Origin of the sequence: Chromobacterium piscinae, assembly GCF_021129175.1 — a bacterium.
Lineage (GTDB): Bacteria > Pseudomonadota > Gammaproteobacteria > Burkholderiales > Chromobacteriaceae > Chromobacterium > Chromobacterium piscinae.
In genome coordinates, this window is the sequence record NZ_JAJOHV010000017.1 from 1 (window position 1) to 112,535 (window position 112,535).

A 112,535-nucleotide genomic window follows, 5' to 3' on the forward strand; every position below is an offset into this window, starting at 1 on the left:
TGGCGCGCCGGCTGGCCGCCGCGCTCGCCCGCCGCGCGCCGCTGTGGCCGGCGCTGACGCCGGACCTGCAGGAAGCGGCCGAAATCAGCGCCCGAATGGCTTTCCACAAGCTGGACCAGGCCTTCGCCGACGATCAGGGCCAAGTGCTGTCCGGCCAGGGCTGGCGGCTGGCCTGGAACATGAGTCAGGAGCTGGCGCCGTCGCCGCTGTTCCGCACCGTGGAGCTGAGGCCGGCTCCGCGCGCCGCGCTGGCCCGCATCCTGCGCCCCTGGCGCACCCATCTGCAAAGCTGCGGCCTGATCGCGCCCGCCGTCCGGCTGCCGGAGCTGAGCCGCGCGCTGTTGGCCGCCGGCGTCAGCCGCGTCGCCCCGGACGGCCGCATGCACGACGGCTACCACGGCGAACCCCACGACGGCGTCTATGCGCTGCAGCGGCTGTCGCGCCGGGTATCGGTGAGCCTGGACGCCGCCGCGCTGCCCGGCCACGCCCACCTGGACGCGCCGCCGGCCGAGCCCGAGGGCCTGGCCGCGCTGCCGGTGATGGACAAGGCCGCCTTCCAGAGCCAGCCCGCCAACGGCAAGGCCCAGCTGTTCTTCCGCAGCGGCGGCAGCAGCGGCGCGCCCAAGCTGGCCGGCTTCAGCTACCGCGACTACCACCGCCAGATGCGCGCCGCCGCCGACGGCCTCTTAGCCGCCGGCCTGAACCCGGCCACCGACCGCGCGATGAATCTGCTGTACGGCGGCAAGCTGTACGGCGGCATGCTCAGCTTCTTCACCATTCTCGACCACATGGGCGTCGCCCAGTACCCGATGGGCGGCCCGTCCGACGACGACTTCAGCGAGATCGCCCACTTCATCGTCGAGCAGAAGATCAACACCTTGATCGGCATGCCGGGCACGCTGCACCGGCTGTTCGAATGCGAGAACAAGCTGCTGCGCCGCTACGGCGGCGTGCGCAAGGTGTTCTGCGGCGGCGAGCACATCAGCGACGGCCAGCGCGCCTACATCGGTAGCTTCGGCGTGGAGCTGATCCGCTCGGCGATGTACGGCTCGGTGGACGCCGGCCCGCTGGGACACGCCTGCCCGCACTGCGCCGACGGCGAGTTCCACCTGCTGGCCGAGACCCAATGGCTGGAAGTGCTGGACATGGACAGCGACCAGCCCGCCGCCTCCGGCGAGTCCGGCCGCCTGGTGTTCACCTCTCGCGAGCGCGAAGCGCAGCGGGTGGAACGCTACGATCTGGGCGACCTGGGCCAGTGGCTGGACGGCGGCTGCGCCTGCGGCCTGGCCGCGCCGCGCTTCCGCCTGACCGGCCGCCACGGCGCGCTGCTGCGGGTGGGCACCATCTTCGTCAACCCGGCCGCGCTGACCGAAAAGATCGGCCTGCCGATGCAATGGCTGGTCGACAACGCCGACAACGGCGGCGACCGCATCCAGCTGCTGGCCGACGGCGACCCGTGGGCGATACGCGGCCGGCTGCTGGAAGAGCCGATACTGAACGAAGTGGTCGGCGGCGGCCTGCTGCAACTAGACGTGGCCGCCACCCCAGCCGCCGAATTCCGCCGCCATCCCCACAGCGGGAAAACCCCGCTGGTGCTGGACCTTAGACGATGAAACCCGGCCGGCGCCGCGGCGCCGGCATGTACACACATAATCATGAATCCGAAACTGATATCGCTGGTCGAACACGCCCGCAACCATTCGCCGCACTACAACGCGCTCTACCATGGCCTGCCCGCCGAAGGCTGGCGTCTGTCCGACCTGCCGCCGGTCGATCCCGCCGTCTACTGGTGGGACTCGCAGGACCTGTCGCGCTGGCCGGCGCTGACCGCCGCCCCGGTCGACGGCCACGTGTTCAAGACCGGCGGCTCCACCGGCGACGGCAAGCTGTCGGTGTTCAGCCGCGATGAATGGCAAGCCTTCGTCGCCGCCTTCGGCGCCGGCCTCGCCCGCCAGCTGCGACCCGGCGACCGCGTCGCCAATCTGTTCTTCGCCGGCGACCTCTACACCAGCTTGCTGTTCATCCACGGCGCGTTGTCGCATTCGCCGGCGCCGGTGCTGGAATACCCGTTCACCTGCAATGTCGACAACGACGCGCTCGCCGGCGCGATCCGCAGCCACCGCATCAACGTGCTGGCCGGCGTGCCGGCCCAGCTGCTGCGCTTCGCCCACCATCTGGAAGAACAATCGCGGGCGCTGCCCGAGGTGGAGACCGTGCTGTACGGCGGCGAAAGCCTGTTCGGCGAACAGATCGCCTTGCTGAAGCAGGTGTTCCCGCTGGCCCGGATCGGGTCGGTCGGCTGCGCCAGCGTCGATGCCGGCCTGATCGGCTACGCCGACCCGGACTGCGCGCATGGCGAACACCGGGTATTCGATGAGGACAGCGTCGTCGAGATCGTCGACGAGGACAGCGGCGAGCCGATAGAGGAACCCGGCCGGCGCGGCCTGCTGCTGGTGACCAATCTGCAGCGCCGGCTGATGCCGGTGATCCGCTACCCCAGCGGCGACCTCGCCTGCTGGCGCGAAGCGCCCGGCCCCAACCGCAAGTTCGCGCTGCTGGGCCGGGCCGGCAACGGCCACCGCGTCCGCGTCGGCACGCTGTCGCTGTTTCCGGATGAGCTGGGCCGCGCGCTGGGCGAACTGCACGAACTGCTGGGCTGGCAATTGGACATCTCGCGCGAGGACGGCCGGGACCGGCTGGTGCTGCTGCTGGCGGCGCGCGCGCCATTGGATCTGGAGCGGATGCGCCAGGCGCTGCTGGCCAAGCAGCCGGCGATCGCCGAGCTGTGCCAAGCGGAGCGGCTGAGCTTGGCGCTGCGCCAGACCACGCCGGAAGCGATGTGCACCCATCCGCGCTCCGGCAAGCTGATGCGGGTGGTAGACAGGCGCGACTACCAGCCGGCGGAGGCGACCGCATGAGCGCCCGCCATCCCCACGCCGCCTGGGCGCGCGATTACCTGCCAACCGACGCCGCCGACATCAGCGCGCTGTTCCGCGCCGTCTACGGCGATCACTACGTCTACGCCGACGTCTACCTGCCCAGCCAAATCCAGCAACGCAACGCCAGCGGACAATGGCGCTCGGCGGTGGCGGTGCGCGACGGCCGGCTGCTGGGCCATGCGACGCTGTGGCTGGACCCGTCCCGGCCGGGCCAGGCGGAGCTGGCGCTGAACGCGGTGCACCCGGACGCGCGCGGCCAGGGCATCGCCAGCCTGCTGGGCCGCCACTTGCGGGCCATGGCCGCCAAGCTCGGCATCGCGCTCTTGACCATCAAGCAGGTGTGTTCGCACCCGCAAAGCCAGTACGTCGCCGGCGCGCTCGGCTTTCACAACACCGCGCTGTTGCTGGATTACGTCGATTCGCCGTTCGGCAAGCCGGAGCCGGAAAGCATCGTGTTCGGCTGCCTGCCGCTGCAGCCTCGGCCGTTGCCGCAACTGGCCTGGCCGGCGGAGTGGGAAACCTGGCTAGTGCCACTGCGCCAGGCATTCGGAGAGGGGGAGCATGCGCCCGCCGGCGCGGCCTTGCCCGGCCTGGCGCTTGCGCGCCACGGCCAAAGGCTGGAACTGACCTCGCAACAGCCGACCGAAGCGCGGCTGGCCGAAATCGCCGCACTGCCGGCCGGCCAACTGATCTATCTGAAGCTGCCGGCCGCAACGGAAACGCTGGCGCGGCGGATCCAACTGCAGAATGCCGGCTTCCGCTTCGGCGGACTGCTGCCGGCGCCCGCCGGCGGCTGGCAGTTGCTGTGGCTGCGCGGCCTGTCCAGGCAGGACATCCGCTTCTGCGACGAACAGGCCGAACGACTGTACCGGCTGAACGGTTAAGCCAAGACGCGCCGACCCGGGCTGCGCACTAGGCACAGCAAGGAGGCGCAACGCCGGATCAGAGGTTTTGCTCGCGGCCCGGCAGCGGCTCCAGCTTGACCGCGGTGCCATAGCACAACACCTCGGTCAGCCCGGTCATCACCTCAGTGGCGTCGTAGCGCATGCCGATCACCGCGTCGGCCCCCAGCGCCTGCGCGTGCTGGCACATTTCTGCGTAGGTTTCCGAGCGGGCCCGCTCGCATAAGCTGGTATAGATGGTTATATTGCCGCCGAACAACGACTGCAGGCCGCCAAAGAAATTGCCGACCAGCGAGCGCGAACGCACGGTGATGCCGCGCACCACGCCCAGGTTAGCGCTCACCCGATAGCCGGGCAGTTCGAAAGCGGTGGTGACCATCTTGGCTGGCAGCATGGATTTCTCCCTGGTAAGTTGAAGAGACCGGCCGCTCAGGCGGCAGCCCTCTCGCGCCCGGCGCGGAAAGCGCCGTCGTCCAGCACCGGCACGCAGGCGCTGAGGTTCAGCTGCGCGGCCAGAGCGATGTCGTCCTGGAAGCCGCGCGCGACCAGCTCCGCGCCAGAGGCTGTGTATTGCAGCTGGCGCTCCAGATCATTGCGGGCCAGTTCAAACGCCGCCTCTGCCGCCAGCGCTTCCGGCGACTTGCTGCGGCGCAGGCGCTGGATGATGGCGCCGGCGCCGATGAAGTCTTCATAGGCGAAGCGCAGCCGTCCGTCCGCTTCCAACTCGCCGGCGGCCACCAGCAACACGTCGCCGCCCATCGTGTCAAGATAGTCGGCCACCGCGGCCGCATTGCGCAGGCAGGCGGCGATGGTGCTCTCCGACTCGCTGACCAGGCTCAGCGCCGCGCCGTTCTGCGAGGGCAGCACCAGCCGGCTGCCGGCCTTCAGCCTACACAGCGATGCCGGCGACAGCGAAGGCTGGTGATGGCTGCGTTCGGCGGCCAGTATTGCCTGCTGCTCGCTGGCGAAATCGGCGGCGCCGGTGGCCCTGAAACGGTAAGGCAACACCTCGGCGCCGTTGCCGCAGGCGATGTCGACGCTGGTGCCGAACGACAGCACGTCGACAATCACGCAATGGGCCGCCTGCGCGCTCAGATGCTGAACCGCCGGCAATCCCCATTGCAGACGCACGGAATATTCCTGTTGCGCGTAATGCATCCTACATCCCATCAAGATGGAACACCGCCAGCGGCTTGCGCCGGAGGCGGTGTTTCCGTTGATTCTTCGATACCGTCGCCGTCCTGGCCGCGACCTCTTGTCCCAGGCGTTCTGACGACGCCTTATTTCTTATAAGTAAGGTCCGAAGATTAACTACTAATGCGGGAAAGCTCAAAGAAAACCGGCTAAAAAACCGGGAAAAGCGTCAAAGCTGGCGTCAACGCTGATGAATTTCCAACACCGGCCCCATCAGCCCCGCTTCAGCATCAGCGTATATTCGCCGCCTCGCTCGCCGGCGCGAGCCGCCAGCCGCCCTTCGCCAGACAGTCCGGCAAAACCGCCGCTGCCGCTGCCGGGCAGCACCTGCAGCGCGGCGCGGGCACCGGTGGTCGGCGAGTATACGCCGTCATGGCGCAGCACAAAGCTGCCGCTCACTCCGTCCCAGACGCCAGTCACCCGTTCAAAGCCGGTGAAGATCACATCGCCGTCTGGCGACGTCGGGTACAGCAATTGGTATTCCAGCCTACCCTCGCCCGTCAGCGGGCCGGTCAATTCGTTGACGATGCTGGCGCGCTTAAGCTCGCCGGCGCCTTCGGTCTGCAGCAGGCTCTGTTCCTGCCACTGCCGGGTCTGGAACGCGCAGCCCAGCGCGACGACAAGATGGGCGCTCATGGTCAAACTCCTTTCTGAAGGTCACAGTTCAGCATAACAGCCGGAAAACAAAAACGCCGCCAACCCTGAGGCTGGCGGCGCATGCGCGGGCGATGCGGCGGGGTCAGGCCAACAGGCAGGATGCCTGGGTCTCCTCGCTCAGGCGGCGCAGCTTGGGCACCTCCTGCGCGCAGCGCGCCTCCGCCTGCGGGCAACGGGTGCGGAACACGCAGCCGGACGGCGGGTTGATCGGGCTGGGCAGATCGCCCTGCAGGATCTGGATGGTCTTGTTCTTTTCCAGCTTCGGATCCGGCACCGGGATCGCCGACAGCAACGCGCGGGTGTACGGGTGCGAGGGCACGTCGTACAGCGCGTGCTTCTGCGCCAGTTCCATCTCGCGGCCCAGGTACATCACCAGGATGCGGTCGGAGATGTGCTTGACCACCGCCAGGTCGTGGGCGATGAAGATCAGCGCCAAGCCCATCTCGCGCTGCAGCTCTTTAAGCAGGTTGATGATCTGCGCCTGGATCGACACGTCGAGCGCCGACACCGGCTCGTCGCAGATGATCAGCTTGGGCTCCAAGATCAGCGCGCGGGCGATGCCGATGCGCTGGCATTGGCCGCCGGAGAACTCGTGCGGATAGCGGTTGATCATCTGCTCGCGCAGGCCCACCTTGCGCATCATCGCCTTGACGCGCTTCATCACCTCGTCGGCCGACAGCTCCGGCTTGTGCACGCGCAGCGGCTCGCCGATGATTTGGGCGATGGTCATCCGCGGATTCAAGGATGCCAGCGGATCCTGGAAAATCATCTGGATGTCCTTGCGGACGGCCAGCCAGTCTTTGTCCGCCCCCTTGCGCAGGTCCTTGCCCATCCACACGATCTCGCCGTCGGTGGCCGGGATCAGGTTGAGGATCGCGCGGGACAGCGTGGACTTGCCACAACCGGACTCGCCGACCACGCCCAGCGTCTCGCCGGCGTACAGGTCGAAGCTGACGCCGTCGACCGCCTTCAACGTTTTCTTGGGGCTCCACGGCCAGGCGTCTCCGCCCTTGACCTGGAAATGCACCTTGACGTTGCGTACCGACAGAATGGGTTGCTTGTTGTCAGGCATGGGTCACCTCCTCGGCGGCTTTGACCAGTTCCTCCGCCGGCTTGTGACAGGCGCGCAGAATCTGCGGGTTGAGCGGATTGGCCGCCAGCGGCGGCAGATCGCTGGCGCAGCGCGCGCTGGCGTGCACGCAGCGCTCGCTGAACGGGCAGCCCTTGGGCATGCTGGCCATATTGGGCGGATTGCCCGGGATGCTGATCAGCGCGGAATCATCGTGATCCAGCCGCGGCAGCGCGCCCAAGAGGCCGATGGTGTAGGGATGGCTCGGGTGGTAGAAGATGTCGTCGGCGCGGCCGTACTCCATCGCGCGGCCGCCGTACATCACCAGCACGTTCTCGCACAGGCCCGCCACCACGCCCAGATCGTGGGTGATCATGATGATGGCGGTGCCGAAATCGCGCTGCAGATCCTTCAGCAGCGACAGGATCTGCGCCTGCACAGTGACGTCCAGCGCGGTAGTCGGCTCGTCGGCGATCAACAGCTCCGGCTCGCACAACAACGCCATCGCGATCATCACCCGCTGACGCATGCCGCCGGAGAACTCGTGCGGATACATATTGATCCGGCGCGCGGCCTCTGGGATGCGCACCGCGTCCAGCAACTCGATCGCGCGCTTTTTCGCGTCGCGGCGGCTCATGCCCTTATGCAACTCCAGCACCTCGGTCATCTGCCTCTCCACCGTCAGGTAGGGATTCAGCGAGGTCATCGGGTCCTGGAAAATCATCGACACGCGGTCGCCGCGGATGCGGTTGAGGTCGCGGGTCGGCAGCGTCAGCAGGTTCTGGCCGTGGAACAGCGCTTCGCCGCTGGCCTGGCCGTTCTTGGCCAACAGGCCCATCATCGCCAGCATGGTCTGGCTCTTGCCGGAGCCGGACTCGCCGACGATGCCCAGGGTCTGGCCCTTGTTCAGCTCGAAGCTCACGCCGTTGACGGCGTTGACCACGCCGTCGTTGGTCTGGAACTGAACCCCGAGGTTGTTGACTTTCAAAATGCTCATGGCTTGCCTCGTCTATCCTGGGGTCAGCGGTCTTTCGGGTCCAGCGCGTCGCGCAGGCCGTCGCCGATGTAGTTGGCGCAGTAGAGCGTCAGCGACAGCATGCCGGCTGGGAACAGCAGCATCCAGGGCTGGCTCTCCATCGCTTTGGTGCCATCGCCGATCAAGACGCCCCAACTGGTCATCGGCTCCTGCACGCCCAGGCCGAGGAAGGACAACACCGACTCGGTCAGAATCACGCCCGGCACCGTCACCGTGGTGTAGATCACCACGATGCCCAGCAGATTGGGCACGATGTGGCGGAAGATGATGGTGGGGGTGGAAACGCCGATCGCATGCGCGGCCTCGATGTACTCCTTGGAGCGGATGGCCAGCGTCTGGCCGCGCACCACGCGCGCCATGTCCATCCAGCCCAGGATGGTGATGGTCAGCACCACCAGGTAGAACTCTCGGCCCAGCAGAGTCACCATCAGGATGGCGATCAGCAGGTAGGGCACCGCGTACATCATGTCGACGACGCGCATCATCGCGTTGTCCACCTTGCCGCCGAGGAAGCCGGCGGTGGCGCCCCAGATCACGCCGATCAGCACCGCGGCGATGGTAGCCAGCGCGCCGACCATCAGCGAGATGCGGCCGCCGATCAGCGTGCGCACCAACAGGTCGCGGCCCAGTTCGTCGGTGCCGAACAGATGCAGGTTCTGGAAGGTCGGCGCCAGGCTGATCGCGTCCCAGTCGGTGTCGGCATAGCCGTGCGGCAGCAGCATCGGTCCGAAGATACAGGACAGGGTGATCAGGCTCAGGATCACCAGGCTGACCACTGCGGCCTTGTTGCGGAGAAAGCGGACGCGGGCGTCGCGCCAGGGGCTGCGGCCTTCGGTCGCCGCTTCGGCGAGGCCGCTTTCCAGCGCCGCGACAGCCGCGGCTTGTTTGGTCTTCATCATTGCGGAGTCCTCCTCAATAACGGATCTTGGGGTCGAGCATGGCGTAAGCCAAGTCGACGAGGAGGTTGAACACCACGGTGATCACGGTCACCAGCACCACCAGGCCCAACACCAGCGTGTAGTCGCGGTTGGAGGCGCCGTTGACGATCAGCTTGCCCAGGCCCGGCAGCGAGAAGATCGACTCCGTCACCACCGCGGAGGTGATGGACGAGATCGCCAGCGGCCCCAGCAGCGTCACTACCGGCATCAGCGCCGGTTTCAGCGCATGGCGCAGCACGATGGTGCGCAGCGGCAAGCCCTTGGCGCGGGCGGTGCGGATGAAGTTGCTGTTCATCACCTCGATCAGGCTGCCGCGCATCACGCGGCCGATGGTGGCCACGTTGATGAAGGTGAGCAGCGCGACCGGCAGCACCATGTACTGGATGGAAAAGTCATCCCAACCGCCGGACGGCAGCCAGTGCAGCAGCATCGAGAAGATCAGCACCAGCACCGGGCCGATGATGAAGGACGGGAAGGCGCTGCCCATATTGCCGACCAGCATCACCAGGTAGTCGATGGCGCTGTTCTGGCGCAGCGCGGCGATGGTGCCGAGCAGCACGCCGATGAACAGCGAGATCACGATGGCGCTGCCGCCGATGGCGGCGGACACCGGCAGCGCGTGGGCCACCAGGTCGTTGACGCTCCAGTCCGCGTAGCGGAACGACGCGCCCAGGTCGCCATGCAGCAGACTGTTCAGGTAATAGAGATACTGCTTCCACAACGGCAGGTCCAGATGGTATTTGGCCTGCAGATTGGCCAGCACCTCCGGAGAAATCTTGCGTTCGCCGTCGAACGGACCGCCAGGGGTCAGGTGCAGCAGCAGATAACAGACCGTCGTGACGGCCCAGACGGTTGGTATGGTGACCAACACGCGGCGAAGAGTATAAGACCACATCGCTTGAAACTCCCGATCGCCAGCCCGGGGCGGCGGCAGGCAGCCGCCGACCTCCCCCGGAGGGCGAGAACACCACAATCATCGGCCGGTTGCCCTTGCGGCGCAACCGGCCTCGTCACGCGGCCAAACGCCGCGCTTTCACGCTTAGTGCTGAACGATGTACAGGTACTTGCTGCGGTAGCGGTCTACCGGATTCTTCAGCGAGTAGCCGCCGACGTACGGCTTCACCAGGCGCGGCAGCGTGTACTGCAGCACCGGGATCATCGGATAGTCGTCCATCACCAGCTTGGTGGCCTGGGTCAGCAACTGGGCGCGCTTGGCCGGATCGGTGGACTCGTTGCCCTGTTTGATCAGCTCTTCGGCCTTCTTGTTGCAGTTGAAGTTGTCGTTCTGGGTATTGCCGCACTGCACCAGCGCCAGGAAAGTGGTGGCGTCGTTGTAGTCGGCCAGCCAGCCGTTGCGGGCCACCTGGTAATCGCCGTCATGGCGCTTCTTCAGGAATACCTTGAACTCGGTGTTGTCCATCGAGGTGTTCAGGCCCAGCTTGGACTTCCACTCGGACGCGACGAAGATCGCCATCTTCTTGTGATAGTCGCTGGTATTGTAGGACAGCTTCAGCGTGGTGCCCGGCTTCACGCCGGCCTGGGCCAGCAGCTTCTTGGCCTCGTCCACGCGCTTGGCCATCGGCCATTTCGCCCAATCGTAGGTGGTCGGCTGCGCGCCGTGCACGCCCTTGACCATCACGCTGTAAGACGGCTGCTGGCCGTCGGCGGTGATCTTCTGCGCCAGCAGATCGCGGTCAACCACCATGGACAGGGCCTTGCGCACGCGCACATCCTTCATCAGCGGATCGCGGTTGTTCAGGCTGTAGTAGCGCAAGCCGAGAATGGTGTTGTTCTTCAAATCCTTGGGCATATCGCTTTTCAGCTTGGCGAAGGTGCCCGGCGGGATTTCATAAGTCATGTCGGTCTGGCCCGACAGGTAGAGCTTGTTGTCCGCGTTCTGGTCTTCGATCGGCAGGAAGCTGACCTTCGTCAGTTGCACGTTCTTGGCGTCCCAGTACTGCGGGTTCTTTTCGATGACGACCTTGCTGTTGACCTGCCAGTCTTTCAGCACGAAGGGGCCGTTGGAAACCATCTTGCCCGGCTTGGTCCAATCCTTGCCGTACTTGTCGATCACAGCCTTAGGCGCCGGGCCGAGCTGGGCGTTGGACATCAGTTCGGGCAGGTAGGACACCGGGAAGGCGGTCTTCACTTCCAGCGTGTATTTGTCCAGCGCCTTCACGCCGATGGCGGAAGTCGGCTTCTTGCCGGCGACGACTTCCGGGCCATTTTCGAAGAAGATGCCGAAAGTGCCGGCGTACGGGGCGGCCAGCTTGGGATCGACCAGGCGGCGGATGCCGTAGACGAAGTCGTCGGCGGTGACGATGCTGCCGTCCGACCATTTAGCGTTCTTGCGCAGATGGAACACCCAGGTGGTGGGTCCGGTCTGCTTCCAGGACTCGGCCACGCCCGGCACCAGCGTGCCGTCGTTGTCGGTGGCGGTCAGACCCTCGAACATGTCATGGGTGATGACGTTGGCGGGCACCCCTTCCACCACCATCGGGTCCAGCGATTCCGGCTCGGAGCCATTGGAGCGCACCAGTTCCTGCTTGGCGGCCAGCTTGACGCCTGCCGGCACCTTGGCGGCCAGCGCGGATCCGGAAGCCAGCGCCAATGCGACGGCGGCGGCGATCACCTGCAGCGATTGCTTGTTCGACATCTCTAATTCTCCTGATTCTGTAGCATCCCGCGTCAGGCGGGTTGTTCGAATTTTTTCACTCTATTGTATCCAGAGTGGGTCCGACGATTATGCGCAGAGGGTTTTGATTCCATCAAGCCCCTATCGGCACAATATGCTATTCATTTTTCTCAAAAAGGAAAATCTGTCCGACAATAGTCAAGTCAAGCAAATCAACGGCCTGCGCAGCTTCATCGTTTTATACTTATGGCATTTTGCCATGTGAAATATTATTGCCTGACCCAAGCAAAATTCATCCGAAGCGGAGACAATTACCTTCAAACCGCGTCAAAAAATAATTATTCCCTTATGAATAGAATAAAGACTTCCGGCTGATTTCAGACACCCTGCAGGACAAATAAAAAAAGCCGCCCAAAGGCGGCTGCGCGATCGCAGGCGAGGATCAGCCTCGCAGACGCCAGGCGATGCCTTCTCCGGCGCGCAAGGGCACCAGGCTGCCGCCCGGGTAGGCAAGCTCGGCCGGCACCGTCCAGCTTTCCTTGACCAGCTCGATCTTGCCGCCATTGGCCGGCAGGCCATAGAAAGCCGGGCCGTTCAGGCTGGCGAACGCCTCCAGCTTGTCCAGCGCGCCGGCGGCTTCGAAAGCCTCGGCATAGAGCTCTATCGCCGCGTTGGCGGTGTACATGCCGGCGCAGCCGCAGGCCGCCTCCTTGGCGCCCTTGGCGTGCGGCGCGCTGTCGGTGCCGAGGAAGAACTTGGCCGAGCCAGAGGTCGCCGCTTTGACCAGCGCCTGGCGATGCTGTTCGCGCTTGAGCACCGGCAGACAGTAATGGTGCGGGCGGATGCCGCCGACGAACAGCGCGTTGCGATTCATCAGCAAGTGGTGGGCGGTGATGGTGGCCGCGACGTTGGCCGGCGCGGCGGTGACGAACTCGGCCGCCTCGCGGGTGGTGATGTGCTCGAACACCACCTTCAACGTCGGCAGCTTGGCCAACAGCGGCTTCATCACCCGTTCGATGAACACCGCCTCGCGGTCGAATACGTCGATATCGGCGTCGGTGACCTCGCCGTGCACCAGCAGCGGCAAGCCGGTTTCAGCCATCGCCTCCAGCGCCGGCAGCGCCTTGAAGATATCGGTGACGCCGTGGTCGGAATTGGTGGTGGCGCCCGCCGGGTACAATTTGACGCCGTGGACGAAACCGCTGGCCTTGGCCAGGCGGATTTCCTCGGGACGGGTATTGTCGGTCAGGTACAGCGTCATCAGCGGCTCGAAGGCGCTGCCGGACGGGCGCGCGGCCAGGATGCGCTCGCGGTAGGCCGCCGCGGCGGCCACGGTGGTGACCGGCGGCTTCAGATTGGGCATCACGATGGCGCGGCCCATCTGGCAACAGGTGTCGGGCAGCACCGCGGCCAGCGCGGCGTCGTCGCGCAGGTGCAGGTGCCAGTCGTCGGGGCGGATCAGGGAAAGAGTCTGCATGGTGGATGGCTTGCCGTAACGATGGATAAAACAATGGCGATGGAAAACCATCGCCAGGAATGTCTACTTGCGCCGGAGCACCATCCGGAACTTGCCTTCGCCGGTGGTGGTCGATTCCAGCAGGCCGTTGCCGGTCTGGCGGCAGAAGGCTTCAAAGTCCTTGGGCGCGCCCGGATCGGTGGCGATCACTTCCAGCACCGCGCCGCTGTCCATATCGGCCAGCGCCTTCTTGGCGCGCAAGATCGGCAGCGGGCAATTCAGGCCGGAAAGATCAATATGCTTGTCGGGAGTCATGGGCCGGGTATCCTTCAGCCATATCAGGTTACAATGAATCACATGGCGGCCGGCCGCGCAAACCGGCGGGCCGCAGCCGTATAGTTTACGCCAGTCGTCAAGCCTTACCCAAATCGGTCACCGCAATATGTGCATCCTCGCTTTCGCCTACAAAACGCCGGGCATGGGCCAGCTGGTACTTTTGGCCAACCGCGACGAATACTACGCCCGCCCCGCCGAGCCGCTGGACTGGTGGCCGGAATACCCCCATACCCTGGGCGGCCGCGACCAGCAATCCGGCGGCGGCTGGCTGATGGTGGACGGCCGCAACCGCATCGCCGCCGTCACCAACTTCCGCGACGGTTTCCCGCCCAAGGCAGAGCGCTCCCGCGGCGAACTGGTGCAGCGCTTCGTCACTGGCGACGATGATCCCTTCGCCTTCGCCGACTGGCTGCGCGAGGAGTGCCATCGCTACGGGCCGTTCAACCTGCTATTCGGCACCACCTCGGATCTGTTCTTCTTCCACAGCCCCGGCCGGCAGATCGCCCGCGTCACGCCTGGCATCCACACGCTGTCCAACGCCACGCTGGACACGCCGTGGTTCAAGTGCCAGCGGCTGGCGGAGCGCCTGGGCGATTTCGGCCGCCCGCCGACCGAGGAGCAGGCCTACGCCGCGCTGTCCGATCCGACGCCGGCGGGCCCCGGCCATCTGCCCAATACCCGCATCGGCCTGGCGCTGGAAAAAACGCTGTCGCCGATCTTCATCCAGGGCCGCGACTACGGCACCCGCGCTTCGATGCTGTTGACGGTGTCCAGCCGCGGCGATATCAGTTTTTCCGAACTGAGCTGGGGCCTGGCCGGCCGCGAAACCGGCCGCCGACATTACAACCTGCGCGCCGGACAGGCGCGCTGACGGAGCATCCGCATTTGAAAGCCATCGCAACCACCCTGCCGGCGCTGCTGGCGCTGTGCCTGAGCCTGCCCGCGCTTGCCGGCAGCGACAGAATCAACAAGAACATCGAATTCCAGGAAGAGCAGCCCTGGGCCGAACAAGACTACGCGCTGCCCGACTATCCGCAGACGCCGGACTGGATAGAAGTGAAGCCGGACTGGCTGCAGCAGAACCGCTTCTTCGTCGACGCCAAGACGCTCAGCGTGGGCGGCGACGGCGTGGTGCGCTTCGTCAGCCGCGTGCTCACGCCCAGCGGCGTGGAGAACCTCAGCGCCGAGGGCATCCTGTGCAAGAACAACCAATACAAGGCCTACGGCTTCGGCGACAGCATCAACCATCGCTGGATCGCGTCGATGCGGCCGCAGTGGCTGGCGATCAACGGCACCGACAAGCTCAGGCGCGAACTGCGCGAGCTGATGTGCCCCTCGCACAGCGCGCCGCGCGATGCCGCCCAGGCGATCGCCTCGCTGCGCGGCGCGCGTTGACGCCATGATCGACGCCTGCGACGGATGTTCTAAGATGAAACATCTGTCTTGCATTCGCGTAGGCGCCGATGGATCAGCAAACTCTGCAGGAAAATCGGGAAAGGGAATGGGTTAAGCGGCTGTTCGAGCAAAAAGGCATTGATCCGCTCGACGTGAAATCGCTGAAGTGCCCAGCCCCCGATGTCGGCGTCTCGCTGTCGGATGGCCGCTGCCTGGCCATCGAAGTGACCGAGGTGCTGGCCGGCGAATATGCCCGCCGCAATGCGCGCAAGAAGGAAATCCAGCAGGCCCAGCAGGCCGCCGGAGGCATAGGCTGGATGTTCACCCGGCCGGCCAACGCACTGGACGTCGCCTGCCGCATCGAGGCCAAGGTGGGCAAGGACTACCACGTGCCGAACGGCCATCAACTGCATCTGCTGCTGGCGGCCGGCACCGTCGAGCACGGCACGATGGCCTCCACCCTGCTGCTGTTCATTTCCATCCCGGAATTGAACCAGCTGACCCACGATATGCTGGAACGCTCGCGCTACCAGCATGCCTACCTGCACCTGCAGCTGGGCCGCGGGCTATACGAATGGAACCGCCGGGACCGTTGGCATGAAGTCCACCCGCCCAGTTGCCGCTCCGACGCCTATCCGCTGATACCGCAATTGAAGCTGCAAACCGGTATGTGACGCGATCTTGCGGCAGCCAGCCCTCGCCTGAGCCCAGATGATGATTGGCCTGTCGCGGCTCATCAAACCAAGGCATGCGCCCACAGAGCCCGCGCCTCCCCTTGCCGCTAAGGCTAACTCTCAGCCCGCCAGCCGCCGCTCTTGCCGCCGTCTTTCTCCAGCAGGCGGACGCCGGTGATCTCCATTCCGCGGTCCACCGCCTTGCACATGTCGTAGATGGTCAGCAAACCGACATTAACCGCGGTCAGCGCCTCCATCTCCACCCCGGTCTGCCCGTTGCACTCGGCGGTCACGGCTATCCGAACCATGGATTCTCCGTCCAGCAGCTCGAAGTCCACCGCCAGCCGCGTCAACGCGATCGGATGGCACAGCGGGATCAGGTCCCAGGTCTTCTTGGCCGCCATGATGGCGGCGACGCGGGCGATGCCCAGCACGTCGCCCTTCTTGTGGCCGCCGTTTTTCACCAGCGCGAACGTGGCCGGCAGCATGCGGATCGCGCCTTCGGCCACCGCGCGGCGGGCCGTGGCGGCCTTGCCGCCGACATCCACCATATGGGCCTGGCCGGCTGCGTCGAAATGGGTGAGTCGTGTCATGGCGTACCCTTCAAATGAAAACGCCCGCCGCGATCAGCGCAGCAGGCGGAAAATCAGCCAGAAGCAGGAAACAACAACCAGCAGGCCGGCGCTCCAGCGGGCGATGGCCAGCGCGCGGCGCAGGTAGCGGCGGTCATGGGTGAGGGAGAAGCACAACAGCGCCCAGCCTATCGCCAGCACCGTCGCCAACAGCCACAGCCGCCATAAGCCGAACACGGCCTCACTCCTCTGACGGCAACAGGTGGAAACTGGACGGCGCGTCCAAGGGATCGTCGAAACTGGCGAATTCCCAGGCGTCCGGCGTTTCCAGCAGCTTGCGCAACAGCTTGTTGTTCATCGCGTGGCCGGACTTGTGGCCGGAGAACGCCGCGATCAAGGGATAGCCTACAACGTAAAGGTCGCCGATCGCGTCCAGTATCTTGTGGCGGACGAATTCATCCGGGAAGCGCAGGCCCTCCGGATTGAGCACGTACTCGTCGTCGATCACGATGGCGTTGTCCAGGCTGCCGCCGCGGCCCAGGCCGTGGTTGCGCATGTACTCCACCTCGTGCATGAAGCCGAAAGTCCGGGCCCGGCTGATCTCGTCGGTATAGGAATGGTGGGCGAAGTCCACCTCCACCGTCTGCGGCGCGCGGTTGAACGCCGGATGGTTGAACTCGATGGACAAGGTGATCTTGAAGCCGTCGTGCGGGTCCAGCCGGACCCACACGCCGCGGTCTTCCACCATTACTGTCTGTTTGACGCGGATGAAACGCTTTTTCTTGGGCTGCTCCGCCACCCCAGCCGTCTGCAGCAGATAAAGGAACGGCGCGGCGGACCCATCCATGATGGGAATCTCCGCCGCCGTCACCTCGACGACCAGGTTGTCGATGCCGAAGCCGGCGAACGCCGACATCAGATGTTCGATCGTGCCGACACGCACGCCGGTGTCCGTCACCAGCGTGGAGGAGAGGCGCGTGTCGTTCACGAGCGAAGGTTCTACCTTCACGTCGACCGGCTCGGGCAAGTCGGTGCGACGGAAGACGATGCCGGTATCGGGCGGCGCCGGCAGCAGGGTGAGCTTCACCCGCTCGCCGGAATGCAGACCGACGCCCGTGGCGCTGATCGCTTGCTTCAGCGTGCGCTGCAGAATCATTTCAGGCTACTCAACCAGACGGGAAAACCCGATTCTAGCATAGCGCTCGGCCATGCTTTATTGATTGATTTGCTGACATGAATAGCGTTTATCTATCCGTATCCTCCGTTCAGTCCGCCTGCTTGCGCAGGAAGGCCGGGATGTCGTAGCTCTCGCTGACCTCGGGGTTGGAGAAATCCAGCGAGGGATTGGCGCGGCGGCGGCCGGTGCGCATGATGGCCGGCGCGTCCAGATCCTCGTAGTTCACCATTTCCACCGCGCGGTCGTCGGTGCCGGTCTTGACGATCTTGATGTACTCCGGACGATCCTCGTTGCGGACGGTTTTCTTCTGGCCCAGGCCGGTGGCGATCAGCGTCACGCGGATGGTGTCCTCCGGCATGTCTTCCACTTCGGCGGTGCCGAACTTGATCTGCGCGTCTTCGTCCGCGTACTGGCGGATGATGCCCATGATCTCGCGGTACTCGCTCATCTTCAGGCAACCCGGCGCGGTGGAGATGTTCACCAACACGCCGCGCGCGCCTTCCAGCGTGATGTTGTCCAGCAGCGGGCTGGCCACGGCCTGTTCGGCGGCCACGCGGGCGCGGTCGATGCCGGAGGCGTAGGCGGAACCCATCATCGCCAGGCCCATCTCGCCCATCACGGTGCGCACGTCGGCGAAGTCGACGTTGATCAGGCCCGGGCAAGTGATCACTTCGGCGATGCCGGCCACGGCGCCCTTCAGCACATCGTCGGCAGCGCGGAAGGCTTCGCGCATGGTGACGTCGTCGCCCAGCACTTCCATCAACTTCTCGTTGGGGATCACGATCAGCGAGTCCACGTGCTTCTTCAGGTCCTCGATGCCGTTTTGCGCCACTTTCAGCCGCTTGCCTTCATGATCGAACGGGCGGGTGACCACGCCCACGGTCAGGATGCCCATTTCCTTGGCCACTTCAGCCACGACCGGAGCCGCGCCGGTGCCGGTGCCGCCGCCCATGCCGGCGGTGACGAACACCATGTTCGCGCCGCGCAGGCTTTCGGCGATGCGCTCGCGGTCTTCCAGCGCCGCGCTGCGGCCCACTTCCGGGTTGGCGCCGGCGCCTAGGCCGCGCGTCAGATTGGTGCCCAGCTGCAGCTTCTGCGGGGCGCGGTTGCGCTGCAGGGACTGCGCGTCGGTGTTGGCGCAGATGAATTCCACGCCGTGCACATTGCCGGTGATCATGTTGTCGATGGCGTTGCAACCGCCGCCGCCGACGCCGATGACCTTGATGACGGCCGAGCTGGCCGTTTCCTGCATGACTTCAAAAACCATTCCGCTCATTTTCCTCTCCTCATCAAGATGAGCCATTCATTACTGCCTGGTACTACGCCCGAACAACCTTCAACACGCCGCCGGCACCTGCCGGCGGCACCGAATCCAATCAGAAATTGCTGCCGAACCACGCCTTCATCCGCGTGAACATCTGGCCCATGCCGGCCGACTCGGACTTCACCGGGCCGGCATAGCCCTGGATCTGGTCCTTGCCGTACAGCAGCAGGCCGACGCCGGTGGAAAAGCGCGGGGTCTTCACCACCTCGGCCAGGCCGCCGACGTACTTGGGCACGCCGACGCGCACCGGCAGGTGGAACACCTCCTCGGCCAGCTCCACCATGCCCGGCATCAGGCTGGCGCCGCCGGTCAGCACCATGCCGGACGACAACATTTCCTCGAAACCGCTGCGGCGCAGCTCCTGCTGCACCAGCTGGAACAACTCCTCGACCCGCGGCTCGACCACTTCGGCCAGCGTCGCGCGCGACATCTGGCGCGGGCCGCGCTCGCCCACGCCCGGCACTTCTATCATCTGCGCCGGATCGGCCATGCCCACCAAGGCCACGGCGTGCTGGATCTTGATGTCCTCGGCCTCCTTGGTCGGGGTGCGCAGCGCCATCGCGATATCGTTGGTGATCTGGTCGCCGGCGATCGGGATCACCGCGGTGTGGCGGATCGCGCCGCCCACGTACACGGCGATGTCGGTGGTGCCGCCGCCGATGTCGATCAGGCACACGCCCAGGTCCTTCTCGTCCTCGGACAGCACGGCGATGGCCGAGGCCATCGGCTGCAGCACCAGGTCGGACACTTCCAGGCCGCAGCGGCGCACGCACTTGGTCACGTTCTGGGCGGCGGACACCGCGCCGGTGACGATGTGCACCTTGGCTTCCAGCCGCACGCCGCTCATGCCCAAGGGCTCGCGCACGCCTTCCTGGCCGTCGATGCTGTATTCCTGGGTCAGGATGTGCAGCACCTGGTGGTCCGGCGGAATGGTCACCGCGCGCGCGGTCTCGATCACGCGGTCGATGTCCATCTTGGTGACCTCGCGATCCTTGATCGCCACCATGCCGTGCGAGTTCACGCTCTTGATGTGGCTGCCGGCGATGCCGACGAACACCTCGTGAATCTTGCAGTCGGCCATCAGCTCGGCCTCCTCCAGCGCGCGCTGGATCGCCTGCACGGTGGACTCGATGTTCACCACCATGCCGCGTTTCAAGCCGCGCGACGGGGTGTGCCCCATGCCGACGATGTTAAGCTGGCCGTCTTCCAGCACCTCGGCCACGATCGCCACGATCTTGGAGGTGCCGATGTCCAGGCCGACCAGCATGTTCTTGCTTTCCTTTGGTTTGCTCACCTGTCGCTCCAACGCCTAATCACTTGTTTCCCTTGGCCGGCGGCGCCTTGTAGTCGGGCATCCGCACGGCGAATCCATTCGGATAGCGCAGGTCGACGTATTCGATGTGATACGGCAACCGCGCCAACTCGCTCTTCCAGTAAGTGGCGAAGCGCTCAGCGCGCGCCGCCACGTCATTACGTCCCAGCTCCAGCTGCAGCTGGTTGTCCAGCACCACTTTCCACGCCCGCCGCGACGACAGCCACAGTTCCCGCGGCGCCAGGCCCGACGGCTGCAAGGTCTGGCGCATCTGCGTCAGCATCGCCGTCATGTCCTTCTCGGCGCCCGCCGGTCCGAAAAACACCGGCAGCTTGGCGTCGCTGGCCGCGTCGAAACGCTCGCCGCGGGTATTGACCAGACCGTTCTCCCCCCAGCGCGCCAGCGCTACATGCTCCTCCACGGTGATATCCAGCGCGTCCGGCCAGCGCCGTCTCACCTGCGCGTCGCGCACCCACGGCAATTTGCCGAAGGCGGCGCGCGTCTTGTCGATATCCAGCGTGAAGAAGGTGCCGGACAGCTCATGTTCCGCGATGAACTTCAGCTGCTCGGCCGTCACCCGGTTCATGTCGCCCTGAATCCGTATCTTCTTCACCGGGAACACCGGCGCGTGCGTCAGCCAGAATCCCCCCGCGTACAGCAGCATCAGCGCCGTGGCGCCCAGCATCAGATTGGCCAGGCCCCTGAGCAGCCGATGGTTATCCCACATGCACCGTATCCAATACCTTCAGACACAGGTCCTCGTAAGCGATGCCCTCCACCTTGGCCGCCATCGGCACCAGGCTGTGGCTGGTCATGCCCGGGCTGGTATTCGCTTCCAGCAGGTAGATCTCGCCCGCCTCGTCCATCAGGAAATCCACCCGGCTCCAGCCGCGGCAGCCCAATACCTTGAACGCCTTCAGCGCCAGTTCGCGCGCCCGGGCTTCCACTTCCGGGGCCAGGCCGGACGGGCAGCGGTAGACCGTGTCGTCGCGGAAATACTTGGCCTGGTAATCGTAATACTCAGTGGCCGGTTCAATCTTGATGGTCGGATACGCTTTGTCACCGATCACCGCGCAGGTGTACTCGCCGCCGCCGATGAATTGCTCGGCGATCACCACCGCGTCGTACTTGCGCGCCTCCTCGAACGCCGCGCGCAATTCGCCCGCCGCCTTCACCTTGGTCACGCCTATGCTCGAGCCCTCGCTGGACGGCTTGACGAAAATCGGCAGGCCCAGCGTCTTTTCGATCGCGTCGAAGTCGCTGTTCTCATCCAGCAGCTCGAACGCCGGAATCGGCAAGCCGGCGCCCTTCCACAACAGCTTGGTGCGCCACTTGTCCATGGCGATGGCCGAGGCCATCACGCCGCAGCCGGTATATGGCATGTCCAGCGCCTCCAGGGCGCCCTGCAGCGTGCCATCCTCGCCGAACGGGCCGTGCAGGATGTTGAACACGCAAGCGAAACCTTCTTCCTTCAACGCCGACAGCGGTTTTTCCGACGGATCGAACCGGTGGGCGTCCACGCCCTTGGACTGCAGCGCCGCCAGCACGCCGGCGCCGCTCATCAGCGACACTTCGCGCTCGGACGAGCTTCCGCCCATCAACACCGCCACCTTGCCGTACTGCTTCATCTATCTATCCTCAACAAGCCCGCGCCCGCGGCGCGGACGGAAATTCCGATCAACCCGCCAGGGCCGTCACCTTGCCTGGCACCGCGCCCACCGAGCCGGCGCCCATCGTCACCACCACGTCGCCATCGCGGGCGGCGTCCAGGATGGCCTGCGGCATCTCGGCGATGTCCTCGACGAACAGCGGCTCCACCTTGCCGCCCACCCGCACCGCGCGCGCCAGCGCCCGGCCGTCGGCCGCGACGATGGGCGCTTCGCCGGCCGCGTACACCTCGGACAGCAGCAGCGCGTCGACGCCGGACAGCACCTTGACGAAGTCCTCGAACAAGTCGCGGGTGCGGGTGTAGCGGTGCGGCTGGAAAGCCAGCAGCAAGCGGCGGCCGGGGAAGGCCCCGCGCACCGCGGCCAGCGTGGCGGCCATTTCCACCGGGTGATGGCCGTAATCGTCCACCAGGGTGAAGCTGCCGCCGTCCTTGGCCTTCACTTCGCCGTAGCGCTGGAAGCGGCGACCGACGCCGGCGAACTCGGACAGGCCCTTCTGGATGGCTTCGATGCTGGCACCGCACTCCAGGCCGATGGCGATCGCCGACAGCGCGTTCAGCACGTTGTGGCGGCCCGGCAGGTTCAACACCAGCGGGAAGCGGGTGATGGCGCCGTTCTTCACCACCACGTCGAAATGCATCTGGCCGGCGGCCGCGCGCACGTTCTCGGCGTAGATGTCGGCGGAGTCGTCCAGGCCGTAAGTGGTCACCGGCTTGGTGACGCGTTCGCGGATCTCGCGCACATTGGGGTCGTCGACGCACAGCACCGCGCGGCCATAGAACGGCATCCGCTGCAGGAAATCGACGAAAGCCTGCTTCAGCTTGTCGAAGCTGTGGTCGTAGGTGTCCATGTGGTCGGCGTCGATATTGGTCACCACCGCCATCACCGGGCTCAGATGCAGGAAGGACGCGTCCGACTCGTCAGCCTCGGCCACCAGGAATTCGCCCAGGCCCAGCTTGGCGTTGGTGCCGGCGGCGGTCAGCTTGCCGCCGATGACGAAGGTCGGGTCCAATCCGGCCGCGCCCAGCACCGACGCGGTCAGGCTGGTGGTGGTGGTCTTGCCGTGGGTGCCGGCGATGGCGATGCCCTGCTTGAAGCGCATCAGCTCGGCCAGCATCATCGCGCGCGGAATCACCGGCACGCGCTTGTCGCGCGCCGCCAGCACTTCCGGGTTGTCCGCCTTCACCGCGGTGGAGGTCACCACCACGTCGGCGCCTTCCACATAGGTGGCGTCGTGGCCGAAGAACACGCGCACGCCCTCGGCGGCCAGCCGCTTGGTGGTGGCGCCGTCGGCCATGTCCGAACCGGACACGGTATAGCCCAGGCCGTGCAGCACCTCGGCGATGCCGCACATGCCGACGCCGCCTATGCCCACGAAATGTATGTGTTTGACCCTGTGTTTCATGTCTGTGTCTCTGCTTGAACGCTCGTACGGCGCCCTGTCATTCCCCGGCCAACTGCTGGCACAGGTCGGCCACCCGGCCGGCCGCGCCGGAACGGGCCAGCGCGCGCGCGCGCTCGGCCTTGTCCAGCAACTGGTCTCTGTCCAAACCCGCCAACAGGCCCGCAAGCCCATCGGCGTTCAATTCCTTCTGCGGCAGATGCCAGGCCGCGCCGGCCTTAGCCATCCATTCGGCGTTGTCGCGCTGATGGCCGGTGGTGGACACCACCAGCGGCACCAGCACGCTGGGCACGCCGGCCGCGCACAATTCGCTGACCGTGATCGCGCCGGCGCGGCAGATCACCAGATCGCACTCGGCCAGCCGCTTCGGCATGTCGTCGACGAAAGGCAGCAGCTCCACTTGCTCGCGCAGGCCCGCCGCCTGATAAGCGGCCTCGACCGCGGCGAAGTTCGCCTCGCCGGTCTGGTGCGCCAGTTGCGGCCGCTGGCCGTCCGGCAGCTTGGCCATCGCCTGCGGCAGCGTTTCGTTCAGCACTTTGGCGCCCAGGCTGCCGCCGACCACCAATACCTTCAGCGGGCCGCTGCGGCCGGCGAAACGCTCTGCCGGCGCGGCGATGCTCTCGATCTCGCCGCGCACCGGATTGCCGGTGACCAGCGCCTTGCCGTTGCGCGCCGCGTCGCCGTCGAAACCGCAGGCCAGCTTCTTGGCGAACGGCAGCAGCGCCTTGTTGCTGAGCAGCAGGCCGGCATCGGCGTTGACCAGCACCAGCGGCTTCCACAGCAGGCCCGCCATCACGCCGCCCGGCAGGCAAACGTAGCCGCCCATGCCCAGCACCACGTCCGGACGGTGGCGGAAAATCTGCGCCGCGCTGCTGAAGAAAGCGCCGGCCAGTTGCAGCGCGCCCTTGATCGAACCCAACAGGCCCTTGCCGCGCACGCCGTGGAAGTTCAGCCGCTCAAGCTCAATGCCGGTCGGCGGCACCAGCTTGTTTTCCATGCCGCGGCGAGTGCCCAGCCACACCACCTTCCAGCCCCGGCTTTGCAATTCCTTGGCCACGGCGAGGCCGGGGACGATGTGTCCACCCGTGCCAGCCGCCATCACCATGACCGTGCGATTCGCCATTTCTATCCGTTCCGTTAAATCTTGTTGCCACGCATCATGCGCCGGTTCTTGCTTCACCCTTCGGGATCGCAGAAACCAAAGGACACGGCGCCAAGGCACCTAGAAAGGCTTGCAGCCTTTTCTCATGCGGGGCTAAACCTTATAGCCCCGCATAATCCTTCGGTTTTCGTAATCCACCCGCAGCAGCACCGCCACCGCGATCAAATTCATCAACATCGCCGAGCCGCCGAACGACATCAGCGGCAGCGTCAAACCCTTGGTCGGCAACAGGCCCATGTTCACCCCGATGTTGAAGAACACCTGGATGCCCAGCCAAATGCCGATGCCCTGCGCCACCAGCGCCTGGTAGTAGCGCTCCAGCTTTTTCGACTCCACGCCGATGTGGAAAGCGCGCCGCACGATCCAGGCGTAGAGGCCGATCACTACGCAGATGCCGGCGAAGCCGAACTCCTCGGCGATCACCGCCATGATGAAGTCGGTGTGCGCCTCCGGCAGGTAGAACAGCTTCTCTATGCTGCCGCCCAGCCCCACGCCGAACCATTCGCCGCGGCCGATGGCGATCAGCGAATGCGACAGCTGGTAGCCCTTGCCGTACGGGTCATCCCACGGGTCCATGAAGCCCAACACCCGCTTCAGCCGGTACGGCGACGACACGATCAGCAGCACGATGGCCACCACCGCCATCGCCGCGAGTCCCGAGAAAATGCGCATATTGATGCCGCCCAGGAACAGCAGGCCCATCGCGATGCTCATCACCACCATCAGCGCGCCGAAGTCCGGCTCGCGCAGCAGCAGGAAAGCCACCACCACCATCGCCGCGAACATCGGCGCGAAACCTTCCTTGAGGCTGTGCAGCAGGTGGCTCTTGCGCACCGTGTAATCCGCCGCGTACAGCACGGTGGCGAACTTCATCACCTCCGACGGCTGCAAGTTCAACACGAACAGGTTGATCCAGCGCCGCGAGCCGTTGACCACCTTGCCGATGCCTGGAATCAGCACCAGCACCAGCATCACCAAGCCAATCAGGAAGATCTTTCCCGAATACTTCTGCCAGAACGCCGTCGGGATCTGGAACGCAGCGAACGCCGCCGACAGCCCGATCACCATGAACACCACGTGGCGGATCAGGTAGAAGTAGCGGTTCTGCGTCGCCGCGTCCGCTTCCGCGTACGCGATCGACGCCGAATACACCATCACCAGGCTGATCGACAACAACAGCGCCAGCGCCCAGGCCAGCGCCTCGTCCAGCGCGGTGATCGCCGTGTAACGGCTGGCCGGATTGCGGATCATGCGCGGGCCGCCTTCACCGCCGCCACGGTGTCGATGAACACCTGGGCGCGATGCGCGTAGTTCTTGAACATGTCCAGGCTGGCGCAGGCCGGCGACAGCAGCACCACGTCGCCCGGCCGGGCCAGCGCCGCCGCGCGACGGGTGGCCTCCTCCAGCGTGTCGCAGCGCTCCAGCGTCAGCCCGCTATCGGCTAGCGCCGCCTCGATCCTGCCGGCGTCGCGGCCGATCAGAAGCACCGCGCGCGCGATGCGCTGGCAAGCCGGCTTCAGCGGCGCGAAGTCCTGGCCCTTGCCGTCGCCGCCGGCGATCAGCACCACCCGGCGGGTCATGCCGTTCAGCGCGGCCTCGGTCGCGCCGACATTGGTGCCCTTGGAATCATCGATAAACGCAACACTGTCGAATTCGTCTACCAGCTCGACCCGATGGGCGAGGCCTCGGAAGGTTTTCAAGCCTTCCAGCAGCTTGTCCAGCGGCAGGCCGATGCCCTGGCACAGCGCCAGCGCGGCCAGCGCGTTGGCGGCGTTGTGCAGGCCCTGCAGCTGCATGTCGGCGCAATCGAACACCTTTTCGCCGCCCACGTTCAGCCAGTAGCCGCCGTTGCGGGCCAGCGCGTAGTCGGCGGCGCCGTTCAACGAGAACCACTTGACCGGATGGCCGGGGCGGATCATCGCCCGCACCAGCGCGTCGTCCTTGTTCAATATCTGCGCGCCCTTGCCGTTGAACACCCGGGTCTTGGCGTGCGCGTAGTCCAGCAAATCCTGGTAGCGGTCGAGGTGGTCCTCGGAAATATTGAGCACGGTGGCGGCGTCGGCCTCCAGCGTGAGCGTCGACTCCAGCTGGAAACTGGACAGTTCCAGCACCCACACGTCGGGCCGGCGGCCGCTCTGCTCGCGCTCCAACTGAGCCTCCAGCACCGCCAGGCCGATATTGCCGGCAACGACTGTGTCGAGACCCGCGGCCTCGCACAGATGGCCGACCAGGCTGGTGACCGTGCTCTTGCCGTTGGAGCCGGTGATGGCAATCACCTTGCTGCCGTCGCCCTGGATCGCGCGCGCCAGGATTTCGATGTCGCCGACCGCCTCGCCGCCGGCGCGGCGGAAGGCGGCGATGGCCGGATTGGCCAGCGGCACGCCAGGGCTGACCACCAGCAAGTCGGAACCGGCGAAAGTCGCGTCGTCGAAAACGCCGACGATCACCTCGACGCCCGGTAGATGGCGCTCCAGCTCGGCCAGCCGCTCGGCGGACGGATTGGCGTCGGCGACGCGCACGCGCGCGCCGTGGGCGGCCAGGTAGCGCGCAGCCGCCAGGCCCGAGCCTCCCAGTCCCACCACCGTCACATGTCGATTGGCGTAATCCATCTCTTCCGTCCTCAGCGCAGCTTCAGCGTCGACAGGCCGATCAGCACCAGCATCATGGTGACGATCCAGAAGCGAACCACCACCTGGGTTTCCTTCCAGCCCTTCAATTCGAAATGGTGATGCAGCGGCGCCATGCGGAACACGCGCTTGCCGGTCAGCTTGAACGAGGTGACCTGGATCATCACCGACAGCGCCTCCATCACGAACAGGCCGCCCATCAGGAACAGCACGATTTCCTGGCGCACGATCACCGCTACCGCGCCCAGCGCGGCGCCCAGCGCCAGCGCGCCGACGTCGCCCATGAATACCTGGGCCGGATAGGCGTTGAACCATAAAAACCCCAGGCAGGCGCCGCACATCGCTGCGCAGAACACCACCACCTCATGCGCGCCGGGGATGAAGGGCAGGCCCAGGTATTTGGAGAACACCGCGTGGCCGGCGACATAGGCGAAGATGGCCAGGCCCGCGGCCACCAGCACCGTCGGCAGCGCCGCCAGGCCATCCAGGCCGTCGGTCAGGTTGACCGCATTGGAAGTGCCGACGATGACGAAATAGGTCAGCACGCAAAAACCCACCGCGCCCAGCGGATAGGCGACAGTCTTGAAGAAAGGCACGATCAGCTCGGTGGACGCCGGCAGCTTGGCCGTGGCGATCAGGAACACGCCGGCGCCGATGGCGATGGCCGACTGCCACGCCATCTTGAACTTGGCGGACACCCCCTTCGGGTCCTTGTACACCACCTTGCGCCAGTCGTCGTAAAAGCCCAGCGCGCCGGTGCCCAGCATCACCGCCAGCAGCAGCCACACATATTTGTTGGACAAATCCGCCCACAGCAGCGTGGTGATGGTGATGGCCAGCAGGATCAGCGAGCCGCCCATGGTCGGCGTGCCGGCCTTGACCAAGTGGGTCTGCGGACCGTCGTTGCGCACCGCCTGGCCGACCTTCAGCTCGGTCAGTTTGCGGATCACCCACGGTCCCAACAGCAGCGAGATGGCGAGCGAAGTCAGCGCCGCCATCACCGCGCGCAGCGTGGTGTAGTTGAAGACATTGAAGGCCCGGATATGCGAACCCAACAGATCAGCCAGCCAAAGCAGCACCTTATACTCCCTCTTTCTTTGCTTGCATCAGGTGTTCCACCACCCGTTCCATGCGCATGAAGCGCGACCCCTTGACCAGAACGGCGGTACCCGACGCCAGCCGGCTATCCAGGCACTCCAACAACTCGTCAATCGAATCAAATCCCTGCCCCGCGGCGCCGAATGCGGCCACCGCGCGGCGCGAGGCCTCGCCCAGCGCAAAGAGCTGTTCGATGCCGCGCAGGCGCGCGTGTTCCCCGACTTCGGCATGCAAAGCCGGCGAAGCCTCGCCCAGTTCGCCGATGTCGCCCATCACGAAGCAATGCGGACCGGGCAGGCCGGCCAGCACGTCGATGCCGGCCTTCATCGAATCCGGGTTGGCGTTGTAGCTGTCGTCGATCACGGTCAGGCCGCGCGGGCTCTGCTTGATCTGCAGCCGGCCCTTGGCGCCGCCGAACACGGCCAGGCCGGCGGCGATGGCGGACAGCGGCACATCCAGCGCCAAGGCGACGGCGGCGGCGGCCAGCGCATTGCGGACGTTGTGCTCGCCCGGCGCCGGCAGATTAATCTCGACCCGTCCCGCCGGAGAGCGCAGCGTGAAACGGCTGCCCAGCGCCGACAGCGCCAGATCGCTCGCGCCGACGTCGGCCTGCGCCAGGCCGAAGCTCAGCTGGCGATGCGAACCGGCGGCCGCGCGGAACAGCGGCAGATTGGCGTCGTCGGCGTTGACCACCGCCACGCCGCCGTCGGCCAGTCCTTCGAAAATTTCGGCCTTGGCGCGGGCGACGTCCTCGGTGGAGCCGAAATGGCCGAAGTGGGCACGCATCGCGTTGTTGACCAGCGCCACCTGCGGCCGGGTCAGCCCGGTCAGGTAGCTGAGCTCGCCATGATGGTTCATGCCCATCTCGATCACCGCGTAGCGATGCTGCGGCTTCAGCTGCAGCAAGGTCAGCGGCAGGCCGATGTCGTTGTTGAAATTGCCGGCGGTGGCCAGCACGGCATCCACGCCGGCATGGGCGCGCAGGATGGCGGCCAGCATTTCCTTGACCGTGGTCTTGCCATTGGAGCCTGTGACGCCGATGCGGACGGCCGGCTGCGTCTCGCGCCAGCCGGCGGCCAGGCGGCCCAGCGCCAGCCGGGTGTCTTCGCCCGCCTGGATCAGGCTGGCGCCGGCCAGCTCGAAGCCATCGCGCACCAGTGCGGCTGCGCCCTTGGAGGTCACTTCGGCGACGAAATCATGGGCGTCGAAACGCTCGCCCTTCAGCGCGACGAACAGATCGCCCGGCTGCGCCTGGCGGCTGTCGGTGATCACGCGCAGCACTTCGCCGTCGGTGCCGATCAGGCGGCCTTGGGCAAAGCGGGCTGCTTGGCTCAGCGTCATCATCGCGGCATCCCCCATGCGGTCAGCGCTTCTTCCGCGACGCGGAAATCGGAGAACGGCCGCTTGACGCCGGCGATGTCCTGGTATTCCTCGTGGCCCTTGCCGGCCACCAGCACCACGTCGCCCACCTTGGCCTGGCCCACCGCCCAGTGGATGGCGGCTTCGCGGTCGGCCTCGACATGCGCGCGGGCGGCGTCCATGCCGGCCAGCACGTCGCGGATGATGGCCTGCGGGTCCTCGCTGCGCGGGTTGTCGCTGGTCAGCACCGCCACGTCGGCGTGCTTCTCGGCGATGGCTCCCATCATCGGGCGCTTGCCCGGATCGCGGTCGCCGCCGCAGCCGAACACGCAGAACAGCCTGCCGCCGGCGGGACGGATCTCGGACAGCGTGGCCAGCGCTTTTTCCAGCGCGTCGGGGGTGTGGGCGTAATCGATCACCACCAGCGGCTCATGCGCGCCGCCGACGCTCTGCATCCGGCCGCGGGCCGGCTGGATGCGCGCCATCACCGCGGCGGCGTCCTGCAGGCTGACGCCGTTGACGCACAGCGTGGCCAGACAGGCCAGCAGATTGGCGGCATTGAAGCGGCCGACCAGGCCGGTGCGGACGTCGACCGTGCCCCACGGCGTGGCGACGGTCAGCTGCAGGCCCTCCAGCGTGGCGGCCAGCGCCAGCGGACGCACATCGCCCTGCTCCAGGCCGTACGTGACCACGCGGGTCTGTTCAGGGTCGATCTCGGCGGCCAGCTGGCGGCCGAAAGCATCGTCGGCGTTGATCACCGCGTGCTTCAGGCCCTCCCAGAAGAACAGCTTCTTCTTGGACTCGCCGTAGGCCTCCATCGAGCCGTGGTAGTCGAGATGGTCGCGGGTCAGATTAGTGAACACCGCGGTGGCGAACTCGACGCCGTTGACGCGGAACTGGTCCAGGCCATGGCTGGACACTTCCATCGTCACCACGTGCGCGCCCTGGCGACGGTATTCGGCCAGCTTCTGCTGCACCGTCACCGGATCCGGCGTGGTGTGGGTGGTTTCGGTCAATTGACCGTAGAAGCCGTTGCCGACGGTGCCGATCAACGCCGCCTTCTGGCCCAGCAGCGAAAACGCCTGCGCCAGCCAATGGGAAATGGAGGTCTTGCCGTTGGTGCCGGTGATGCCGACCACGGTCAGATCGCGCGAGGGCTGGCCCAGCACATGGGCGGCGACGATGCCGGCGCGCTCGCGCAGATTCGGCACCGCCAGATTAGGCGCTTGCCACTCGGCCTTCCAGGCGAAACCGTCGGCGTCGTCCCACAGCACCGCCGCCGCGCCTTTTTCCAGCGCGGCCGGAATGAAATCGCGGCCGTCGGCGTACTCGCCGCGGCAGGCGAGGAACACATCGCCCGGCAGCACGCGGCGGCTGTCGGCCTCCACCCGTTTGATCGGGAGGCCCAGCTGTTGCAACAAGGCCGGATCCCAGTCCGGCAACGCAGTCAAACGGCTCTTCATGATCTTAAAAATCCGCCGGAACCGGGGTCGATTCCGGCAATAAAGTGTTATTGGATGGCTCGTCAGGCGCGATGTTGAGCACGCGCAGCGCGCCGCCCGCCACCTGCGAGAACACCGGCGCGGACACCGCGCCGCCGTAGTATTTGCCCGCCGACGGCTCGTCTATCATCACCGCCACGATCACCTTGGGCGAGTGGCCGGGCGCGAAGCCCATGAACAGCGCGCGGTGCTTGTTGGCCACGTAGGTGCGGCCCTCCAGCTTGCGCGCGGTGCCGCTCTTGCCGCCGATGCTGTAGCCGATGATGCGGCCGCCGACAGCGCCGCCGCCAGGCTGGCTGTTGGCGATCAGCAGATCGCGCATCTCGTGCGCGGTCTTTTCGTTGAGCACGCGCTTGCCCGGCATCGGGTTGGACGTCTTGTACAGCGAGATCGGCAGCATCACGCCGTCGTTGGCGAAGATGGTGTAGGCGCGCGCCATCTGGATCAGGCTGACCGACAAGCCATAGCCGAACGACATCGTCGCCTGCTCGATCGGACGCCACTTGTGCCAGTCGCGCAGCCGGCCGCCAGCCTCGCCGGGGAAGCCGGTTTCCGGCGGCCGGCCGAAGCCCAGCGCGTCGTAATGCGCCCAGGACTCCTCCGGGCTGTTCATCAGCGCCAGCTTGCTGGTGCCGACGTTGGACGATTTCTGGATAATGCCGAGGATGTCCAGGCTGGGCCGCGGCGCCACGTCGCGGATGGTGGCCGGCCCGATCATATAAGTGTGGGTATCCAGCACCGTGTTCAAATTGGCCTTGCCGTGCTCCAGCGCTAGCGAGATCGACAGCGGCTTCATGGTGGAGCCCGGCTCGAACAGATCAATCACGCCGCGGTTGCGCATCATCTCCGGCGTCACGCCGCTGCGGTTGTTGGGGTTGAACGACGGGTAGTTGGCCAACGCCAACAGCTCGCCGGTGTGGGCGTCCAGCACCACCACGCTGCCGGCCTTGGCCTTGTTGGTCTCCACCGCGGCCTTGATCTCGCGGTAAGCCAGGTATTGGATGCGATGGTCGATCGCCAGCGCCAGCTTCTGGCCGTCGCGCGGCGGCTCGATGGCGGCGACGTCCTCGATGATGTGGCCGCGGCGGTCCTTCAGCACCACGCGGCGGCCGTCCTTGCCGGACAGCATCTTCTCGCGCGCGAGTTCGACGCCCTCCTGGCCCTTGCCGTCCACTCCCGTGAAACCGATGATGTGCGACACGATCTCGCCGGCCGGGTAGAAGCGGCGGAATTCCTGCTGCTTGGCGATGCCGGGCACGCCCAGCGCCATCACCTTGTCTGCCAGCTCCGGGCTGATCTGGCGCTTGATGTAGACGAATTCCTTCTTGCGGTCGGACAGCTTGGACGACAGCTCTTCCGGCGACAGGTCGAGCAATCCGGCCAGCTCGCGCAGCTTGGCCGGCGGCACCGGCTCCATGTCGGCCGGGCTGGCCCAGATGGTCTGCACCGGGGAGCTGATCGCCAGCGGCTCGCCGTTGCGGTCGGTGATCACGCCGCGGTTGGCTTCCAGCATCAAGGTGCGGCGGAAGCGCGCCTCGCCCTGGCCCTGCAGGAAGTCCTGCTGCACCACCTGCAGATAAACCGCGCGGCCGATCAGCGCCAGGAACAGCAAGGCCAGCATCAGCAGCACGCAGCGCACGCGCGTGCTGGTCATCCGCAGCGCGGGGCTGGCCGGCGCGGGGCGAGTGCGGACGCTGTAGCTGGAACCGGCGCGCATCACAGCGCTCCCTTGGCCGTAATCACCTGGATCTGGCGCGGATCAGGCGTGTGCATGTCGAGGCGGGTGGACGCGGCCTTCTCGATCACCGCGTGCGCCCCCCAGGTGCTCTGCTCCAGTTGCAGCTGGCCGAACTCCACCTCCAGCTGCTGCCCCGACTTGGTTTCCTTCTGCAAGTCGCTGTAGAGCTTGCGCGACACGTGCGTGGACGTCACCACCGACCAGGCGGAGAACACGGCCATCAGCAGCAGCGTCGCGTTGAGCTTGTTCATGCGTCGCCCTCCCGCCACGGCGCGGCAGTGCGCTCGGCCACGCGCATGATGGCGCTGCGGGCGCGCGGATTCTCGCGCAGCTCCTCATCGCCGGCGCGAATCGCCTTGCCGACCAGATCGATCGGCGGCTTGGCCATGTCGGCCGCGCGCACCATCGCCCAGGCCGGCAGCTTTTCCTCGCTGCTGACATCGCGCAGGTACTGCTTGACGATGCGGTCCTCCAGCGAATGGAAGCTGATCACCGCCAGGCGGCCGCCTTCGTTCAGCAGGCGCGCGGCCTGCGGCAGCACCGCCTTCAGCTCGTCCAGCTCCCGGTTCACAAAGATCCGGATCGCCTGGAAGGTGCGCGTAGCCGGGTCTTGGCCCGGTTCGCGAGTACGGACGTTTTGCCCAACGAGCACAGAGAGCTCGCGGGTGGTCGTGATGGGGTTTTCCCCCCGTTGCGCAACAATGGCTGCTGCGATCTTGCGAGCAAACCGCTCTTCACCATAAGTCTTGATGACCTCTCTGATATCGGCCTCGTCGGCCGTTGCCAACCACTCGGCGGCGGTGACGCCGCGGGTGGTATCCATGCGCATATCCAGCGGCGCGTCGAAACGGAAGCTGAAACCGCGGCTGCCGTCGTCGATCTGCGGCGACGACACGCCCAGATCCATCAGCACGCCGTCGACGCCGGCCACGCCCAGGCGGGCGAGCTCGGCCGACAGCGTCTCGAAACCGTTGTGCACGATGTTGAAGCGGGAATCCTCCGCCGCCAGCCTGTCGGCGACGGCGATGGCTTCCAGATCCTTGTCGAAGGCGATCAGCCGGCCCGAGGGGCCGAGCTTCGACAGGATCAGGCGGCTGTGGCCTCCGCGACCGAAAGTGCAATCGACATAGACGCCATCCGGCCGGATGGCGAGCGCGTCGACCGCTTCGGTCAGCAATACCGTGCGGTGCACGAAGGTGGGGGTGCTCACAGCGTGAAATCTCCAAGGTGTTGCGCCAAATCGGCTTGGTCGATGGCCAGCGCGTCAGCGGTCTGGCTGTCCCATTCCTCGGCATTCCACAGTTCGAAGCGGTTGCCCATGCCTACCAGGGCAACGTCCTTGTCCAGCGCGGTCAGTTCGCGCAGGCGGGCCGGCAGCAGCACGCGGCCGGCGGAGTCCATCTCCAGGGTCTCGGCATGGCCGAGCACCAATCGTTGATAGCGTTTCAGGGTGGGATTGCCGGTGGGAAGGGCCAGCAGACGGGCCTCGACCGGGCGCCAGTTGGGTTCGGGGTAAAGCAGCAGATGGTCTTGGGATTCGAGGGTGACGACCAGCTTGTGCCCAAACGCGGACAGCAGCGTCTCGCGGTGCTTGGCCGGAATAGCCAAGCGCCCCTTGCTATCGAGAGACAAGATGCTGACGCCACCAATCATGATTTGAGACCCGCTGACCGAGAAAAACGGAGCCGTCGCTCCGGGGGGAGAATTTCCCCACTTTCACCCACTTTGACCCACTTTCCGCCACTATAAGAAAGAACTGCCCCACGGTCAACATAGGGATTTACTAATTCGCCTTTTGAGACAATGACTTACGGCAGCGCGTAAAAATGGAATCTGAAACAAATCAGGGACTTAAATTCGCCTGTAAAAGTGGGACATGAACATTGCGGGTCGCGGAGACTGTAACAAGGCGGCAATGATTGCCAATGGAACTGTTTGAACCACAAGTATCTTCAGGAAAAGCAACAAATTACCGGCGGCGATTTTCAGCCATGTATTTAAAAAACAACAGGGCGGCCATTCAGGCCGCCTTGCTGTTCTGGCGATCAGACGATCAAGACAGCTTTTGGCGCAGGATGTCCTGCACCTGGGCCGGATTTGCCTTGCCCTTGGACGCCTTCATCACCTGGCCGGCCAGCGCGTTCAGCGCCTTTTCCTTGCCGGCGCGGAATTCCTCGACCGCCTTGGGATTGGCGGTGATCGCCTCTTCCACCATCTTCTCGATGGCGCCGACGTCGGACACCTGCTTCAGGCCATCGCGCTCGATGATGGCGTCGGCGGACAGATCGCTGTCCCACAACGCGTCGAACACCTGCTTGGCCAGCTTGCTGGACAAGGTGTTGTCGGCGATGCGGACGATCAGGCCGGACAAGCGCTCCACCGAGATCGGGCAGTCGGCGATGTCCTTGCCGTCACGGTTCAGCCGCGCGGCGATTTCGCCGTTGATCCAGTTGGCGGCCAGCTTGCCCTGGCCGGAGGCCTTGGCGGCGGCTTCAAAGTACTGCGCCTGCTTGAGGCTGGACGTCAGCAGCGCCGCGTCGTAGGCGGACACGCCGTAGCTCTCCACGAAGCGGGCCTGCATCGCGCCCGGCAGCTCCGGCATCTCGCCCTTGATGCGGGCGATCTGCTCGTCGGAGATGCGCACCGGCAGCAAGTCCGGATCCGGGAAGTAGCGATAGTCGTGCGCGTCTTCCTTGCTGCGCATCATGCGGGTCTCGCCGCTGTCCGGGTCGAACAGCACGGTGGCCTGTTGCACCTTGCCGCCGTCTTCCAGCGTATCGATCTGCCACTGGATCTCGTACTTGGCGGCCTGCTCCAGGAAGCGGAAGGAATTGAGGTTCTTGATCTCGCGGCGGGTGCCGAATTCCTTTTGCCCCTCTGGGCGCACCGACACGTTGACGTCCATGCGGAAGCTGCCTTCCTGCATATTGCCGTCGCAGATGCCCAGCCAGGTCACCAGCGTATACAGCGCCTTGACGTAGGCCAGCGCCTCGTCGACCGAGCGCATGTCCGGCTCGGACACCACTTCCAGCAGCGGCGTGCCGGCGCGGTTGAGGTCGATGCCGGACAGGCCCTGGAAGTCTTCGTGCAGGCTCTTGCCGGCGTCCTCTTCCATATGGGCGCGGGTCACCCCGATCACTTTCTCCTGGTCGCCGACCAGAATCTTGAGCTTGCCGCCCTCGACGATGGGCAGGTCCATCTGGCTGATCTGGTAGCCCTTGGGGAGGTCTGGATAGAAGTAGTTCTTGCGGGCGAACACGTTCTTCTGGTTGATGTTGGCGTCCAGCGCCAGGCCCAGGCGGATCGCCTTGTCCACCACCGCGCGGTTCAGCACCGGCAGCACGCCCGGCAGCGCCAGTTCCACCGCGGAAGCCTGGGTGTTGGGCTCCGCGCCGAAGGCGGTGCTGGAGCCGGAGAAAATCTTGGAGACGGTGTTGAGCTGCACGTGCACCTCGATACCGATGACGACTTCCCATTTCATGGTCGGAAAATCCTTATTCATGCCAGGACGCAGCCAGAGCTGCGCCCTCGAAAACGTAAACTTTCAGTCGGCGCGCGAGCGGCGCGAAGGCAAGGCAAGCGCGCCCAACGCGGCATTCGCGCCGTGCAGCCGCCGGCGTTACAGCGCCGGCGCCTTGGCGTGCCAGTCCGTCGCCTGCTGGAACTGGTGCGCGACGTTCAGCATCTTGGCCTCGGCGAAGTAATTGCCGATGATCTGCAGGCCAATCGGGCGGCCGTTGGCGGCGAAGCCCGCCGGCACGCTCATGCCCGGCAGGCCGGCCAGGTTCACCGACAGCGTGTAGACGTCGGACAGATACATCTGCACCGGATCGGACGCCATCTGGCCCAGATCGAAGGCGGCGGTCGGCGCCACCGGCCCCAGGATCACATCGCACTGCTGGAAGGCGGCCTTGAAGTCGTTGGCGATCAGGCGGCGGATCTTCTGCGCCTTCAGGTAGTAGGCGTCGTAGTAGCCGTGGCTCAGCACGTAGCTGCCCACCAGGATGCGGCGCTTGACCTCGTCGCCGAAGCCTTCGGCGCGGGTCTTCTCGTACATGTCGACCAGATCCTTGTAGTCCTTGGCGCGGTGGCCGTAGCGGACGCCGTCGTAGCGGGACAGGTTGGTCGAAGCCTCAGCCGGCGCGATCACGTAATAAGCCGGAATCGACAGCTCGGTATTCGGCAGCGCGATCTCCACCGCCTCGGCGCCCAGCTTCTTCAGCTCGGCCACGGCGTTGTCGACGGCGCGCGCGACGTCGGCGTCCAGGCCGGCGGCGAAGTATTCCTTGGGCAGGCCCACTTTCAGGCCGGCCAGAGATTGGTTCAGATCGCGGCTGTAGTCTTCGCGGGCGCGCTCCAGGCTGGTGGAGTCGCGCTCGTCAAAGCCAGCCATCACGTTCAGCATCAGCGCGCAATCCTCGGCGGTCTGCGCGATCGGGCCGCCCTGATCCAGCGAGGAGGCGAAGGCCACCATGCCGTAGCGCGACACCACGCCGTAGGTCGGCTTGATGCCGGTGACGCCGCAATGGCTGGCCGGCTGGCGGATGGAGCCGCCGGTATCGGTGGCGGTGGCCACCGGCGCCAGGCGCGCGGCGACCGCGGCGGCGGAACCGCCAGAGCTACCGCCCGGAATCGCCTTGGCGTCCCACGGGTTCTTCACCGCGCCGTAGAACGAGTTCTCATTGGACGAACCCATCGCGAACTCGTCCATATTGGCGCGGCCCAGCGTCACCATGCCGGCGGCGGCGCATTGCTCCACCACATGGGCGCTGTACGGCGAAACGAAGTTGTCCAGCATCTTGGAGCCGCAGCTGGTTTTCCAGCCTTGCTGGCAGAACAGATCCTTGTGCAGCAGCGGCACGCCGGTCAGCGGATGGGCGTCGCCGGCGGCGATGCGCGCGTCGGCGGCGCGGGCTTCGGCCAGCGTCTTTTCTCGGTCGGTGGTGACGATGGCGTTGAGCTGCGGGTTCAGCGCCTCGATCCGGTCCAGGTACTGGCCGGCCAGTTCCACGCTGGAGACCTGCTTGGCCGCCAGCTGTTGCGACAATTGCTTGAGGGTGGCTTGTGTCATTTCGATCAAATCTTGCTATCCGGATAGTCTGGCCCGGCCGGCGATTTTCTGGGAACCAATCGCGGCGGGACGGCTCACAGGCTTACTCGATCACTTTGGGAACGAGGAACAGGCCTTTTTCCACTTGCGGCGCGACCGCCTGGAAGGCCTCGCGCTGGCTGGTCTCGGTAACGACGTCGTCGCGCAGACGCAGCGACACGTCCTGCGGATGCGCCATCGGCTCGATGCCGTCGGTGTCCACCGCCTGCATCTTCTCGATCAGGCCGAAAATATTGTTGAGCTGGTCCGCTGTGGCGGCGATTTCCGCCTCGCTCACATTGATGCGGGCAAGCTTGGCGATCCGTGCGACATCCTGATGCGTCAGCGACATGGCTTCCTCGTTAAAACCTTTAATATTTCAAGCTTTATAGGGTATCATACCCCGTTTGATTCTCCCAAGATCGACATTGCGCCGCGACGCATTCCGGGGGCATTTCCCGCCTCGCCGGAAGCCTGCGCCGAGGCTGCAGACGCAGGCCGAATCCGCCGCCGGGCAAGACCGGCAACAACTGTTTGAATGCCACCGCGCCGGCGCGACAAAACGCCCGTGCGCAACGCTCGAGACGGTTAATAGTTGCCATGCCTGATAAAAAGGCGGGGAAACGGGCCTGCCACAGATTAAACTGGATTTTTACGGACGCCGCCGGCGTCCGCCACTGACGAAAACTGACCAGGACCGCCCAATGTTTCGTTCGCTGACCGGATACTTCTCCAACGACCTCGCCATCGACCTCGGCACCGCCAACACCCTGATCTACATGCGCAGCAAGGGCATCGTCCTCGACGAGCCTTCGGTCGTCGCCATCCACAACGACGCGCCGACCAACAAAAAGTCCATCCTGGCCGTCGGCCTGGAAGCCAAGCGCATGCTGGGCCGCACCCCGGGCAGCATCCAGGCGATCCGCCCGATGAAGGACGGCGTGATCGCCGACTTCACCGTCACCGAGCAAATGCTGAAGCAGTTCATCAAGAAGGTGAACCCGAACCGCTTCTTCGCCGCCAGCCCGCGCATCGTGATCTGCGTGCCCTGCGGCTCCACCCAGGTGGAACGCAAGGCGATCCGCGACTCCGCCCTCGCCGCCGGCGCGCGCCGCGTCGAGCTGATCGAAGAGCCGATGGCCGCGGCGATCGGCGCCGGCCTGCCGGTGGAAGAACCGACCGGCTCGATGGTAGTGGACATTGGCGGCGGCACCACCGAAGTCGGCGTGATCTCGCTGGGCGGCGTGGTCTACTCCAACTCGGTGCGCGTCGGCGGCGACAAGTTCGACGAATCCATCATCAACTACATTCGCCGCAACTACGGCATGCTGATCGGCGAGACCACCGCCGAGGAAATCAAGAAAACCATCGGCTCCGCCTTCCCGGGCGCCGAGGTGCGCGAGATGGAAGTCAAGGGCCGCAACCTGGCCGAAGGCATTCCGCGCGCGTTCACCGTGTCTTCCAATGAAATCCTGGAAGCGCTGACCGAGCCGCTGAACCAGATCGTTTCCGCGGTGAAAATCGCGCTGGAGCAGACTCCGCCGGAACTGGGCGCCGACATCGCCGAGAAGGGCATGGTGCTGACCGGCGGCGGCGCGCTGCTGAAGGACATCGACCGCCTGCTGGCGGAAGAAACCGGCCTGCCGGTGTTCGTGGCCGAAGAACCGCTGACCTGCGTGGTGCGCGGCTCCGGCAAGGCGCTGGAAAAAATGGACAAGATCGGCACCATTTTCACCAACGTGCCTTAAACTTCCAGCAAACACCCTGTAAACCGAGCGAACGCCGCGCCGTCAAGGCGCGGTGGCTGTGGCCATGGATTTCGCCAACACCCCAAGCTTTTTCCGCTCCGGGCCGCCCCCGGCTGCGCGCCTGGCCATGAGCGTGGTCGCCTCGATCGCGCTCTTGATCGGAGACAGCCGCTACGGCCTGATGGAACAGGCGCGCGAAGCACTGTCGCTGGCGCTGTACCCGGTGCAGCGCGCGGTCAACATGCCGGCGCAGGCGGTGCGCCACGCCGGCGACTACCTGACCTCGCAGGCCGAGATGAAGCAGGAAAACACCCTGCTGCGCGAGAAGCAGCTGCAGATGGCCGCCCAGTTGGGACGGCTGCAGACGCTGGAGCGCGAGCTGAACGAGCTGCGCCAGCTGAACGGCATCCGCGCCCAGCGCGACGACTCGGCTCAGATCGCCGAGACGCTGTACACCGGCCGCGACCCGTTCTCGTACAAAATCATCATCGACAAGGGCGACGACGCCAAGCTGCAAGCCGGCCAGCCGGTGGTGGACGCGCGCGGACTCCTGGGACAGGTGACGCGGGTGCAGCCGCTGACCGCCGAGGTGACCCTGATCATCGACAAGAACCAGATGGTTCCGGTGATGATCGCCCGCACCGGCGAGCGCGCCATCCTCTATGGTTATGGTGGCGGCATCGAACTGCGTTATCTGCCGCAAAGTTCGGACGTCAAGGAAAACGACCGTATCGTCACCTCTGGTCTGGACGGCGTGTTTCCGGAAGGCATCCCGGTTGCGGTGGTCAGCAAGGTCGACCGCAATGCCGGCGCCGCCTTCACCCGCGTCAGCACCCTGCCGATGTCCGGCGTGCAGCAAACCCGCTACGTGCTGGTGCTGCAAGCCAAGGAAACACGCCCGCGCCCGGCCGAACCGCCGGCGCTGCCGGAGAAGAAGACCAAGGGCGGCAAGAAGTCCGCCGACGAGGAGTAAGCCCAAATGTCGTTGGACCGCCCCAAGGAATTGCTTAAGCCGGTCAAGCGCCGCTTCATCCTGACCACCTTCGTGATCGCCGTGCTGGTCGAGCTGGTGCCGCTGCCGCACGGCAGCACGCGCTGGCTGCCCGACTTCATCGGCCTGCTGATTCTGTACTGGGTGATCAACCAGCCGCGCCGGGTCAACATCGGCATCGCCTTCCTGATGGGCATCATCGCCGACGTGTCCACCGCCGGCCTGTTCGGCCAGCACGCGCTGGCCTACTCGATCACCGCCTTCCTGGCCTTGAGCCGCCAGCGCCAGCTGGTGATGTTCAACCTGGGCCAGCAGGCGCTGGTGGTGCTGGGCCTGATGCTGACCAACCAGCTGATCATGGTGGTGGTGCGGATGCTGACCGGTTCCGCCTTCGTCGGCTGGAGCTATTTCCTGCCGCCCTTGATCGGCGCGCTGCTGTGGCCGCTGTTGACCAAGCTGATGCTGATTCCTTACCGCCACCACACGGCATGAAACCCGACTGATCCATGCGCCGCCCGTCCCGTTTCAAAAACCCGCAGTCCGAAGAAGCCCAGTTCGAGCTGCGGCTGATCATCGCCTACGCGCTGATCATCCTGATGTTCCTCACCCTGCTCGCGCGCTTCATCTGGCTGCAGGTGCTGCAGCACGACCATTTCTCCACGCTGGCCCAGAACAACCGCATCTCGCTGGTGCCCATCCTGCCCAACCGCGGCCTGATCCTGGACCGCAACGGCATCGTGCTGGCGCAGAACTACTCCGCCTACACGCTGGAGCTGACTCCCAGCAAGATTCCCGACCTCGCCGCCACCGTCGCCAAGCTGAAAACGCTGGCCGACGTCAGCCCGCGCGACGAGAAACTGTTCAAGAAGCTGTTGGCCGAGAGCAAGACTTTCGAAGCCATTCCGCTGAAGGTCAAGCTGACCGACGACGAAGCCGCGCGCGTGGCCGCCCACGGCTTCGAGCTGCCCGGCGTCGAGGTCAAGGCGCGGCTGTTCCGCGACTATCCGTATAAAGAGATGACCAGCCACGTGCTGGGCTATATCGGCCGCATCAACCAGAAGGACAAGGAACGGCTGGAAGAGGAAGACAAGACCACCAATTACAAGGGCACCAACTACATCGGCAAGACCGGCCTGGAAGCGGTGTACGAGGACGACCTGCACGGCCAGGTGGGCTTCGAGGAGATGGAAACCGACTCCGGCGGCCGCGCGGTGCGCAGCCTGCGCCGCACGCCGCCGGTCAACGGCAACACCCTGAAGCTGGCGCTGGACATCCGCCTGCAGGAAATGGCCGACAAGCTGTTCGGCGACCGCCGCGGCGCGCTGGTGGCGATCGACCCCAACACCGGCGGCGTGCTGGCCTTCCTGTCCAAGCCGGGTTTCGATCCCAGCCTGTTCATCGACGGCATCGACACCCAGACCTGGACCGCGTTGAACACCGACTGGCAGAAGCCGCTGATCAACCGCGCGCTGCGCGGCACCTATCCGCCCGGCTCCACCTTCAAGCCCTTCATGGCGATGGCCGCGCTGAACACCCACAGCATAGGCATGCACGACATCCGTCCGGCGCCCGGCTACTTCACGCTGCCCGGCTCCAGCCACCAGTTCCGCGACAGCAAGAAGAGCGGCAACGGCATGGTCAACCTGCAGCGCGCGATCACCGTGTCCAGCGACACCTTCTTCTACAAGCTGGCCTGGGACATGGGCATAGACAAGATCCACCCGGTGGTCGGCTCCTTCGGCTTGGGCAGCAAAACCGGCATCGACCTGGACGGCGAATCCATCGGCGTGCTGCCGTCCAAGGAGTGGAAGGCAAAACGCTTCGCCCGCTACAAGCCCGAGGTGCGGCGCTGGTATCCGGCTGATGTGGTCAGCATCGGCATCGGCCAGGGCTTCAACGCCTACACCCCGCTGCAGATGGCCAACGCCACCGCCATCATGGCCAACGGCGGCCAGGTGTTCAAACCGCACCTGGTGCAGCAGGTGGTGGACTCCAAAACCGGAAAATCGCGCCAGATCGAGCCGCAGCCGATCCGGCAGCTGCCTTACCCGAAGGAATACTTCGACTACATCAAGGAAGGCATGCGCAACGTGATGATCTCCGGCACCGGCGCCCGCGTCGGCGCCGGCCTGCAGTACACGATGGCCGGCAAGACCGGCACCGCCCAGGTGGTGGCCATCAAGCAGGGCGCCAAGTACAACGCCGCCGCGCTGGCCGAGCAGTACCGCGACCACAGCTGGTTCATCGCCTTCGCGCCGGTGGAACAGCCCAAGATCGCGGTGGCCATCATCGTCGAGAACGCCGGCTTCGGCGCCGCCGCCGCCGCGCCGGTGGCGCGCGGCCTGTTCGACTTCTACCTGACCGGCAAGGTGCGCAACGACCTGGCCGGCATGCTGAAAACCGTGCCGATGGAAAACGGAGACGTACGTGAAGACGCCGCTGATTAAGCAGATCTGGCAGCAGATAAAAGAGCCGCTGGACGGCTGGCTGATGCTGTTCCTCGGCCTGATCTTCGCGGTCAGCATGGTGCTGCTGTATTCCGCCAACAACCAGTCCTTCGACAAGATAGACAACAAGCTGATCTACACCGCGATGGCGCTGACCGTGATGTGGGTGATCGCGCGGATGCGACCGCAGAGCGTGATGAACTTCGCGCCGCCGATTTACGTCATCGGCGTGCTGCTGCTGATCGCGGTGCACTTCAAGGGCATCACAGTGAACGGCTCCACCCGCTGGCTGAGCCTGGGCGTCACCCGCATCCAGCCGTCGGAGATCCTGAAGATCGCGCTGCCGATGATGCTGGCTTGGTTCTTCCAGAAATACGAGCTGTCGCTGCGCTGGTGGCATTACCTGATCGCCGCCGCCATCATGCTGGTGCCGGTGGGCCTGGTGCTGAAGCAACCCGACCTGGGCACCGCGCTGTTGATCGCCGCCGCCGGCTTCTTCGTGCTGTTCTTCGCCGGCCTGCCGTGGAAGGTGATCCTGGCCGGCGCGGTGATGGCCGCCGCCAGCCTGCCCATCGTCTGGAACCACCTGCACGACTACCAGCGCAAGCGGGTGCTGACCCTGATCGACCCCACCACTGATCCGCTGGGCACCGGCTACCACATCATCCAGTCGATGATCGCCATCGGCTCCGGCGGGCCGTGGGGCAAGGGCTGGCTCAACGGCACCCAGACCCACCTGGACTACATCCCGGAGCGCACCACCGACTTCATTTTCGCCGTCTACTCCGAGGAATTCGGCCTGGCCGGCAACGCGGTGCTGCTGACGCTCTACCTGTTGATCCTGAGCCGGGCGATGATGATCACCGCCAGCGCGCAGACGCTGTACGGTCGGCTGATGGCGGGATCGATCACCATGTCCTTCTTCGTCTACGCCTTCGTCAACATGGGCATGGTGTCCGGCATCCTGCCGGTGGTGGGCGTGCCGCTGCCCTTCATGTCCTACGGCGGCACCGCCTCCGTCACGCTGTTCATCGGCATGGGCATGCTGATGGGCATCAGCAATCTGCGGCGCTGAGCGCCCCGCTCCGGAACCCTTGCCGAGCCGGCCTGCCCAAGCAGGCCGGTTTGTCCATCCGCCCCGCGCGGCTTGACGCCGCGAACGCCGCTGCGGCATCGTCAAGCGGACGCCCTTCCCATCCAGCAAGGAAACGCAACTTAATCCATGAGACTGAAGACCCTGAGCCTGCTGCTGGCGCTGGCCTTGACGCCCGCGCTGTCCGTCCACGCCGAAACCGCCGCGCCGGCCGCCCAGCGCGCGCAGGCGGCCGCCCCCTACGCCAGCGCCGAAGGCATCAGCGAATACCGGCTGGCCAACGGCCTGCGCGTGCTGCTGGCGCCCGACGACTCCAAGCCCACCACCACCGTCAATCTGACCTATCTGGTCGGCAGCCGCCACGAAGGCTACGGCGAAACCGGCATGGCCCACTTGCTGGAGCACATGCTGTTCAAGGGCACGCCCACCAGCGGCAACCTGATGTCCGAGCTGTCCAAGCGCGGCATGCAGTTCAACGGCTCCACCTTCTTCGACCGCACCAACTACTTCGAAACCTTCCCCGCCGACGAGGCCAGCCTGGATTGGGCGCTGGCGATGGAAGCCGACCGCATGGTCAACAGCAAGGTGGCCAGAAGCGATCTGGACACCGAGTTCTCGGTGGTGCGCAACGAGATGGAGCAGGGCGAGAACAACCCGGCCAACGTGCTGTGGAAGCAGCTGTCGGCGATCAGCTTCGACTGGCACAACTACGGCCATAGCACGATAGGCGCGCGCTCCGACGTGGAAAAGGTGCGCATCGAAAACCTGCAGGCCTTCTACCGCAAGTATTACCAGCCCGACAACGCGGTGCTGGTGGTGGGCGGCAAGTTCGACCCTGCCCGCACGCTGGCGCGGATCGAAGCGTTGTTCGGCAAGATCCCGCGGCCGCAGCGCGAACTCGCGCCCACCTGGACCGAGGAGCCGCAACGCGACGGCGAGCGCGAAGTCACCGTGCGCCGCGTCGGCGACACCCAGTTGGCGGCGACGCTGTACCGCACTGCGGCCGGCAGCCACCCGGACAGCGCCGCGCTGCAGGCGCTGGCGGCGATTCTGGCCGACACGCCCAACGGCCGCCTGTACAAGAACCTGGTCGCCGCCCACAAGGCCGTCGGCGTCAGCGCGATGCCGTTCGAGCTGGCCGAGCCCGGCTACATCGTGTTCCTGGCCGAGCTGTCAAAGCGCCAGAGCCTGGCCCAGGCCCGCCCCATCCTGCAGGCCACCGTCGAGGCGATCCGCGCCAAACCCATCACCGCCGCCGAACTCAAGCGCGCCAAGGCCGCGCTCTTGAAGGACATCGACCAGACGCTGAACGATCCGCAGCGGCTGGCGGTGCAACTGTCCGAGTCCATCGCGCTGGGCGACTGGCGGCTGTATTTCCTGCAGCGCGACCGCATCGCGGCGCTGACCGTGGCCGACGTGCAGCGGGCGGCGGAAAACTACTTCAAGCCCAGCAACCGCAGCTACGGCCAGTTCATCCCCACCGCCAAGCCGGACCGCGCCGCGATCCCGCCGGTGCCGGACGTGGCCGCGATGGTCAAGGATTACAAGGGCAAGGCCGCCGTCGCCGCCGGCGAGGCCTTCGATGCCAGCCCGGCCAATATCGAGGCCCGCACCCAGCGCGGCCGGCTCGCCAACGGCGCGGCGATCGCGCTGCTGCCCAAGCAGACCCGCGGCAACGTCGTCCACGGCGCGTTCAGCTTCTCTTTCGGCGACGCCGGCAGTCTGCGCGGCCAGGCCGCGGCGGCCGAGCTGGCCGCCAACATGCTGGACCGAGGCAGCCGCAAGCTGAGCCGCGCCGCCATCGCCGACAAGCTGGACGCGCTGCAGGCCAGCCTGGACATCGGCCAGGACGGCCAGGACTTGCAAGTGCGCTTCAAGACCACCCGCCAGAACCTGCCCGCGCTGCTGGATTTGATCGCCGAGCTGCTGCAGCAGCCGGCCTTCCCCGCCGACGAGTTCGAGCAGCTGAAGCGCCAGGCGCTGGCCGGCATCGATTCCTCGCGCGGCGAGCCGCAGGCGCTGGCCGGCCAGGCGGTCAATCAGCAGCTGAACGCCTACGCCAAGGACGACATCCGCTACAGCCCGACGCTGGACGAATCCTACCGCGACATCGCCGGAGTGAAGCTGGACGCGCTCAAGCGCTTCCACCAACAGTTCTACGGCGCCGACCACGCGCAGCTGGCCCTGGTCGGCGACTTCGACGCCGCCGCCATCCGCGGCCAGCTGGACCAGCTGTTCGGCCGCTGGAACAGCAAGGCCGCCTACCAGCGCGTGGACGGCCTGCTGCCGCAACCCAAGCCGACCAGCCTGTCCGTCGCCACGCCGGACAAGGCCAACGCCGTCTACAGCGCCTCGTTGCCGCTGGCCATCGGCGACGATTCGCCCGACTACCCGGCGCTGCTGCTGGCCAACGAAATACTGGGCGGCGGCGCGCAATCGCGGCTGCTGACGCGGCTGCGCCAGCAGGACGGCATCAGCTACGGCGCCGGCAGCGGCGTCGACGCCGCCAGCTTCGGCAAGGTGGGCGCGTGGCGGATGGGCGCGATCTTCGCGCCGCAGAATCTGGACAAGCTGAAACAGGGCGTGGCCGAGGAGCTGGCGCGGCTACGGCGAGACGGCGTCACCGCCGAGGAGCTGGCCGAAGCCAAGCAGGGCCTGCGGCGGACCTACCAGGTGGCGCTGGCCCAGGACGGCCCGCTCAGCGACCTGCTGCAGCGCCAGCTGTGGCAGGGCCGCACCATGGCCTTCACCCGCGAGCGGCTGGCGATGCTGGACGCGCAGACGGTGGACGAGGTCAACGCCGCGCTGCGCAAGTATCTGCAGCCGGAACTGTTGACCCAGGCCTACGCCGGCGACTTCACCGCCAAGCCGGCCGCGGCCAAGTAAGGCGCGTCAAGCGCCCGCATCCGCCGCCGGCTCCTCCGGCGGCGGCGTCTTTTCGCCGGCCGGCGCGCTGTCCGGCAACGGCCGGCCGTCGCGGCCGAACAGCCTGAGCTGGCGCGGCAGGTCGAAATCGTCGGCCAGCTTCACCCCCACGCCCAGCAAGCGCACCGGGCGGGCGCCGCGGGCGTAGCCAGTGCGCAGCAGCTGGCCGAACGCCGCCATCGACAGCGCGTAGCCCGGCTGCTCCACCGTGGTCTGGCTGAAATCGTCGAACTTGAGCTTCACCGACAAGCCCTTGAACTCGGGGCTGCCGCTGCGCGCCAGCCGCGCCTGCAGCCGGTCCGCCAGTTCCGGCAGCTTGGACAGGCAGTTGGCGAGGTCGGGCAGGTCCTGGGCGTAGGTCTCCTCGACGCTGATCGTCTTGCGGCTGCGGTCGGTGGACACCGGCCGCTCGTCACGGCCCTGCGACAGCGCCAGCAACCGCTCGCCGAAGCTGCCGAAATGACGGAACAGGTCGGCCGGCGACCAGCGCCTGAGATCGCCGCAGCTGTGTATGCCCAGCCGATGCAGCCGCTCGGCGGTGACGCGGCCGACGCCGTGTATCTTCTCCACCGGCAAGGTGACGACGAAGGCGTCGACGTCGCGCGGGCGGATCAGGAACTGGCCGTCCGGCTTGTTCCAGTCGCTGGCCACCTTGGCCAGGAATTTATTGGGCGCGATGCCGGCCGACGCGGTGATGCCCACCTCGTCGCGGATCTGGCGGCGTATCGCCTCGGCCATCAGCGTGGCGCTGCCCTGCTCATGCGGCTGGCCGGTGACGTCTAGATAGGCCTCGTCCAGCGACAGCGGCTCGATCACATCGGTATAGCGCTGGTAGATGGCCATGATCTGCTGGCTGGCCAGCCGGTAGCGCGCCATGTCCGGCGGCAGGATCACCAGCTCCGGGCACAGCCTGAGCGCCCGCGCCGACGACATCGCCGAGTGCACGCCGTAGCGGCGCGCGATGTAGTTGCAGGTGGCCACCACGCCGCGTGTTTCCGGACGTCCGCCCACCGCCAGCGGCACATCGCGCAGGCTGGGGTCGTCGCGCATCTCGATCGCGGCGTAGAAGCAGTCGCAGTCGACGTGGATGATCTTGCGTTGCGGGGCGTTCATCGGGAATCAGGGACGGTCGCTGTGTCCCAGCGCCTTGTCCGGCGCGATGCGGTCGCGCAGCCGCTGCTTGAGGATTTTCAGCTCGGGAAAACCGTCCTCCGCCTTGCGGTCCCACAGCAATTCGCCGTCGACCTCGACGCGGAACACGCCGCCGCTGCCGGGGCGCAGCGCCACCTCGGCCAGTTCTTTTTCAAAGGTGGTCAGCAGTTCCTGGGCCAGCCAGCCGGCGCGCAGCAGCCAACGGCAGCCGGTGCAGTAGTGGATGACGACGCGGGGAAGGGAAGCGGGGGAGGCGGACGGATTCATGATGGAAAGGCTAGGCGGGAACAAAACGACAGCATAACGTAAAAAACGGCGCCGACCCCCTGTTTGCAGCGTGTTGTGCGGGTGCGAAGCACCCTCTCCTCCATCATTTCTCTTTTATTTGGCAGACTTGGCGCAGTGCCGAGTCGGGGGCCGGCGTCGCGGATATCGTCTTGTTCAACTTTGTTGCTCGGGCCAGTGTGCCCAGCCGGGCCTGGACTGTAAAGTCCGGAATGGTCACGGCTCGCATTGCTGCGAAGCAGCATGTAACTTCGGCGCAACGCCGGCAAACAAACAAAAAAACAGCAGCTTGCGCCGAAAATGGCGGCAAGCTGCTGCGGGCATCGCTTGGTAGCGCTATTAGTGCGCGTGGTCGTCAGCGCCGTCCTGCACCACCACTTGCACTTCCACCTGGCCGGCCTTCTCGAAGCCCAGCGTCAGCGGGAAGCGATCGCCGGCCTTCAGCGGCTGCTTCAGGCCCATCAGCATGATGTGGTAGCTGCCCGGCGCGAACTTGACGGTCTGGCCCGGCGCGACCGCCACGCCGCCTTCCACCTTGCGCATCCGCATCACGCCGTTGTCGTTGACGTGGGTGTGCAGTTCGGCGCGCTCGGCGCGCGGCGTGCTGGCCGACACCAGCTTGTCCTCGGCCTTGCCCTGGTTTTCCAGCGATAGGTAGACGCCGCCGGTCTGGCTGGCGGCCGGCATCGCGCGGCTCCACGGATGGCCGATGTGGATGGCGCCCAGTTGGAAGGAGTGGGCGGCTGCCAGGCCGGACAGGCACAGGCCCAACAGGGCGGCGGCGAAACGTTTCATCGCGGGGTCTCCAATTGAAAATGGCTCTCACTCTAGCACGCCGCGCGGGCCGATGAACGCGACAAATTGCCGCATCCGTCGGCCTTGCGCCACAGCTTGCCATGCCGTCGGTCTAAAGCGCAGCCCCCGGCTACCCCAGGGCAACGTAAGCCTCTACAATCGGCGGGCTAGATACCCGGCCTCAACACCATGTTCAAAACCTTGTCGCTGCAATTCCTGTTCGGCGGTCTGCTCAGCCTGATCACCATCACCAATCCGCTGTCCAAGATTCCGCTGTTCATCACGCTGACCCGCGAAATGAGCGAACCGCACCGCGACTCGCAAGCCCGCCGCGCCTGCGTGTTCGCCGCCGCCATCATGGCGGTGAGCCTGCTGGCCGGCAATCTGATCATGGCCGCTTTCGGCATTTCCTACGGCGCGCTGCGCATCGCCGGCGGCTTCGTGGTGGCGGTGCTGGGCTACCGCATGCTGTTCCTGTCGCAGGACCCCGGCCAGGCGCCCAAACAGTCCGGCGAGCGCGAAGACTACGCCTTCTTCCCGCTGGCGATGCCCGGCATCAGCGGCCCCGGCACCATCGCGGTGGTGATCGGCATTTCCACCGAGATCGCCGAACTCTCCACGCTGCCGGCCAAGGCGCTGGCCTTCGCGATGACTTTCGCCGCCATCGGCCTGACCTGCGCCGGCATGTGGCTGACGCTGAAGTCGTCGCTGCTGATCTCAGAGCGGCTGGGCCGCGGCGGCCGCGAGGTGATGACCCGGCTGATGGGCTTCCTGCTGATCTGCATCGGCGTGCAGTTCGTCGGCTCAGGCATCCGCACCTTCATGGCCGGCTCCTGAGCCGCTGCCCAAGTCAAGCAAGCCGGCGCGCACAAGCCGCGCCGCCTCTGCCACAATGGATGGACCATCACCGCAGGTCCGCGCCATGCCCGCCCTTTCCGCCGAACGCTCAGAATTGTTCCGCGCCGACGACCTCGGCGCGCTGGAATGCCTGGACGCGCAATACGCCGAGCGGACCTTCCCGCCCCATTTCCACGAACAGTTCGTCGTCAACACGCTGACCCTGGGCGCGCAGTCCTACCGCCACCGCGGCGGCCTGCACCGCGCCGGCGTCGGCGCGCTGGTGCTGATCAACCCCGGCGAGGTGCATACCGGCGAAACCGCCCACGAAAACGGCTGGGCCTATCGCGGCTTCTATCCCGGCGTCGACATGCTAGGCGGCCTGGCCGCCGACCTGAACGGCAAGGCGGGCCTACCCTATTTCCGCGACACCGTGGTGGTCGACCCCGGCCTGGCGCGCCGGCTGGACGGCCTGCACCTGCTGCTGCGCGACAGCCGCGACGCGCTGCGGCGCGAATCGGCGCTGGCCGCGGTGTTCAGCGAGGTGTTGGTCAAATACATGCGGCTGCGCCCGGACGAGCAGCCGTCCGCCCCCGGCGCCGTGGAAACCGTCAGGCAGATGCTGGCCGACGACCCCGCCGCCAACCACTCGCTGCAGCAACTGGCGACGGCGGTCGGCCTGTCGCCCTGGCAGCTGTGCCGCCAGTTCAAGCGCGAGACCGGTCTGCCACCGATGGCCTGGCGCAACCAGCTGCGGGTGGCCCGCGCCCGCAAGCTGCTGGCGGCCGGCATGCGGCCCGGCGCGGCGGCGCTGGAGCTGGGCTTCGCCGACCAGCCGCACCTGACCCGCGCGTTTCAGCAGGCGCTGGGCGTCACGCCGGCCGCCTATCAGAAGGCCGTGGGCGCGCGCGCCCGCTAAGCCGGCCGCAAAATCGTTCAAGACAGGCCGGACGGCCTGCTCCATCATCAGCAACAGAGGGCCGATCTCCGGCCCCGCCGCACGCAGGATTCATCCATGCCTTCCTTATCCGACCGCCGCCGCTGGCTGCTGGACGGCGCGCGCGACACCATTCCGATGATGGTGGGCGCGGCGCCGTTCGGCGTGATCTTCGGCACCCTGGCCATCGCCGCCGGACTGTCGCCCGCCGCCACGGCGGCGATGTCGCTGCTGGTCTTCGCCGGCTCCTCGCAGTTCATCGCCGTCAGCCTGGTTTCCGCCGGCGCCGCCCTGCCGGTGATCTGGCTGACCACCTTGGTCGTCAACCTGCGCCACGCGCTGTACAGCGCCACGCTGCTGCCCTACGCGCGGCCGTGGCCGCTGGCCTGGCGCTGGCCGCTGGCGTTCTGGCTCACCGACGAGACCTTCGCCGTGGTCGAGCACCGCTTCCGCAGCCTAGGCGCGGACGGCGGCCAGTGGTACTGGCTGGGATCGTCGCTGGCGATGTACTTGAACTGGCAGCTGTGGACGCTGGCCGGGGTGGCGCTGGGCCGCTCGGTACCCGGGCTGGACAGATTGGGGCTGGATTTCGCGATGGTGGCCACCTTCGCCGCCATCGTCGCGCCGCAGTTGAAAAAGCGGCCGACGCTGGCCGCGGCGCTGGCCGCCGGCGCGGTCGCGCTGTTGGCCCGCGGCCTGCCCTACAAGCTGGACCTGATGCTGGCGGCGCTGGCCGGCGTCGCCGCCGGCATGCTGCTTGAACGCGGACAGAAACGGGAGGCGGCATGAACGGATGGCAACACTGGGCGGCCATCGCCGGCATGCTGACCGCCACGCTGGCGGTGCGCGCCAGCTTCCTGGTCTTCGGCCAGCGGCTGGCCTTTCCCGGCTGGCTGAACCGCGCGCTGCACTATGTGCCGGCGGCGGTGCTTTCGGCGCTGGTGGCGCCGATGGCGCTGGCGCCGGCCGGCAGCATCGATCTGTCCTGGCATAACGCCTACCTGATCGGCACCGTCGTCGCCATCGCCGTCGCCTGGAAAAACGGCAAGACGCTACTGGCCATCGTGGTCAGTTTCGCCGTCTACGGCGCGCTGCGCTGGCTGCTATAGGTTGTAGGCCAGCACCAGGCCTATCATCAGCGGCGCCAACCAGCGGCAGGCGACGCGCATCAGCAGCGCCGCCGGCGCGGACAGGCGCAACTGGTCCCGCACCGCCGGCCATGCCACCCGGCCGGCGAACAAGGCGGTGCCGATGCAGCCCAGCGGCAACAACACGTTGGACGCGGCGTAGTCCATCAGCTCGAAGGCGTTGCGGCCGAACAGCTTGTAGTCGGCCAGCGGGCCGAAGGACAATGCCGCCGGCACGCCGGCCAGGAAGGCCAGCGCGGTCACCGCCAGCGTGGCCTTGCGCCGGCCGACGCCGAATTCGTCTATCGGCAGGATAGCCACCACCTCCAGCAGCGACACCGCCGAAGTCAGCGCCGCCATCAGCAGCAACGCGAAGAACGCCGTCGCGAACAGCTGGCCGTAGGGCAAATGGTTGAACACCACCGGCATCACCATATAGGTCAGCCCCGGGCCAGCCTGCGGATTCAGGCCGAAGGCGTAGATGGCGGGGAAGATCATCAGGCCGGCCAGCACTGAGGTCAGCGCAGTCAGCCCGGTCACCCACAGCGCCGAATTGCCGAGCCGGGTGTCCGGCCCCAGGTAGGAGCCGTAGGCCAGCATGCAGCCGGCCCCGACCGACAGCGAGAAGCAGGCCAGGCCCAGCGCCTCCACCAGCATGTCCGGCGTCAGCCGGGCGAAATCGGGACGGAACAGCGCCTCCACCCCGGCCATCGCGCCGGGCAAGGTCAAGGCGCGCACGATCAGCGCCAGCATCAGCAGAAACAGCAGCGGCATCAACAGCTTGCCGACGCGCTCGATGCCCTTCTGCACGCCACCCGCCACCACCAGCAGCGTCAGGCCGGCGAACAGCGCGTGGGTCAGCAGCGCCTCGGCCGGATCGCCGACGTACTGGCCAAACAGCGCGCCCAGCGCATTGACGTCGTCGCTCATCACCCGGCCGTCCAGCGCGCGCAGCAGGTAGCCCAGCGTCCAGCCGCCGACCACGCTGTAGAAGGAAAACACCAGGAAGCAGCACAGCACGCCGCCGTAGCCCAGCAGCTTCCAGCGCGGCGAGCCCAGTTTGGAGAACGCGCCGACCGCGCCGCAGCCGGCCGCGCGGCCCAAGGCCAGCTCGGCCTGCAGCAAAGCCAGTCCCAGGGTAAAGGTGAAAGCCAGATAGACCAGCAGAAAAACGCCGCCGCCGTTCATCGCGGTGACGTAGGGGAATTTCCAGATGGAACCGAGGCCCACCGTGGCGCCGGCCGAAGCCAGAATGAAACCGAGGCGGGAACCCCATTGCGTGCGTGGCATGACAACTCCTGAGTCAAAACTGTTTGCCGCCGCACGGGATGAAAAGCTGGATACAACAAGGCCGCCCATGACGGCGGCCCGGAAAGCGGATGTGAACACTCCTGGCGCGCCGGCTTAGCCGCGCCACCACCAATTTTGGGTCTGGAGTGAAATAATCTGCTTCATCATGGTTCAAGCATGCCGGTTAACGCCCGCAGGCGTCAAGCCCGGCGTGCGCGCTCAAGCATTCTCCGCCGCCAGCTCGCCCTCGGCGCGCGGCGTACCGCGCAGCCGGAAACCCAGCCACAACAGGCCAAGCCACAACGGCAACACGTACACCGACACCGCGATGCCGGGCGTGAACAACATCACGCCGAGTATCGCCGCCATGAAGGCCAGGCACAGCCAATTGGCGAACGGATGCCACAGCGCCGGAAACAGCGAGCGGCGGCCGGCGCGGGCGCGGCGGAACTTCAGGTGGGTCAGGCTGATCAGCACCCAGTTGATCACCAGCGCCGTCACCACCAGCGACATCAATAGCGCCAGCGCGCCGCTGGGCAGCAGATAGTTGACGATCACGCCCACGAAGGTGGCCAGCGCCGAGGCCAGGGTGGCGTTCACCGGCACCCCGCGCTTGTCCACCTTGCCCAGGCCGCGCGGCGCGTTGCCCTGCTCCGCCATGCTGAACAGCATGCGGCTGGTGGCGTAAACGCCGCCGTTGTACACCGACAGCGCCGCCGTCAGCACCACGAAGTTCAGCGCGTGCGCGGCGAAGCCAACGCCGATCTGGTCGAAGATCATCACGAAGGGGCTGCCGCCGGCGGCCACCTTGCTCCACGGGTACAGCGACAACAGCACCGCCAACGAACCGATGTAGAAGATCAGCACGCGGTAGATCACCTGGTTAACCGCCCGAGGAATGGTTTTCTGCGGATCGCGGGTCTCCGCGGCGGCCATGCCGATCAGCTCCAGGCCGCCAAAGGAGAACATGATCACCGCCATCGACATGAACAATCCGCCGAAGCCGTGCGGAAAGAAACCGCCGTCGTTCCACAGATTGCCGACCGAGGCCTGCGGCCCGCCGGTGCCGGACAACAGCAGGTAGCCGCCGAACACGATCATTGAAATCACCGCGCCCACCTTGATCAGCGCGAACCAGAACTCGGTCTCGCCATAGTATTTGACGCTGGCGAGGTTAACCCCGGTGATCGCCGCGAAGCAGACCAGCGCGGTCAGCCAGGTCGGCATTTCCGGCCACCAGTAGCGGACGTATTCGCCGGCGGCGGTCAGTTCCCCCATGCCGGCCAGCACATACAGCGCCCAATAGTTCCAGCCGGCCAGGAAGGCCGGGAACCTGCCCCAGTAGCGGCCGGCGAAATGGCTGAGCGAGCCGGCCACCGGCTCTTCGGTCAGCATTTCGCCAAGCTGGCGCATGATCAGGAATATGACGAAGCCAGCGACCGCGTAACCGAGAATCATCGAGGGCCCGGCTGACTTCAGCACGCTGGCCGAGCCGAGGAACAGGCCGGTGCCAATGGCGCCGCCCAATGCGATCAACTGAATATGCCGGTTTTTCAGCTCGCGCTTCAAACCGCCGGAAGTCGAGGGAACGCTCACCTTGGCGCCTCCATATATGGGTGAATTGGAACGGCGCTGGAAACAGGGAGCTTATCGGGGAATCACCCAAAATCAGACAAAATGTCCAATAAAAACCAACCGCACAACTCGTTGAAAAACGTACCAATCAGTACAAGTCAAATAAAGACTAAAGCAATCAGGGGAATTCGTCAAAGGATGCGGGCTAGGCTCGCCTGGAGCCGCCATCTCTCAAAGAGCAATTATCGGACAAATAGTCCAATTTTTGATAACCATGCCTCCAATGACAAGGCCGCCCCAAGAGGCGGCCTGGCATCGCGAAGCCGGCCCAACAGGCCGGCGCCGCAGTTTACGGCAGCTGGCGCGCCAGTTCGGCGTCCGGCCGCTTCGCGCGCTTCATGCGGAAGCCCGCCCACAGCAGGCCCAGCCACACCGGCAGCACGTAAACCGACACCGCCATGCCCGGCGTGAACAGCAGGATGCCCAGGATCATCACCATGAAGGCCAGGCAGATCCAATTGGACAGCGGGAACCAGAACGACGGGAACACCAGCTTCTGGCCGCTCTTGACGCGGCGGAACTTCAGGTGGGTCAGGCTGATCATCGCCCAGTTGGTGACCAGCGCGGCCACCACCAGCGACATCAGCAGGCCCAACGCCTCGCCCGGCAGCAGGTAGTTCAGGATCACGCAGGCGAAAGTGGCGACCGCGGAGAACAGCGTGGCGTAAACCGGCACGCCGCGCGTGTCCAGCTTGCCCAGCGCGCGCGGGGCGTTGCCCTGCCGGGCCAGGCCGAACAGCATGCGGCTGGTGGCGTAGACACAGCTGTTGTACACCGACAGCGCCGCGGTCAGCACCACGAAGTTCAGCGCGTGCGCGGTGAAGCCGGCGCCGATCTGCTCGAAAATCATCACGAAGGGGCTGCCGCCGGCGGCCACCTTGCTCCACGGGTACAGCGACAGCAGCACCGCCAGCGAGCCGATGTAGAAGATCAGGATGCGGTAGATCACCTGGTTGACGGCCTTGGGGATGGTCTTTTGCGGATCGGACGCCTCGGCCGCGGTCATGCCTATCAGCTCCAGGCCGCCGAAAGAGAACATGATCACCGCCATCATCATGAACAGGCCGCCGAAGCCGTGCGGGAAGAAGCCGCCGTCGTTCCACAGATTGCTGACCGAAGCCTGCGGGCCGCCGGTGCCGGACAGCAGCAGGTAGCCGCCGAAGACGATCATGCCGATCACCGCCGCCACCTTGATCAGCGCGAACCAGAACTCGGTCTCGCCGTAGGATTTGACGTTGGCGAGGTTGATGCCGTTGATGCAGACGAAGCACACCAGCGCGGTCAGCCAGGCCGGAACGTGCGGCCACCAGTACTGGACGTAAGCGCCGACCGCGGTCAGCTCGGCCATGCTCACCAGCACGTACAGCACCCAGTAGTTCCAGCCGGACAGGAAGCCGGGGAAGCTGCCCCAGTAGCGGTAGGCGAAGTGGCTGAACGAGCCGGCCACCGGCTCCTCGGCCACCATCTCGCCCAATTGGCGCATGATCATGAAGGCGATGAAGCCGGCGATGGCGTAGCCGAGGATCATCGACGGGCCGGCCGACTTCAATACGCTGGCCGAGCCGAGGAACAGGCCGGTGCCGACGGCGCCGCCCAGCGCGATCAGCTGGATATGGCGGTTTTTCAGCTGTCGCTGCAAACCGGTGTGGGCTTCGCTCACTATGAATTCTCCTTGAGGTGCGGGCGCCAAACGCGCGCCCGGACGGGTGCGCGACCATCTAAACATCAGCACGACATTGCCGTCAAACCATTGGATACAATATAAATGCCCAAAATATGCACAATGATTGAATTTTAAAAATAAAATTCCCCGATTTCTGCAACTTCAAACCATAAATTGCTCAATCAGACCTATCTAGCTGCGAATTTTCCGCATCCGCCGCCCCATCTCCGGCACGAACGTTCCGTTACCTGCAGTGACAAATGCCACACACAGCTCTTGCAACTGTTTGTCGATAATCCCAGTCGAAGGCATTGAGTGACCCGTGCGTCACATCAGGGAGAGAACAATGAAGCAATCCGTATTGATCGCCAGCGTGCTCGGCGGCGGCATCGCGCTCGGCGCGGTGGGCGTGGCCGGCATCCAGGCCATGAAGTCGTCGAAACCGGAAACCGCCATCGTCGCCAGCGCCCCGCTGGCCCAGGCCTCGGCTCCGGCCATCCAGGCGCTGGCGCCCAGCGCGGCCTCGTCCACCCTCGCGCAGCCGGCTCCGCAGGCCTCCACCCCGGTGGCGGCCGCCGCGCCGCAGCCCAAACCGGCGCCTAAGCCGGTCCACGCGACCCACGCCAAGATCCTGGGCGTGACGCCTATCCGCGAAGCGGGCACCGAACCCAAACAGGTCTGCCACCAAGAGCAAGTGGTGCACCAAGCTCCGGTGCAGGATGAAAACCGCATCGCCGGCTCGGTGCTCGGCGGCGTGGTCGGCGGCCTGCTGGGCAACCAGGTAGGCGGCGGCAACGGCAAGAAGGCGGCCACCGTGATCGGCGCGCTGGCCGGCGGCTACGCCGGCAACCGGGTGCAGGAAGGCATGCAGCAACGCGACCAAGTGACCGGCACCCGCACCATCTGCAACACTGAAGAAACAAAGACCGAGAAGATCGTCGGCTACAACGTGCGCTACTCGCTGGACGGCAAAACCGGCACAGTGCGCATGGACGAGAAGCCGAAGGGCAAGACCCTGCCGGCCAAGGACGGCAAGCTGCTGATCTGATCCGGACGGATCGGCCGCAACCAAAGACAAGGCCCGGCATCGCCGGGCCTTTTTCCATTCCAAACCTCAGGCCGCGGCCCGCCTCGCCTCCCCGGCGCGCTGTCGTTCCGCCACCTTCTCCGCCGCCTCCGGCGGGCCGAACAGCAACACCAGCCGGTCGCGCCAGCCATCAGCGCGCCAGGCCTCGGCCAGCATGTCGCGCCATTCCACCAGGCTGACCCACAAGGGATTGAAGCTGTTCACCGGCTTCACCGTGCCGTAGTCGCACGGGTCGCTGTCCAGCTCCTCGGCATAGGTGCCGAACATCCGGTCCCAGACCACCAGCACACCGGCGTAATTGTGGTCGATGTAGCGGGGATTCTTGGCGTGGTGGCCGCGGTGTATCGACGGCGTGTTGAACACGTACTCCAGCCAGCCCAGCTTGGGCGTGGCCTGGGTGTGGACGAAGAACTGGAAGGCCAGGTTGAGCAGCACCACCGCCACCACCTGCTCGGGCGGGAAGCCAACCCAGGCCAGCGGCAGCCAGAACGCCCACATGCCGGCCAGCGGATACATCAGGCTCTGGCGGAAGGCGGTGGTGAAATTCATCCGCGTCGAACTGTGGTGGACGCTATGCGCCGCCCACAGCCAGCGCACCCGGTGGCTGACGCGGTGGAACCAGTAATAGAGGAAGTCCTGGCCGAGGAAGAGCAGGAAGAAACTCAGCCAGCCATCGGAAAAATCTAACAGCCGGTGGTGCTGGTAGATCCAGCCGTACAGCGGCAGCACCAATACCCAGGCCAACTTGTCCGCGCCCTGGTGCAGCAAGCCCAGCGCCGCGCTGCACAGCGAATCGCGCCAGTTGTACAAGCCAAGCCGGCCCTGGCGCCGGAACAGCCACAACTCCCACGCGACGAACAGCAGAAAAACCGGCGCCAGCGCCAAGAGAATCAGTTCAACCGGGAATTTCATCGCACCCCACCATAGAGCAAACACTTGATTGGAGTTTAAGCTCTATGCATGGAGGGCTGTCAATCGCCGCCATCCGGCCGGCGCGCTTTCCCGGCGCGCTGTGGCGGGAAAGCCATATCAAAAGCGGCTATCCCGAATCATCGAGATAGCCGCCAGGCCGCCGTATTCAGTCGCGACGGGCCATCAGCGCGGCCAGAGACGCGTCGCGCTCGCTCCACACCCGCGCCACGCTGGGGCGCTCGCCCAGGCGGCGCAAGTAGTCGCTACAGCCTTCCAGCCGCTGCGTCATGTCCTCGCCGAGAAAGGTCTGGCTCAGGCGCGCCACCACCGGCAGGATGCCGGCGGCGCTGAGGTCGGCGAAGCTGAAATCCTCGCCGGCGAGCCAAGGACGGCACTGCGCCAGCTTGGCCACCGCGCCGATGCCGCGCGCCAGCGCCTGGCGGATCTCCTCGCACTTCTCCGGCTCCGGCCGGGTGCCTTTCAGCATGTGGCGGATCAGCGGGCTGGCCGGCAGCATCACGTACAACTCCAGCATCGCGGTCAGCTCGCGCGCTAGCGCCCGGCTGTTGGGCGTCGGCGGCAGCAGCGAGGCGGTGGGGTAAGCGTCCTCCAGCCACTCCAGGATCACCGTGGACTCGGCCAGCGGATGGCCATTGATCTCGACGAAGGGAATCTTGCCCATCGGGCTCTTTTCCAGCAGCTCGTCCTCTTGCGAAGGCGTCGTCACCACTTCCTGGAAATTGACCCCCTTCTCCAGCAAGGCGATCTTCACCTTGTTGTAGTAGGGCGACAGCGGGATACCGTGCAGTTTGATCATGCCGACTCCAATAGCGATGGGTTCGTAAGCGCCGATGCGGGGCGAGGCATCGGCGCGCGGCCTACATCATCCAGCCTATTCCCTTATTTAGCCAGCGCCAGGCTCTTTTGCTGCAGCAATTGGCGGATCTGCGGCAGCATCTGCTGCGCCGCCTTCTCGCCTTCCAGAATGGCCTGGTTGCGGGCCTCGAACTCGGCCGAGCCGATATTCAGCACATTCGGGTGGATCACCACGTCGGCCTGCTTCAATTCCTGCGCCAGCGCCGAGCCGTTCATGATGCTCAGGCTCTGGTCCAGCATCGACAGGAAGCCGGTGGCGCGGCCGGCCTTGGGGCGGCCGGTGATGTCGACGGCGATGACGAACTGCGCGCCCATTTCGCGCGCGGCGCTGACCGGCACCGGGCTGACCAGGCCGCCGTCGACATAGCTCTTGCCGCCTATCTTCACCGGCAGGAACACGTTGGGAATGCTGGCCGAGGCGCGCACCGCCTGGCCGGTGTTGCCGGTGCGGAACACTACCCGGCGGCCGGAATCCAGCTCGGTGGCCACTGCGGCAAACGGTTTGCCCAGTTTTTCCAGCGGACGATTGCCCACCTGGGCATTGATCCAATTCTGCAGCTTCTCGCCCTTGATCACGCCCTTGGTGGACAGCGTCCAATCGGTGAGGTCGGCCTGGTCGAGCGCGATCGCGCGCTGCTGCAGCTGCATGCCGGTCAGGCCGGATGCGTACAGGCTGCCCACCACGCTGCCGGCGCTGGTGCCGACGATGATGTCGGGCGTGATGCCGGCGCCTTCCAGCACCTTGATCACGCCGATGTGGGCGAAGCCCTTCACCGCGCCGCCGCCGAGCGCCAGCGCGATTTTCGGTTTGGCCAGCGGCTTGGCGGCCTGGCCGCTGTCCGGCGGCGTGGCGGTCATGCAGGCGGACAACAGGGAGGCGATCCCGGCCAGCAGCGCGGGACGTAAAATGCTCTTGCTAATCATGATTGCATCGGTCTTTCAGACATCGGCGGCCTTCGGGCCGCCCCAACGGGCGCGGGATCCAGCATCACGTAATTCAGATGCCGCGCGCCCTCCAATTCGAAATGAGTTTCGCCGTGGATGCCCATGCCCAGCCGGCGGTAGAAGGCGATGGCGCGGGCGTTGCCGTGCCATACGCTCAGCCACAGACGCGGCTGGCCGGGCTGCGCTGCAGCCCATTGCCGCGCAGCCGCCATCAGCCGCCGGCCCAGGCCCTGGCCGGTGTGGCTCTCCACCAGATAGAGTCGCTCCATCTCCTGGGATGGGGCATCGCAGCCGGCGCAAGCTTCGTCCAATTTCAGTTGCGCGTAGCCCAGCAGGTGGCTGTTTTTCTCCATCACCAGCAGATGGCGCGCCGGATCGGCGATCAAGGCCGCCATCTTTTCCGGCGTGAATTCCGTCAGCACATAGTCGGCCAACGCCTGGCGGATGCCGTCGATGGCATAGGTGCTCAGCCACACCTGGATCGACAGCGCGGCGAGGGAAACCGCGTCGCCCGGACGCGCGGGACGGATTTCCAATTCCATGGCTAACTTTCTTTAAGCTGCGCGGCGGTGATCCACCGTCAGGGCTTGGGTGCCTTCTTGACGAATTCGATCACCTGGCGGCCGTCGTCGGTCATCTTGGCCAGCTTCTTTTCGGTGCCCTTCCACGCGTGGCCGTACACCACCTCGTAGCTGGCCGGCAGCTTGCCGTCGCGGCGGTGCCGCTCGTACGCGGCCTCCACCTTGCGCCAGGCCTGCTTGCCCATCAGGCCGCGGCCGCGGCCGGAGGTAGCGTTATGCGCGCCTATCGCTTTCAGGTCGCGCATCACCGCGCGGGCGTCGTCGTAGGTCAGCGCGATCTTCTCCATGTCCATCACCGGTTCGGCGAAACCGGCGCGCATCAGCGCGTCGCCGATGTCGTGCATGTCGATGAACTGGTTGACGTGGGTGGCGCCGTCCACGCCGGCGAAAGCGTCGCGCAATTCGAACAGCGTGTCCGGACCCAGCGTGGAGAACATCAGCATGCCGTCCGGCTTCAGCACCCGGCGCATCTCGGCGAACATCCTGTCCGGCTCGTTGATCCATTGAACGGTCAGATTGGACCAGATCATGTCGACGCTGGCGTCGGCCAAAGGCAGTTTTTCGATATCGGCGTTGATCTGCCATGGCTGGCTGGGCTTGAACAGCTTCTTCAACAAGCCGTCGCCGGATCGGCCGCGCTCGCGCGAGGCCTGCAGCATGGCGTGCGCCAGGTCCAGCTCGATCACCCGCGCTTGCGGATAGCGCCGCCGCAACTCGGCCGAGCCGTAGCCGGTGCCAGAGCCGGCGTCGAGGATCACCGCCGGCTGATGCTTGATGTAATCCAGCCGTTCCGCCATGCGGTCGGACACTTCGCGCTGCAGCACCGCGGCGGAATCGTAGCTGGCCGCGGCCTTTTCGAACGAGGCGCGCACGCGCGCCTTGTCAGTGTAAAACGCTTCACTCATGCCTGGGTTTCCAGATGCTCGGCAAGCGCGCGCACGAAATCCTGCTCATGGGACAGGAAGGGCGCGTGCGACGCCTGCGGGAATTCGTAAAGGACGGCGTCGGGCAGCGACTCGGCCAGCCAGCGGCCGGCGCCGATCGGGGTGATCGCGTCGCGCGCGCCGTAGAACAAGGCTGTCGGACACTGGATGCGGCCGGCCAACGCGCGCGCGTCGGCCTCCAGCAGCAGCTCCAGCGCCGGCAGCAGGCCTTGCGGCCGGCCATGGGAGAACAGTTCGCCGCGCAGCGCCTTCAGCGTGTCGCGCGCCGCCGGCGCGCCCATCATCTGCAAGGCGAGGAAGCGCTCCAGCGTCTGCTCGAACGCACCGTCCAGGCTCTGGGCGACAGCTTCTATCGATTTGCGCTCTTGCGCGTGCGGCCAGGTTTTGTCGCGGACGAAGCGCGGGCTGGTGGCCACCAGCGCCAGGCTCTTCACCTGAGCCGGATGGCGGGCGGCCCAGTGCTGGGCGATCAGGCCGCCGAGCGACCAGCCCACCACCTGCGCCGGCAAGGGAAAATGGGCCGCGAGCAGATCGGCCACCGCGTCGGCATCGAAGCGTTGCAGCGCCGGCGACGCGCCGTGGCCCGGCAGATCCACCAGATGGACGCAGAAACGCGTCGCCAGTTGTTCGGCCACGCGGGCGAACACGCCGCCGTGCAGCCCCCAGCCGTGCAGCATGACCACGTCCGGTCCTTGGCCCTGCGTTTCGACAAACAGATTCATGAACAGTCAAATTGGGCGAAAACGCTATTTTCGCAAGAGTACGATGCGAAGGAAACCTCCAAAGCCGGCATCTTCGTCGTGAAAAGGTTGCAGTTTGGTAACCGAAACGATGTCGCCCAGCCGGCGGTTGATGTCGGTGGCGGCGGCGCGCGCCAGCAGATTGCCGGCGCGCCGCCACAGCGGCGCCCGCCCGCCGTCGGCCAGAAACTTGTCGAACACCGCCACCCGGCCGCCCGGCCTCAGCACGCGCTCCACCTCCAGCAGGCAGGCCCGCGGATCTGGAACCACCGCCAGCGTCAGATGCAGCGCCACCGCGTCGAAGCTCGCGTCGGGAAAGTCCAGCTTCTGTCCGTCCATCACCCTGGCGTCCACCTCCATGCCCAGCATGGCCGCGCGCTCGCGCAGCCGCGCCAGCATCGCCGGCGCGATGTCGATCGCTGCGACGTGGCGGCAGCGCACCAGGAAGTCCAAGTCCAACCCGGTGCCTGCGCCGACCAGCAGCAAGCGCTCGTCCGGCTGCGGGTTGAGCAGGCCGATCGAGCGGCGGCGGTGGCGGGCGAAGCCCTGCGCCACCTTGTCGTACACCGGCGCGTACAGATCATAGCGCCAGCGGTTGAAGCGGTTCGCGCACTCACGCCACACGGTCCGGCTCCCTGCCCAGGCCCGCCAGCTTGTCCCAGTCCAGCGCCCAGGCCGGCGCCGGCTTCGCGAAATAGAAGCCCTGCAGCATGCCGCAGCCCATTTCCTTCAGCATCGCCTGTTGGCTGGCGGTCTCCACCCCCTCGGCCACCACGTCCAGGTCCAGCGCGCGCGCCAGCGCCAGGATGGCGCGGACGATGGCCACCGATTCCTGCTTGCGATCCAGGTCGAACACGAAGGACTGGTCTATCTTCAGCACGTCGAAGCGATAGCGGTGCAGATAGGACAGCGCCGAATAGCCGGTGCCGAAGTCGTCCAGCGCCAGCCTGACGCCCAGGCCGTGCAGCGCCTGCATCGCGGTGGCGGCGGCCTCGGGCTGGTCGATCAGCGCGCTCTCGGTGATTTCCAGATGCAGCATCGCCGGCGGCAGCTGGTAATGGGCGATGCGCTCGCCTATCCAGACGACCAGGTCCGGGTCGCGGAAATTGGCCGAGGACAGGTTGATGTGCAGCGCGCAGTCCTCGTCCACCCGCCCCTCGGCCCGCCAGGTCCGCAGCTGGGCGCAGGCGGCGTTGATCATGTAGCGGTCCAGCCGGGTGATCAGCCCGCTATCCTCGGCCACCGGCAGGAACACGCCCGGCGACACCAGCCCGCGCTGCGGATGCTGCCAGCGCACCAGCGTCTCGAAGCCGGCCAGCTCGCCGGTGGCGGCGGAAATGAAAGGCTGGTAGTAGGGCAGCAACTGCCCCTCCTCCTCCAGCGCGCGCCGAAGCTCGGTCTCCAGCGCCAGCTGGTCGGCCTGGTCTATCCGCAGCTGGTGGCTGAACAAGGTGTAGCCCTGACGGCCCTGCTGCTTGGTGCAGTACATCGCGTGGTCGGCGTCGCGCAACAGGTCGTCAGCCTGGCGGTAGTGCGCGCGGTCGGCCAGCACCACGCCGACGCTGGCGGTGGAGAACACCTCGCGCCCCGCCAGGATCACCGGCCGCTCGAACTCGCTGACGATGCGGCGGGCGATGATCTCGCACTCGTCCACCGCGTCCATGCCGAACATCAGCACCGCGAACTCGTCGCCGCCCAGCCGCGCCAGGAAATCGTAATGGCGCAGACAGGCGCGGATGCGCGCCCCCGCCTCGAACAGCAGGTGGTCGCCAGCCAGATGGCCCAGCGTGTCGTTGACCAGCTTGAAGCGGTCCAGGTCGATGAACACCACCGCGAAGCGGTCGCCGCCATCGAGGTAGGCGTCCCAGGCGCGGCGCAACGCCTTGGAGAAATAATTGCGGTTGGGCAGCTTGGTCAGCGGATCGTGCAGGCTGTCGAACTCCAGCTGGGCGTTGACCGCGTCCAGCTCGCTGGTGCGCTCGCGCACCCGCTGCTCCAGGTCGGCGTAGGCCTGCTGCAGGCTCTCCAGCGCGCGCACCCGCGCCAGCGCGGCGCCGATATGGTTGGCGACGAACTCCAGCACCTCCTGGTCCCGATAGCCGTACACCACCTCGCCGTCGTAGCTCTGCACCGCCAGCACGCCCAGCAGTTCGTGGTCGCAATACAGCGGCACGCCCAACCAGCTCTTGGGCGGCATCTCCCCTTCCTCCGCCACGACGCCCGGCAAGCTGCCGTACGGATCCAGCAGCAGCGGCCGGCCGCTGTGCAGCACCTGCTCGATCAGGCCCTTGCCGGGCTTGCGCGCCCGCAACGACGACGCGTATTCGTCGGCGCAATAAGGGAAGCTGATCAGGTCGCTGCCCATGTCGTACAGCGCCACCACGCAGTTGCGCGCCGCCACCATCTCCAGCAACAGCCGGTGCAGGCCGCTGAGAAACGCCTCCAGCGATAGGCTGGTATTGGACAATTCGGCGATGCGGAACAGCACATCCTGGAATTTCTCCGCGCGCTTGCGGCCAGCCACCTCGGCGCGCAGACGCGCATTGGCGCCCTCCAGCTCGCTGGTGCGCAGCGCCACCTGCCGCTCCAGCCGGCCGTGGTAAAGCGCGCGGTCCAGCGCGAACCCGACATGGCGGGCGGCGAACATGAACCACTGCTGTTCGGCCGATGTCGGCATCGGCTGGTCATCGTAGACCTGCAGCACCACCGCGCCGATCAGCTCGTCGGCCGCGTTGGCCAACGGCGCGCCCATCCAGAAGACCGGCAGCTGCGACGGAGACGCCAGCGCCTCCTGGCTGCACAATTCCTCGATGCGCTCCCCGGTCAGCACTACCGGCGCGCCCCCGCGCATCAGCCAGGCGGTCAAGGACGCATCGGGGCCGGCCAGCGGAAAGATCCGCTCCGGATCCGGCGGCATCGGATCGCGCCGGTCGACGTAGAACGGAAAGTGGAACGCGGAGCAATCCTCGTCGTACAGCGCGATGGAGAAATTGTCGGCGTCCAGCAGACGCTGCATCAAACGGTGCAGCCGCGGCAACATGCGCTCCAGCGCCGGGCACTCGCCGGCCAGCAGGCTGATTTCCAGCATCGTCTCATTGGCGGCGCGCGCGGCCGCCTGCTCGGCACGCAACGCTCCGCACTGCAGATGGCCGGCCAGCAGCGCCGCCACGGTCTCCAGCTGCGCCGGCGGCGCGCCCCGCCACACCAGCCATCCCAAGGATTGGCCGCCCGCCCGCAGCGCTTGCGCGCCCGCGCCTGCCGGCGGCGACTCCCCCGCGGACAAAGTCTCGCCGTCCGGCAGGCCGTCGGCATCGCCGAACGCCGCCAGCCGGCGCCACGCCGCCCCGTTCCGTCCCCATGCGGCCGCCGCGCTCAAACCACCCAGGCCCTGCAATAACGACAAGGCGCGGGCCGCGGCCCGTTCCGGATCGTCCAGATATTCTGCCGTGCTCTTCATGTCATTATCGTAGTACGGGACGCAGAGAAAGTCCGCAGTCAGACAAAAGCCCGGGGCAAATGCCCCGGGCTTGAACGTTTTCATGTGGCGCGGACGCCTTCCACCGCGTCAGGCTTCAGTTTGCCGCCTGGCCCAGCATCAGATCCAGTAATGCGTCCAATTGGGAAAGCTCATGTCGGGCCGACAGCGAGATCCGCAGCCGGGAGCCGTTTTCCGGCACAGTCGGCGGCCGCACCGCCGGCACCCAGTAGCCCTGCCGCCGCAGTGCGTCGGCTAGCCGAACCGCGTTCTCATCCGAGCCGACAACGAAGGGCTGGATCGGCGTGGCGGACTGGCCGGCGTAAGGCGTGCCGTCCAGCCGCTGCCGGCAGCGGACGATCAATTGCCCCAGCCGCTCACGGCGCTCGCCGGCCTCGGCGATCAGCCGCAGGCTGACGCCCACCGCGGCCGCCAACGCCGGAGGCTGGGCGGTGGTGAAGATATAAGTGCGAGCCTTGTTCACCAGCCAGTCGATCAACGGCCTGCCGCCGGCAACGAAGGCGCCGGCCAGACCGGCGGCCTTGCCCAGCGTCGCCATATAGATCAGCCGTTCGCTGGAAAGATCGTGCGCGGCGACCGAACCGCGGCCGTCGCCCAGCACGCCGAAACCGTGGGCGTCGTCGACATACAGCCAGGCGTCGTAACGCTCGGCCAGCGCCAGCAATGCCGGCAGCGGCGCCTGGTCGCCGTCCATGCTGTACACGGCATCGACCGCGATCAGCTTGGTCGGCGCGTCGCTGGCGGCCAGCAGTTGCTCCAGATGCTCGAGGTCGTTGTGGCGGAACCGCTGGAAATCGGCCCTCGACAACAGACAGCCGTCATTCAGCGAGGCGTGGTTGAGCTTGTCGGCGAACACCGCGTCGCCGCGCCCCACCAAGCTGGTCAGCACCGCCAGATTGGCCGCGTAGCCGGAGCCGAACAACAGCGCCGCCTCGCGGCCGACGAAGCCGGCCAGCTCTTCTTCCGCCTGCTGGTGAGCCCGCGTGTGGCCGGTCAGCAGATGGGAGGCGCCGCTGCCGGCGCCCCAGCTGTCGGCGCCTTGCTGCAGCGCACGCACCAGGGAAGGATGATCGGCCAGGCCGAGATAATCGTTGCTGGCGAAAGACAGGTATTCCTCGCCATCGATGACAATGTCGACGCCTTGTGGCGACTCAAGCGTCGCCCGGTAACGGCGACGATGGCTGGCGTCCAGTTCCAGCAGGGCTGCAGACAGGTCTTGGAGGCGCATGGCGATTGCACTCTTTTACGTTGTTGACCAAACCGCGGCAGCTGCCCACCCCGGTGCGACACACTATATATATGTTTCCATTTAAGGCTACAGTACAGAATTGCTAATATTTTTTACAGCGCCTGCAAATCCAGTTTGGACATCAATGCCTGGTCGGCCACCACGTCCGGATTGCCGGTGGTCAGCAATTTGTCGCCGTAGAAAATGGAATTGGCGCCGGCCAGGAAACATAGCGCCTGGGTGGCTTCATCCATTTCGCGGCGGCCGGCCGACAGCCTGACGTAACTGGCCGGCATCGTGATCCGCGCCACCGCGATGGTGCGCACGAACTCGGTCCAATCCAGCCGCTCAGCGTTCTGCAGCGGCGTGCCCACCACCTGCACCAGATTATTGACCGGCACCGACTCCGGCTGCGGGTCCAAATTGGCCAGCTGGGCGATCAGACCGGCGCGGTCCGTCCGAGTTTCATTCATGCCGACGATGCCGCCGCAGCATACCGACAGCCCCGCCTTGCGCACTTTGCCCAAGGTGTCCAGCCTGTCCTCGTACTCCCGGGTCTGGATGATGTCGGCGTACTTGTCCGGCGCGGTGTCCAGATTGTGGTTGTAATAATCCAGGCCGGCATTCTTCAATTGCTCGGCCTGGCCCTCGCGCAGCAGGCCGAAGGTGGCGCAGGTCTCCAGGCCCAGCGCCTTCACTTCGCGCACCATCTCCAGCGTTTTCTGCAGATCGGCATCCTTGGGGCCGCGCCAGGCCGCCCCCATGCAGAAGCGCCCCGCGCCGTTGGCCTTGGCCTGGCGCGCCGCGTCCACCACTTCGTCCACCGTCATCATCGGCTGGTCCGCCACCGGCGTGTCGTGGTGCACCGACTGCGGGCAATAGCCGCAGTCCTCCGGACAGCCGCCGGTTTTGATCGACACCAGCGTCGACAACTGGATCTTGGTCGGATCGAAGAACTGGCGATGGATTTCGGCGGCGCGGAACACCAGCTCCATGAGAGGCAGTCCCAACAGCGCCTCCACATCGTCTACGCTCCAATTAGTGTTTTCCGGATGAGGGGTGGCCGGGCGCTTGAGTACCATCGTGGCAGAATGCATCGTATGCTCCAATAGCTGTTTGTCATTCTCACTGCGAGCCGTGCGGCTCGTCACCCTGCCCTGATGGGCAGGCGACAAAATCTTGGGGGGTGGTCGATATGATGTCAAATATTAGAAAGTTAATAATTGACAACTGCTCAATAATTAATCAGAAATGCGTGCTATGCGGGCAGCCGCACGCCCGAGAGGGTCTGTGCGACGGCTGCCGGGCGATGCTGCCGCGGATGCCGGCGGAGCGCTGCCCGCGTTGCGCGGAACCGACAGTCGGCGGCGCGCTGTGCGGACACTGCCAGCGCCAGCCGCCGGCATTCGACGCGCTGCATGTTCCCTATCTGTTTGCTTACCCTCTGAACGGCCTGATCCATGCCTACAAGTACGGCCGGCGGCTGCAACTGGCTGGCACGCTTTCTGGATTGATCACCGAATTCGCCCGCTGTCAAGGCCATAAATACGATTTAGTCATTCCTGTTCCGCTGGCGAGCGAACGACTGGCCGAAAGGGGCTTCAATCAGAGTTCCGAGCTTGCCAAAGCGTTCGCTGATACAATAAACAGCCGTTTTTCGGACAGTCTGTGTTGGCGAAAATGCAACACTTTGCCACAAGCCTCGCTCGGCCGCGCCGAAAGACTGCGAAACGTTCGCCATGCATTCGACGTAAAACGCCGGTGCGACGGGCTTTCCATCGCGATCGTCGACGACGTCGCGACCAGCGGCGCAACCCTTTCCGCCTTGTCTAAAATGATCAAAAAACAAGGCGCGAAACGGGTCGACGCATGGGTGCTTGCCCGAGCATTTTCCCTAAAAACTTGACCAAGATTTTGATTCTTTGGAACAATCCAGCCTGCCAACGATGTTCACTGTTGTTCTATTTCAGCCGGAAATTCCGCCCAACACGGGCAATGTGATTCGTTTATGTGCCAACACCGGCTGTGAACTGCATCTGGTCAAACCCATGGGCTTCCCGCTTGAGGATGCCAAGTTGCGGCGCGCAGGGCTCGATTACCACGAGTATGCCCGCGTCGTCGTCCATGAAGATTGGGACGCTTGTTTGCGTGCGCTTCAGGGACGGCGGATCTTCGCCGCGACGACTAAGGGCGCTACGCGCCATGACCGGATTTCCTACCAACCCGGGGACGTTTTTCTGTTCGGTCCCGAATCCCGCGGCTTGCCGCAAGATGTGCTGGCTGCCCTGCCGGCGCAGCAAAGGATTCGATTGCCGATGCGTCCCGAGTCGAGAAGCCTCAACCTCTCCAATGCCGTCGCGGTGACGGTGTTCGAGGCTTGGCGCCAGCTCGGTTTCGATGGGGGGGTATAGCGGTTCGCAAAGTTGGCCCAACAGCATAGGGAGGTTTATGCAACCTGTTCTCCGATGGCTGTGGCTTCTATTTGTCAGTCTAGTGCTTGTGGCCTGTTCCACTGTGAAGACGGCCAGTGCCACAAACCAGTCGGCTTCGCCGACTAACAAGAAGTCCGTTGCCAAAAACGGAGCTTATTTCCAGAACGACGGTCCGGCCGATCATATCCCGGTCAACCTGAGCCTGGTTCCCGACGCCGTTCCGCAGGACGAGCCGCTGATCAAGTCGGCCAACCTGCCTTACTCGGCGCTGGGCATGAGCTTCCGTCCCGATGTGCGTGAAAAGCCGTATCACGCCGTCGGCCGTGCCTCCTGGTACGGCAAGCAGTTCCACGGCCGCAAGACGTCCTCTGGCGAACGCTACGACATGTTCGCGATGACTGCGGCCCATCCGACCTTGCCGATCCCGAGTTATGCCCGGGTGACCAATCTGACCAACGGCAAGTCGGTAGTCGTGCGCGTGAACGACCGCGGTCCGTTTCACAAGAAGCGCCTGATGGATCTATCCTACGCCGCCGCCTACAAGCTGGGCTTCATCCAGCAGGGCAGCGCCAAGATCGCGATCGATCGCGTCTGGCCGGCGGAGGACAGCACCTACTCCGCCTCCGCGCAGCCGGTGACCCAGCCTGTGGGCCGGGAGCTCAGGGCGGGCGACAATCCGAAGTATCTGCAGCTTGGCTCGTTCAACACGCTGGCCAACGCCGAGGCGCTGCTGCAGAAGACGCTGGACGGGCTGGACGACAAGTACGACTCCAAGCTCGGAATCGTCAACCAGCAGGGCGCATACAAGGTGCGCCTGGGACCGTTCTCGACAGACGAGGCGGTGCGCAACGCAGCGGAAAACCTGCACGTGGAGACCGTCATCACCAGCTTGTGATGGTCCGTGCTTGAATCGTATGGCAACAGGGCAAAAGGCGAAGGATGCATCCTTCGCCTTTTTTCATGCCCGTCTGCCGACCAACCCAATAAAAAGCCCCGGCCGAGAAGCCGGGGCAAAGCCTGGATAGCAACGATTCAGGCCCCGCTCAGGGAGCCAAGCGGGAGGTGCGGAGCACCTGCAAGCTTAGGCGGAGCCTGTCGCTCAAAGTTCCGCCATGCCGTCGTCCTGCGGCGGCAGCGCGTCGAACCATCCCTTCACCACCTGCTCCACCTCGTCGACGCCGGTCTTCTTCAGGCTGGAGAACATCTGCACGCTGACCGACGGATAGTCGGCCAGTTCGCGCTTCACCTCCGCCAGCACCTTGTTCTGCTCCTGGCGCGACATCTTGTCGGCCTTGGACAGCAGGATGTGCACCGGACGGCCGGCGACGCGGAAAAATTCCAGCATTCTGCGATCCAGGTCTTTCAATGGATGGCGGGCGTCCATAATCAACAGAAGGCCGATCAGGCTCTGCCGGGTCTGCAGGTAGCGGCCCAGCAACTCCACCCAGTGGGCGCGCACCGCTTCCGGCACTTCGGCGTAGCCGTAGCCCGGCAGGTCCACCAGGAAGCACTCGTCGCCCAGTTCGAAGAAGTTGATGTGCTGGGTGCGTCCCGGCGTCTTGGACACGTAGGCCAGCCGGGTGCGGTTGGCCAGCGTGTTGATGGCGCTGGACTTGCCGGCGTTGGATCGGCCGACGAAGGCGACCTCGGCGCGGGTGGCCGGCAGGTCCTTCATGTGGTTGACGGTGGTATAAAACCGGGCGTTCTGAAAAATCGACATGGTAGTAAGGTTGAAATCAATTGGTATAGAATAACAGGTTTGGAATTGCTACTTTTACAGATATTTTAGGGGCTCACCCTAAAGGAGCGACCATGAGACGTAAAATGCTGTTGGCGATGGCATCCCTCACCCTGGCCGGCAACGTGCTGGCAGCCTCCCCGGCGGCCAAGGGTGACCCGGCGAAAGGCAAGCAGATTGTGGACACCGTGTGCGCCGCCTGCCATGGCGTCGACGGCAACAGCGTCGCAGCGGCCAATCCGACCATCGCGGGCCAGAGCCAGCAATATCTGTATAGCCAGCTCAAGGCCTTCAAGACCGGCGAACGCAAAAACCCGACCATGCTGGGCATGACCGCCGGCTTGTCCGACGACGACATGCACAACCTGGCCGCCTACTTCAGCCAGCAAAAGCCCAAGGACCGCGAAGCGGCCGACAAGGCGCTGCTGCCGCTGGGCGCCAAGATCTACCGCGTCGGCAACCCCGCCAGCCACGTGCCCGCCTGTATGGCCTGCCACGGCCCGGCCGGCAAGGGCCTGCCCGAGCAGTTCCCGCGCGTGGGCAGCCAGCACGCGGGCTACATCGCCAAGCAGCTGGCCGACTTCAAGGCCGGCGCCGACCGCAAGAACCTGATGATGACCGATATCGCCGGCCGGATGACCGATGCCGAGATGAAGGCGGTGGCCGAGTATATTTCCGGCCTGCGCTGAGCTGTGCCCTCTCCCGCCGGATCCCTACACGCCGCGCGGCGAAAGCCGCGCGGACGGACGCAACTTTGCCGTTCCGGCCCGTTCAAAAGGGAAGCCCAGAACGGGCTTCCTTTTTCACGTCCATAACAATGAAAACCATACACCGCCGCCAAACCCTGACCCGCTCTCTGTTCGAGCTGTTCAGTTCGATGCGCTTCGCCATCGGGCTGCTCACCGTGCTCGGCATCGCCTCCATCATAGGCACCGTGCTCAAGCAAAACGAGCCCTATCCCAACTATGCCTTCGAATTCGGCCAGTTCTGGTTCCAGGCCTTCGAACTGCTCGGCTTGTATGACGTCTACCATTCGGCCTGGTTCCTGATCATCCTGGCCTTCCTGGTGCTGTCCACCACGCTGTGCATCATGCGCAACGGCCCCGGTTTCATCAAGCAGATGCGCAGCTATCGCGAGAAGGCCGGCGACAACTCGCTGGCGGCGATGCCGCACAGCCAGGCGTTGGAAGCCGACGCGATCGAACTACCGCTGCTGCTGGGCTATCTGCGCGGCCAGGGTTTCCGCTGGAGGGAGGCCGAGCGCGACGGCGGCGTGAAGCTGATCGCCGCCAAGAAGGGCGCCGCCGGCAAGCTCGGCTACTTCCTCGCCCACATCGCGCTGATCGTGATCTGCATCGGCGGCCTGCTGGACGGCAACCTGCCGCTGAAGCTGGGAGAACTAGCCGGCCGCATCGTGCCGGAAACCCGCGACCTCCCGCAAAGCCAGATTCCGGAGCAGAGCCGGCTGGGGCCGTCCAACCTGTCCTTCCGCGGCAACGTCACCATCGCCGAGGGCAAGAGCGCCGACGTCACCTTCCTCAACTCCGGCAATGGCTACCTGGTGCAGGAGCTGCCCTTCATCGTCTCGCTGAAGAAATTCCACGTCGCCTACTACAGCAACGGCATGCCCAAGCTGTTCGCCAGCGACATCGTGGTCACCGACAAGAAAAGCGGCAAGACCACCGAGGCCACGGTCCAGGTCAACCACCCGCTGATCGTCGACGGCGTCGCCATCTACCAGTCCAGCTTCGGCGACGGCGGCTCGCCGCTGAAGCTGAAGGCCTGGAATCTGGCCGCGCCGAACGGCGCGCCGACAGCGCTCACCGGCGTGTCGATGAACAGCCAGCCGCTGCGCGCCAACGGCAAGGACTACGCGCTGGAATTCGGCGAACTCAGGGTATTCAACATCGAGAACGTCGCCAAGCCGGGCGAAGGCGATCCCACCCTCATCCAGCGCATGCACGACGCGCGCGAGGTGAAGCTGCACAAGGATCTGAAGAACTACGGCCCGTCCATCACCTTCAAGCTACGCGACACCCAGGGCCAGGCGGTGGAATACGTCCACTACATGGCGCCGATCGCGCAGGACGGCGCCAGCTACCTGATGGCCGGCATGCGCAAGACCCCGGCCGATCCCTTCCAGTACCTGCGCCTGCCACTGGACGACGACATGCAGGTCGACCGCTTCATGCGCCTGTACGGCGCGCTGCGCAATCCGGCGCTGTACGGCGAGATCGCCGCGCGCGCCACCCGCAAGGCGCAGCAGGGCGGCGTGATCGACGACAAGCTGGCCAAGCAGTTCGGCGACAGCGTCAAGGGCGTGCTGGAGCGCTTCGCCTCGGGCGGCTTCTCCGCGCTGGAGCAGTTCCTCGACGAGCGGGTGCCGGCCGACAAGCGCCAGGCGGTGGCGCAGACCTATATCAAGATCCTGCAGGGCGCGGTGGTGGATGTGATGGCGGTGGCCGACGACAAGGCCGGCGCCAAGCCGCTGGCCGCCGACGCCGCCCATTACCGCTTCCTGCTGGACGGCCTGGTAGCCGCCAGCGCGCTGCAGGACTATGGCTCGCCGGTCTTCCTGCAGCTGGAGGGCTTTGATCAAGTCCAGTCGTCCGGCCTGCAGCTGACCCGCTCGCCGGGCAAGACGCTGGTCTATCTGGGATCGGTCTTGCTGGTGCTGGGCATCGTGCTAATGTTCTATGTGCGAGAACTGCGCCTATGGATACGCATAGATGGCCGCAAACTGCGGGTGGCGATGGCCTCTAACCGCCACAACCGCGACTTGGACACCGCCTTCCAGCGTCATCTCGACGCGATCAAACAGCTGACACGGGGAATATGATGGAACTGGCAACAACGAGATTCGACCGTCTTCCACTGTGGAGACGGCTGGACCGCCGGGACTGGGCGTACGCGCTGCTGATCGCCGTCGCCGCCGGCTATGCCTTCTCCCTCTACCATCACGCGATGGACGGTTACGAGCAGGCCATCCTGGCCGGCTCTGCGCTAGGCCTGGTGGCGCTGGGATGGTTCTGGCCGGCCTGGCGCTGGTTCTTCCCGCTGGCTGGCGTGCTGGCGCTGCTGGGCATCCAGCTATACCAGCATGACCTGGCCCGCGGCCAGAGCGCTTTCTGGCTCAAATACGCGCTGTCCAGCCAGTCGGCGATCATGTGGATGTGCTCGTTGTTCTTCCTGGCCACCGTCGTCTACTGGATAGGCCTGGCTCGCCGCTCAGCGCAACTGGCGCGGATGGGCGCCGGCCTGACCTGGGCTGCCGCGGTGATGGGGCTGGCCGGCCTGTTCGTGCGTTGGTACGAGAGCTATCTGATCGCGCCGGACGTCGGCCACATTCCGGTGTCCAATCTGTATGAAGTGTTCGTGCTGTTCACGCTGATCACCGCGCTGATGTATCTGTACTACCAGGCCAAGTTCGCCGCAGCGCAATCCGGCGCGCTGGTGCTGCCGGTGATCAGCGCCGCGGTCGGCTTCATCCTGTGGTACAGCTTCGACCGCCAGGCACACGGCATCCAGCCGCTGATCCCGGCGCTGCAATCGTGGTGGATGAAAATCCACGTGCCGGCCAACTTCGTCGGCTACGGCGCCTTCTCGCTGGCCGCGATGTTGGGCATCGGCCAGTTGCTGGCGCAGAAGGGCTGGCTGAAAGACCGCCTGCCGGCGGCCGAGGTGCTGGACGAAATGATGTACCAGGCCATCTCCGTCGGCTTCCTGTTCTTCACCATCGCCACCATCCTGGGCGCGATGTGGGCTGCCGACGCCTGGGGCGGCTACTGGAGCTGGGACCCGAAGGAAACCTGGGCGCTGATCGTGTGGCTGAACTATGCCGCCTGGCTGCACATCCGGCTGGTGAAAGGCTGGCGCGGCGCGGCGCTGGCCTGGTGGGCGGTGATCGGCCTGGCCGTCACCAGCTTCGCCTTCCTCGGCGTCAACATGTTCCTGTCCGGCCTGCATTCCTACGGCGGCCTGTAAACCCCGCTGTCTCTCCAAAGCCCGGCGTCTGCCGGGCTTTTCGCATTTTCCCTGTCCGGAACGCTGGCATTTGGTATCCTTGTAGCGTTTTTATCGCTTTTTTATCGCACAAGGAACGCGTTACACCATCATGGACTTTTCATGGCTGTCCGACCCCGCCGCCTGGCTGGGCCTTTTTACGCTGATCGTCCTCGAGATCGTACTCGGCATAGACAACCTGATCTTCGTGGCCATCCTGGCCGACAAACTCCCACCGGAACAACGCGACCGCGCCCGCATCGTCGGCCTGTCGCTGGCACTGGTCATGCGCCTGATCCTGCTGGCCAGCATCTCCTGGCTGGTCACCCTGACCACGCCGCTGTTCTCGGTCATGGGGGTCGGTTTCGCCGGCCGCGACCTGATCATGCTGGGTGGCGGCGTGTTTCTGCTGTTCAAGGCCACCACCGAACTGCATGAGCGGCTGGAAGGCGTCGACCACGTCAAGAGCGGCGGCCAGCGCGCCTACGCCGCCTTCGCCACCGTGGTGGCGCAGATCCTGGTGCTGGACGCGGTATTCTCGATCGACTCGGTGATCACCGCCATCGGCATGTCCGAACACCTGCCGGTGATGATGCTGGCCGTGATCATCGCCATGATCCTGATGATCGCCGCCAGCAAGCCGCTGACCGCCTTCGTCAACGCCCATCCGACGGTGGTGATGCTGTGCCTGGGCTTCCTGCTGATGATCGGCTTCAGCCTGATCGCCGACGGCTTCGGCTTCCATATTCCCAAGGGCTATCTGTACGCGGCGATCGGCTTCTCGGTATTGATCGAAGCCTTCAACCAGGTGTCGCAGGCCAACCGCATCCGCTACCTGAACCGCTCGCAGAGCTTCCGCGAGCGCACCGCCAACGCGGTGCTGAGCCTGATGGGCAGCCGCCTGTCCGCCGCCGGTGCCGACGAGGCCAAGCCCGAGGCCGGCCCGCTGCCGGTGGAGGACACCGCCTTCGCCCACAACGAGCGTGCGATGATACACAGCGTGCTGACCCTGGCCGAGCGGCCAATCCGCGTGATCGCCACCCCGCGCGCCGACATCCACCGCCTGGACCTGAGCCAGCCGGAGGCGGCCCAGCGCCAGGCGCTGCGCGACAGCCCCTACTCCCGCCTGGTGGTGATCCGCGACGGCAGCATAGACGAGCCCCTGGGCATCGTCGCCCGCAAGGACCTGCTGGCCCAGTTGCTGGACGGCCGCGCGCTCGACATCGACGCCGCGCTGCGCCAGCCGCTGGTGCTGCCGGAAACCGTCACCGTGCTGAAGGCGCTGGAAAGCTTCCGCCAGAACGCCGCCGACATGGCCTTCGTGGTCAACGAGTTCGGCAGCCTGGAAGGCATCGTCACCCAGAAGGACCTGATGGAAGCGATCGCCGGCGAATTCCCGGAAGAGCATGAGCGCCATGAGCGCCCGGCCATCGCGGTCAACGACGACGGCAGTTACGACGTGGAAGGCAGCCTGGAGCTCGTCACGCTGGAGCAATACCTGACGCTGGGCGACTTCGAGGACGAAGACTTCCACACCGTGGCCGGCCTGCTGATGGACTGCCTGGAGCGAATCCCGCGCGAAGGCGACGAAGTGACCGTCGGCGAATGGAAGCTGCGCGTCACCGCGCAAAAGGGCAACCGCACCGAGCGCGTGCTGATCAGCCCGCTCGCCAACGGCTTCGATGCCGCCATCTGAGCATGAGCCGGGGCCGTCCCGGCCCTGGTTTCTCTACGTGCTGCGCTGCGTGGACGGCGCGCTGTACACCGGCGTCAGCACCGACGTCGCGCGCCGCTACCGCCAGCACCTGGCCGGCAAGGGCGCGCGCTACACCCGCCTCAACCCGCCGGTCGCCGTCGAACTGGTGATCGAATACCCCGGCCGCTCCGCCGCGCTGCAGGCCGAACACGCGTTCAAGCGGCTCACCGCCGCGGCCAAGCGGGACTTCCTCCGCGACCACGCCGCCCCCCGCCCGGCGGGCTGACGCGTCTTTTCCCCTCCCAGCGCTGGCCGCCGCCGCGCGATGGACGGTATAGTGAACGCCATCGTCATCATGCGCGGCTGCGAGCGCGGCCGGTCCGCCACAGGGAAAATCCATGTCAAACCGCATGTCCCGCCTCGCCGCGCTGCTGGCCGGCATCCTGCTGGCCTCCGCCGCCGGCGCGGCCGACGCCGTCCGCGTCGGCTCCAAGATAGACACCGAAGGCGCGTTGCTGGGCAACATCATCCAACAGGTGTTGGAAGCCCACGGCGTGAAGACCGAGGGCCGGCTGTCGCTGGGCAACACCAAGGTGATGCGCACCGCCATCGCCGCCGGCGAAATCGACATCTACCCCGAATACACCGGCAACGGCGCCTTCTTCTTCTCCGACGAAAAGAACCCGGCGTGGAAATCCGCCGCCGCCGGCTACCTGCGCGTCAAGCAGCTGGATTACGACAAGAACCGCATCGTCTGGCTGGCCCCGGCGCCGGCCAACAACACCTGGACCATCGCCGTGCGCCGCGACGTGGCTGCCGCCAATCGCCTGCAATCGCTGGCCGACCTGGGTGCCTGGCTAGGCCGCGGCGGCCGCTTCAAGCTGGCCGCCTCGGCCGAATTCATCGAACGGCCGGACGCGCTGCCCGCCTTCCAGAACGCCTACGGCTTCAAGCTGCGCCAGGACCAGCTGCTGGCGCTGGCCGGCGGCGACACCTCAGCCACCATCAAGGCGGCCGCCGAACAGACCTCCGGCGTCAACGCCGCGATGGCCTACGGCACCGACGGCCCGGTTGCCGCGCTGGGCCTGGTGGCGCTGGGCGACCCCAAAGGCGTGCAGCCGGTGTACGCGCCGACGCCCATCATCCGCGCCGACGCGCTGAGCCGCCACCCGGAGATCGCCGCCTGGCTCAAGCCAGTGTTCCAGTCGCTGGATGAAGCAACCTTGCAGAAACTCAACGCCAGCATCGCGCTGGAAGGCCGCAACGCGCGCCAGGTGGCGGCCGGTTACCTGAAGCGCAAGGGCTTCATCCAGTGACGCCGCGGTCGCCCGCCTGATGCGGCTGCGCAACCGGGTGCAGCTGGCGCTGGCGCTGCTGCTGCTCGCCGGCCTATGCAGCCCGCTGCTCAGCCATGCCCCCAACCGCCTGCTCAGCGGCCAGGGCCTGCGCCTGCCCGCGCTGACCGGCGCGCTCTGGATGATCGTTCCGGCGCTGCCTATGCTGCTGTCGCCGTGGCTGCGCCCGTCGCGCCGGCTGCGCGGCCTGCTGGCCTTGTGCGCCGCCCTGCTGGCCAATGGGCTGTTGCTGCAGGCCGGCGTCGAGGCCGCGCGGCTGAGCGGCGATCCCGACTCGCTGGCCCGTACCGCTTTCGGCGCCGGCTTCTGGCTGTTGCAACTAGCCGCCTGCCTGCAACTGGCCGAATCGCTGCGCGGCCTGGCCCTGGCGCCGCCCATCCGCGCGCTGATCGTGTGCGCCGCCTGCCTGCCGGCCCTGGCGCTACTGGCCGCCGGCCGGCTGGACGCGCTGGCGCTACTGCGCGAATACCATAACGATCCGGACGTGTTCCGGCAGGCGCTGCTGCGGCACCTGCAACTGGTGGGGCTATCGGTGCTGCCTGCCGCGCTGTTGGGCGCGGCGCTGGGACTGGCCGCTTTCCGCCGGCCGCGCGTCGAGGCCTGGCTGTTCCCGATCTTGAACACCTTGCAGACCATCCCCTCGCTGGCGCTGTTCGCGCTGCTGATCGCGCCGCTGGCCTGGCTGGGACGGCTATGGCCGCAATCGGGCATCGCCGGCGTCGGCCTCGCGCCGGCCGTCACCGCGCTGACGCTGTACTCGCTGCTGCCGATGACCCACGGCACGCTGGCCGCGCTGCGCCAGGTGCCGGCCGCCGCCCGCGACAGCGCGCGCGGCATCGGCATGTCGCCGTGGCAGATCTTCCACCGGGTGGAGCTGCCGCTGGCGCTGCCGGTGTTCATCGCCGGCCTGCGCGTCACCACGGTGCAGGCGGTGGGTCTGGCCGCGGTGGCGGCGCTGATCGGCGCCGGCGGCTTCGGCGCCATCCTGTTCCAGGGCCTGTCGGCCAGCGCGCCGGACCAGGTGCTGCTGGGCGTGCTGCCCATCGTGCTGCTCACCCTGTGCTGCGACGCCGTCTTCAAACTGCTGGCCTCCCGGCTGGAGCCCGTCCGCCGATGATTGAAATCGCCAACGTCAACAAAGCCTTCCACGGCGCGCCCGCGGTGACCGACCTGTCGCTGACCGTCGCCGAAGGCGAATTCGCGGTGCTGGTGGGCACCTCCGGCTCCGGCAAGTCCACCATGCTGAAAATGCTGAACCGGCTGCTCGAGCCGGACAGTGGCGACATCCGCGTCGCCGGCCGCGACATCCGCGCCCAGCCGCCGGAACTGCTGCGCCGCCATATCGGCTACGCAATCCAGTCCGTCGGCCTGTTCCCGCACTGGACCGTCGAGCAGAACATCGCCGCGGTGCCGCAACTGTTGAAATGGCCGCGTCAGCGGATACAGGCCCGGGTGGACGAACTGCTGGCGCTGCTGCAACTCCCCGCCGACTTCCGCCGCCGCTATCCGCACCAGCTGTCCGGCGGCCAGCAGCAGCGGGTGGCGCTGGCGCGCAGCCTGGTGAAGCGTCCCAAGCTGCTGTTGCTGGACGAGCCGCTGGGCGCGCTGGACAAGAAACTCCGGCAACAGACCCAGCTGGAGCTGGTCAACACCATCGAGGCGGTGGGCGTCACCTGCATCATGGTCACCCACGACCAGGAAGAGGCGATGACCATGTCCAGCCGCATCGGCATCATGAGCGAGGGCAAGCTGCTGCAGGTGGGCACGCCGACCGAGATCTACGAATATCCGAGCTGCCGCTTCACCGCCGAATTCATCGGCGAGACCAATATGTTCGAAGGCGCGGTGGTGGTGGACGAGCCGGACCGGGTGGAGATCAATTCGCAGGAGCTGGGCGGCGTCATCCACATCGACCACGGCATCACCGGCCCCAAGGGCATGCATGTGTGGGCCAGCGTGCGGCCGGAGGACGTGCGGCTGGACAAGCAGCCGCTGCAGCCCGGCGCCAACCGCGCCGCCGGCACCGTGCGGGACATCGCCTACCTGGGTAGCTACTCCGTTTATCACGTGAAACTGGCCGGCGGCAAGATCGTCAAAGCCGTGGTGCCATCGTCGCGCTGGTGCGACGCCAACGAGACCGCGCCCACCTGGGACGAGACGGTCTATCTCAGCTGGCGCGCCGATTCGCCGGTGGTGCTGACCCAGTGACATCCGCGTCCCCGGCCTGCCGGGAGCTTCCCTTTCGATTCGCCCTGAGGACTTTATGCTGCGTTTCGCCCATCAGCCGCATCCGCCATCCTATTACGCCGCCACCGCCCACGCCTGGGACCCGCAGCCTCCGCTGCGCGGCGAGGCCGCTTGCGATGTGTGCGTGGTGGGCGGCGGGCTGGCCGGGCTGTCGGCGGCGCTGAACCTGCGGGAGAAGGGCTTCTCCGTCACTTTGCTGGAGGGCTCGCACGTCGGTTTCGGCGCTTCCGGCCGCAATGGCGGCCAGGTGATCGCGGGCTATGCCGGCGATATCGACGGCATCCGCTCCCAGGTGGGCGAAGACGCGGCCAAGGCGCTGTGGGACATGTCGGTGGAAGCGGTGGAAATCATAGACGAGCGCGTGCGCCGCCATGACATCCGGTGCGACTGGCAGCGCGGCTATATCAGCGCGGCGGTCAAACCCCGCCATATGCGGGAGCTGGAAGACTGGCAACGCGAGGCCGAGCAACGCTACGACTACGGCGGCATGCAGCTATGGGAACGCGAGACGCTGCGCGGCAAGCTGGCCAGCGAGCGCTATCAGGGCGGCCTGTTCGACCCCCGGTCCGGTCATCTTCACCCACTAAACTACACGCTGGGCCTGGCCCGCGCGGCGCTGGATGCCGGCGTGGCCATCCACGAGCAGACGCCGGCGCTGCGCATCGAACAGGGCGACGCGCCCAAGGCGTTCACCGAGCACGGCGTCGTGCGCTGCCGCCAGCTGGTGCTGGCCTGCAATTCCTATATCGGCGCGCTGGCGCCGCAACTGGAGCGGCGCATCATGCCGGCCGGCACCTATGTGATCGCCACCGAGCCATTGGGCGAGGAGAGGGCGCGCGCGTTGATCGCCGACAATATGGCGGTGTGCGACACCAATTTCGTGCTCGACTACTACCGGCTGTCCGCCGACTACCGCTTGCTGTTCGGCGGCAAGGTCAGCTACTCCGGCCACGAGCCGCGCGATCTGGCCGGCTCCATGCGCGCCGACATGCTACGCGTGTTTCCGCAGCTGGCAGATGTCGGCATCGATTACGCCTGGGGCGGATTCTGCGATATCACCGTCAACCGCGCGCCGGATTTCGGCCGCCTGTCCGGCAATGTCTACTACCTGCAAGGCTTCTCCGGCCACGGCGTCAACATCACCGGCCTCGCCGGCAAGGTGGTGGCCGAGGCCATCGCCGGCACCTCGTCGCGTTTGGACCTGTTCGCCAAGATCCGCCACCGCGACTTTCCCGGCGGCAAGCTGCTGCGCACCCCGGCGCTGGTGTTGGGGATGGCTTACTACCGAATGAGGGATTATCTGTAGATAGCGCTGGCGTAGGTGTTATGTCTGTAGCCCGGGCATGTGATAGCGTGCTCGGGCTATTTATTTTACTGGTCGTTTACTGGAAAATAATCGCGGGCTTATTTGCTGTAAAGTGTTGATTTTATAGATCTAAAGCTTTTCTCGACTTTGTCAGTTTGTGTGGTCCTGCTTTCTCGGTAAACGTTGGGCTTCATTTCATTCAGCCCAACCTACGGCCCTGTTCGTATAAATTCGGCTCTACTAAATAGTGATGAGTCGCTAGTTGCACACTTGTCGCACGAGATGCACGAGATGCACGAGCTTAATTCCCTTCGAGATATATTTGAGGTCAATGGCGGCGAATTGCAGGCAAAACGTCTTAATCAACTTATTGCGCCTCGACTTCAAGGTGGCTTTGAGGGGAACCTTCACGAGCAGGCCTGGGATGTCGCAGATAAGCTGGTTTACAAAATGAGAAATGGGGGCTGAAATGGATCACGATTCAATATTGATTGAGCTTGAAGAGTTACTAATTCAGTATAGAGATGGATTTTATACTGATGGCGAACTTACATCTTTGTGTTTGGAAATAATGGGGAGAAATCCATGCGGTCAAGTTTGGGAGGCAATGCCTGAGCATGTTAAGAGTGCTCTAATTGATCAGCTTAGAGACTTTTCGGATGATGATATTGTGACTTTCGGACGAGCTAGTGCACGAGATGCGAAAAAAGAAATTCTTCGAGTAAAGATTTGGTTGGAGGGTAAAGGCCTTATTTGACTGGAGCGATGGGTTGCCCAATAAGGAAGAGTTTGTTGTTCCAAATAAGGCCGTAGGTTGGGCTGAGTTTGTAAAGCCCAACGTTCACCGTGATACGTGGCGATCAATATTTATGGGATCGCGGATTTTCTCGGTAAATGTTGGGCTTCATTTCATTCTGCCCGACTTACGATTCTGGCCCAACGTCATCGGTGCCCCGGCGCTGGCATGACCCATCACATAAGCGGCGCATCCCCTTAACGGCGATGCGCCGTTTTCTTTTGGGTCAAGAACTCCTTAACAAATTTCGTGGCAAGCCAGAAGCAAAATGTGACGATGGGGTGTCGCGTACGGAGGGCTGGTTGATGTAGGTCGGGTCGTAGATTGGCCCGAACTAGCGAAGCCCAATATTTACCGCAGCGTAATCAAAATTCAGAACAGATACCCGCCGGCATACAGCGCCGTCGCCGCGTTGTTGATGATGGGCGCGTCCGGCGGCAGCCGGTCGGGCAGGAAGTTGGCGCCCAGCGTCGCGCCCATCAGGTAGACCCGGCTGCCGTTGACGTGGAATGCCGGGCCGCCGGAATCGCCGGTGGCGGTGCTGCTGTTGTTGGATGCCTCGATGATCAGAGCATCGGTGAAGTAAAGGTCGGGACGGCTGTGGCGCAGCACCTGGGCCTGGCGGGACGCGATGGCGGCGTTGCGGACCTGGAAAGGGTGGGACAGGTTGAGCTGCCCGCCTTGGGCGTTCAGCACATCGCCGAAGCCGGTGACGAACACGCCCTTGCCGGCCGGGTCCTGGCGGTAGAAGGCCAGGTCGCTGTTGCCGTAGGCCACGCGGTGCAGCGGGCTGGCGGCGATGTAGTCGCGTAGCGGCAGCTTGGCCTTGAAGGAGATGAACATCAGGTCGTAGTCCCAGCGGCCGTAGCCGTTGCGGAATTCGATGTCGCTGTTGTCCGGCGCCAGAATCTGTTCCTTCGTCGGCAAGGGCTGCCGGATGTTGTCCGGAGCGGCGGCGGGAAAGTCGTAGCCTACTTTCAAGCCGTCCAGAAAGCCGGTGATCAGGACGGCGACCTGGTCTTCGTTCCATGCCGTCGGCGTGGCGATGCCGGCGCGCACGCACAGATTGTGCTTGGCGGTGACGATGCCTTGGATCTGGTTGGCGTCGATGACCAGCGCGCCCGAGCCGGTGAAGCGATCGTTGCTCAGCCTGACCGAGCTGAACTGGATCTGCTCCCGGACCGCTTGCGGCAGCCGGGAGAAGGCAGCCAGCGCGTCTCGTTTGGCGGTGTCGTTGAATTGCATGATTCCGCTCCTTCAGTCTGGGGCCGGCGGGGGGCGCGGCGCTCATTCGCAGGGACGAGGAGGGGAGCGGTTTGTGAAGGGCGGCTGGCGTGATGCCCGATGGAGTCATGCCATGTCTGGCTTGAGGGGCGGCGCAGCGCTGAAGCCGGGGAGCTTTAGTCGAAGACCAGCCGATTGCCGACGGCGATATTGGTCTGTCTGGGCAGGAAATGCCGGGCATAGCCGCTGCAATGGCAGGCGAAGAGTTGGGTGCCGGCCTGGGACTGGAAATAGCGGCGGACATTCAACAGCCTCAGCGGACCTGCGCTGCGCAGGTGGAAGCCGCCTATCACCGCCCGCACGCGATTGTCGCCGCAGACTTCCATCGCGTAATCGACGGTATGGCGGATGCCGGAGTGGGCGCAGCCGCTGAAAACGATCAGGCCTTTTTCCGTGCGGCAGACCAGAGCGGAGTCGTCTTCCACCCGGTCTGGCGCGCTGTGGCGGGTTTGCGGCCACAGCCGGCCCATGGCGCCCCGGCCTTCGCGGTAAGTGCGGCGCGGAATGCGGCCGAGAAACACGAAGTCGTCGGCGAAAGGGTAAGGCTCGCGGTGCAGCTGGAGATCGAAGCGATTCTCCATATCGGCCGGGATTGCCGGGATGCCGAGCCGCCGCAGTTGCCAAGGGCCGAGCATGGCGGCGCGCGGCAGCAGGGCGTGCGGATGCGCGATGAGCTGCGGCCGCTTGTCTGTTGGAAGAATGGGGGACAGCGCGGCGAGGCCGCCGCTGTGGTCGTAATGGCCGTGGGACAGCACCAGATGGCTGAGCGTGGACAGATCGACGCCCATCTTTGCGGCGTTATCCAGCAGCAGGCCGCTGCGGCCGGTGTCGAACAGCACGCGATGGCCGTTGTGCTCGATCCATAGCGACAGGCCGGCCTCTGCTTGCAAGGCTGGCCGGTGGCTATGGTTTTCCACCAATACGCTGACTCTCATCGGTATTTGGCGAGCGTGCCGCGCCGCGTCGGGATCAATGCTGGTCTGGTCATTCTATGGGTGGGCAAGGATGGCATTACTGGCCGCGCATGAACAGTTTGTCCAGATCGCGCATGGTCAGCCTGGTCCAGGTGGGGCGGCCGTGGTTGCATTGGCCGGAGCGCTCGGTGGCTTCCATGTCGCGCAGCAGCGCGTTCATTTCCGGCAGGGTCAGCTGGCGGTTGGCGCGCACCGCGCCGTGGCAGGCCATGGTGGCCAAGAGCTCGTTGCGTCGCTCGGTCAGCACCTGGGTCAGGCCGAATTCGCGCACGTCCTTCAACACCGCCCGCGCCAGGTCCACCGGATCGCCGTCCTTCAGCCACACCGGCACGCCGCGCACGGCGATCTGGGTCGGCGACAGCGGCGCCAGCTCCACGCCCAGCCGTTTCATTTCCTCGCCGTGCTCGTGCGCGGTGGCCACTTCCATGCGGTCGGCGGCGAAGGATACCGGCAGCAGCAGCGGCTGCAGCGGAATGGCGTCGCTCTCCAGCGCGGTTTTCAGCCGCTCGTAGACGATGCGTTCGTGCGCCGCGTGCATGTCCACCAGGATTAGCCCTTCGGCGCATTGGCTGAGGATGTAGACGCCGTGCAGCTGGGCCAGCGCGAAGCCCAGCGGCGGGATGCCGTTTTCGTCATGCGGGGGAATGGCCAGCACCGCCGGATGCGGCAGCGGCGCGGCGGGGGAGGGCATGGCCGGTTCGGAACGCGACAGCGCCCGCTCCTCCTCGCGCAGGCCGCCGAACATCTTGTCGTACACGCCCACCGCCTCGCGCGCGACGTTCAGCGGGATGGACTGCTGCTGATATTGGAAGGGCTGCGGCGCCGGCATGCCGGATGAGGCCGGCCGGGGCGAGGCGCTGGCGAATAGCGGCGCCGATTCGCCGCGCGGCAGCTGCGGCGCGGCCGGTTCCGCGCCTTCCACCTGCACCGTCGGCGCGGCGCCGGCACTGGTGCCGGCCAATGCCTTGTGCACGCTGTGGAACAGGAACTGGTGCACCGCCTGGCTTTCGCGGAAGCGGACTTCGATCTTGGTCGGATGCACGTTGACGTCCACGCCGGACGGCTCGAGCTGGAAGAACAGCGCGTAGGCCGGATGGCGGTCGTGGTGCAGCACGTCGCGGTAGGCCTGGCGCAGCGCGTGCTGCGCGGTCTTGTCGCGCACGAAGCGGCCGTTGACGTAGAAGTACTGGGCGTCGCGGCTGGCCTTGGAATAAGTGGGCGAGGCGACGAATCCGGTCAGCGCCAGCGGGCCGGCCTGGCTGTCCAGCGGGATCGCCGCGGCGACGAAGTCCTTGCCCAACAGCGCGGCCACGCGGTCCTCGGCGCTTTGCGACGGCAAGCGCCAAGCCACCTTGCCGTTGTGGCGCAGCAGGAATTCCACGTCCGGGTGCGCCAGCGCGATGCGCTCGAAAGTGGCCGCGCAGTGCGCGTACTCGGTGTTTTCGCTTTTCAGGAACTTGCGCCGCGCCGGGGTGTTGAAATACAGGTCCACCACTTCGACGCTGGTACCGTGCGGATGGGCGGCCGGCTCCACCGGGTGCAGCGTGCCGTCTATCGCGATGATCTGGTGGGCGTGGTCGGCGTCCTGCGGCCGGCTCACCAGCGTCAGCCGCGACACGGACGCCACGCTGGCCAGACCCTCGCCGCGGAAGCCCAGCGTGGAGACCGATTCCAGGTCGTCCAGCGAGGCGATCTTGCTGGTGGCGTGGCGGTCCAGCGCCAGCGGCAGATCGTCGGCGGCGATGCCGGCGCCGTTGTCCGTCACCCGGATCAGCTTGATGCCGCCCTGGGCCAGATCTACGCTGATCCGCGTCGAGCCGGCGTCCAGACTGTTTTCCAGCATTTCCTTCAGCGCGGAAGCGGGGCGTTCCACCACCTCGCCGGCGGCGATCTGGTTGACGAGGTGGTCAGGCAGGCGTTGGATGCGTGTCATGGGCGGCGTTTTTGTGTGATGGCAATGCAAAAGGCCGCGCTGCGGCGGCCTTGTCGATTCTACTACGGATCAGCCGCGGGCGGCCGCGCGCTTGTGGCGCCAGATTTCGATCAGCCCTGGCAGGAACGATACGAAGATGATGCCGAAGATCAGCAGTTCCAGATTCTTGCGCACGAAGGGCAGATTGCCGAAGAAGTAGCCGGCGTAGGTGAAGCCGACTACCCAGGCGATGGCGCCCACCACGTTGTACTTCAGGAACTGCGGGTAGTGCATCTTGCCGATGCCGGCCACGAACGGCGCGAAGGTGCGCACGATGGGCACGAAGCGGGCGAAGATGATGGTCTTGCCGCCGTGGCGTTCGTAGAAGGCGTGGGTCCTGTCCAGATACTGCGGCTTGAGGATGCGCGGGAACATGTCGAACAGCCGCATGCCGACGTTGCGGCCGATCGCGTAGTTGGTGGCGTCGCCCAGGATGGCGGCGACGATCAACAACAGCACCAGCAGGTGCGGGTTCATCTGGCCCATCGCCGCCAGCGCGCCGGCGACGAACAGCAGCGAATCGCCGGGCAGGAAGGGCGTCACCACCAGGCCGGTTTCGCAGAACACGATCAGGAACAGGATGGCGTAGATCCAGGGGCCGTAGGCGGCCACCAGCTGGGTCAGGTGGGTGTCGATGTGCAGGATGAAGTCGATCAGAAACGTGATGGCTTCCATGATTTCCGTTATGAGCTAGGTGGGCAGACGCGAAACTGGCCGGACGAGCCGGCCAGTCGTTCAGAAGGCGAAGATCAGACCACCGCTTCCTCTTTTTGTTTCACCGGCTTGATCATGTGCTCGCGCTTCACGCCCAGCCACAACGCGATCGGGCTGGCCACCAGCACCGACGAGTAGATGCCGAACACGATGCCGATGGTCAGCGCCATGGCGAAGCCGTGCAGCGCCGGGCCGCCGAATACCAGCATCGACACCACCATCATCTCGGTGGAGAAGTGGGTGATGATGGTGCGGCTCATGGTGGAGGTGATGGCGTTGTCGATCACCTCGGCCACCGCGTGGCCGCGCATGCCCGGCTTGCGGAAGTTTTCGCGGATCCGGTCGAACACCACCACCGATTCGTTCACCGAGTAGCCCAGCACCGCCAGGATGCCGGCCAGCACGGTCAGCGAGAACTCCCAGCGGAAAAAGGCGAAGCAGCCGAGGATGATCACCACGTCGTGCATGTTGGCGATGATGGCCGCGACGGCGAAGCGCCACTCGAAGCGGATGGCCAGATAGAGCATGATGCCCACGCAGACCAGGATCACCGCGGTCAGACCGTGGGAGACCAGCTCCTCGCCGACGCTGGGGCCGACGAAGTCAACCTTGCGCAGCTGCACGGTGGGATCGGCGGCCTTCAGCTGGCCCATCACCTTGTCGGACAGCTGGGCGGTGCTGGTGCCCGGCTTGTTCGGCAGGCGGATCATCACGTCGCGGCTGCTGCCCAGGTTCTGCACCGTGGATTCGCCCAGCTTCAGCGCGTCCACTTTCTCGCGGATCTGGTCCAGGTTGGCCGATTGCTGGTACTGCAGTTCCAGCACGGTGCCGCCGGTGAACTCCACGCTGAAGTTCAGGCCGCGGGTGGCCAGAAAGAATACGGCGAGCACGAAGGTCACCAGCGAAATCGCGGTGGTGAGCCGGCCGTAGCTCATGAACGGGATGTCCCGTTTGATGCGGAAAAGCTCCATGGTTTAGCCCTTGTTTTCCGGTTTCCACACCTGGCCGATGGCCAGCGAGGTCAGTTTGCGGCGACGGCCGTACCACAGGTGCACCAGGCCGCGCGAGACCACCACCGCCGAGAACATCGAGGTCAGGATGCCCAGGCAGTGCACGATGGCGAAGCCGCGCACCGGGCCGGAGCCGAAGATCATCAGCGCCAGGCCGGCGATCAGCGTGGTGACGTTGGAGTCCAGGATGGTGTGCCAGGCGTGGTCGTAGCCGGCGTGGATCGCCGAATGCGGCGGCATGCCGTTGCGCAGCTCCTCGCGGATGCGCTCGTTGATCAGCACGTTGGCGTCGATCGCCATGCCCAGCGCCAGCGCGATGGCGGCGATGCCGGGCAGGGTCAGCGTGGCCTGCAGCATGGACAGCAGGGCGATCAGGAAGAATACGTTGATCGCCAGCGACAGGCCGGAGAACACGCCGAACAGGCCGTAGTACAGCACCATGAAGACGACGATGGCGGCGAAGCCCCACAGCGTGGCGTGGAAGCCCTTCTCGATGTTTTCCTTGCCCAGGCTCGGTCCGATGGTGCGCTCTTCGATGATGTTCATCGGCGCAGCCAGCGAGCCGGCGCGCAGCAAGAGGGCGGTGTCGTTGGCTTCGGCGCTGTTCATGCTGCCGGAGATTTCCACGCGGCCGCCGCCGATCTCGGTGCGGATCACCGGCGCGGTGACCACTTCTTTGCGGCCTTTTTCCACCAGCACCATCGCCATGCGCTTGCCGACGTTTTCAGCGGTCAGCTGGCGGAAGATGGCGGCGCCGGTGCTGTCCAGATTGATGCTGACGGCGGGCGCGCCGAACTGGTCGAAGCTGGGCTGGGCGTCGTTGATGTTGTCGCCGGTCAGCTCCACGTCGCTCTTGAGCAGGATCTTGCTCTGGCCGCGGGAGGTGGCTTCGTCCAACAGCTCGTAGCCTGCGGGCACGTTGCCGGCCAGCGCTTCGGCGACCTTGCCCTGGTCGTCCTCGACCATGTGCACTTCCAGCGTGGCGGTGCGGCCGATGATGTCCTTGGCGCGGGCGGTGTCCTGGATGCCGGGCAGCTGCACCACGATGCGGTTCGGGCCGGCCTGCTGGATGATGGGCTCGGTGGTGCCCAGCTCGTTCACGCGGTTGTGCAGCGTGGTGATGTTCTGCTTGACCGCGTCGTTCTGGATCTTGGTGATTTCTTCCGGCTTCAGCGTCAGCAGCAGCTTGTTGGCGGAGTCGTCGGTGCGGACCGCCAGGCTGGGCAGCATGCGGTAGGCCACGTCCTGGGCCGACTTCAGCGTGTCTTCGTCACGCAGCTGCACTTCCAGCGTGTTGCCGTTGCGCTTGATGTTGCCGTAGCGCACTTGCTTGTTCTTCAGCTCGCGGCGCAGATCGCCGGCGTAGCGTTCCATCGCCTTGTCGGTGGCGGCTTGCATGTCCACTTCCAGCAGGAAGTGCACGCCGCCGCGCAGGTCGAGGCCCAGGAACATCGGGTTGGCGTGCAGCGCCGTCAGCCAGGACGGGGAGGCGGGCAGCAGGTTCAGCGCGATGATGTAGTTGTCGCCCAGCGCGTGCTGGATGGCGTCGCGCGCCTTCAGCTGGGTGTCGGTATCCTTGAAGCGGACCTTCAGGCTGTTGGCGTCGAGAAAGACGCCGTCGGGGCTGATGTTCTGCGACTTGAGCGCGTCTTCCACGCGCCCCATCACGGCGGAGTCCACCGGAATCGACTGGCGCGAGCTGGAGACCTGCACCGCGGGGGTCTCGCCGTAGAAATTGGGCAGCGTGTAGATTGCCGAGATGATCAGCGCCACCACGATGACGAGGTATTTCCAGAGAGGGTAGCGGTTCATGTTCTAGTTCTGGAGTGGGAAATGAACAAGGCCGCCTGCGGAGCGTTCCGGGGCGGCCGTGATGGGCTTACAGCGACTTCAGCGTGCCCTTTTCCAGCTTGGCGCCGACGGCGCTGCGCTGAACGTGGATTTCCACGTTGTCGGCGATTTCCAGGGTCAGGTATTGTTCGCTGACTTTGGATACGCGGCCGACGATGCCGCCCTGGGTGACCACTTCATCGCCCTTTTGCAGTTCGGACAGCATTTTTTGGGTTTCCTTCATGCGCTTCTGCTGAGGGCGGACCATCAGGAACCAGAACAGCACGAAGATCACGATCATGGGCAGGAAGCCCATCAGGTCGAAACCTGCGGGAGCTGCGCCGCCGGAGGCGAAGGCGGGAGTAATGAAGGACATCAGGGAAACTCCTAAATTTCGTTATGACTTCAAGTTCGAACAGGGCATTGTAGCCATGCTCCATGTCTTTTCCAACTATGGAGCGCGGCAAGGGCGTGGGACCGTCGGCGCGGGGCCGCGGTTCCCCGCCCGGCGCGCTTAGTTGACGCCGCGCGCGCGCTTGGCCGCGAACTCCAGGCGGAAGTCCTCGAAGCGGTCTTCCTCGATCGCCTTGCGGATCTCGCGCATCAGTTCCTGGTAGTAGTGCAGGTTGTGGATGGTGTTCAGCCGCGCGCCCAGGATTTCGCCGACGCGATGCAGGTGGTGCAGGTAGGCGCGGCTGAAGTTGCGGCAGGCGTAGCACGCGCATTCCTCGTCCAGCGGCTTCTTGTCGTCCTTGTAGCGCGCGTTCTTGATCTTGACGTCGCCCCACTGGGTGAAGATCCAGCCGTTGCGCGCGTTGCGGGTCGGCATCACGCAGTCGAACATGTCCACGCCGTTGGCCACGCCGTGTACCAGGTCCTCCGGCGTGCCCACGCCCATCAGGTAGTGCGGCTTGTCGGCCGGCAGCATGTCCTTCAGCTCGGTCAGCATCCGGTACATTTCCGGCTTGGGCTCGCCCACCGATAGGCCGCCGATGGCGATGCCGTCGAAGCCGACCTGCATCAGGCCTTCCAGCGACTCTTGGCGCAAATCGGTATAAAGGTTGCCTTGCACGATGCCGAACAGCGCGTTCGGGTTTTTCAGATCGTCGAAGGCGCGGCGCGAGCGTTCGGCCCAGCGCAGGCTCATTTGCAGCGATTTCTGCGCGGTGGCGTGGTCCACCTGGCCCGGCGTGCATTCGTCCAGCTGCATCACGATGTCCGAATTGAGCACGGTCTGGATCTTCATCGAGATCTCGGGGCTCAGGAACAGCTTGTCGCCGTTGATCGGGCTCTGGAAGGTGCAGCCTTCCTCAGTCAGCTTGCGCATGTCGGACAGGCTGAACACTTGGAAGCCGCCGGAGTCGGTCAGGATGGGCTTGTCCCAGCCGATGAACTCGTGCAGGCCGCCGAACTGCTCGACGATCTCCAGGCCCGGGCGCAGCCACAGGTGGAAAGTGTTGCCCAGGATGATCTGCGCGCCGATGTCGTTCAGCTCGACCGGGCTCATCGCCTTGACCGAGCCGTAGGTGCCCACGGGCTGGAAGACCGGAGTCTCCACGGTGCCGTGGTTCAGCTCCAGCGTGCCGCGCCGCGCGCCGCCGGAGGTCTTGTGTACGGTAAACTTCAACATTATTCGAAGTATCGCTTCAGGGTTTGTTTAGCAAAATCAGTCCGCTAGTATACAGCAAGCGCGCCGGCTGCGCCGGTGTCGAAAAAAAGTGCTTGCCAAGATGGGGAGGCTCTTATACTATGCACACCTCGACGACAGGCACGTAGCTCAGTTGGTTAGAGCACCACCTTGACATGGTGGGGGTCGTTGGTTCGAATCCAATCGTGCCTACCAAATTAAATGCATGGAGTTACAAGTGAAAGTCTTGCGAACTACCACAACCCGACATACTCACGAAAGCTGAGCCTTGCGGGTTGTACCATGCGAAAAAGAAGTGCGGCTCAGGCCGCACTTTTTTTTTACCCTTTTGCTTTAGACTCGATCACAAAAATCTCTCGCCCTCGTTGGAGTTGACATGCCAGACATTCGCTTGCCGGACGGCTCGGTCCGTTCTTTCGACAAACCGGTAACGGTTCATGAAGTGGCCGCGTCCATCGGCGCCGGTCTGGCGCGCGCCGCGCTGGCGGGCCGCGTGGATGGCCAGCTGGTGGATACCAGCTACCTGATCGACCGCAGCGCGGATCTGGCCATCGTAACCGACAAGGACGCCGACGGCTTGTCCATCATCCGCCACTCCACCGCCCACTTGCTGGCTTATGCCGTCAAGGAGCTGTTCCCGGAGGCGCAGGTGACCATCGGGCCGGAGATCGAGAACGGCTTCTACTACGACTTCGCCTACAAGCGTCCGTTCACGCCGGAAGATCTGGCGGCGATCGAGAAGAAGATGGCCGAGCTGGCGAAGAAGGATATTCCGGTCGAGCGCTACGAGCTGCCGCGCGACGAGGCCATCGCCTACTTCAAGAGCATCGGCGAGGCCTACAAGGCCGAGATCATCGAATCGATCCCGCAGGGCGAGGTGTTGAGCCTGTACCGCGAAGGCGAGTTTACCGACCTGTGCCGCGGCCCGCACGTGCCGTCCACCGGCAAGCTGAAGGTGTTCAAGCTGATGAAGGTGGCCGGCGCTTACTGGCGCGGCGACAGTAAGAACGAAATGCTGCAGCGCGTCTACGGCACCGCCTGGGCCAAGAAGGAAGACCTGGACGCCTACCTCTATATGCTGGAAGAGGCGGAAAAACGCGACCATCGCAAGCTGGGCGTGCAGCTGGATCTGTTCCACCTGCAGGACGAGGCGCCGGGCATGGTGTTCTGGCATCCCAAGGGCTGGCAGCTGTGGCAGAGCGTCGAGCAATACATGCGCGACAAGCTGAACCGCGAAGGCTACAAGGAAATCCGCACCCCGATGATGATGGACGCCCATCTGTGGGAGCGTTCCGGCCACGCCGCGAACTACCGCGAGAACATGTTCATCACCGAATCGGAAAAGCGCGACTACGCGGTGAAGCCGATGAATTGCCCGGGCCATGTGCAAGTGTTCAACAGCGGCCTGCGCTCGTACCGCGACCTGCCGCTGCGCTATGCCGAGTTCGGCTCCTGCCACCGCAACGAGCCGTCCGGCGCGCTGCACGGCATCATGCGCGTGCGCGGCTTCGTTCAGGATGATGGCCACATCTTCTGTACCGAAGACCAGATCAACCAGGAGGCCAAGGATTTCCACCGCCTGGTGATGGAAGTGTACGACCGCTTCGGCTTCGACAAGGTGTCGATCAAGCTGGCGCTGCGTCCGGAAAAACGCATCGGCGAAGAGTCCACCTGGGACAAGGCCGAGGAGGGCATGCGCGAAGCGCTGCGCGCCTGCGGCGTGGAGTGGGAAGAGCTGCCGGGCGAGGGTGCCTTCTACGGTCCGAAGATCGAATATCACATCAAGGACGCGCTGGGCCGCTCTTGGCAGTGCGGCACGCTGCAGCTTGATTTCATGCTGCCGGAGCGTCTGGATGCCGAATACGTGGCTGACGACAACAGCCGCAAGCGTCCGGTGATGCTGCACCGCGCGGCGCTGGGATCGCTGGAGCGTTTCCTCGGGATTTTGATCGAAAACCATGCCGGCGCTTTCCCGCTGTGGCTGGCGCCGGTGCAGATGGTGGTGATGAATATCACCGAAGCGCAGGCGGATTATGCCGGCGAAGTGGCCAAATCTCTTGAGAAACAAGGATTCCGAGTCGCGCTTGACTTGAGAAACGAGAAGATCGGCTATAAAATTCGCGAACACAGCCTGCAGAAGTTGCCGTATCAGATCGTGATCGGCGACAAGGAAAAGGCAGGCGGTTTGGTTGCCGTGCGCGCCCGGGGCGAAGATCTGGGCCAGCTCACGCTGGATGCGTTCATCGCGCGCCTCAAGGCTGAGATGCCTGGGGCCTGATCCGGCGGCGGCATACTTATCATTTATTAGGAGATTTCAGCTATAGCTCAGGAACGCGAAGCACGGATCAACGGCGAGATTACCGCTCGTGAGATCCGTCTGGTAGGTAAGGAAGGTGAGCAGATTGGCATCGTCAGTCTGCGTGAAGCGATGGCTCTGGCCGAAGAGGGCGATGTGGATCTGGTGGAGATTTCCCCGACCGCTCAGCCCCCGGTGTGCAAGCTGATGGACTACGGCAAGTACAAGTACGAGATGTCCAAGAAGCGTCACGAAGCCAAGCAGAAGCAGAAGCAGGTTCAGATCAAGGAAATCAAGTTCCGTCCGGGCACCGACGATGGCGACTACAACGTCAAGTTGCGCAACCTGGTCCGTTTCCTGACTGAAGGCGATAAGGCCAAGGTCACCCTGCGCTTCCGCGGTCGTGAGATGGCACACCAGGATATCGGCCTCGCGCTGCTCAAGCGCGTGGAAGCCGATCTGGCGGAAGTGGGCACTGTGGAACAGTTCCCGCGACTGGAAGGCCGTCAGATGGTCATGATGATTGCGCCGAAGAAGAAATAATCGGTATAATCATTTTTCGACACGGCAGAGTGCGCTCTGCCGTGTTGATTTTGTAGGTCGGCAACGATCTGCTCAAAAGCGTGACGCAGCGGTTTCAAGAGCCTTCGGGCCACCCTGTGTCTAATCTAAACAAAATTCAGCAGGAGCATTTCCATGCCGAAAATGAAGACCAAGTCGAGCGCGAAGAAGCGTCTCAAAGTACTGGGTGGCGGTGGTTTCAAGCGTGCACACGCCTTCAAGCGTCACATCCTGACCAAGAAAACCACCAAGAACAAGCGCCAATTGCGCGGCACCTCCATGGTGGACGCGACCAATGTGGCCTCTGTTCGCGCCATGATGCCCTACGCTTAAGGAGACCTGAAATATGCCACGCGTAAAACGCGGTGTAACCGCACGTGCTCGTCACAAGAAAATCCTCGCCCTGGCGAAAGGCTATCGCGGCCGCCGGAAGAACGTCTATCGCATCGCCAAACAGGCGGTGATGAAGGCGGGTCAATACGCCTACCGCGACCGTCGTCAGAAAAAGCGTCAGTTCCGTCAACTGTGGATTGCCCGTATCAACGCAGCTTCCCGCGAAAACGGCCTGCCGTACAGCAAGTTCATGAACGGCCTGAAGAAAGCCGCTATCGAAATCGACCGCAAGGTCCTGGCCGATCTGGCCGTGTTCGACAAGCCGGCTTTTGCGCAGATCGTCGAAAAGGCGAAAGCAAGCCTCGCTGCTTAATCGCCGGGACGGATCTGAAGGGAGGCAAACATTTGCCTCCCTTTTTTTCTTCCGGCCGCCCTTTCCAGAGCGCTGATCAGACCGGGTATGCTGCATGCCCGGTGTGATCAGCCTTCTATTCGCATACGGTGTGGGACACGATGAACAACGTTGACGCGATTCTCCAAGCAGGCCAGGCGGCAGTCGCCGCCGCGGCCGATCTGATCGAGCTCGAGCAGGTCAAGGCGCGCTTCCTTGGCAAGAGCGGCGAGCTGACCGAACTCCTCAAGCAGCTGGGCAAGCTGGCGCCGGAAGAGCGCAAGGCCGCCGGCGCCACCATCAATCAAGCCAAGCAAGCGTTCGAAGCCGCGCACAACGACAAGCGCGACCAGCTCAACGCCGCCAAGCTGGAAGCCCAGCTGGCCGCCGAGGCGCTGGACGTCACGCTGCCGGGCCGCGGCTCGGCCAGCGGCGGCCTGCATCCGGTGGCGCTGACGCTGGAGCGCATCGCCGGCCTGTTCCGCACCATGGGCTTCGAAGTGGCCGACGGCCCGGAAATCGAGAGCGATTTCTACAACTTCCAGGCGCTGAACATTCCGGAAGACCATCCGGCCCGCGCGATGCAGGACACGTTTTACGTGGAAAACGGCGACGTGCTGCGCACCCATACCAGCCCGATCCAGGCGCGCTTCATGGAAAGCCACCAGCCGCCGATCAAGATCGTCGCGCCGGGACGCGTGTACCGCGTCGACTCCGACGCCACCCATTCGCCGATGTTTCATCAGATGGAAGGCCTGTGGGTGGACGAGGGCGTGTCCTTCGCCGATCTGAAGGCGGTGGTCACCGACTTCCTGCGCCGTTTCTTCGAGCGCGACGACCTGCAGGTGCGGTTCCGCCCGTCATTCTTCCCGTTCACCGAGACTTCGGCCGAGATCGACGTGCTGGACGAGCAGGGCAAATGGCTGGAAGTGGGCGGTTGCGGCATGGTGCACCCGAAAGTGCTGAGCATCGCCAATATCGACCCGGAAAAGTACACCGGCTTCGCCTTCGGCATCGGCCTCGACCGTTTCGCCATGCTGCGCTACGGCGTCAACGACCTGCGCCTGTTCTTCGAGAACGATCTCAACTTCCTGAAGCAATTCAACTGATCGCGCACGGAGCCGACTATGCAATTTTCCGAACAATGGCTGAGAAGCTGGGTCAATCCGGCGCTGAACACCGAACAATTGTCCGACCTGCTGACCATGGCGGGCCTGGAAGTGGAAGAAACCGTCGCCGCCGCGCCGGCCTTCAGCGGCGTGGTGATCGCCGAGGTGAAGGAGTGCGTCAAGCATGAGAACGCCGATCGCCTGCGCGTTACCAAGGTCGACGTGGGCACTGGTGAATTGATCCAGATTGTCTGCGGCGCGCCCAACGTCGCCGTTGGCGTGCGGATTCCCTGCGCGCTGCCGGGCGCGGTGCTGCCCGGCGACTTCAAGATCAAGCCGACCAAGATGCGCGGCGTGGAATCCAACGGCATGCTGTGCTCCGGCAAAGAGCTGGGCGTGCCGGAAGACGTCGATGGCCTGATGCTGTTGCCGGCCGACGCGCCGGTGGGCCAGAGCATCCGCGATTACCTGGGCCTGGATGACCAGCTGTTCACGCTGAAGATCACCCCCAACCGCGCCGACAGCCTGTCGATACGCGGCATCGCCCGCGAAGTGGCGGCGCTGACCGGCGCCGCGCTCGCGCCGGTGGCCATCGAGCCGGTGGCACCGTCCATCGACGACGTTCGTCCGGTGAGGATCGAGTCGCGCGAGGCTTGCGGTCGCTATCTGGGCCGCGTGGTCAAGGGCGTCAATGCCGCAGCGGCCACGCCGGCCTGGATGCGCCAGCGCCTGGAGCGTTCCGGTCTGCGTTCGATTTCCGCCATCGTCGACATAACCAATTACATCCTGCTGGAGCAGGGGCAGCCTATGCATGCCTTCGATCTGGACAAGATCGACGGCGGCATCACCGTGCGCCAGGCCCGCGCCGGCGAGAGCCTGCTGTGTTTGAACGAAAAGACGGTCGAGCTGCAAACCAAGCATCTGGTGATCGCTGACGACGCCAAACCGCTGGCCATGGGCGGCATCATGGGCGGCGAGCACAGCGGCGTCACCACCGCAAGCCGCGACATCTTCCTGGAATCCGCGTTCTTCGCGCCGGAAGCGATCGCCGGCAAGGCGCGCGAGCTGGGCTTCGGTTCAGATTCGTCCTACCGCTACGAGCGCGGCGTCGATTTCGCGCTGCAGCGCGAAGCGATCGAGCGCGCCACCCGCCTGGTGTTGGACATCTGCGGCGGCGAAGCCGGCCCGGTGGTCGAGGAAGTGGCCGAGCTGCCGAAGCGCCTGTCCGTCAAGCTGCGGGTGGCGCGTGTCGCCAAGGTGCTGGGCGTGGCGCTGTCCGCCGAGCAGATCGGCGACATCCTGTCCCGCCTGGGCCTGGCCCACTCGCTGGAAAACGAAATCTTCACCGTGCAGGCGCCGTCGTTCCGCTTCGATATCGAGATCGAGGAAGATCTGATCGAAGAGGTGGCCCGTGTCTACGGCTACAACAGCATCCCGTCTGACGCGCCGCGCTCCGGCATGCGCATGCTGGCGCAGCCGGAAGAGAAGCGTCCGGTGGATCAGCTGCGCCACCTGCTGGCTGGCCGCGACTACCAGGAAGTGGTCAGCTACGCCTTTGTCGACGAGCGCTGGGAGCGCGACTTCGCCGGCAATGACAACGCGATCCGCCTGCAGAATCCGATCGCCAGCCAGATGAGCGTGATGCGCTCGACGCTGATCGGCGGCCTGGTCGACGTGCTGGCCGGCAACATCAACCGCAAGCAGCCGCGCGTGCGGTTGTTCGAAGTGGCGCGCGTGTTCCTACGCGGCGAGGACGGCTACGACCAGCCGGAAAAAGCGGCAGGCCTGGCCTGGGGCCCGCGCCTGTCCGAGCAATGGGGCACCAAAGCCGAGCGCGTCGATTTCTTCGACGTCAAGGCTGATGTCGAAGCCCTGCTGCATCCGGTCAAGGCCGCATACCGCAAGGCGGCCCATCCGGCTTTCCATCCCGGCCGCTGCGCCGAGGTGCTGGTGGACGGCAAGGCGGTCGGTGTGATCGGCGAGCTGCATCCGCAGTGGGTGCAGGCTTACGATCTGGTCAATGCTCCGGTTCTGTTCGAGCTGGATCTGGAGGTGGTGACCGCGCGCAGCCGGATCAAGGCGCAGCCGGTCAGCAAGTTCCAGCCGGTGCGCCGCGACTTGGCGCTGTTGGTGGACGAGACGGTGACTGTGGCGCAGCTGCTGTCCGCATTCGATGCCAAACGCGCTGAAATCGTCACCGATATCGAGCTGTTCGACGTTTATCGCGGCAAAGGCGTCGCCGAAGGTAAGAAGAGTCTGGCCTTTAGCGTGCTGATGCAGGACAATAGCCGAACCCTGACCGACGAGGACGTGGAGCCTGCAATGAAGGCTCTGCTCGAAGCCGTGTCGGAACTGGGCGCGCAACTGCGCGTGTGATCAAGATGTGGGCGGGCGGATCCCAATGGGTCCGCCCGTCGATTGTGGTTTAGAAGTTTGAGGGGAATGTCATGACTTTGACGAAGGCTGAACTGGCCGATTTGCTGTTTGACCAGGTTGGTCTGAACAAACGCGAAGCCAAGGACATGGTCGAGTCGTTTTTCGAAGAGATCCGGCTGGCGCTGGAGTCTGGGGATTCGGTTAAGCTGTCCGGTTTCGGCAACTTCCAGTTGCGCGACAAGCCGCAGCGTCCGGGCCGCAATCCCAAGACCGGGGAAGAGATTCCCATCACCGCCCGCCGTGTGGTAACGTTCCACGCAAGCCAGAAACTCAAGGGAATGGTTGAGCAATACCATGCTAACAAGCAAGGCTGATCTGCCGTCGATTCCGTCCAAGCGTTACTTCACCATCAGCGAAGTCGGCGAACTCGCTGGGGTGAAGCCGCATGTGCTGCGTTATTGGGAGCAGGAGTTTTCCCAGTTGCGCCAAGTGAAACGGCGCGGCAATCGCCGTTATTACCAGCATCACGAAGTTTTGCTGGTGCGCCGCATTCGCGAATTGCTGTACGACGACGGCTTCACCATTCAGGGCGCTCGTCAGCGGCTGGGAATGGGCGATGATAGCGAACGACCGGTTACCGCGCAGGAAGTGCGCGCCGAATTGGAATCCATCCTTGAATGGTTGGATTCGGGTATTGGCAAAAAATAATAAATCAGTTACACTGTGTTTCTCTTGAGTCGGGGTGTAGCGCAGCCTGGTAGCGCACCTGCATGGGGTGCAGGGGGTCGGAAGTTCGAATCTTCTCACCCCGACCAATAAGATCTGAAGCCGTATCAAACTGAAACGCCAGCGCAAGCTGGCTTTTTTGTTTTCATCTCCCGATTTCGATTCGCGGCGCGATTTTATTTCTACTTCCTATTATCGGTTTTATCCGATGCCGGTTTGCCCTTCATGTTGCTGATATACTCGTTTTGGTTTTGTCGCGAGTGATAGACCATTTTCAAGTCATTGTTTTTCCGAGCCGAGCATCCGAATGAGCATTACCCGTCCCGATTCCCCTTGCATCGCCCTGTGTTCAACCGCGCTGGGCGACAACGTTTGCCGCGGCTGCGCGCGCACCTTCGCTGAAGTGAGCCGGTGGTGCTTCATGTCGGCGGATGAGCGGGAGTCGGTATGGCTGCGCTTGCCGGCGCGGATGCGTTTACTGCAACTGGCGGCAGCCTGCGGCGCGCTGCTGGAGCTGGATGAAATCGACGGCGTAGAGTGGGGGCGCTTGCCAGCAGGCGGGCATTACCGGCTGGACGAAGCAGGTTGGCTGCGGTGGCGCGACGCCGCTTCGGCGCGCGAAGACAAATGCGATTGCGCGGGCCTGTCGCTGGAGCGGGCGGCGGCATGGCTGCTGGAGAAGTGATTCGAAAGGATGATATGGCGGACAGTTCCAAGGCGGATTTCTGGGAGCAGCGTTACCGTGAAGGCGTGATGCCATGGGAGGGCGGGCAATTGCCGCCGACTGCGCGCGAGTTTTTTGCCGCGCAGCCGCCGTGGCGGGTATTGATGCCGGGCTGCGGCAGCGCGGCGGACATGCCGCCCTTGCTGGGCATGGGACATGAGGTGCTGGCGGTAGATTTCAGCGAGGCCGCGGTTGAGCTGGCTGCCAGGCAGTGGCCGGAAGCCACTGGCCGATTATTGCTCGCCGATTTTTTCCTGCAAGAATTGCCCGTTTTCGACTGCGTGTTCGAGCGGGCTTTTTTGTGCGCCTTGCCTGTGCGCATGCGAAAGCAATATGCTGATCGAGTCGCGGCGCTGATCCGCCCCGGCGGGGTGCTGGCCGGGGTGTTTTTCGTCGCCGACGCCGAGCGGGGGCCGCCGTTCGGCATCAATGCCGAGTCCCTGGCGGATCTGTTGTCGCCGTGGTTCGAGCTGGAGGCGGATGAGGCATTGGGGCCGAGCGTCGCGGTTTTCCGCGATAGCGAGCGCTGGATGGTATGGCGGCGGCGTGGATTTGATGTGGATCAAGTTTCCGGATGAGAATCGGCTGGCAATTGCGGCGCGCATCGGAAAAAATAACGTCCTAATAAAAAATAGCGGCGGCACAGCCGGCAAGAGGAGAGCAAATGGAGTGGTTTTGGCGCTTGTACACGTTTTCGGAAAAGACGTTCTGGAATACGCTTGGCAAAAAGTTGTGCAGTTTCTTCTTCATCAGCCTGTTCCAGCTGCTGATGGTAGCCTACAGCTACCATGCCTTGTCCGACATTCGCGACAGCCTGCGCGGCGCCGGCGTGTCGCCGCAGATCATGGCCGGGGTCGAGGCCAGCATAGACAGCGCGCTGTACTGGACGCTGGGGCTGTGGGCCTTGAGTTTCGTCTTCATCGCTTTCATGGTCTGGTATCTGCGCTACCTGATCGTGCGGCCGCTGCGCATGATCATCCAAATCTTCAACGAGATCGGCGCCGGCGCCGGCGATCTGTCGCGTGAAATTCCCACCATCACCTATGACGAGATCCGCGAGCTGTCGCTGTCTTACAACCGTTTCTTGTTGAAGATGCGGGAAATCATCAGCAAGGTGAGACTGATGACAGTGCGCATCGCGATGGATTCCGCGGTGACGCGGCGCAACGTCACCGAATCGCTGGGCAGCGCCCGCCAGCAGGACGATCTGGCCAAGCAGGTGAGGCAGGCCAGCGACGACTCGACGCGCGGGGCGGGGCTGGTCACCGAGCAGACGGAGGCCATCTCCACCACCACCGCCGAGAACCTGAAAGTGGCGCGCGTCTCTTACCAGGAATTGCGCCTGGTGACGGATAGCATTCACGACATCAGCCGCAAGGTTGGCCATTTCAATCACACGGTGGAGGATTTGAGCCAGCGCTCGGCCAGCATCAAGACCATTGTCGATCTGATCAAGGACGTGTCCGAGCAAACCAATCTGTTGGCGCTGAATGCCGCCATCGAAGCGGCGCGCGCCGGCGAGAGCGGCCGCGGCTTCGCGGTGGTGGCGGATGAGGTGCGCAAGCTGGCGGAGCGGGTGAAGACCGCCACCGACGAAATTTCGCATAACATCGACGGCATGCTGGGCCTGGTAGCGAATACCCAGAAGGAAACCGAAGCTATCACCGCCGATACCAATCAGGCGCGCGACGTGATCTCGCGCGCGTCCGAGCATTTCAGCAAAATGATGGGCGATTTCGAGGCGACGTCCAGCGGTCTGAGCCAGATCGCTTCCACCATGCATGGTTTCGCCGACAGCAACCAGCAGGTAAACCGGAATGTGGCCGAAATCCACCAGCTGGGACAGTTGGTGAGCGGCCGCCTGGGGCAGACCGAAAAAGCGGCGACCGAGCTGACGGTGGCGGCGGAGCAGGTGCAGGAGCTGGTTTCCAAGTTCGTCATCGGCGACGGCGCTTTCGATCAGGCTGTGAATCGGGCGCGGGATGTCCGCGATCAGGTGCAGGGGCTGTTGCAGCAGGCGCAGCAGGGCGGCCTGGATCTGTTCGACCAGCGTTACCAGCAGATTGCCGGCACCGCGCCGGCGAAATACCGCACCGCCTACGACGCCAAGCTGGAAAAGCTTCTGCAGCCGATGCTGGATGGCATGGTGGGGCAGATTCCGGGCGGCAAGTTCTGCGTGGCGGTGGATGGCAACGGCTACGCGCCGACCCATAACAGCTGGTACAGTAAGCCGCCCAGTGGCGATCCGGCCAAGGATCTGGTCGAGAGCCGCGACAAGCGCATCTTTAACGACGCGGCCGGCTTGCGCGCGGCGCGCAATGTGCAGCCCTTCCTGTTGCAGACATATAGCCGGGACACTGGCGAGGTGTTGTCCGAGGTGGTGCTGCCGCTGGAGTTGCGCGGACGGCACTGGGGCGCCTTGCGGGTGGGTTTCGATCCCCACGCCTTGTTGACGCAGGAGTGAGCGCGGTATGAGAAAAAGGGAGGCCGAGGCCTCCCTTTTCCATGCCTGCGATTACAGCGACAGCGGCGTCATCAGCGTGGCGATGCCCAGTCCGATGAACAGCGCGGCGGCGATCGCATGCATCAGCTTCTGCGGCAGTTTTTTCGCCGCCACCTCGCCTAGCAGCACCGCTGGCACATTGGCGATCATCATGCCCAGCGTAGTGCCGGCCACCACCATATAGAGTTGTTCGGGGAAGCGCGCCGATAGCGCCACGGTGGCGATCTGGGTTTTGTCGCCCATCTCTGCGATGAAGAAGGCGATCACGGTGGTGCCGAAAATGCCGAAGCGTTCGCGTAGCGCGTCGGTTTCATCCAGCTTGTCAGGTATCAGCATCCATACCGCCATGGCGACGAAGGACAGGCCCAGGCCCCAGCGCATGAGGTCGGGTCCGACCTGGTTCATCAGCCATTGGCCGACGGCGGCGGCGGCGAAGTGGTTGACCAGCGTCGATACGAAAATGCCGAAGATGATGGGAACGGGCTTCTTGAAGCGGGAGGCGAGCAGCAGGGCCAGCAATTGGGTCTTGTCGCCGATCTCGGCCAAGGCCACCACGCCGGTGGAAATCATGAAGGCTTGCATGGGAACTCCAGGGGCCGCGGACACGCCATGACAAGCCTGCGCCGCGGCCCCGCTGTGCGCAAACATGTCATGGGTCTTGCCAAACGGAAGATCGTCGCAGCGGCCATGGCGAATGCCAAGTATGTTGACCGGTGCCGGCGCTGTCGCGCGCCGAGGCTACTCCCCCAGAACGGAAGCGATTGTAGGGGAATCGTTCGGCGCGGGCAAGCGCGGCGCCGATTTCGACGCCGCCGGTGGCTGCGCTTCTAGTCCAGCTGAGAGGTGCAGCAGGGGCAACGGGTGGCCTTTTCCGGGATGGCGGACAGGCAGTAGCGGCATTCCTTGGTGGCGGGCGCGGCAGGGGTGGGCGCGGCTTCTTCGCGCTTCAGCCGGTTGATGGCCTTGACCAGCATGAAGATGGCGAAGGCGACGATGGTGAAGCTGACCAGCGAGTTGATGAACAAGCCCAGGTTCAGCGTGGTGGCGCCGGCCTGCTTGGCGGCGGCAACCGAGACGTAGGGGCCGGCCTGCTTGGCGCCGTCCTTCAGTACGAAGAACAAGTTGGAGAAGTCGACATTGCCTATCAGCAGGCCGATGGGTGGCATGATCACATCGTCTACCAGCGACTTGACAATGGAGCCGAATGCGCCGCCGATGACGACGCCGACGGCGAGATCGATCACATTGCCCTTGACGGCGAATTCCTTGAATTCTTTCAGAACAGACATGGCTTTTCCTTTTATTTGATAGTGATTATTTTAACTGTTAATGCATATTTTTGGCAAAGCTACTGGGTTTGAACTTGCGGCGCCTGCCGGTCCGGCAGGGTGCCCAGCAGCGCGCCGCCCAGGATGAGCAGGATGGCGACGGCAGCCTGCGGATTGAGCGCGCCCTGTCCGCTGGCGGTCAACAGCAGGGTGGAAAGCAGCGGGGTGGCGTAGGAAAGCGAGCCTATCTGCCGGGGATCGCCAAATCTGAGCGCGCGCTCCCACAGGAAGAAAGCGCCGCCCATCGGGCCTAAGCCCAGAAGAACCAGCGTCGTCCATTGCATGGCGCTGGGTTGCGCCGCGGGCTCGAACAGCGCGTGGCACAACAGGGACAGCAGGCCGGATGCCAGGCAGAAGCCGCCCATCGCGCTGCCGGAAAAAGCGGGCAGGCGGCCGAGGAGCAGGCTGAAGGTCGACCAGACCACGGCGGCGGAGATCGCCAGCAGGTAGCCCGGCAGGTACTGCTGAGACAGGGCGAGCTTGCCGCCGGTGACGATCAGTCCGGCGCCGATGAAGCCCAGAATGCCGCCGATGATGTGGCGGCGCATCAATCGGGTGCCGGGGCGCAGCAGCGGTGACAGCATCACGATCAGCAGCGGCCACAGATAGTTGAGCAGGTTGGCTTCAAGCGCAGGCGCCAGCCGGAAGGCGAAAAACAGCAGGAAGTGGTAGCCGAACAGGCCGTAGATGCCGGCCAGCAGGGTGCGCGGCGGAACTTTCCAATCGCGGATGCGGTGGATGGACAGCAGGCTGCCGACGCACAGGCTGACGCCGACGACGAGAAAGGGCGGCAGGCTGCGGGTCAGCGCGCCCAGCGTGGCCAGAGATGCCCACAGCAGGATGGCGCCGATGGCGAGCGGTATCGGTTTGTTCAACATCGTTTCTCCGGTGGATGGAGACGATTGTAAAAGGGAAACGCGAAACGAAAAAGCCGCAGCGTGAGCTGCGGCTTATCGTATTCTGGCTCCCCGAGCAGGGCTCGAACCTGCGACCTGCGGATTAACAGTCCGTCGCTCTACCAACTGAGCTATCAGGGAACAAAACTTTGAATTGGGCGCCGTGAGGCGGTGTGGCTCCCCGAGCAGGGCTCGAACCTGCGACCTGCGGATTAACAGTCCGTCGCTCTACCAACTGAGCTATCAGGGAACAAATGCACTCGAATTTGAGCCACAGAAGTGGTGGCTCCCCGAGCAGGGCTCGAACCTGCGACCTGCGGATTAACAGTCCGTCGCTCTACCAACTGAGCTATCAGGGAATTGAGTGAGGGCGAACTATATACGGAGCCTGTCAGCCTTGTCAATGCCTGCCGCGGTAAAAAATACGGCGGCGGATGGGCGGACTGGGAGAGGGTATCTTAGGTGTTTGTTATGCAATGATATTTCATTGGTCATGCCGGAGGCCGCTGGCGATGGGATGGCCGTTGGCGGTAAGATCGGCTATCGAAATCAATGCGGAGTCGACGGAACATGAATGCATTTTGGGATGAATGGTTGAGACAAAAGGGCGTGGTTCGCAGCGAAAATGGCCAGGTGCCGTTGGCGTCCCATCTGGAGCAGGTAGCCGCTGTGGAAAAGGGTTCGATATTGGCCCCGCTGGAAAACTTCGTATTGATCCGGGTGGAGGGCGAGGACGCCGCCGCATTTTTGCAGGGGCAGTTGTCGAATGATATTCGTGATGTGACGCCGGGCTGCGCGCAGTACAGCACCTATTCCACCGCAAAGGGGCGCATGCTGGCGAGTTTTCTGATCTGGCAGCATGAGGGCGCTTATTGCCTGATGGTTTCCGCGGATATCGCTGAGGCCGTTGCCAAAAGACTCGCCATGTTTGTGTTGCGTTCCAAGGTGAAGGTGACGCTGGATCGAGATTGGTCGTTATTGGGGATGTCCGGCATTTTGGCCAGGGATGCGTTGCAAAAACATTTCCCTAGCTTGGGCTCGCTGGAAAAATTGCAGGTGGAAGCGCGATCTGAAGCCGCTTTGGTGGTCTTGCCGAATGGAGGCTATCTGTTGGCGCTGAAAGATGGCAGTGGACTCGGAGAGGATATCGCTGGCACGGAAGGCCTGCAGCCGGTACTGGCGCAAGCATGGGCATTGCGGGATATTCAGGCTGGAATCGCCTGGGTGGCGCAGGCGACGCAGGAACAGTTTGTGCCTCAAATGGCGAATATGGAATTGATTGGCGCGGTCAACTTCAAGAAGGGGTGCTACCCGGGGCAGGAAATCGTCGCGCGCAGCCAGTATCTAGGCAAGATGAAGCGCAGGATGTTCAAGGTAACATTTGGTACTGCATTGTCGGTTGGGGACAAGCTTTATAGTCCGCAATTGCCAGATCAGTCGATAGGCATGCTGGCGGCGGTATGTCAGGTGAACGATTCCACTTATCTGGGTTTGGCCGTGGCGCAATCGCAGACGTGGGAAGCTGGCATATTTGCCGATGAGGAACATACTATTGGGCTGTTCCGGTTGGAATTGCCGTATGCAATCGAATCCGTGACAGAATAATGGGTAATCCATTTTCCTTTTAATCCTTGACTTGCGCCATTTCGATTAGCTACATTACATCCTGTAAATCGTTAAACCAATAATCAAGGGAACATGTCATGGATCTGTCGAAGCTGGAATTCACCGCACTGGTCGCACTGAAGGCTGACGTAGAAAACGAAATCAAGCGTCGCGAAGTGGAAGAAAAGTCCAAGGCCAAAAAGCAGATTATCGAACTGGCCCGCGCCTATGGCTTGAGCGTGGAAGACGTGTTGAGCAAGGCCGTCGCAGTGCGCAAGCCGGTGGAAGCCAAGTATCGCCACCCCAGCGACAGCAGCCTGACGTGGACCGGCCGTGGCCGCAAGCCGGCTTGGGTTCAGGCCTGGATCGACAGCGGCAAAAAGCTGGAAGCTCTGGCTATCTAAGCTTGAACTCATATAAAGAAAGCGCCGACTCGGCGCTTTTTTTTTCTACTCTTCTTTCTTGCCCGGCAGCGGCAAACATAGCTGCTTGCTATAAATAGTGATGGCAGCCTGCGCAGACGGAGCATCGCTTGGCGTAGGGCCTAAACGGTACTGGACAAGAGCATGCTGGATTTCTTCGCAAGGGGATCCAAGGGCAAGCAAGATCCCTTGGCCAACGCATCATCGGCGAAAGCCTATGCGGAAAAACTGAAACAAGAGTTCGGCGCCGGCGCGCACGACAAGGTGACCGAATTGCTGGCGGGCTTGAACTCGCCTTCTTTGGAGCTGTCCGCGGATCAGTTGGAAGCGGTATTGGTTTTGAATGAGGAGACACAGCCGCTGCACGATACGCTATGCGTGCAATATCTGATGAATGCTCGCATGCCCAAGGTGCTGGAAGCCCAGTTGCGCGCGCAAATCCTGAATTATGGCAAGCAGTTTACCGATTTTTACCAATATGCATTGCCAGTGCAACCTGATAACCCTAATGGCGTAAAGGTGCAGGGGCATTTGCCGCTGGTTCTGGCGCGGATGTCCTATTACCTTGCTGAGTATGCAAAATGGCAATACGTAAGAAACTATCAGCCAGATGAAGTATTCTGGCTGAATGTAAATCAGCTCTACCGTTTTGCTGAACAGCGCGGCTGGGATAGCCGGCCGGTATTCCTGTTTGGTGAGAAAAACGCCGCAACCACGGCGCAGGATCAGTATCTGGCGCTGCATATGATGTCGGTGCTAAGCAATGGCAATCTAAATGCCAAGCAGATGAATTTCTCTTATGAGCTGCTTGCCTTGCTCAGCAACCGGATGACCATCAGTCAATCGTATTTCGCCGATGCCAGTTTTTGCGTATCCCTGGCCGACCCCAAGCCTGCCGCGCGGGTGAAGGGGGAGGGCGGAGAATGGATGCGTTACTGGAATACGGCGGAGCTGGTGGAAATCCTGCATGGCTGGACGATCATGATGGAGGCGGGGCGCATTCCCCCCGAGTTGAAACGTTTGATCGAACCGGGCATTGACGCTTCTTTGCTGCGCGCTTTGACCCGGGAATGGTCGGCCAAGCCGGTGCTATTCGAGCGAGCGGAGCGGGTAGCGGTCAGCGACCGGCAGGTGGAGGTCGCGCATCGCCTGCATCTGCTGCACAAGCTGATCCGCAGGCCGGACGAAGAGCAGATGCAGAGTCAGCGGGGCGTGGATAAGGACAGCTACGAGGACGCCGCCAATATCCGCATCTATGGCTTCGTCACCAGCCGCAAACGGGATAAGACGCTGTCGCCGTCACCCGCGACCAGTTCGTTGTCGTTGTCCGGAGAAACCGCGGAGGCGGCCCTGCCTCAGGAGTTTCAGCGTTGGTCATTGGAGAACGTCAGCCAGACGGGTTTGGGCGTGTCGCTGGATGTGATGGGAAACGAGTGGGTCAACCTGGGCAGCCTGATCGGCTTTCGCGAGCCGGAGCAGGAGTCCTGGAGCCTGGGCATCATCCGCCGGGTCAAGCGCACTGGCCGGGAGCGTATCTACCTGGGGGTGGAAACGCTCAGCACGCGGCCGCTGGCGGCGTCGCTGCGGCCAACCGATACCCGTTTGATCGACCCCACGCTGCCGCCGGACCAGGTCTGGCTGGCTGGCCACATCAGTCTGTTCATGCCATACCGGCGCGGCGGCAAGGTGATCAACGCATTGATCCTGCCCTTGTCGCTATACATGCTGGGCAAGCAGTTTTACATGACTGCGCGGGGCAAGCATTTTCAGATCGCGCTGGGCAAGGTGCTGGAAAAGGGCAGCGATTGGTGCATGGCCGAGGTGGAGCTGGTGAAAACGCTGGACAAGCTTCCCGTGGCGATGTGAGCGGAGCAATGCATGAAAAAAGCCGGCAATCGCCGGCTTTTTTCATGCGGAAAGTGGCTTACTCGCCGTGGGCAAGGTCATTGAGCACCGCGTAGATCGGGCTGAGCGCGGACTCACCCAGACGCAGGCTGCGTTGGCCGTTCCAGCCGAAATCATCGTCGGGCAGGTTGTGGTTGTCCTTGAACGGCATTTCCAGCGTGAAGGCGAGGCAGCCGAATTGCTCGCAAACCCAGTTGGTTGCGATGCTCATGTTGGCTTTACCGGCCTCGTTGCGCGGGTAGCCGTGCTCGGTCTGGAAATCGGGGCTGGCCAGCAGGAAATGGTGTCGGAAGCTGTCGGCGAGCTTTTCCAGTTTGGCATTCCACGACGGCACGCCTTCGGTGCCGGCCAGGAATACATAAGGAATGTTTTCATCGCCGTGGATGTCTAGGAACAGATCCACGCCGGTTTCCAGCATTTTCTGGCGCACCACCAGCACTTCCGGGCTGGTTTCCGCGCTGGGGTTCGCCCACTCGCGGTTCAAGTTGGCGCCGGCGGCGTTGGTGCGCAGATTGCCCAGCACCGAGCCGTCCGGATTCATGTTCGGCACCACGTAGAAGGTGGCGCGGTCCAGCAGCGCGCGGCTGGTGGGGTCTTGCGGATCGAGCAGGCGGTTGAGGAAACCCTCGACAAACCATTCCGCCATGGTTTCGCCCGGATGCTGGCGCGCGGTGATCCAGATCTTCAGGTCCGACTCCACCTCGTGGCCGATGGTCAGCAGGTTCATGTCGCGGTCCTGCACGGTGGAGCCTAGGTCGGATACCTGGCACAGGCCGGAGCCTTGGGCCTGGCCGATCAGGTTCAGGTGCTGGTCGTAGGTGTAGGGCTCGAAGTAGGCGTAGTAGATGCTGCCCGACAGCGGCACGTGTTCGATCACCATCACGCCGTCTTCGTAGTGGGTGGGCACGCGGAACCAGTTGACGCGGTCGTAGGAGGCCATCGCCTGGTAGTCCACCCAGCCCTGCGGGTAAGCGCATTCGGCGGCGTTGAGGAAGCGGAAGGTGCAGTGTTGATAGGCAGCACCTTGCACGCGGAAGTAGAACCACTGAGCGAAGTCGGCCGCGTTGTCGCGGCGGATGCGCAGTTGGATGTCTTCAAGGCTGTCGGCGGAGACGATCTCGATGCTGCCGGCGTCGAAGTTGCTGCTGATTTTCATGCGGGGGAACCTGTCGTGCTTGCTCAATCTGGTAAAACGGGATTGTACCGCCGCAGCGTGGGGCGCGCACCCGTTAATGCGAAAACCCCGCCGTGAGGGCGGGGTTGCGGCGAAGGGCGCTGCCCCTCGGGCCTCAGACGGTGGCGCCGCGCTTGGAGGAGTTCTTCACCGCGTCGGCGGTGGCGCTGGTGGCGGCCTTGACGCTGCTGTCGGTGAACTCGGCCACTTGTTGGGCGGCCTTGCTGAAGGTGTTGACCGCGGCGGCGGCGGCGGCTACCGAGGTTTTCACCGCGTTCAGCGTGGCGTCGGAGCCGGCGGGCGCGTTCTTGGCCACGGATTCGATCGAGCTGATCAGCGATTTGTTGAACAGGCCTACGCTCTCCTCAACCAGCTTGCTCAGCTCGCTTTGCGTGCCGGAGACCACTTCGTACAGATCGCGAGAATGGTTGACGAGCTTGTCGATGGACTGGGTGGCCAGCTTGTTCAGGTGGTTGATCGCTTCCTGGGAGTCCTTGAATTCGGTCAGTTGTCTGGCGGCCTTGGTATGGTCTTCCAGCGACTGCTTGGACGCTTCCAGTTGCAATTTGACCAGGCGCTCAGTGCTGTCCAGCGCGATCTGGGCGAAGCGCAGGGTGGACTCGAGGCCGGTCAGGGAGAGCTTGTTCAGCTGTTCGTTGTTGTAGGACATGGTGTAAAACCTCCATTGCGTGGAAAATGGGGTCCGACTGTGTTCCGTTGAAGTGGTATTGTGCGCCGCACAATGACGCGTAAATGTAGCACAAGGGGCAAAGGGGTGGTAGAAGATTTGCTCTAGTTTGTTGTATTTATGTTAGATTGCCAGCGCACAACACCACGAAGATAAACCAGGAGCGATAAATGAGTGTTGAGAAACGGGTCATCAAGAAGTACCCGAACCGCCGTCTGTACGATACCGCCACCAGTTCCTACATCACTTTGGGTGATGTCAAACAGTTGGTTCTGGACAATGTCGACATCCAGGTGGTGGATGCCAAGACTCAAGAAGACATCACCCGCAGCGTGTTGCTGCAGATCATTCTGGAAGAGGAAAACGGCGGCATGCCGATGTTCAGCTATGAGGTGCTGACTCAGTTCATCCGCTACTACGGCCAGGCGATGCAGGGCATGATGGGGCCTTTCCTGGAGAAGAATCTCCAGCTTTTTTCGCAGCTGCAGCAAAAAATGCAGGAGCAGACCCGCGCGATGTATGGCGACAACGCGATGCTGAACACCACGATGTGGGGCGAGTTCATGAAGCTGCAGGGGCCGGCAATCCAGAACATGATGGCCAACTACATGGAGCAGAGCACCGGCATGTTCCTGGAGATGCAAAACCGCATGCAGGAGCAGACCAAACAGCTGTTCGGCGGATTCGGTTTCCCGGGCTATCCGGGTTCGGAGGACAAGGACAAATCCTGAGCGGCGAAAGCGGCAGGGATCATGAAGGGCCGGGGACGGAAACGCTCCGGCCTTGTTTTTTGCTTGTGTTTTGACGGCCGGGGAAAGCGAACATGACGGTTGAAGACGAGCGCCTGCGGCGAGCGCAGCGGCTGCACTTGTCCGGCGACGCGGAGGCGGCGGAATCAGCCTACCGCGATCTGCTGGACGATGAGGCTCAGGGCGCCGCCGCCAGGCATTGGCTGGGCTTCCTGCTGATGCAGCGGGACCGCGCGGATGACGCGCTGCCCTTGCTGGAGCGGGCGGTGGCGGCGGATGGCGGCCATGCCGAGTGGCATTTCAATCTGGGGCTGGCCCGCGCGCGGATGGGGCTGGACCAGGAGGCGGTGAGCGCGCTGAGCGAGGCCGCCCGGCTCGACCCGGCCCGCTATTTTTACTGGACCAATCTGGGCGCGCAGCTGTTGCGGGCCGGCCGGGACGCCGAGGCCGAGCAAGCGTTGTGCCATGCGGTGTCGCTGAACCAGCATTGCCCGGACGCCTTCCATCTGCTGACCGGCATGCTGCTGCGGCTGGGACGCCACGGCGAGGCCCGGCGCTGCAACGCCTTGGGCGTGCTGGCCGAGCCGCCCGGGGCGATGGCGCCGATCGCGGTGGGGCAGGCATTGTGCGAACTGGGGCGGCATGAGGAGGCGAGGGCGCTGGCTCAGGACTGGCTGCGGGAGCGGGGCGACAGCCCGGTGGCCCGGCACATGCTGGCGGCGTTCGGCGGGGGAGAAGCACCGGATTCCTG

The 112,535-nt window shown here is 64.6% G+C and carries 107 protein-coding genes and 5 tRNA genes (1 of these 112 running past the window's edge); 48 read left to right on the forward strand and 64 right to left on the reverse strand.

From position 1 onward, the window contains the following. The 3 genes from LQR33_RS04275 to LQR33_RS04285 form a co-directional block, all read left to right on the forward strand. The coding region (locus LQR33_RS04275; protein ID WP_231467748.1) for an acyl-CoA reductase at window positions 1-1,613 on the forward strand (1,613 nt) is incomplete at its 5' end. Window positions 1,614-1,655: 42 nt separating this feature from the next. Then, the gene (locus tag LQR33_RS04280; RefSeq protein ID WP_231467750.1) at window positions 1,656-2,918 is read left to right on the forward strand and encodes a phenylacetate--CoA ligase family protein; all 1,263 of its coding nucleotides are present in this window, start codon (window positions 1,656-1,658) and stop codon (window positions 2,916-2,918) included. After that, complete coding sequence (locus LQR33_RS04285) at window positions 2,915-3,823, forward strand: GNAT family N-acetyltransferase (protein ID WP_231467752.1); 909 nt, start codon at window positions 2,915-2,917, stop codon at window positions 3,821-3,823. Before LQR33_RS04280 ends, LQR33_RS04285 begins: the two co-directional genes overlap by 4 nt. Before the next feature lie 58 nt (window positions 3,824-3,881). Here the strand turns inward: LQR33_RS04285 and LQR33_RS04290 are convergent, their stop codons facing one another. The 10 genes from LQR33_RS04290 to LQR33_RS04335 form a co-directional block, all read right to left on the reverse strand. After that, window positions 3,882-4,235, reverse strand: a complete 354-nt coding sequence (locus tag LQR33_RS04290; protein ID WP_021477335.1) for a YbjQ family protein — start codon at window positions 4,233-4,235, stop codon at window positions 3,882-3,884. A 35-nt stretch (window positions 4,236-4,270) separates the two neighbouring features. Beyond that, window positions 4,271-4,999 carry a 2-phosphosulfolactate phosphatase gene (locus LQR33_RS04295; protein ID WP_166439874.1) on the reverse strand — a complete coding sequence of 243 codons (729 nt, stop codon included), beginning with the start codon at window positions 4,997-4,999 and terminating at the stop codon, window positions 4,271-4,273. A gap of 249 nt (window positions 5,000-5,248) precedes the next feature. Continuing rightward, window positions 5,249-5,671, reverse strand: a complete 423-nt coding sequence (locus LQR33_RS04300; protein WP_166439875.1) for a DUF3224 domain-containing protein — start codon at window positions 5,669-5,671, stop codon at window positions 5,249-5,251. 103 nt (window positions 5,672-5,774) lie between these two features. Beyond that, window positions 5,775-6,764: a murein tripeptide/oligopeptide ABC transporter ATP binding protein OppF gene (gene oppF / locus LQR33_RS04305; RefSeq protein ID WP_166439876.1), complete on the reverse strand. Its 990-nt coding sequence runs from the start codon at window positions 6,762-6,764 to the stop codon at window positions 5,775-5,777. Further along, the gene (locus LQR33_RS04310; protein WP_231467754.1) at window positions 6,757-7,758 is read right to left on the reverse strand and encodes an oligopeptide/dipeptide ABC transporter ATP-binding protein; all 1,002 of its coding nucleotides are present in this window, start codon (window positions 7,756-7,758) and stop codon (window positions 6,757-6,759) included. The genes oppF and LQR33_RS04310 overlap by 8 nt, the downstream gene beginning before the upstream one ends. Window positions 7,759-7,781: 23 nt before the next feature. Next, window positions 7,782-8,696 carry an ABC transporter permease subunit gene (locus LQR33_RS04315; protein WP_166439878.1) on the reverse strand — a complete coding sequence of 305 codons (915 nt, stop codon included), beginning with the start codon at window positions 8,694-8,696 and terminating at the stop codon, window positions 7,782-7,784. A 13-nt stretch (window positions 8,697-8,709) separates the two neighbouring features. Further along, window positions 8,710-9,630 (reverse strand): oligopeptide ABC transporter permease OppB, encoded by a 921-nt coding sequence (gene oppB / locus LQR33_RS04320; RefSeq protein WP_166439879.1) that lies wholly within the window; start codon window positions 9,628-9,630, stop codon window positions 8,710-8,712. 144 nt (window positions 9,631-9,774) lie between these two features. Next, complete coding sequence (locus LQR33_RS04325; RefSeq protein WP_166439880.1) at window positions 9,775-11,391, reverse strand: peptide ABC transporter substrate-binding protein; 1,617 nt, start codon at window positions 11,389-11,391, stop codon at window positions 9,775-9,777. A gap of 421 nt (window positions 11,392-11,812) precedes the next feature. Continuing rightward, window positions 11,813-12,847, reverse strand: coding sequence for a dihydroorotase (gene pyrC, locus LQR33_RS04330; RefSeq protein WP_231467755.1), 1,035 nt, complete (start codon window positions 12,845-12,847; stop codon window positions 11,813-11,815). Between the two features lie 63 nt (window positions 12,848-12,910). Beyond that, complete coding sequence (locus tag LQR33_RS04335; RefSeq protein WP_021477345.1) at window positions 12,911-13,141, reverse strand: sulfurtransferase TusA family protein; 231 nt, start codon at window positions 13,139-13,141, stop codon at window positions 12,911-12,913. A 127-nt stretch (window positions 13,142-13,268) separates the two neighbouring features. Between LQR33_RS04335 and LQR33_RS04340 the strand changes: the two genes are divergently transcribed. The 3 genes from LQR33_RS04340 to LQR33_RS04350 all read left to right on the forward strand — a co-directional run bounded on the left by LQR33_RS04340 (window position 13,269) and on the right by LQR33_RS04350 (window position 15,231). Beyond that, the gene (locus tag LQR33_RS04340) at window positions 13,269-14,033 is read left to right on the forward strand and encodes an NRDE family protein (protein WP_021477346.1); all 765 of its coding nucleotides are present in this window, start codon (window positions 13,269-13,271) and stop codon (window positions 14,031-14,033) included. Between the two features lie 14 nt (window positions 14,034-14,047). Next, the gene (locus LQR33_RS04345) at window positions 14,048-14,557 is read left to right on the forward strand and encodes a CNP1-like family protein (protein ID WP_221667942.1); all 510 of its coding nucleotides are present in this window, start codon (window positions 14,048-14,050) and stop codon (window positions 14,555-14,557) included. A gap of 68 nt (window positions 14,558-14,625) precedes the next feature. After that, window positions 14,626-15,231 (forward strand): hypothetical protein, encoded by a 606-nt coding sequence (locus tag LQR33_RS04350; protein WP_221666143.1) that lies wholly within the window; start codon window positions 14,626-14,628, stop codon window positions 15,229-15,231. A gap of 113 nt (window positions 15,232-15,344) precedes the next feature. On the opposite strand, the gene moaC is transcribed toward LQR33_RS04350, so the two are convergent. The 21 genes from moaC to gatC form a co-directional block, all read right to left on the reverse strand. Continuing rightward, window positions 15,345-15,824, reverse strand: coding sequence for a cyclic pyranopterin monophosphate synthase MoaC (gene moaC, locus LQR33_RS04355; RefSeq protein WP_221666144.1), 480 nt, complete (start codon window positions 15,822-15,824; stop codon window positions 15,345-15,347). A gap of 33 nt (window positions 15,825-15,857) precedes the next feature. Then, window positions 15,858-16,040 carry a hypothetical protein gene (locus LQR33_RS04360; RefSeq protein WP_231467758.1) on the reverse strand — a complete coding sequence of 61 codons (183 nt, stop codon included), beginning with the start codon at window positions 16,038-16,040 and terminating at the stop codon, window positions 15,858-15,860. 4 nt (window positions 16,041-16,044) lie between these two features. Then, window positions 16,045-16,956 (reverse strand): UDP-3-O-acyl-N-acetylglucosamine deacetylase, encoded by a 912-nt coding sequence (lpxC, locus tag LQR33_RS04365; protein WP_199776287.1) that lies wholly within the window; start codon window positions 16,954-16,956, stop codon window positions 16,045-16,047. 112 nt (window positions 16,957-17,068) lie between these two features. Beyond that, entirely contained in the window at window positions 17,069-18,256 is a 1,188-nt protein-coding gene (gene ftsZ, locus LQR33_RS04370; RefSeq protein WP_021477357.1) for a cell division protein FtsZ, read from the reverse strand. Between the two features lie 100 nt (window positions 18,257-18,356). Then, on the reverse strand, window positions 18,357-19,598 hold the full coding sequence (gene ftsA, locus LQR33_RS04375; RefSeq protein WP_021477358.1) for a cell division protein FtsA: 1,242 nt from the start codon (window positions 19,596-19,598) through the stop codon (window positions 18,357-18,359). Between the two features lie 19 nt (window positions 19,599-19,617). Then, window positions 19,618-20,343 carry a cell division protein FtsQ/DivIB gene (locus tag LQR33_RS04380; RefSeq protein WP_221667943.1) on the reverse strand — a complete coding sequence of 242 codons (726 nt, stop codon included), beginning with the start codon at window positions 20,341-20,343 and terminating at the stop codon, window positions 19,618-19,620. Further along, the gene (locus LQR33_RS04385; protein ID WP_166439885.1) at window positions 20,333-21,244 is read right to left on the reverse strand and encodes a D-alanine--D-alanine ligase; all 912 of its coding nucleotides are present in this window, start codon (window positions 21,242-21,244) and stop codon (window positions 20,333-20,335) included. Before LQR33_RS04385 ends, LQR33_RS04380 begins: the two co-directional genes overlap by 11 nt. A gap of 49 nt (window positions 21,245-21,293) precedes the next feature. Next, complete coding sequence (murC, locus tag LQR33_RS04390; protein ID WP_104945971.1) at window positions 21,294-22,688, reverse strand: UDP-N-acetylmuramate--L-alanine ligase; 1,395 nt, start codon at window positions 22,686-22,688, stop codon at window positions 21,294-21,296. A 37-nt stretch (window positions 22,689-22,725) separates the two neighbouring features. Beyond that, window positions 22,726-23,808, reverse strand: a complete 1,083-nt coding sequence (gene murG / locus LQR33_RS04395) for an undecaprenyldiphospho-muramoylpentapeptide beta-N-acetylglucosaminyltransferase (protein WP_166439886.1) — start codon at window positions 23,806-23,808, stop codon at window positions 22,726-22,728. A 132-nt stretch (window positions 23,809-23,940) separates the two neighbouring features. Continuing rightward, a complete protein-coding gene (gene ftsW, locus LQR33_RS04400) occupies window positions 23,941-25,098 on the reverse strand; it encodes a putative lipid II flippase FtsW (protein WP_166439887.1) in 1,158 nt (385 codons plus the stop codon). Next, window positions 25,095-26,456, reverse strand: a complete 1,362-nt coding sequence (gene murD / locus LQR33_RS04405; protein ID WP_166439888.1) for a UDP-N-acetylmuramoyl-L-alanine--D-glutamate ligase — start codon at window positions 26,454-26,456, stop codon at window positions 25,095-25,097. Before murD ends, ftsW begins: the two co-directional genes overlap by 4 nt. 11 nt (window positions 26,457-26,467) lie before the next feature. Beyond that, on the reverse strand, window positions 26,468-27,553 hold the full coding sequence (mraY, locus tag LQR33_RS04410) for a phospho-N-acetylmuramoyl-pentapeptide-transferase (protein WP_021477365.1): 1,086 nt from the start codon (window positions 27,551-27,553) through the stop codon (window positions 26,468-26,470). Window position 27,554: 1 nt separating this feature from the next. Continuing rightward, a complete protein-coding gene (locus LQR33_RS04415; protein WP_231467760.1) occupies window positions 27,555-28,916 on the reverse strand; it encodes a UDP-N-acetylmuramoyl-tripeptide--D-alanyl-D-alanine ligase in 1,362 nt (453 codons plus the stop codon). After that, the gene (locus LQR33_RS04420) at window positions 28,913-30,394 is read right to left on the reverse strand and encodes a UDP-N-acetylmuramoyl-L-alanyl-D-glutamate--2,6-diaminopimelate ligase (protein ID WP_166439890.1); all 1,482 of its coding nucleotides are present in this window, start codon (window positions 30,392-30,394) and stop codon (window positions 28,913-28,915) included. Before LQR33_RS04420 ends, LQR33_RS04415 begins: the two co-directional genes overlap by 4 nt. Before the next feature lie 4 nt (window positions 30,395-30,398). Beyond that, a complete protein-coding gene (locus LQR33_RS04425; RefSeq protein WP_070980534.1) occupies window positions 30,399-32,150 on the reverse strand; it encodes a peptidoglycan D,D-transpeptidase FtsI family protein in 1,752 nt (583 codons plus the stop codon). Further along, entirely contained in the window at window positions 32,150-32,422 is a 273-nt protein-coding gene (gene ftsL, locus LQR33_RS04430) for a cell division protein FtsL (protein WP_021477369.1), read from the reverse strand. The genes LQR33_RS04425 and ftsL overlap by 1 nt, the downstream gene beginning before the upstream one ends. Beyond that, window positions 32,419-33,381: a 16S rRNA (cytosine(1402)-N(4))-methyltransferase RsmH gene (rsmH, locus tag LQR33_RS04435; protein WP_166439891.1), complete on the reverse strand. Its 963-nt coding sequence runs from the start codon at window positions 33,379-33,381 to the stop codon at window positions 32,419-32,421. Before rsmH ends, ftsL begins: the two co-directional genes overlap by 4 nt. Then, entirely contained in the window at window positions 33,378-33,824 is a 447-nt protein-coding gene (gene mraZ / locus LQR33_RS04440; RefSeq protein ID WP_011137898.1) for a division/cell wall cluster transcriptional repressor MraZ, read from the reverse strand. Before mraZ ends, rsmH begins: the two co-directional genes overlap by 4 nt. A 400-nt stretch (window positions 33,825-34,224) precedes the next feature. After that, window positions 34,225-35,652 (reverse strand): Asp-tRNA(Asn)/Glu-tRNA(Gln) amidotransferase subunit GatB, encoded by a 1,428-nt coding sequence (gene gatB / locus LQR33_RS04445; RefSeq protein ID WP_231467762.1) that lies wholly within the window; start codon window positions 35,650-35,652, stop codon window positions 34,225-34,227. A 138-nt stretch (window positions 35,653-35,790) separates the two neighbouring features. Continuing rightward, window positions 35,791-37,242 carry an Asp-tRNA(Asn)/Glu-tRNA(Gln) amidotransferase subunit GatA gene (gene gatA / locus LQR33_RS04450; RefSeq protein ID WP_221666150.1) on the reverse strand — a complete coding sequence of 484 codons (1,452 nt, stop codon included), beginning with the start codon at window positions 37,240-37,242 and terminating at the stop codon, window positions 35,791-35,793. 82 nt (window positions 37,243-37,324) lie between these two features. Next, on the reverse strand, window positions 37,325-37,612 hold the full coding sequence (gatC, locus tag LQR33_RS04455) for an Asp-tRNA(Asn)/Glu-tRNA(Gln) amidotransferase subunit GatC (RefSeq protein WP_166439894.1): 288 nt from the start codon (window positions 37,610-37,612) through the stop codon (window positions 37,325-37,327). A gap of 352 nt (window positions 37,613-37,964) precedes the next feature. Here gatC and LQR33_RS04460 point away from each other — a divergent pair, with 352 nt between their 5' ends. The 6 genes from LQR33_RS04460 to LQR33_RS04485 all read left to right on the forward strand — a co-directional run bounded on the left by LQR33_RS04460 (window position 37,965) and on the right by LQR33_RS04485 (window position 46,425). Further along, complete coding sequence (locus LQR33_RS04460; RefSeq protein WP_021477375.1) at window positions 37,965-39,008, forward strand: rod shape-determining protein; 1,044 nt, start codon at window positions 37,965-37,967, stop codon at window positions 39,006-39,008. A 64-nt stretch (window positions 39,009-39,072) separates the two neighbouring features. Beyond that, a complete protein-coding gene (mreC, locus tag LQR33_RS04465; protein WP_046168107.1) occupies window positions 39,073-39,981 on the forward strand; it encodes a rod shape-determining protein MreC in 909 nt (302 codons plus the stop codon). A 6-nt stretch (window positions 39,982-39,987) separates the two neighbouring features. Then, complete coding sequence (gene mreD / locus LQR33_RS04470; protein ID WP_021477377.1) at window positions 39,988-40,491, forward strand: rod shape-determining protein MreD; 504 nt, start codon at window positions 39,988-39,990, stop codon at window positions 40,489-40,491. Window positions 40,492-40,505: 14 nt separating this feature from the next. Beyond that, window positions 40,506-42,446 carry a penicillin-binding protein 2 gene (mrdA, locus tag LQR33_RS04475; RefSeq protein ID WP_166439895.1) on the forward strand — a complete coding sequence of 647 codons (1,941 nt, stop codon included), beginning with the start codon at window positions 40,506-40,508 and terminating at the stop codon, window positions 42,444-42,446. After that, entirely contained in the window at window positions 42,427-43,521 is a 1,095-nt protein-coding gene (gene rodA / locus LQR33_RS04480) for a rod shape-determining protein RodA (RefSeq protein WP_021477379.1), read from the forward strand. Before mrdA ends, rodA begins: the two co-directional genes overlap by 20 nt. Window positions 43,522-43,668: 147 nt before the next feature. Then, window positions 43,669-46,425, forward strand: a complete 2,757-nt coding sequence (locus tag LQR33_RS04485; protein ID WP_231467764.1) for a M16 family metallopeptidase — start codon at window positions 43,669-43,671, stop codon at window positions 46,423-46,425. 6 nt (window positions 46,426-46,431) lie between these two features. Here the strand turns inward: LQR33_RS04485 and dinB are convergent, their stop codons facing one another. The 3 genes from dinB to LQR33_RS04500 form a co-directional block, all read right to left on the reverse strand. Next, window positions 46,432-47,577, reverse strand: a complete 1,146-nt coding sequence (gene dinB / locus LQR33_RS04490; protein WP_221666152.1) for a DNA polymerase IV — start codon at window positions 47,575-47,577, stop codon at window positions 46,432-46,434. Window positions 47,578-47,583: 6 nt separating this feature from the next. Beyond that, the gene (locus LQR33_RS04495; protein WP_166439898.1) at window positions 47,584-47,883 is read right to left on the reverse strand and encodes an Rdx family protein; all 300 of its coding nucleotides are present in this window, start codon (window positions 47,881-47,883) and stop codon (window positions 47,584-47,586) included. A 357-nt stretch (window positions 47,884-48,240) separates the two neighbouring features. Continuing rightward, on the reverse strand, window positions 48,241-48,696 hold the full coding sequence (locus tag LQR33_RS04500; protein ID WP_046155195.1) for a copper chaperone PCu(A)C: 456 nt from the start codon (window positions 48,694-48,696) through the stop codon (window positions 48,241-48,243). A gap of 189 nt (window positions 48,697-48,885) precedes the next feature. On the opposite strand from LQR33_RS04500, the gene LQR33_RS04505 reads away from it, so the two are divergent. From LQR33_RS04505 to LQR33_RS04520, 4 genes are all read left to right on the forward strand, one after another. Then, window positions 48,886-49,533 (forward strand): MarC family NAAT transporter, encoded by a 648-nt coding sequence (locus LQR33_RS04505; RefSeq protein ID WP_046155196.1) that lies wholly within the window; start codon window positions 48,886-48,888, stop codon window positions 49,531-49,533. A gap of 85 nt (window positions 49,534-49,618) precedes the next feature. Further along, the gene (locus tag LQR33_RS04510; RefSeq protein WP_231467766.1) at window positions 49,619-50,452 is read left to right on the forward strand and encodes a helix-turn-helix domain-containing protein; all 834 of its coding nucleotides are present in this window, start codon (window positions 49,619-49,621) and stop codon (window positions 50,450-50,452) included. A gap of 96 nt (window positions 50,453-50,548) precedes the next feature. Beyond that, a complete protein-coding gene (locus LQR33_RS04515) occupies window positions 50,549-51,259 on the forward strand; it encodes an AzlC family ABC transporter permease (RefSeq protein WP_166439900.1) in 711 nt (236 codons plus the stop codon). Continuing rightward, window positions 51,256-51,579, forward strand: a complete 324-nt coding sequence (locus tag LQR33_RS04520; protein WP_166439901.1) for an AzlD domain-containing protein — start codon at window positions 51,256-51,258, stop codon at window positions 51,577-51,579. Before LQR33_RS04515 ends, LQR33_RS04520 begins: the two co-directional genes overlap by 4 nt. Here the strand turns inward: LQR33_RS04520 and LQR33_RS04525 are convergent. From LQR33_RS04525 to LQR33_RS04535, 3 genes are all read right to left on the reverse strand, one after another. Continuing rightward, on the reverse strand, window positions 51,574-52,887 hold the full coding sequence (locus tag LQR33_RS04525) for a sodium-dependent transporter (RefSeq protein WP_221667952.1): 1,314 nt from the start codon (window positions 52,885-52,887) through the stop codon (window positions 51,574-51,576). The genes LQR33_RS04520 and LQR33_RS04525 overlap by 6 nt on opposite strands. A gap of 219 nt (window positions 52,888-53,106) precedes the next feature. Then, window positions 53,107-54,483 carry an amino acid permease gene (locus LQR33_RS04530; protein WP_231467768.1) on the reverse strand — a complete coding sequence of 459 codons (1,377 nt, stop codon included), beginning with the start codon at window positions 54,481-54,483 and terminating at the stop codon, window positions 53,107-53,109. A gap of 328 nt (window positions 54,484-54,811) precedes the next feature. Continuing rightward, entirely contained in the window at window positions 54,812-56,182 is a 1,371-nt protein-coding gene (locus LQR33_RS04535) for an amino acid permease (protein WP_166439904.1), read from the reverse strand. Window positions 56,183-56,531: 349 nt separating this feature from the next. Between LQR33_RS04535 and LQR33_RS04540 the strand changes: the two genes are divergently transcribed. Next, window positions 56,532-57,233, forward strand: coding sequence for a glycine zipper 2TM domain-containing protein (locus LQR33_RS04540; RefSeq protein ID WP_231467770.1), 702 nt, complete (start codon window positions 56,532-56,534; stop codon window positions 57,231-57,233). Window positions 57,234-57,299: 66 nt separating this feature from the next. On the opposite strand, the gene LQR33_RS04545 is transcribed toward LQR33_RS04540, so the two are convergent. The 10 genes from LQR33_RS04545 to bioB form a co-directional block, all read right to left on the reverse strand. Beyond that, the gene (locus tag LQR33_RS04545) at window positions 57,300-58,184 is read right to left on the reverse strand and encodes a sterol desaturase family protein (RefSeq protein WP_104945958.1); all 885 of its coding nucleotides are present in this window, start codon (window positions 58,182-58,184) and stop codon (window positions 57,300-57,302) included. 166 nt (window positions 58,185-58,350) lie between these two features. Then, a complete protein-coding gene (locus LQR33_RS04550) occupies window positions 58,351-59,001 on the reverse strand; it encodes a glutathione S-transferase family protein (RefSeq protein ID WP_046168118.1) in 651 nt (216 codons plus the stop codon). An 83-nt stretch (window positions 59,002-59,084) separates the two neighbouring features. Beyond that, a complete protein-coding gene (locus LQR33_RS04555) occupies window positions 59,085-59,984 on the reverse strand; it encodes a patatin-like phospholipase family protein (RefSeq protein WP_231467772.1) in 900 nt (299 codons plus the stop codon). Then, window positions 59,981-60,547, reverse strand: coding sequence for a GNAT family N-acetyltransferase (locus LQR33_RS04560; RefSeq protein WP_231467774.1), 567 nt, complete (start codon window positions 60,545-60,547; stop codon window positions 59,981-59,983). The genes LQR33_RS04555 and LQR33_RS04560 overlap by 4 nt, the downstream gene beginning before the upstream one ends. Window positions 60,548-60,585: 38 nt before the next feature. Continuing rightward, on the reverse strand, window positions 60,586-61,491 hold the full coding sequence (gene bioC, locus LQR33_RS04565) for a malonyl-ACP O-methyltransferase BioC (RefSeq protein WP_221666159.1): 906 nt from the start codon (window positions 61,489-61,491) through the stop codon (window positions 60,586-60,588). After that, the gene (bioH, locus tag LQR33_RS04570) at window positions 61,488-62,252 is read right to left on the reverse strand and encodes a pimeloyl-ACP methyl ester esterase BioH (protein ID WP_231467776.1); all 765 of its coding nucleotides are present in this window, start codon (window positions 62,250-62,252) and stop codon (window positions 61,488-61,490) included. Before bioH ends, bioC begins: the two co-directional genes overlap by 4 nt. Before the next feature lie 24 nt (window positions 62,253-62,276). Then, window positions 62,277-62,894, reverse strand: a complete 618-nt coding sequence (locus LQR33_RS04575; protein WP_231467778.1) for a class I SAM-dependent methyltransferase — start codon at window positions 62,892-62,894, stop codon at window positions 62,277-62,279. After that, window positions 62,884-65,727 (reverse strand): bifunctional diguanylate cyclase/phosphodiesterase, encoded by a 2,844-nt coding sequence (locus LQR33_RS04580; protein ID WP_231467780.1) that lies wholly within the window; start codon window positions 65,725-65,727, stop codon window positions 62,884-62,886. Before LQR33_RS04580 ends, LQR33_RS04575 begins: the two co-directional genes overlap by 11 nt. A gap of 115 nt (window positions 65,728-65,842) precedes the next feature. Beyond that, on the reverse strand, window positions 65,843-66,994 hold the full coding sequence (gene bioF / locus LQR33_RS04585; RefSeq protein WP_221666163.1) for an 8-amino-7-oxononanoate synthase: 1,152 nt from the start codon (window positions 66,992-66,994) through the stop codon (window positions 65,843-65,845). Between the two features lie 113 nt (window positions 66,995-67,107). Then, window positions 67,108-68,091 (reverse strand): biotin synthase BioB, encoded by a 984-nt coding sequence (bioB, locus tag LQR33_RS04590; RefSeq protein ID WP_166439913.1) that lies wholly within the window; start codon window positions 68,089-68,091, stop codon window positions 67,108-67,110. Window positions 68,092-68,192: 101 nt separating this feature from the next. Here bioB and LQR33_RS04595 point away from each other — a divergent pair, with 101 nt between their 5' ends. The 3 genes from LQR33_RS04595 to LQR33_RS04605 all read left to right on the forward strand — a co-directional run bounded on the left by LQR33_RS04595 (window position 68,193) and on the right by LQR33_RS04605 (window position 70,321). Beyond that, complete coding sequence (locus tag LQR33_RS04595; RefSeq protein ID WP_231467867.1) at window positions 68,193-68,900, forward strand: ComF family protein; 708 nt, start codon at window positions 68,193-68,195, stop codon at window positions 68,898-68,900. A gap of 40 nt (window positions 68,901-68,940) precedes the next feature. Continuing rightward, the gene (gene trmL, locus LQR33_RS04600; protein ID WP_166439943.1) at window positions 68,941-69,405 is read left to right on the forward strand and encodes a tRNA (uridine(34)/cytosine(34)/5-carboxymethylaminomethyluridine(34)-2'-O)-methyltransferase TrmL; all 465 of its coding nucleotides are present in this window, start codon (window positions 68,941-68,943) and stop codon (window positions 69,403-69,405) included. 103 nt (window positions 69,406-69,508) lie between these two features. After that, window positions 69,509-70,321, forward strand: coding sequence for a septal ring lytic transglycosylase RlpA family protein (locus LQR33_RS04605; RefSeq protein WP_231178476.1), 813 nt, complete (start codon window positions 69,509-69,511; stop codon window positions 70,319-70,321). 204 nt (window positions 70,322-70,525) lie between these two features. On the opposite strand, the gene yihA is transcribed toward LQR33_RS04605, so the two are convergent. After that, entirely contained in the window at window positions 70,526-71,146 is a 621-nt protein-coding gene (gene yihA / locus LQR33_RS04610; RefSeq protein WP_021475550.1) for a ribosome biogenesis GTP-binding protein YihA/YsxC, read from the reverse strand. A 92-nt stretch (window positions 71,147-71,238) separates the two neighbouring features. Between yihA and LQR33_RS04615 the strand changes: the two genes are divergently transcribed. From LQR33_RS04615 to LQR33_RS04660, 10 genes are all read left to right on the forward strand, one after another. Next, a complete protein-coding gene (locus LQR33_RS04615) occupies window positions 71,239-71,853 on the forward strand; it encodes a c-type cytochrome (protein ID WP_046155214.1) in 615 nt (204 codons plus the stop codon). 128 nt (window positions 71,854-71,981) lie between these two features. Next, window positions 71,982-74,003 carry a cytochrome c biogenesis protein ResB gene (locus tag LQR33_RS04620; RefSeq protein WP_231467782.1) on the forward strand — a complete coding sequence of 674 codons (2,022 nt, stop codon included), beginning with the start codon at window positions 71,982-71,984 and terminating at the stop codon, window positions 74,001-74,003. Continuing rightward, window positions 74,003-75,148, forward strand: a complete 1,146-nt coding sequence (gene ccsB, locus LQR33_RS04625; protein ID WP_231467784.1) for a c-type cytochrome biogenesis protein CcsB — start codon at window positions 74,003-74,005, stop codon at window positions 75,146-75,148. Before LQR33_RS04620 ends, ccsB begins: the two co-directional genes overlap by 1 nt. A gap of 130 nt (window positions 75,149-75,278) precedes the next feature. Next, window positions 75,279-76,862 (forward strand): TerC family protein, encoded by a 1,584-nt coding sequence (locus LQR33_RS04630; protein WP_021475546.1) that lies wholly within the window; start codon window positions 75,279-75,281, stop codon window positions 76,860-76,862. Next, window positions 76,849-77,148: a GIY-YIG nuclease family protein gene (locus tag LQR33_RS04635; protein ID WP_231178474.1), complete on the forward strand. Its 300-nt coding sequence runs from the start codon at window positions 76,849-76,851 to the stop codon at window positions 77,146-77,148. Before LQR33_RS04630 ends, LQR33_RS04635 begins: the two co-directional genes overlap by 14 nt. Before the next feature lie 112 nt (window positions 77,149-77,260). After that, window positions 77,261-78,178 (forward strand): glycine betaine ABC transporter substrate-binding protein OsmF, encoded by a 918-nt coding sequence (gene osmF, locus LQR33_RS04640; protein WP_269326202.1) that lies wholly within the window; start codon window positions 77,261-77,263, stop codon window positions 78,176-78,178. A gap of 19 nt (window positions 78,179-78,197) precedes the next feature. Then, the gene (locus LQR33_RS04645; protein WP_231467786.1) at window positions 78,198-79,334 is read left to right on the forward strand and encodes an ABC transporter permease; all 1,137 of its coding nucleotides are present in this window, start codon (window positions 78,198-78,200) and stop codon (window positions 79,332-79,334) included. Continuing rightward, complete coding sequence (locus LQR33_RS04650) at window positions 79,331-80,425, forward strand: ABC transporter ATP-binding protein (protein ID WP_231467788.1); 1,095 nt, start codon at window positions 79,331-79,333, stop codon at window positions 80,423-80,425. The genes LQR33_RS04645 and LQR33_RS04650 overlap by 4 nt, the downstream gene beginning before the upstream one ends. Window positions 80,426-80,480: 55 nt before the next feature. After that, on the forward strand, window positions 80,481-81,770 hold the full coding sequence (locus LQR33_RS04655; protein ID WP_221668873.1) for an NAD(P)/FAD-dependent oxidoreductase: 1,290 nt from the start codon (window positions 80,481-80,483) through the stop codon (window positions 81,768-81,770). Window positions 81,771-82,239: 469 nt separating this feature from the next. Continuing rightward, window positions 82,240-82,527 (forward strand): hypothetical protein, encoded by a 288-nt coding sequence (locus tag LQR33_RS04660; RefSeq protein WP_231178698.1) that lies wholly within the window; start codon window positions 82,240-82,242, stop codon window positions 82,525-82,527. Between the two features lie 411 nt (window positions 82,528-82,938). Here LQR33_RS04660 and LQR33_RS04665 read toward each other — a convergent pair whose 3' ends face one another. The 8 genes from LQR33_RS04665 to tgt form a co-directional block, all read right to left on the reverse strand. Beyond that, window positions 82,939-83,811: a trypsin-like serine protease gene (locus tag LQR33_RS04665; protein ID WP_231178697.1), complete on the reverse strand. Its 873-nt coding sequence runs from the start codon at window positions 83,809-83,811 to the stop codon at window positions 82,939-82,941. 155 nt (window positions 83,812-83,966) lie between these two features. Continuing rightward, complete coding sequence (locus LQR33_RS04670) at window positions 83,967-84,785, reverse strand: MBL fold metallo-hydrolase (protein WP_231467790.1); 819 nt, start codon at window positions 84,783-84,785, stop codon at window positions 83,967-83,969. 76 nt (window positions 84,786-84,861) lie between these two features. Further along, window positions 84,862-86,757: a DNA mismatch repair endonuclease MutL gene (gene mutL / locus LQR33_RS04675; RefSeq protein ID WP_231467792.1), complete on the reverse strand. Its 1,896-nt coding sequence runs from the start codon at window positions 86,755-86,757 to the stop codon at window positions 84,862-84,864. 69 nt (window positions 86,758-86,826) lie between these two features. After that, window positions 86,827-87,471, reverse strand: a complete 645-nt coding sequence (locus LQR33_RS04680) for a DedA family protein (RefSeq protein WP_231467794.1) — start codon at window positions 87,469-87,471, stop codon at window positions 86,827-86,829. A 74-nt stretch (window positions 87,472-87,545) separates the two neighbouring features. Beyond that, window positions 87,546-88,481 carry a protein translocase subunit SecF gene (secF, locus tag LQR33_RS04685; RefSeq protein WP_021477044.1) on the reverse strand — a complete coding sequence of 312 codons (936 nt, stop codon included), beginning with the start codon at window positions 88,479-88,481 and terminating at the stop codon, window positions 87,546-87,548. 3 nt (window positions 88,482-88,484) lie between these two features. Further along, the gene (secD, locus tag LQR33_RS04690; protein WP_021477045.1) at window positions 88,485-90,332 is read right to left on the reverse strand and encodes a protein translocase subunit SecD; all 1,848 of its coding nucleotides are present in this window, start codon (window positions 90,330-90,332) and stop codon (window positions 88,485-88,487) included. Window positions 90,333-90,399: 67 nt separating this feature from the next. Continuing rightward, window positions 90,400-90,726 (reverse strand): preprotein translocase subunit YajC, encoded by a 327-nt coding sequence (yajC, locus tag LQR33_RS04695; protein WP_021477046.1) that lies wholly within the window; start codon window positions 90,724-90,726, stop codon window positions 90,400-90,402. 138 nt (window positions 90,727-90,864) lie between these two features. After that, the gene (gene tgt, locus LQR33_RS04700; protein ID WP_021477047.1) at window positions 90,865-91,980 is read right to left on the reverse strand and encodes a tRNA guanosine(34) transglycosylase Tgt; all 1,116 of its coding nucleotides are present in this window, start codon (window positions 91,978-91,980) and stop codon (window positions 90,865-90,867) included. 136 nt (window positions 91,981-92,116) lie between these two features. Here tgt and LQR33_RS04705 point away from each other — a divergent pair. The 13 genes from LQR33_RS04705 (at window position 92,117) to LQR33_RS04765 (ending at window position 102,978) form a co-directional block, all read left to right on the forward strand. Next, window positions 92,117-92,193, forward strand: a tRNA-Val gene (locus LQR33_RS04705). Window positions 92,194-92,374: 181 nt separating this feature from the next. Then, window positions 92,375-94,276, forward strand: coding sequence for a threonine--tRNA ligase (thrS, locus tag LQR33_RS04710; RefSeq protein WP_231467796.1), 1,902 nt, complete (start codon window positions 92,375-92,377; stop codon window positions 94,274-94,276). Between the two features lie 42 nt (window positions 94,277-94,318). Beyond that, on the forward strand, window positions 94,319-94,837 hold the full coding sequence (gene infC, locus LQR33_RS04715; protein WP_076098326.1) for a translation initiation factor IF-3: 519 nt from the start codon (window positions 94,319-94,321) through the stop codon (window positions 94,835-94,837). A gap of 153 nt (window positions 94,838-94,990) precedes the next feature. Beyond that, the gene (rpmI, locus tag LQR33_RS04720; RefSeq protein WP_011134904.1) at window positions 94,991-95,188 is read left to right on the forward strand and encodes a 50S ribosomal protein L35; all 198 of its coding nucleotides are present in this window, start codon (window positions 94,991-94,993) and stop codon (window positions 95,186-95,188) included. A 13-nt stretch (window positions 95,189-95,201) separates the two neighbouring features. Next, window positions 95,202-95,561 (forward strand): 50S ribosomal protein L20, encoded by a 360-nt coding sequence (gene rplT / locus LQR33_RS04725; RefSeq protein WP_021477050.1) that lies wholly within the window; start codon window positions 95,202-95,204, stop codon window positions 95,559-95,561. A 140-nt stretch (window positions 95,562-95,701) separates the two neighbouring features. Further along, the gene (gene pheS, locus LQR33_RS04730) at window positions 95,702-96,688 is read left to right on the forward strand and encodes a phenylalanine--tRNA ligase subunit alpha (protein WP_166438898.1); all 987 of its coding nucleotides are present in this window, start codon (window positions 95,702-95,704) and stop codon (window positions 96,686-96,688) included. An 18-nt stretch (window positions 96,689-96,706) separates the two neighbouring features. Continuing rightward, window positions 96,707-99,064 (forward strand): phenylalanine--tRNA ligase subunit beta, encoded by a 2,358-nt coding sequence (gene pheT / locus LQR33_RS04735; protein ID WP_231467798.1) that lies wholly within the window; start codon window positions 96,707-96,709, stop codon window positions 99,062-99,064. Between the two features lie 71 nt (window positions 99,065-99,135). Further along, window positions 99,136-99,438: an integration host factor subunit alpha gene (locus LQR33_RS04740; RefSeq protein ID WP_011134908.1), complete on the forward strand. Its 303-nt coding sequence runs from the start codon at window positions 99,136-99,138 to the stop codon at window positions 99,436-99,438. After that, window positions 99,419-99,772, forward strand: a complete 354-nt coding sequence (locus LQR33_RS04745; protein WP_021477053.1) for a MerR family transcriptional regulator — start codon at window positions 99,419-99,421, stop codon at window positions 99,770-99,772. Before LQR33_RS04740 ends, LQR33_RS04745 begins: the two co-directional genes overlap by 20 nt. Before the next feature lie 30 nt (window positions 99,773-99,802). After that, window positions 99,803-99,879, forward strand: a tRNA-Pro gene (locus LQR33_RS04750). 218 nt (window positions 99,880-100,097) lie between these two features. Beyond that, on the forward strand, window positions 100,098-100,475 hold the full coding sequence (locus LQR33_RS04755; protein ID WP_221667188.1) for a DUF1289 domain-containing protein: 378 nt from the start codon (window positions 100,098-100,100) through the stop codon (window positions 100,473-100,475). A 14-nt stretch (window positions 100,476-100,489) separates the two neighbouring features. Continuing rightward, a complete protein-coding gene (locus tag LQR33_RS04760; RefSeq protein WP_205692444.1) occupies window positions 100,490-101,092 on the forward strand; it encodes a methyltransferase in 603 nt (200 codons plus the stop codon). Between the two features lie 86 nt (window positions 101,093-101,178). Then, window positions 101,179-102,978, forward strand: coding sequence for a methyl-accepting chemotaxis protein (locus tag LQR33_RS04765; protein WP_231467800.1), 1,800 nt, complete (start codon window positions 101,179-101,181; stop codon window positions 102,976-102,978). 51 nt (window positions 102,979-103,029) lie between these two features. Here the strand turns inward: LQR33_RS04765 and LQR33_RS04770 are convergent, their stop codons facing one another. The 6 genes from LQR33_RS04770 to LQR33_RS04795 form a co-directional block, all read right to left on the reverse strand. Next, window positions 103,030-103,599, reverse strand: a complete 570-nt coding sequence (locus LQR33_RS04770; RefSeq protein WP_221665963.1) for a TMEM165/GDT1 family protein — start codon at window positions 103,597-103,599, stop codon at window positions 103,030-103,032. A gap of 245 nt (window positions 103,600-103,844) precedes the next feature. Then, a complete protein-coding gene (gene mscL, locus LQR33_RS04775; RefSeq protein ID WP_231467803.1) occupies window positions 103,845-104,306 on the reverse strand; it encodes a large conductance mechanosensitive channel protein MscL in 462 nt (153 codons plus the stop codon). A 59-nt stretch (window positions 104,307-104,365) separates the two neighbouring features. Further along, window positions 104,366-105,223 carry a DMT family transporter gene (locus LQR33_RS04780; RefSeq protein ID WP_166438891.1) on the reverse strand — a complete coding sequence of 286 codons (858 nt, stop codon included), beginning with the start codon at window positions 105,221-105,223 and terminating at the stop codon, window positions 104,366-104,368. A gap of 83 nt (window positions 105,224-105,306) precedes the next feature. Further along, a tRNA-Asn gene (locus LQR33_RS04785) sits at window positions 105,307-105,382 on the reverse strand. Window positions 105,383-105,415: 33 nt separating this feature from the next. After that, window positions 105,416-105,491, reverse strand: a tRNA-Asn gene (locus LQR33_RS04790). 33 nt (window positions 105,492-105,524) lie between these two features. After that, window positions 105,525-105,600, reverse strand: a tRNA-Asn gene (locus LQR33_RS04795). A 211-nt stretch (window positions 105,601-105,811) separates the two neighbouring features. On the opposite strand from LQR33_RS04795, the gene ygfZ reads away from it, so the two are divergent. The 3 genes from ygfZ (at window position 105,812) to LQR33_RS04810 (ending at window position 109,134) form a co-directional block, all read left to right on the forward strand. Then, window positions 105,812-106,846, forward strand: coding sequence for a CAF17-like 4Fe-4S cluster assembly/insertion protein YgfZ (gene ygfZ / locus LQR33_RS04800; protein WP_231467805.1), 1,035 nt, complete (start codon window positions 105,812-105,814; stop codon window positions 106,844-106,846). 98 nt (window positions 106,847-106,944) lie between these two features. Beyond that, entirely contained in the window at window positions 106,945-107,250 is a 306-nt protein-coding gene (locus LQR33_RS04805; protein ID WP_166438889.1) for an H-NS histone family protein, read from the forward strand. Window positions 107,251-107,412: 162 nt separating this feature from the next. Continuing rightward, the gene (locus LQR33_RS04810) at window positions 107,413-109,134 is read left to right on the forward strand and encodes a hypothetical protein (protein ID WP_166438888.1); all 1,722 of its coding nucleotides are present in this window, start codon (window positions 107,413-107,415) and stop codon (window positions 109,132-109,134) included. A 58-nt stretch (window positions 109,135-109,192) separates the two neighbouring features. Here the strand turns inward: LQR33_RS04810 and LQR33_RS04815 are convergent, their stop codons facing one another. Continuing rightward, window positions 109,193-110,329: a M14 family metallopeptidase gene (locus LQR33_RS04815; RefSeq protein ID WP_166438887.1), complete on the reverse strand. Its 1,137-nt coding sequence runs from the start codon at window positions 110,327-110,329 to the stop codon at window positions 109,193-109,195. A 133-nt stretch (window positions 110,330-110,462) separates the two neighbouring features. Continuing rightward, a complete protein-coding gene (locus tag LQR33_RS04820) occupies window positions 110,463-111,017 on the reverse strand; it encodes a phasin family protein (RefSeq protein ID WP_166438886.1) in 555 nt (184 codons plus the stop codon). Between the two features lie 188 nt (window positions 111,018-111,205). Between LQR33_RS04820 and phaR the strand changes: the two genes are divergently transcribed. Together phaR and LQR33_RS04830 are read left to right on the forward strand one after the other, a co-directional pair. Further along, window positions 111,206-111,766 carry a polyhydroxyalkanoate synthesis repressor PhaR gene (gene phaR / locus LQR33_RS04825; protein ID WP_021477065.1) on the forward strand — a complete coding sequence of 187 codons (561 nt, stop codon included), beginning with the start codon at window positions 111,206-111,208 and terminating at the stop codon, window positions 111,764-111,766. A 92-nt stretch (window positions 111,767-111,858) separates the two neighbouring features. Next, window positions 111,859-112,535, forward strand: partial view of a methyltransferase domain-containing protein gene (locus LQR33_RS04830; protein ID WP_231467807.1) — the 5' portion only. Its footprint extends 616 nt past the window's final position; 677 of the gene's 1,293 nt are visible here — the first part of the coding sequence; it begins with the start codon at window positions 111,859-111,861; its stop codon lies off the right edge, out of view.

Bases quoted from the DNA above. Each gene is read 5' to 3' on its own strand.
- LQR33_RS04280 (WP_231467750.1), top strand. From the start codon at position 1,656: ATGAATCCGAAACTGATATCGCTGGTCGAACACGCCCGCAACCATTCG.
- LQR33_RS04285 (WP_231467752.1), top strand. From the start codon at position 2,915: ATGAGCGCCCGCCATCCCCACGCCGCCTGGGCGCGCGATTACCTGCCA.
- LQR33_RS04290 (WP_021477335.1), bottom strand. From the start codon at position 4,235: ATGCTGCCAGCCAAGATGGTCACCACCGCTTTCGAACTGCCCGGCTAT.
- LQR33_RS04295 (WP_166439874.1), bottom strand. From the start codon at position 4,999: ATGCATTACGCGCAACAGGAATATTCCGTGCGTCTGCAATGGGGATTG.
- LQR33_RS04300 (WP_166439875.1), bottom strand. From the start codon at position 5,671: ATGAGCGCCCATCTTGTCGTCGCGCTGGGCTGCGCGTTCCAGACCCGG.
- oppF (WP_166439876.1), bottom strand. From the start codon at position 6,764: ATGCCTGACAACAAGCAACCCATTCTGTCGGTACGCAACGTCAAGGTG.
- LQR33_RS04310 (WP_231467754.1), bottom strand. From the start codon at position 7,758: ATGAGCATTTTGAAAGTCAACAACCTCGGGGTTCAGTTCCAGACCAAC.
- LQR33_RS04315 (WP_166439878.1), bottom strand. From the start codon at position 8,696: ATGATGAAGACCAAACAAGCCGCGGCTGTCGCGGCGCTGGAAAGCGGC.
- oppB (WP_166439879.1), bottom strand. From the start codon at position 9,630: ATGTGGTCTTATACTCTTCGCCGCGTGTTGGTCACCATACCAACCGTC.
- LQR33_RS04325 (WP_166439880.1), bottom strand. From the start codon at position 11,391: ATGTCGAACAAGCAATCGCTGCAGGTGATCGCCGCCGCCGTCGCATTG.
- pyrC (WP_231467755.1), bottom strand. From the start codon at position 12,847: ATGCAGACTCTTTCCCTGATCCGCCCCGACGACTGGCACCTGCACCTG.
- LQR33_RS04335 (WP_021477345.1), bottom strand. From the start codon at position 13,141: ATGACTCCCGACAAGCATATTGATCTTTCCGGCCTGAATTGCCCGCTG.
- LQR33_RS04340 (WP_021477346.1), top strand. From the start codon at position 13,269: ATGTGCATCCTCGCTTTCGCCTACAAAACGCCGGGCATGGGCCAGCTG.
- LQR33_RS04350 (WP_221666143.1), top strand. From the start codon at position 14,626: ATGGATCAGCAAACTCTGCAGGAAAATCGGGAAAGGGAATGGGTTAAG.
- moaC (WP_221666144.1), bottom strand. From the start codon at position 15,824: ATGACACGACTCACCCATTTCGACGCAGCCGGCCAGGCCCATATGGTG.
- ftsZ (WP_021477357.1), bottom strand. From the start codon at position 18,256: ATGAGCGGAATGGTTTTTGAAGTCATGCAGGAAACGGCCAGCTCGGCC.
- LQR33_RS04380 (WP_221667943.1), bottom strand. From the start codon at position 20,343: ATGTGGGATAACCATCGGCTGCTCAGGGGCCTGGCCAATCTGATGCTG.
- LQR33_RS04385 (WP_166439885.1), bottom strand. From the start codon at position 21,244: ATGAAGCAGTACGGCAAGGTGGCGGTGTTGATGGGCGGAAGCTCGTCC.
- murC (WP_104945971.1), bottom strand. From the start codon at position 22,688: ATGAAACACAGGGTCAAACACATACATTTCGTGGGCATAGGCGGCGTC.
- murG (WP_166439886.1), bottom strand. From the start codon at position 23,808: ATGGCGAATCGCACGGTCATGGTGATGGCGGCTGGCACGGGTGGACAC.
- ftsW (WP_166439887.1), bottom strand. From the start codon at position 25,098: ATGATCCGCAATCCGGCCAGCCGTTACACGGCGATCACCGCGCTGGAC.
- murD (WP_166439888.1), bottom strand. From the start codon at position 26,456: ATGGATTACGCCAATCGACATGTGACGGTGGTGGGACTGGGAGGCTCG.
- LQR33_RS04415 (WP_231467760.1), bottom strand. From the start codon at position 28,916: ATGATGACGCTGAGCCAAGCAGCCCGCTTTGCCCAAGGCCGCCTGATC.
- LQR33_RS04420 (WP_166439890.1), bottom strand. From the start codon at position 30,394: ATGAAGAGCCGTTTGACTGCGTTGCCGGACTGGGATCCGGCCTTGTTG.
- LQR33_RS04425 (WP_070980534.1), bottom strand. From the start codon at position 32,150: ATGCGCGCCGGTTCCAGCTACAGCGTCCGCACTCGCCCCGCGCCGGCC.
- ftsL (WP_021477369.1), bottom strand. From the start codon at position 32,422: ATGAACAAGCTCAACGCGACGCTGCTGCTGATGGCCGTGTTCTCCGCC.
- mraZ (WP_011137898.1), bottom strand. From the start codon at position 33,824: ATGATTGGTGGCGTCAGCATCTTGTCTCTCGATAGCAAGGGGCGCTTG.
- gatB (WP_231467762.1), bottom strand. From the start codon at position 35,652: ATGAAATGGGAAGTCGTCATCGGTATCGAGGTGCACGTGCAGCTCAAC.
- gatA (WP_221666150.1), bottom strand. From the start codon at position 37,242: ATGACACAAGCCACCCTCAAGCAATTGTCGCAACAGCTGGCGGCCAAG.
- gatC (WP_166439894.1), bottom strand. From the start codon at position 37,612: ATGTCGCTGACGCATCAGGATGTCGCACGGATCGCCAAGCTTGCCCGC.
- LQR33_RS04460 (WP_021477375.1), top strand. From the start codon at position 37,965: ATGTTTCGTTCGCTGACCGGATACTTCTCCAACGACCTCGCCATCGAC.
- mreC (WP_046168107.1), top strand. From the start codon at position 39,073: ATGGATTTCGCCAACACCCCAAGCTTTTTCCGCTCCGGGCCGCCCCCG.
- mreD (WP_021477377.1), top strand. From the start codon at position 39,988: ATGTCGTTGGACCGCCCCAAGGAATTGCTTAAGCCGGTCAAGCGCCGC.
- mrdA (WP_166439895.1), top strand. From the start codon at position 40,506: ATGCGCCGCCCGTCCCGTTTCAAAAACCCGCAGTCCGAAGAAGCCCAG.
- LQR33_RS04485 (WP_231467764.1), top strand. From the start codon at position 43,669: ATGAGACTGAAGACCCTGAGCCTGCTGCTGGCGCTGGCCTTGACGCCC.
- dinB (WP_221666152.1), bottom strand. From the start codon at position 47,577: ATGAACGCCCCGCAACGCAAGATCATCCACGTCGACTGCGACTGCTTC.
- LQR33_RS04495 (WP_166439898.1), bottom strand. From the start codon at position 47,883: ATGAATCCGTCCGCCTCCCCCGCTTCCCTTCCCCGCGTCGTCATCCAC.
- LQR33_RS04500 (WP_046155195.1), bottom strand. From the start codon at position 48,696: ATGAAACGTTTCGCCGCCGCCCTGTTGGGCCTGTGCCTGTCCGGCCTG.
- LQR33_RS04505 (WP_046155196.1), top strand. From the start codon at position 48,886: ATGTTCAAAACCTTGTCGCTGCAATTCCTGTTCGGCGGTCTGCTCAGC.
- LQR33_RS04510 (WP_231467766.1), top strand. From the start codon at position 49,619: ATGCCCGCCCTTTCCGCCGAACGCTCAGAATTGTTCCGCGCCGACGAC.
- LQR33_RS04515 (WP_166439900.1), top strand. From the start codon at position 50,549: ATGCCTTCCTTATCCGACCGCCGCCGCTGGCTGCTGGACGGCGCGCGC.
- LQR33_RS04520 (WP_166439901.1), top strand. From the start codon at position 51,256: ATGAACGGATGGCAACACTGGGCGGCCATCGCCGGCATGCTGACCGCC.
- LQR33_RS04525 (WP_221667952.1), bottom strand. From the start codon at position 52,887: ATGCCACGCACGCAATGGGGTTCCCGCCTCGGTTTCATTCTGGCTTCG.
- LQR33_RS04540 (WP_231467770.1), top strand. From the start codon at position 56,532: ATGAAGCAATCCGTATTGATCGCCAGCGTGCTCGGCGGCGGCATCGCG.
- LQR33_RS04545 (WP_104945958.1), bottom strand. From the start codon at position 58,184: ATGAAATTCCCGGTTGAACTGATTCTCTTGGCGCTGGCGCCGGTTTTT.
- LQR33_RS04550 (WP_046168118.1), bottom strand. From the start codon at position 59,001: ATGATCAAACTGCACGGTATCCCGCTGTCGCCCTACTACAACAAGGTG.
- LQR33_RS04555 (WP_231467772.1), bottom strand. From the start codon at position 59,984: ATGATTAGCAAGAGCATTTTACGTCCCGCGCTGCTGGCCGGGATCGCC.
- LQR33_RS04560 (WP_231467774.1), bottom strand. From the start codon at position 60,547: ATGGAATTGGAAATCCGTCCCGCGCGTCCGGGCGACGCGGTTTCCCTC.
- bioC (WP_221666159.1), bottom strand. From the start codon at position 61,491: ATGAGTGAAGCGTTTTACACTGACAAGGCGCGCGTGCGCGCCTCGTTC.
- bioH (WP_231467776.1), bottom strand. From the start codon at position 62,252: ATGAATCTGTTTGTCGAAACGCAGGGCCAAGGACCGGACGTGGTCATG.
- LQR33_RS04580 (WP_231467780.1), bottom strand. From the start codon at position 65,727: ATGAAGAGCACGGCAGAATATCTGGACGATCCGGAACGGGCCGCGGCC.
- bioF (WP_221666163.1), bottom strand. From the start codon at position 66,994: ATGCGCCTCCAAGACCTGTCTGCAGCCCTGCTGGAACTGGACGCCAGC.
- bioB (WP_166439913.1), bottom strand. From the start codon at position 68,091: ATGCATTCTGCCACGATGGTACTCAAGCGCCCGGCCACCCCTCATCCG.
- LQR33_RS04595 (WP_231467867.1), top strand. From the start codon at position 68,193: ATGTCAAATATTAGAAAGTTAATAATTGACAACTGCTCAATAATTAAT.
- trmL (WP_166439943.1), top strand. From the start codon at position 68,941: ATGTTCACTGTTGTTCTATTTCAGCCGGAAATTCCGCCCAACACGGGC.
- yihA (WP_021475550.1), bottom strand. From the start codon at position 71,146: ATGTCGATTTTTCAGAACGCCCGGTTTTATACCACCGTCAACCACATG.
- LQR33_RS04615 (WP_046155214.1), top strand. From the start codon at position 71,239: ATGAGACGTAAAATGCTGTTGGCGATGGCATCCCTCACCCTGGCCGGC.
- LQR33_RS04620 (WP_231467782.1), top strand. From the start codon at position 71,982: ATGAAAACCATACACCGCCGCCAAACCCTGACCCGCTCTCTGTTCGAG.
- ccsB (WP_231467784.1), top strand. From the start codon at position 74,003: ATGGAACTGGCAACAACGAGATTCGACCGTCTTCCACTGTGGAGACGG.
- LQR33_RS04630 (WP_021475546.1), top strand. From the start codon at position 75,279: ATGGACTTTTCATGGCTGTCCGACCCCGCCGCCTGGCTGGGCCTTTTT.
- LQR33_RS04635 (WP_231178474.1), top strand. From the start codon at position 76,849: ATGCCGCCATCTGAGCATGAGCCGGGGCCGTCCCGGCCCTGGTTTCTC.
- osmF (WP_269326202.1), top strand. From the start codon at position 77,261: ATGTCAAACCGCATGTCCCGCCTCGCCGCGCTGCTGGCCGGCATCCTG.
- LQR33_RS04645 (WP_231467786.1), top strand. From the start codon at position 78,198: ATGCGGCTGCGCAACCGGGTGCAGCTGGCGCTGGCGCTGCTGCTGCTC.
- LQR33_RS04650 (WP_231467788.1), top strand. From the start codon at position 79,331: ATGATTGAAATCGCCAACGTCAACAAAGCCTTCCACGGCGCGCCCGCG.
- LQR33_RS04655 (WP_221668873.1), top strand. From the start codon at position 80,481: ATGCTGCGTTTCGCCCATCAGCCGCATCCGCCATCCTATTACGCCGCC.
- LQR33_RS04660 (WP_231178698.1), top strand. From the start codon at position 82,240: ATGGATCACGATTCAATATTGATTGAGCTTGAAGAGTTACTAATTCAG.
- LQR33_RS04665 (WP_231178697.1), bottom strand. From the start codon at position 83,811: ATGCAATTCAACGACACCGCCAAACGAGACGCGCTGGCTGCCTTCTCC.
- LQR33_RS04670 (WP_231467790.1), bottom strand. From the start codon at position 84,785: ATGAGAGTCAGCGTATTGGTGGAAAACCATAGCCACCGGCCAGCCTTG.
- mutL (WP_231467792.1), bottom strand. From the start codon at position 86,757: ATGACACGCATCCAACGCCTGCCTGACCACCTCGTCAACCAGATCGCC.
- LQR33_RS04680 (WP_231467794.1), bottom strand. From the start codon at position 87,471: ATGGAAGCCATCACGTTTCTGATCGACTTCATCCTGCACATCGACACC.
- secF (WP_021477044.1), bottom strand. From the start codon at position 88,481: ATGGAGCTTTTCCGCATCAAACGGGACATCCCGTTCATGAGCTACGGC.
- secD (WP_021477045.1), bottom strand. From the start codon at position 90,332: ATGAACCGCTACCCTCTCTGGAAATACCTCGTCATCGTGGTGGCGCTG.
- yajC (WP_021477046.1), bottom strand. From the start codon at position 90,726: ATGTCCTTCATTACTCCCGCCTTCGCCTCCGGCGGCGCAGCTCCCGCA.
- tgt (WP_021477047.1), bottom strand. From the start codon at position 91,980: ATGTTGAAGTTTACCGTACACAAGACCTCCGGCGGCGCGCGGCGCGGC.
- thrS (WP_231467796.1), top strand. From the start codon at position 92,375: ATGCCAGACATTCGCTTGCCGGACGGCTCGGTCCGTTCTTTCGACAAA.
- rpmI (WP_011134904.1), top strand. From the start codon at position 94,991: ATGCCGAAAATGAAGACCAAGTCGAGCGCGAAGAAGCGTCTCAAAGTA.
- rplT (WP_021477050.1), top strand. From the start codon at position 95,202: ATGCCACGCGTAAAACGCGGTGTAACCGCACGTGCTCGTCACAAGAAA.
- pheS (WP_166438898.1), top strand. From the start codon at position 95,702: ATGAACAACGTTGACGCGATTCTCCAAGCAGGCCAGGCGGCAGTCGCC.
- pheT (WP_231467798.1), top strand. From the start codon at position 96,707: ATGCAATTTTCCGAACAATGGCTGAGAAGCTGGGTCAATCCGGCGCTG.
- LQR33_RS04740 (WP_011134908.1), top strand. From the start codon at position 99,136: ATGACTTTGACGAAGGCTGAACTGGCCGATTTGCTGTTTGACCAGGTT.
- LQR33_RS04745 (WP_021477053.1), top strand. From the start codon at position 99,419: ATGCTAACAAGCAAGGCTGATCTGCCGTCGATTCCGTCCAAGCGTTAC.
- LQR33_RS04755 (WP_221667188.1), top strand. From the start codon at position 100,098: ATGAGCATTACCCGTCCCGATTCCCCTTGCATCGCCCTGTGTTCAACC.
- LQR33_RS04760 (WP_205692444.1), top strand. From the start codon at position 100,490: ATGGCGGACAGTTCCAAGGCGGATTTCTGGGAGCAGCGTTACCGTGAA.
- LQR33_RS04765 (WP_231467800.1), top strand. From the start codon at position 101,179: ATGGAGTGGTTTTGGCGCTTGTACACGTTTTCGGAAAAGACGTTCTGG.
- LQR33_RS04770 (WP_221665963.1), bottom strand. From the start codon at position 103,599: ATGCAAGCCTTCATGATTTCCACCGGCGTGGTGGCCTTGGCCGAGATC.
- mscL (WP_231467803.1), bottom strand. From the start codon at position 104,306: ATGTCTGTTCTGAAAGAATTCAAGGAATTCGCCGTCAAGGGCAATGTG.
- LQR33_RS04780 (WP_166438891.1), bottom strand. From the start codon at position 105,223: ATGTTGAACAAACCGATACCGCTCGCCATCGGCGCCATCCTGCTGTGG.
- ygfZ (WP_231467805.1), top strand. From the start codon at position 105,812: ATGAATGCATTTTGGGATGAATGGTTGAGACAAAAGGGCGTGGTTCGC.
- LQR33_RS04805 (WP_166438889.1), top strand. From the start codon at position 106,945: ATGGATCTGTCGAAGCTGGAATTCACCGCACTGGTCGCACTGAAGGCT.
- LQR33_RS04810 (WP_166438888.1), top strand. From the start codon at position 107,413: ATGCTGGATTTCTTCGCAAGGGGATCCAAGGGCAAGCAAGATCCCTTG.
- LQR33_RS04815 (WP_166438887.1), bottom strand. From the start codon at position 110,329: ATGAAAATCAGCAGCAACTTCGACGCCGGCAGCATCGAGATCGTCTCC.
- LQR33_RS04820 (WP_166438886.1), bottom strand. From the start codon at position 111,017: ATGTCCTACAACAACGAACAGCTGAACAAGCTCTCCCTGACCGGCCTC.
- phaR (WP_021477065.1), top strand. From the start codon at position 111,206: ATGAGTGTTGAGAAACGGGTCATCAAGAAGTACCCGAACCGCCGTCTG.